Here is a 115,343-nt window from a genome sequence, read left to right on the forward strand (position 1 = left end):
GTGATTTTATGACCATTCCCTCGATTTTTTCTGACTTTGGCTTTAAAATCACCCGTTTCTCTACGACGTTGGAACCATGTATTGATGGTATTACGACTGATGTTGAAGAATTCACTGGCTTCACAGCGCTTCATTCCATTAAGTTCAATTGCCTCAATCACTTTTCGTCGCAGATCATAACTGTAAGACCTTGCCATTGGAATTGTCCAGACTAATCACTTCTCGATCTATCTTACCTTACGTCCTAACTAAGCTGGCGATTGCTATAAATTCCCCATATAACCTTAGCCTAGGTAACTATATATTTTTTGATGTTTAATTTAAAACTGACGCAGCGTAAATTAAAATCAAAACAATACATAATTATTTGAGATTACAAAAAGTAATTTGTGATACTTATTTTTTTAGTAAGTACCATTCCTGAAAATTTAATTAACAATTCCAAATTTTCATGTTGAGATTTTGGAACTTGATATTTGGAATTTAAGATTTGGAATTTGAGGTTTGGAATTTGAGGTTTAAGATTTGAGATTTAAGATTTGAGATTTCAGGTTCGGAATATGATATGTAGTAACTCAAGTCTTTTCAATCTCAATATCTTTTTTCTCATATTATATGGATTGTGAGATTTTATTAAAAATAATTAATCCAGTTTTAAGATTTTTGTTTGCTCGTGATATTTTACTTTTACTAAAAGAGAAGTAATAAAATAACACAAAAACAAATTCAACAAAAATTGTTAAAATTCACAGCCAAAAAATCTGTAAAATTTGTGTCTAACTTGTTCCTCTTCACTGCTAAAATCTCCCTACATGAAAACCATTCACACATCATCCAAAAATAATGTAAACAGTGAACAATTTGCTGAAAAATACTTGAGATGAAAAATAAAGTCTCAGCAATTAATATTGAATTATCAAGTGCAGAAAATTAAGTAGTGAGTGCACAGTTAACTGTTAACTATTAACTGTTATAAGTCTGTAACAAAAGACCACTAATGACTAATTTATTATGGCTGCAAGGTGGAGCCTGTTCAGGTAACACCATGTCATTTCTCAACGCAGAAGAACCTACGGTTTGCGATCTGGTAACTGATTTCGGCATTAATGTATTGTGGCACCCTTCTTTAGGTACTGAGTTGGGTGACAATGTACAAAGATTGTTGTGGGATTGCATTTCTGGTAGAGTTTCTCTTGATGTTTTAGTATTTGAAGGTTCGGTTGTTAACGCCCCAAATGGAACCGGTGAATGGAACCGTTTTGCAAACCGTCCAATGAAAAGTTGGTTAGCGGATTTAGCTCAAGTAGCTAACTACGTTGTAGCGGTGGGAGACTGTGCAACTTGGGGTGGAATTCCGGCAATGGAACCTAACCCTAGCGAATCTCAAGGATTACAGTTTCTCAAACGCGAACAGGGTGGTTTGTTGGGGGAAGAATTTCGCAGCAAGTCAGGAGTACCGGTAATTAATATCCCTGGTTGTCCCGCTCACCCCGATTGGATTACGCAGATATTGGTTGCGATCGCCACAGGTAGAATTGGCGATATTACTTTTGACGAGCTAAATCGTCCTCAAACCTTTTTCAAAAGTTTTACCCAAACAGGTTGTACTCGCAACATTCACTTTGCTTATAAAGCATCTGCGGCTGAATTTGGTCAGCGTAAAGGATGCTTATTTTACGACTTGGGTTGTCGCGGACCCATGACCCATTCTTCTTGTAACCGGATTTTGTGGAATCGCGTTTCTTCCAAAACTCGGGTTGGAATGCCCTGTTTGGGTTGTACGGAACCCGAATTTCCATTTTATGACCTCAAGCCAGGAACAGTGTTTAAAACCCAAACTGTTATGGGTGTTCCTAAGGAATCACCTCCTGGGGTCAATAAAATCGACTATGTATTGCTCAGCATCGTGTCAAAAGATGTCGCGCCAGGTTGGGCTGAAGAAGACTTTTTTACTGTTTAGGGGATTGGGGATAGGCAATTAGCGATTAGGAGTAAACAGTCCCCAATTGCAAGTCCCCAGTCGCCATATGCCGCAAGGCGGCATGCAGTGCTATCCCCAGTCGCCAGAGGCTTTGCCGACGCCGCAGGCGGCACACAGTGCTATCCCCAATCGCCAAAAGGAGAGGAGAATGGAAATTCAAACTTTAGATATTTCGCCCCTCGGGAGAGTTGAGGGCGATTTAGATGTCAGAGTAGAAGTTGAAGATGGTCATGTAGTAAATGCTTGGACTCATGCGGAACTATTTCGCGGATTTGAAGTTATTTTACGTGGGAAAGACCCACAGGCAGGCTTAATTGTTACTCCTAGAATATGCGGCATATGTGGAGCTTCCCATCTTACCAGTGCCTCTTGGGCATTGGATGTTGCTTGGCAAACAGAAGTTCCACGTAACGCTATTTTAGCCAGGAATCTCGGTCAAATAGTTGAAACTCTACAAAGTATACCGCGTTATTTTTATGGCATTTTTGCTACCGACTTAACTAACAAAAAGTATCAAAATAGTATTTTCTATACAGAAGCCTGCGAAAGATTTGCTGCTTTTAGTGGTACCTCTTACGAAAAAGGTATTACTATTTCTGCCAAACCGGTAGAAATTTATGCCCTTTTTGGCGGACAATGGCCCCACTCTAGTTATATGGTGCCAGGGGGTGTAATGTGTGCCCCTACTTTAACCGATGTTACCCGTGCCCTATCAATTCTAGAATATTTCCGTACTAGCTGGTTAGAGCCTGTATGGTTGGGATGTTCTTTAGAACGTTATGAAGAAATCCAAACTTATGAGGATTTTATGGTATGGTTGGATGAAAATCTCAGCCATCGTAATTCTGATTTAGGTTTCTATTGGCGGATGGGCTTAGATATAGGTTTAGATAGATATGGTGCCGGTGTAGGTAAGTATATTACCTGGGGATATCTACCCCACGAGGCAAAGTATCAGAATCCCAGTATTGAGGGACGTAATGCTGCCATGATCATGAAAAGTGGAGTTTATGAAGCTTCTAGTGACACCCATGTACCGATGCACCATTCTTTTGCTCGGGAAAATACAGTTCACTCTTGGTATTCTGAAGGAGAAGCTGACATTTATCCTCTTGATCGCAAAACTAAACCAATCCAAAACAACGCCAAAGATTTTAATGGTAAATATTCTTGGTCAACGGCAGTCAAACATCAAGACTATGGTCGCTTAGAAGCCGGTCCTTTAGCTCGTCAATTGGTTGCTGGTGGTAAACATGGCGAGTCTTGGCAGCATTATGATGGGTTTATTCTTGATACCTTTAAGCATATGGGTGGTGCTAGCGTTCACTTACGTCAGTTAGCAAGAGCTCACGAACTCGTGAAGTTATATCGTCAAGCCGAACGCTGTTTGCAGGAATTTCGTCTTAACGATCCCTGGTATATTAAACCTCAAGAAAAGGATGGACGGGGTTGGGGTGCAACAGAAGCTGCACGAGGTTCTTTGTGTCATTGGGTCGATATTGAAGATGGTAAAATCAAGAACTATCAGATTGTCGCTCCAAGCACTTGGAATAGTGGACCTCGCGATGCAGAAGGAGTACGTGGTCCAGTCGAACAAGCGTTAATTGGAACGCCAATTGAAGACCTCACCGATCCTGTGGAGGTAGGTCATGTAGCTAGGTCTTTTGACTCTTGTTTAGTTTGTACAGTTCATGCTCATGACGCTAAAACTGGTGAAGAGTTAGCGCGTTTCCGTACTGCGTAACAGTTTGATTCCAGCTTGCAAGTGAGTTCAATGGAAAATAAGTTCTCCTTGCAGCTGACTTCTAACTTCTAACTTCTAACTCCTGACTCCTGACTCCTGACTCCTGACTCCTGACTCCTGACTCCTGACTCCTAAATTCCTACTTCAAAAACTACACTATAAGCCTGTGTCTGAATTAGCATTACACCGATATCTCTCCATTCTTCCAGAGACAGCACTCCAAGAATTTACTCAATGGTGTGTTTTAGAACAAGCAAAAGAAGCCGGATATGAGTTTACTCCCAATGAGAGTAAATTGGAAAATCTTTCTCCTGAAGAATATATCCACCAACTTATAGACCAATTTTTAAAGGTGAAAAATAACCCGATCAGAGATGGATTAGCTGCAGTATCTGCAGGAAAACTCGTCGATCAACATGGTTTATCAGGAACTGCAGTGATGGTTGATTTCATTTCACTATATGTTAAGTACTTGTTCCCATCAGAAGGTAATGATGCTCAACAAGCCGATGAATTAATCGAGCAAGCTTCACAACAACAATTTGAAAAACTAACTCAAATCGCTAAAGAACATAATGTTGAGTTGAAAGCTTAAGCAAGATTGATTTCTCAATTGATAGTTGTAACGTTCTTTCAAATAAAATAATGCGTTACAGCTTTATTAATTTATTTTCTTAAGCTGCACCTATTTTCTTAAGCTACACCCATTTTGAAAACCTGAGTTTTTATCTGAAGGTACATTACGCTGAATGTGCTCAAGGTTTAGATTCATCATTCAACCAATAAATGCTCAGACAATAAATATATTTTTGTGCAGACCTATCAGAATAATTTCAAAGCTATGCCCATAATCCAAACAGAAATATTTCCCGTTAAGATAACTGTTAATATCAGAAAGAATATTTACTCAGGAGAAGTTTATTTTGACGATAATGTCAATATAGTTTTCCATCATCATGTAACAGAAGATGAAGATTACTACATAAAAACTTCTCTTTGTGAACTTACAAAAAAATACCAAGGCAAGGGGAAGTATTTTTTACTTGTAGATCTGAGAAATGCTCCTAAAGTCGGTGTGATGATTACACCATTGGACAAGTTAGACGAGATTTACACTTTTACCAAGCATCAAGAAACTGATAAATTTTTAGCAAGCATTAGCTAGAACAGGGTTTAGAAATCCTATCTGTAAATCTTAAGAGTAGGGCGATAAAATTCAAAGTCTATCTATTTACTTGTAAGCCATATAGAAAATAGACAATATAGAATAATCGTCATCAAAAGATGTTTCACATCCTATAGGTAGCCTCTGCATATATTTAGCTAGCAATTTTATCAATTTCCCTACTCAGTATAATTTAAATGTCATCACTTCAATATATTTCTGATTCCTCAGATATCAAGTGAGGTATATTACAAACCAGAACAAAAGTAACTAAAATTACAAAAAAAATAAATATAAAAATTTTATATACTGGCACTGAAGTAACTTATACTACTCCGAAGTTTGTACTTAGGTCTCAAAAGGTAAGAAAAAATGTATATATTTGCAAGTTGTCAAATACTAATAATTTAAGTATATATGAGCAATCAACATCCCTCATAAATTATTAAATTGATCGAATTGCCGTACTTCAGAAATAAATATATGTTTCTGATTTAACTTTAGTCACAATTTTGACCTTCAGTTACAATTCAGTGAATTTTAAGAATGTTCTTAGACTCATATGTTATTTTCCGAATAAATAGTATTTGAAGTTGTAGGTGATACACAGCACCGAAAGAACTAAACGTTGGAGCTTAAGACATATGCAAAGAAGAAAACTGCTAAGAGATTTGTCAATCGGAGCTGTTGGAGTGACAGCAATTTCCCTTGGTTGGAACTTTCGTGATTTAGTAGTAGCTTCAAAACAAAAAGAGAAGCCCCACTGGGGTTATATCGGTGAAGAAGGACCTGAAAATTGGGGTAAATTATCACCAGAATTTTCTTCCTGTAATTTAGGTACAGCCCAATCACCAATTAATATCAATTCACCTATTGAGGCTAATCTCGACCAGTTAGAAATTGATTATCAAAGCTCTCCATTACGGATTATTAATAACGGTCACACAATCCAAGTTAATTATCAGTCAGAAAGCATACTGAAGTTAGATGGAGAAACTTATAAGCTCGTACAATTTCACTTTCATCACCCCAGCGAGCATAAAGTTAACAGTCAAAATTTTCCAATGGAACTACATCTAGTTCACCAAAATGAAAAAGGGTCTCTAGCTGTATTAGGTATATTTCTCAAACAGGGTAAAGCAAATAAAGCTTTAGAATCTATTTGGGAGGTTTTACCGGAGAAACAAGGAAAAGAACAAATAATTCCTAATGTAGAAATTAACGCTTCTGAATTGCTACCAACGGATAAAGAATTCTATCGATATTATGGCTCTTTGACCACACCACCTTGTTCGGAAAAGGTTAATTGGATTGTTTACAAAAAACCAATTGAGGTATCGGTCGCACAAGTACAAAAATTTTCTAAATTATTTCCACTTAATGCAAGACCAGTTCAAAATTTAAACCGCAGGTTTTTATTGGGTTCAAATTAAAAGCGGTGTATTGTAGGGTATCAAATATCTAGCAGCTAGATGTTTGGTCGAATGCACCGATCCACGATACCTATTCCCACAAATAAAACAATCTACAAAATCTCAAATACGGACTAGAAACAGCTTGTTAGTCAATATTTCTTTCCCTACTGAGAAAAAATTACATGCATAGGGATAACTATTTTTCTACTAATACTCTCTTGCTTAGCAGTTTCCGGTCCTTCAATTATTCACCCAGTAGAGAGTTTTCCAGTAGAAAGTTTTGAGTTTATTTTCTTATCTATTTATCAACTATTCACTTGTCAAAATCCTCATGATGAGATAGGTCTTTCTATAAAAATTCAGTTCCTTGTCCGAGCTTAGAATTAAAGCTTAATCTACCACCATGGTTTTCTTCAACAATTTGGCGCGCGATCGCCAGACCTAGTCCTGTACCTTTATCTGCACTTTTAGTTGTAAAAAGATTATTAAAAAAAGTGGCGTTGGTGAGTGCGTAATGCTTTTCATATAACTATCTACGAAAAATCAATGTTTCAATAATTCGATTCCTTGATTAGCATTCTCTATTCAGCAACGCCGAAATGTGGATTAAATAAAGTACAAAAGTAGGGTGCTGTTAGCATAGCGTAATGCACCATTCTAAATTTCAGAATTACAGGTTATTAAATTCTTATTCCTAAAGACGTAAGTCTGAGTAAATATTAGACAACAAAGAAGTCTCGGAAAATATTGACATTGGTTGAATCTTCAATAACACCAATTAAGTCATCTTGGAAGTAAATCAAAGTATCAGATTCAGAACTACCACTTAAATTATCAAAACCAAGAGAGTATTGTTCGGAATTTCCACCGACTTCGATGAAATCGCGTTTGTAATCCCAATCTTGGATAGTTGCGTAACTTTCACCCTGGTAATAAGCTCCAGAAGAATTACCCAGAACAAAGGTGTCAAATCCATTTCCACCAACTAGAGTGTCATATTCTGTCCCACCTGTAGAATAGCCATCAAGGCGATCGTCTCCTCGACCCCCATGAAGAAGATCGTCTCCTTTACCGCCCTTGAGGATATCATCTCCTTTACCACCTTTCAGGGTGTCGTTCCCTTTACCACCTTTGAGAATATCGTCTCCTTGATTCCCGTAAAGACTATCATCCCCCTGGTTACCGTAAAGAATATCATCATCTTTACCACCTTTGAGAATATCGTTTCCTTTACCGCCTTTGAGAGTGTCATCTCCGGCATTTCCATTAAGACTGTCTTCACCTGCATAACCATGAATAAGGTCATCACCTCTCAAACCAGAAATAGTGTCGTTACCTAAACCACCATTGAGAACATCATCATTAGATGTACCTTTATTAACGAGAGAAAAAACATTGTCCTGAATGATAGTTGTATCGGTATTTCGCTTAATGATATCCGATAGACGAGTATTTTCTATGATTGCAGCTTCTTCTGGCGTAAAGACATTTTCATAGTAGAAGCGATCGCCATCTCGTAAGACTTGAAATTGGTAAGTTAGAACAGCATATACGCTTTCACCAACACTAGCATCAGGAAGTAAATCTTCAGCTAACATACCGACAAAAAAGTCGATGTTATCTACACTACCATATAATTCTTGTAAAGTATTTTGTTTCTCTTGGTCTGAGGTAATCTCTGCAAAACTAGTCACGCGAGATAAACCAAAGGCTTCTCTAACTGTGTTGTAATCAGCTAAGCCATTGAGTCGTCCGCGTTGAATATTGATTGCGGCTAAATCCCTCGCGCTGACAGCACCTCTTGGACCCATACCAAACAATAAGTTACGCACATCGTCAATGATTTCATTGTCTACCTGTTGGCTTTGGGAAGAAGAAATACCTCTAAGAATAGGGTCTATACCAGCCTCTTGAAGAACTCCAGAACCTGGAAAGAAGACTTCACTTAAAGTGACGTTTCCTTCCGGAATAACCTCACCTTCAGTATCTAAGCGGACAATATTTGAACTAAGTTGAGTATGACCTAAACGAAATGCTGCAGTACTGAATGTGCGAGTAATACCAGGGTTGACCTCAGAATTATAGCCTGTGTATTCAGGTAAAGCATTGTCACCCAATAATGCTGGAATATACTCATTAAAAGTAATTGATTGCATTTGGGCGATGTTAATTTGACGAGCACGTTGAAATAGTTGCTCGTCAGTCCATTCTGGATGTATTTCCTTAAGTTCTGTTGCAATACGGTTATGTTCTCTTACAAAGAGGGTGTGAACCGATGATAGTACAGCATTTTCATTCCCTCGGACATCTCCTGCAACAAATAAATCTGTAGGATCCTGACGGGTGGGATTATCATTTTCTACACCACCCTCATTCACAGGTAAATTAAAGGGTAGTAAATCACCTTCACTGGTCTTGAGTTGACCTCCCTCAAAAGAACGCAAAAAATCATTACGCTCTTCATCAGATCCATATACATTTGAGCCATCTATCCAAGCAGTAATAACGTTGGGTAATTGTTTTGGATTATTGACATCAGTTCCGGTATCTTCGATGACTTGGGAATCATTAAGGTCAATAACTACATTACCGGTATTTTGTGGGTCTAAGAAAGGATCCCCCGCAGGTACGGGAATCGAAACAGGTTTATTTCCATCTTCAGGGGTCAGGCTAAGATCATGGTCGAGAAACTGTCCCCAAGCCCAGATAAAGTTAGTAAGTCCTCTAGGATCGAAAATATCTTCATTTTGCTGAGAAATAGCGTTACTAATTTCCCGTGGGTTCGGACGATCTTGTCCTGTAGGGGTAGAGAAACCGTCACCATAATTAAGCGGTGCAATATTTACCAGAGCACTATCAGTCGCTCCATATTCAGGTTTATCCAGGTTGTTTCCAGTTCCATCCAAAGATTGAACTTCGAAATCACTATCTAAAAAGGGGTTATTGAAAAAGATTTGATTTTGCATTGGGTTAAATCTTTAAAATTATTGAAAATGAATGAAAATGACAATTAGTCTTAAAAGCAAACTTTAATAACTTATACAAGCTCTCCAATAAGTTAATAGAGGTTTGGGAGAAGCAAAAATCACAAGAAGTAATAAATGTTACCGCACCTATAAGTAGTTGGTTGCGTTACGCTACAAACCTTTATCTCTTAATTCAAGCTGTATGAGTACTATTTCAGAAAATTTAAGTAATTGATTTAATGCTTTTAAGTAAACTTATGTTTTAAAAAGTTTTTTCAACAATCGCTATTAGGTTTAGAGAAAAGATGGATATTTACTCAATGTCAATTAAACGATAGCTGAGAATATCGCTTGGAGGTAAAAAATCTTTTTTTGAAGCAAAAGACTTAATAATAAATTAAATATTCAAGTTTTTGAACTGAATAGAGACTTACAGAGCGATCGCAGATTCAAACTGTAAAACTATATTTACCACCATAAAAATGGTAGTAGTATTGGAGCAATAATTTTCAAGTAATTTTTTACTCTCTCAAGCTATTGGGAATACAAAAGGAAGTTGACATTTCTTCCTTATCGCATGCTGGAAAAAAGATCGTGAAGATTTCATAAGCTTTAAACGGGATTAGAAAACATCTCTGTAGCTTTGATATTGAATATCAGATAATTTTTCAAAAAACTGGCTGACATTTCAAGAAACTAAGCGATAAATTAATATTGAGTGTAATTTTTTAGTTATTCTTACCCTTGTAACTAATAAATATATTACACCTAGATAAAATAGTTTCAATACATTGTTTCTAATCTTTGTATATTCTTCAAGATTTGAGCTTATTTAAATTAACTGAATACAAATACTATAAAAATAATAGAAAATTTATCTTGGTTGCAAAATTCTTTCCAAAATAAAACTTAAACAAAATCATAGGGCAATGTTCGTAAATGTAGCCTTTTTCCTGGTTAAGTCATCTACTAAAGGGATAATCTAACTGAGAATAAGAATAGTGAGTTCCTGTGATGATATCAATCTGGTTAATTAGACATGGAGAGTCTGAAGCTAACGCTGGTTTACCAACTTCTGATGTTACTTTAATCAACCTGACACAGAAAGGACAACAACAAGCTAATAAAGCTGCTTCAGCGTTTACCCAAGCACCTTCTTTGATTGTCACTTCGCCTTATATCCGTACCAAGCAAACAGCACAACCTACTGTTGAGCGCTTTACTTCTACTCCTCAGACAGAATGGTTAGTACATGAATTTACCTACCTTAGCCTTGACCGACGTCATAACACAGCAGCAAAAGAAAGACTTCCAATGTCGAAAGCTTACTGGGAAAGGTGCGATCCAAACTATGTTGATGGTGTAGGCGCAGAGTCATTCGCAGATATGATACAGCGAGTACAAGATTTTCGGCAAAAAATATATCGATTGGAGGAAGAGTTTACTGCAGTTTTTACATACGAAATATTTATCAGAGCATTTTTGTGGTTAATGCTTAGCAATACTGTAGAAATTAACTCTCAAGCAATGGAAGAATTTCAGGCTTTTATCAAGTCCTTAAAAATTCCCAACTGTGGAATTGTCAAGTTAGAATGTCGTAATTCAGATATATGGTTGAATGGTGTATCTACATCACATCTGTCATAGATATATCTTTAAAGATATCCCTTGAAAATTAACTGTGTATTCTCAAAAATTTTTGGTAAACCATTAGCATATTATTAGAAATAATACGTCGTATCTACATAATATTTAATATGCTTTTTCTAATATTGTTTTGATTTTAGATATTGATACTATATTTGCTGCAACATTAGCATCATATGTGGACTGTCTAAAAAACCATTTTTTGTATAAAACTTTTTAAGTTCTCCATCCTTCATTGTCAAAAGATAAATTAAGTTGATGTCCATAGTTGATAAGGTCTCAACTAAATGACGAAGTAGTTTTTTTCCAATACCTTGGCGTTGTCGATCGCTGCGGACGCATATTTCTCTTAAAAAGAAACGTCTGTAATTGCAAGACTGTTCGGAGTAACCAGCGATAAATCCAAGGAGTTCTTGACCTGCTTGCAGCATTTTACTGTCTACTTGCAGAAGTTTTTTGCGATCGCAGAATACGAATCCTACAAATCCAGGTGTATGAAATATTTCCCATAGAAGTGTTCTTGCACTATCAAAACTCCAAGACTCGTTCCACGGTTCTTTATTGAAAACTTGTACTAATAGATTGGCACAAGCATCAAGATGTTCGCTAGTAAGGGTTAAAATTTCTTCTGACACAAATGATTTTTCAATTACCAATTACCAATTACCAATTACCCATCACCTACCGACTTATTCTTATCCTTGTTTTTATTTTCCAAATATTGCTCTATATCAGCAACAGCATCTTCCCAACTTGCTAAGTCAATACCGGAGGAGTTATCAGTTACTTTGCTGTTATTTGTAGTGTCGCTAATTGAATGAGTATTCTCTTCTTCTGTATTCTCATCTTCGTGCAGAATATTTTGTAACTGCTCTAAAGATTCTTCAAATTCTTGAGCAGCTGTGCGACGCTGCTTTTGCTGATTTTCCTCCATAGCCTTTGATTTTCCTCTATAATTTCTTAATTATTAGGACTAAATTTTAATTATTAAGACTAAAACTTAATAGATTATGGCATATGTCATAGATCTAGAGTTTCTTTTATTCGAAGATTTTTCCTAACTCACAAATCAAAAGCCTTGATCGCAAAATCAGCGAGGGTAACGGTAAAACTTTTCTGTTGTTCGCTAGCAACAAAATTTGTAATCACTTCACAAGCGACTGCGACAGTCAAAATAACTAAGTTTCGGGCTAAGGGATAGTCGCAGACGTCATCGTTAGCAGGTGTCGGTACGCGATAGATTTGATTCCAGATGATTTCTGCATAGTCGCTTGCTAAACCTACATGAAGACAAGGTATATGAGTAGCACAGTAATCTGTAACTATTTGACGAGCAATACTATTATCGAAGCAATCAACGACAAGAGCACTTCCATTTAATAATTGTTTTACATTGCTTGGAGTCAGTTCTTGGGAACGTCCATCTACTGCGATACCCAAAGCCCGATATAAGCTATTAGTAAGAATTTTGGCTTTATATGCTCCCACATCAGAACGATAGTAGGGTTGGGTTGAAAGATTGCGCTCTTCAATTCTGTCTTTATCAATTACCCGCAATTTACTAAACCCGGAACGAGCAAGATTTTCGGTCAGATTTGCACCCAAAGCTCCCGCACCACAGATAGCGATCGGAAAATCTCTTAACTTTGCCATTAGTGCAGGAGTACGATGTAGTTGTTCATGGAAAAATGCGTCAGTCATGGGGATTGGGGATGGGTGAAAGTGTGGGAAGTGTAGGAAGTGTGGGAAGTGTGGAAAGTTGGGGATTTGGTAAAAATAGAATAGATTAAAAACTATTTTAGTTGACAATTTTACTTTCCCCAGTGGGATACTAGTTTGTCATCGAAAATTTAAATTGTTTAGTTAGAATATATTCTCTAGGACTTGTCTCAAAGCACTAGTGTAACTTGATTTACCTCACTTTACCTTTGCAAGGTTCTCCCAAATATTTTTACCGGTCAATATGTAATTCCTAAACTCTGTAGGGGTGAAATTACTACCGCATCCCCACCAATACAGCATTGAAATCAATACCTATAATCGTTTACATTTATTAACAATAATCTTGTGGGGATTTAAGAAATATTGGTTTTAAGAATAGTAGATCTAAGAGTATCAGGTTCAAGAATTTTGGCTTTAAGAATAAATTTATGTAAAGGTAGGAATGTCGGTTATGCAAGTACGATGGAAAAAACTATTTCTTAAAACCTCTGTATGGTTAACTGCAGAAATAATCTTGACTGTAGTTGGTTTAGATAATTTAGCGGATTATAGTGAATTTGTTTTACAGAATCAAAACATAACACAAGTTACCGAAGCTTTTTCTAATCTAATTACTCTGATTTCATGATTTTTATGAATTTAGACTATTTAATTTAAATTACTATTTCAATTTGGTTATTTAAATTCTAAAATATTAGTCTTATGGTTTTATTTTTGTAAGTATAACTGTTTTATATTTAATTGCGATCGCTTCATCCCTCTTCAAAATATTCAAAAAATATGGAACAATTAGAGTCTACATTACTAAGACCTGCAAGAACTTAAAATTCCATATAATCTATTCATCTTAAGTTACTTCACCAACAGCTATTTGCCAAACTACCCTAAATGACTGGAAGGAATCCTGAGATATTCTTTCTTCTACTAAAGCATTGACGGAACGTTTGAATATAGCTTCCAAGTCTTGGCGAATATTTTTGCTTTCTAACTTAAGTAATTCAGATGGTTCTAAATTTTTGAGTTGCTGTTTAGCTTTTCCTTTGACTCGATCCAAAATATTGTTTAAACTCTTTTCCATCTGATTTTGTGTCTGAGATATATACGGTATTTTTATGTTCAAAGTTTTGCTGATTCCTAAAGACTGTTCCCAAATAAGAATTAAAGATAGCAACTGATTTCTCAAACGCTTGTTATGCTCTTTTTCCATATTTTTTTTGGCTTTTTGCACAATAGCGTTAAATATTTCTTCTGACTCAGGAATTTGTTCGATGACACCGACAGTTATTTGCAGAGTTTTTCTAAAAGATTTTAAAGATTCACGAGAAATTTTTCCTTTATTGCGAGCATTCTGAGCTTTTTGAGTACACAGTAGTATTTTTGCAGTTTTATTAATGATATTAAAACGTAGTTCCTCCATCGCATCGATTTGGTTTGATTTATAAGCTGCGAGCAAAGAAGTTGCTGCTTTTATGGACTCTTCTGCATCCATCAAGGCAGTTACTTCTAAAATATAATCATCAGCTTTATTTTTCTTCACTGCATTTTCTCGGAATAAAAGTACTAACCAAGAAACAAATGGGAATGCAATTGCAACGAGAACTTCCATGATTCCCGAATAACGCTCAAACCATGTAGGATCTTCCTTTTGATAGTAAGCTTTTGCTCCGGGATGAATTGGTCTTCCAGTTCCACCTGCTCCACTAAGATTATCGGGTCTACGAATGAAGGCTGCAGCTGGTACTTGATTTTCTTTATATTCGCATGTGGGATTTTGATTCTCTTCAAAAATATTATTATCTTTGCACCCATATACTAATTCTTGACGATGCTCGTAGAGAATTTTAGTAATTTTACGAATTACCTCTTTATCAACACTTTCATGTGCTAAAAATAATCTATTAACAGATATAGTAGGTAAGTCTCGATCAGGAATTGGTGGGTTACCTTGATAAGCTCCTTTAGGAATAATAGCCTCATCTAAATCTGGATGTTCTATTTTCATCGCCTTAGCTTGTTCGATGGGTATTAATTTTGCATTGCAGTGTTTATTTTTAAAAATTTCGTTGCGAATAGAATAATTACCTGCACGACGAACATGAAATACCACATCTGCTTGACCGGCACAAAATGCTTTGTCTGGGTTACTACTTTCTACAGAATAAAATTTATATTTGTTTGTTGAATATTTGAAGTCGTGTTCAATGTAATATTTGGTTAATTTTCTGTTGAGTAAACCATAGTGTTCCATTAAAAAATCAAAAGATTGTATTTGACCTCCACCTGAAGGTGGTAAGACAACTCGCTTTCCTTTTAAATCCAGAATACTGACAATTCCAGAATCTTTTTTAACGATTAATTGATACACATCTGGGAATAGTAAAGATACAAGTTGCGCTTCTGATGGTGCAGGTATATCAGCCTGAGCCATAGCTAACTGTACTCGTCCTTTCTTTAGTAATTCTAGGTTCTCCTGAGTGCCATCAGTGCGTTTAAGAACACTAAGTTCAATATTACTATTAGAGTTATTGACTACCTGTTCTAATTTTTTGGCAAATATAAAACTATCTCCGTTGGGTTTTCCTGCTGCAATTACCAGGTACTGTTTTTGATTGCGAAATAAACTGATAAAGGAACAAATAAGTAATCCCAGAACAAATAAAATAATGAGTCGAGATTTATACTTTATCATTGTCATAAAATGGTAAATCTAACACTACTGGCAGAATTAATTTCTTAGCTTTTACCTTTTAGATGAAATAGTTTGTTAGCTCTTTATTCTGGTTGCTACACTTGAGGTTTGCAGGATTCCATATTATTTTCGCTTCAAAGGAAAAATTAATCACAATTTAAACTAACCTTAATTTTTAGTTTATGAGATTCTGACTAATGAAATTATTAGTTATGAAATTATCTAAGCTGGGGGATTTACTTTAGAAAAGTGTCAATCTAATTGAGAAATTTATATTAGATCGGCTTCTCATTCACATGAGACATAATTCCCTTTCAGTATAAATAGTAACTGTATAGCTTAATTTATTTAATCCTAAGACTATAAGATACCGTAGTGAATTAGACGAATCAGATTACAGTTTTACGTATTGCTATGCAGTAGTTACTTATGGATATGGAAACACTAGTGAAGTTAAAATTTGGCGATGGTGACTTTTTACGAGGTTTCAGTCAAGAAGTAAACACCATCACGATCGCCGCAAATCCTGAAGATAAATCGACAGAGATTGAAATTCAACTTCCTAGCGCCCCAGAAATTCCAGTTTTATATCAAAAATGGCTTGATAAATATACTCTGCTGACTAATCCTTCAAGAATTGGTTTTAAACGCAAACAAGTTACTAATTTTTCTTGGTCTGAGTGTTATCAGGAATGCGAACAATTTGCTGAATATTTACGCGCACAATTAAATCATTGGCTTGTTGGGATTAAACCAAAATTAGCAGGAGTTGTTCAATTAAGTTCCAATTATGACATCATATTTATTATTGATGCTCAAGATATAAAATGCCAATCAACTAAGAATATTTTGCACAGATTACCATGGCGAGAATGGGATTATTTTTCTGGTAATTACTGTTTAGAAACTGCATTAACTTTTAACCAATTTCAATCACAAGTTAATTTAATTAAAGAAAATAATATATTTAGAAGAGTTAAAGTTACTAGTATTTTTGGTGACAATCAAAATATAGATATCGAAACAGACCGAGAATTAAAGGAAATCAAAACCTTTCCAGGACATTCTCAAGGAGTTTCTAGTGTTAGTTTCTCTCCAGATGCTAAAACGATTGCTTCTGCTTCATTTGATGGGGATATTAAACTCTGGGACATAAACACTGGTCGAGAAATTACAACCCTTAAAGGTCATTCCCAAGGAGTTAGCAGTGTCAACTTTTCCCCCGACGGTAAGACCATTGCTTCTGCATCAGGTGACGGTACAGTAATTTTGTGGAACTTTGATTTAGAAAGTTTGCTAGATGAAGGCTGCAATTTAATACGCGATTATCTGCAAAATCACCCCGACGTCAGCGAAGATGATAGACGCTTGTGTGATGGTATTGCTACCAATAAAAATAATTAGGGCTTGCTGAATAAATAGAAAAAAGTGGATGTTCAATACATTCTGGTAATGTAGTATTATCAAGCGGACAGTCCTCCATAATAATATTCTAGCTATTATAAACTTCTATTTTTTTAATAAAGCCTACAAAATTAATCAGTCTTTTAGATATTAAAGATTATTTCGCCAGCAGTATCAAAATCTGAAAAGAGTTAATTTTAACCTTAGTAGATTTTTGCAATACTTGAGATTATGAAGCTTTATTACATACCTACAACAAGAGCAGTTCGTCCTCGATGGCTCCTGGAAGAAATTGATATTTCCTACGATTTGGTTAATGTCACAATGGAAATGTCTCGCTCAAATGAATATGCCAACCTTAATCCTCATGGTAAAGTTCCAGTATTGGTTGACGAAAATGTAACTATTTTTGAATCGGCAGCAATTTGTGCTTATCTTGCTGATAAATATTTGGAGCGAGGCTTTGCACCAAAACTAGAATCATCTGCACGGGCATATTATTATCAATGGATGTTTTATGCTTCTCTAACTTTGGAAGCCCCAGTAGAGCAATATATGTTTCATGTGTTACCAGATTTACCAGAAAAGTTATTGCCTAAACAAGCACAAGCAAAAGTTACGCCGGAGGAAGCTACACAATGGTTCGCGAAGGTGTGTGGACCCCTAAATGAACTCCTCAAAGATAATAATTATTTAGTAGAAAACAGCTTTACTGCTGCAGATGTAGTGACAGGTGGTGTCTTATTATGGGCATTAAAACTGGGAATGCTCCAACAGGATAGCCCTGTTAAAACTTATCTTGCTAGGCTAATGGAACGCCCTGCCTTTCAAAAGGCTGATGAAGATACGTATGCCAAGATAGATTAGGGACAAAGTAAGAGAACTCTAAAAGAAGAAGCGAATGCAACGAAATTGCTACCAATAAAACAGTTAACAGTTAGCATTTCACTTGAGCCCGTAAGGGTTTGACATTAGCTGTTAACTGTTAACTTTGAACTGTAGCCCGTAAGGGCGTGGCGTTAGCCATAAACTGTTAGCGAAGCGTGCGCGTTCCTAGCGTAAGCGTACCGTAGGTATTGCGCATTAACTGACTAACAAACCATTTCTCTTGTAGCCTCAGCATCAATAGGTTTAGTCAGATAAATCCGTAATAAATGACCGACAGTCGAAGCTATTAACGGTACTTTCTGGAATAACTTAACAATTTTGGGTCTGTTACTGTTGTTAATCTCAGTCAATTTCACATTGTTCTCAGAACACTTTTCTAAGCGACGGAAAAAGTCTGGATGCTTAGTATTTAAAATGACAGGAAATGCTCTTGCCGCAGTTTCATTGGTCTTTTCTATCACATCAATATTGTACTGTCGAGCATCCAAACCAACGGAATCATAAAATGTTGAACGCTCTAATACCGTCAGGGTGTGAGTAGCAAATACAGAAAGTAAAAAGAAACGTACCCATAACCGAGCTTTCCAATTATCGTAAAGTTTCCCTTGGGATCTCACCAATACCTTAAAGAAATCTCCATGGCGATTTTCGTCCTGACACCAACTCTCGAAGTAGCGAAATAGCGGATAAAATTGATTCTCTGGATGTGACTCCAAATGACGGAACATAATTATGTAACGCCAATAACCTATTTTTTCTGATAAATAGACTGTATAAATCACCCATTCTGGAGGAAAGAAAGTGTAAGTACGATTTTTAGTTAAATAACCTAAATCTAAAGACAAGTTAAAGTCTGACATTGCTTTATTCAAAAAGCCTGCATGACGAGCTTCATCCCTCGATAGGTATCCAAAACCTTCCGCAAGTAGGGGGTTTTTATTTTTGAGTCGTCGCGACAACTCTTTAAACAACAGAAATCCCGAAAATTCAGAAGTACAGGAACGTTCTAGAAACTCAATAAAAGCAAGACGTTTTTCTCCATCAATGCTGTCCCAGCACTTTTCGAACTCTTCACTACGCACAAAGTGATGGCGATTGTAATCTGATTTTAACTCCTCGATTACTGCTTTTAACTCAGACTCATGCCCAGAGAAATCCATCTGCGCGATCGCCTCAAAGTCAGTAGTGTAAAATCGGGGCGTTAGTAATGTCTCCTTTACCGGCGCTTTAACTCCCGGTTTGAGCATCTCCGGTTCTAGGGTTTGAAGCGATTTAACCATGAGAATTCTGCCATTTAATGCTTACAAGGCTATATAAACACGATTTATTCAGTAAATCTATAATTGGTTAACTTATCTGAAGGATTCTTCAAAAAAATTGTTGATAGGTGGATGATTTTGAGGATATTTACTTAGGAGTTGGGGATTGGGGTGAGCCCGCGCCTAACGGCGTTAGCATAGCGTGGCGTTAGCCATATGGGGATTGGCGTTAGCGTTAGTAACGCACCATTCCAAATTTCAGAATTACAGGTTATTAAATTCTCATTCCTTACCCATAAAAACACCATTTATTTTAGAACTTCATATTTAGAACTTCATATATAGTTATCTACTAACTAAACCTTATTTTTGATATGAGCATCCGCAACTTAAGAAAGAAAAAATTTTGTTTCCGTTACCCAATCCCCAGTCGCTAGTCGCCAATCCCCAATAAACACTTGTTAAGAAAAGTCAATGCTTGTGTAGTGATACGAAGAATAGTGATTAAATAGTTTTAAGTAAGAGTCTATAAGACTAAATTTTATCTTCATGGAAATAGTCTTTGCTCTGAACCGGGCGATTTTGGTCAAAGAAAGCCAAAAATAATAAATCGAAGGGGAATCCATGTTTCGGAAATAAATTCAACAAACTGTAAATCCAGTTATTAAACTGGTGAAGTTTCCGATTCATTCTGCGCAAATCCAACAAACAACAGGATTTGAATATAAGGGAATTGATAATGAGTAATGGTCTAGCGATCGAGCTTCGTAAGAGAACGCAGAAAGCTCATACAGCTGCGGAAAACGTAGGATTTATGAAATGCTTTGTCAACGGAGTTGTAGATCGTGACTGTTTTGCAAAGTTTTTAGGTAATTTATATTTTGTTTATGGCGAACTAGAAGCGGCTGTTCAAACACATCAAAATCATCCAATTGTTAGTAAAATTTATTTTCCCGAACTGAATCGTAAGGCTAATTTAGAAAAAGATTTAGAGTTTTACTACGGTAAAAATTGGCGACAAAAAATTACTCCATCTCCAACTACCAAAAGTTACGTGAATCATATTCGTAAACTTTCTGCTTCATCGCCAGAATTATTAATTGGTCATACATATACCCGTTACATGGGTGATCTTTCTGGGGGTCAGATGTTGCAAAAAGTTGCTCAATCCACCCTCAAACTAGAGGGATATCAGGGTACATCTTTTTATCATTTTGAACAAATTCCCGACAAAAAAGCATTTAAAAATAAATATAGGGAGGCGTTAGATGCTTTACCTATTGACGATATCACTAGAGACAAAATAGTTACAGAAGCAAACTATGCTTTCTCACTCAATATGCAAATCATTCAAGAGTTAGAAGCAATTTTGATCCATGCGATAGGGGAAATTACATTTAAGAAACTCACAAGTCATCACAGTTCTGGTAGTACGGAAATCGGTTAAAAAAGTCAGGAGTAATAAGTAACAAGTAATGAGTAACAAGTAATGAGTAATAAGTAATGAGTAATAAGTAATGAGTGAGGAGTAGGAAATAAGAAGTAAGAATTGAGAAGGATTTACCAATTACCAATTACATAATCCCCAATCCCCATATGGCTAACGCCACGCTATGCTAACGCCGTTAGGCGCGGGCTTCACCCCAATCCCCAGTCCCTAATCCCTAATCCCCAATCCCTAATCCCTAATCGCCAACCCCCCAATGCTCGATATCATCAAAAAGTACGATACTCCAACACCAAGATATACTAGTTACCCACCAGCGACGGAATTAACTGAGAAGTTTACCTTCAAAGATTTTCAAGCACGTATTACAGCTTCTAATCTGCGACGGTCACCACTTGCTTTATATTTTCATATCCCCTTTTGCCAAAATCCTTGTTATTACTGCGGTTGTAATACGATATTTTCTCAAAATAAAAATATTGCTCAACTTTATCTGGAGTATTTGGTCAAAGAGATTGAGAATACAGCTAAGCTAATCGATCCACAACGGGAAGTTGTTCAAGTTCACTGGGGTGGAGGTACTCCCAATTATTTGAGTTTGTCACAGGTAGAATTCTTATGGAAAAAAATTACCCAAAATTTTACTGTTAATTCTAATGCAGAAATATCTATAGAAATTAATCCCTGTGAGGTTGATAAAGAATATATTTTCTTCCTCCGGGACTTGGGGTTTAACCGCATTAGTTTTGGGATTCAAGATTTTAACCCTCAGGTACAAAGTGCTGTTAATCGCATTCAACCTGAAAAAAAACTATTCGATGTGATGGATTGGATTAAGGTTGCTGGGTTTAAAAGCGCAAATGTCGATCTAATTTATGGTTTACCCTATCAAAACCTCGATAGGTTCCGCAAAACAATAAAAAAGACTATCCAGTTAGACCCTGATCGAATTGCTGTTTTTAATTTTGCTTACGTTCCTTGGATCAAACCGTTACAGAAAAAAATTCCTGTAGAAGCTTTACCCCACCCTCAGGAAAAGTTAGATATTTTCCAAATGACTATTGAGGAACTTACAAATAATGATTATGTCTTTATTGGGATGGATCATTTTGCGAAACCTCACGATGAACTGGCGATCGCTCAACGGAACCTCCAACTCAAACGTACATTTCAGGGTTATACGACCCATCCAGAAACTGAACTCTTTGGTTTTGGAGCTACATCAGTAAGTTTGTTAGAAGACAGTTACGCTCAAAACTATAAAAAATTAAAGGATTATTATCAAGCTATTAAAGATGGAATTTTACCGGTGTACAGGGGGTTTCAATTAAACCGGGATGACATCATCAGACGAGAAGTGATCGTCAATATTATGTCCAACTTTCAACTTTGCAAACAAGATATCGAAGAGAAATATCACACCAATTTCGATGATTACTTTTTTCGAGAACTCCAAGCTCTAAAAAATTTGGAAGCTGATGGGTTGGTACATCTATCATCAACACACATCGAGGTTACGGAAGTTGGTAGATTACTAGTGAGAAATATTGCCGTCATATTCGATACTTACATTACTCAAAAAGAACAAAAATTCTCTCGAGCAATTTGAGAAACACAGATACGAACAGCGCTACGCGCGAGTCATTAGCGGCTAGCGTAGGTCATGACGCTGTAAACACGCTCAGTGTCTGTGCTTATACCCCCCGCCTTGCTAACACTTTGTGTTTACCCGCATCCTAGCGGATGTTAGCGTTGCTAGCGTAGCGTACCGGATCCGTAGGTAGCGCAGCTATAGTATTGCGTGACAGTCATACAGCTTTGCTGTCTATAAAGCGTCACACTGCGTTAATGCGTTTCCGTAGGACATATATACTCAAAAAAATAAATAACTTGATAACAAACTATGTCAACACAGTTCTAATAAAACCCAGTCGTAATGACTGGGTTTTTAGTTATGAGTTATTTTGTTATGTCTTTACTGAGCGGTAGCATTCAGTGTGATTCAGTGAAAAAGTATAGTTTACTTAATGAACAATGAAGTTAAAGGTGTTAAAAATTAATTTCTAATTATTTATTACCAACCATTTGTCGGTAAATAAATTACATCAATGTGTGGAGAAGCAAATTAAACATCAATCAAAAAACTAGCTATAAAGTCAACAGATTAATTAAAAAAATTGAAACATTGATGCTAATTTAAAAATTGATTTTTACGGATTTTCTAACTGTTTTGTTTTTTCATTGATACCAAGTGTGATTAGAATTTCTTCCAATCCGATTCTGAGGAGAATAATATAGGACGAGAATACTAGGGGAGCTACAACTAAACTTCCAATTCCCAATGTTAAACCGTTATTAAAACCTTCCGTAATTATTACTACAGCCATTAAAGCAGCAAAAACCATACCGATTACGTAAAAAATTCCAACAATTTCTACTGCTTCGACAGCCATAAACTTAGAAAACGAAAAATCAAATAACCGAAGAAAAAAGTTTTTACTTAGGGACATAAAATTTTAATTTTCCTTTAATACCCTGACAATTCAGTCAAATTTATTCACTTTCATTCAAAAGTACCAAGAATCAATAAATTTTGCACTGACATGCAGTAATAACTATCTTTATTGTATTCTGTTTTGGAATATCGTACATGATGTTACCACTATGCAGTTATAAATCAGAGACTTTATCTGTAAATTATTTGTTTCTTTAATCCTACTTAACAGATCTAACAATTGTTAATTTTGTCATAAGCATAACCACTCAAAATGACTTGTGATATGGGTATATCATACAATATGAGCTTTGTCCATTTACTTCGAGGAATATTTAGCTGAAAACTTATTGACAGTTGTCAGTTATCAATTACCAATTACCGATTACCGATTACCGATTACCGATTACCGATTACCAATTACCAATTACCAATTACCAATTATTTCAAAATAATTATTCCGGATCGCAGCGAATTTCTACCATGAAACCATCAGGGTCGTAGAAGTACACACCGCGCCCTGTGGGACGACTTACGGGTCCGTGAGCAATGGTAATCTGATTTTGTTTTAGCACTTCAACTGCACCATCAAATAATTCTGGAGCAATATCGAAAGCTAGGTGATAAGCTCTAGTAAAGTTTTTTTCTGGATCTGGATCGGGAGGATTTAAGTCTGGAGCGCCAAATAGATCCAAAATGGTACCGTCAGGGGTAATAAAATTAGCAACTTTTCCTTCTGCAACTAATTTGACTAAGGTTTCAGGAACCTCTTCACCTGTAAGCTCATGTAACCCTAGGATGGTACCGTAAAAATACCGGGAAGCTTGCATATCTTTTACGTTGAGAGCAATATGATGCACTCTACGTAAATCACCTGCATTCAATACGCTTTGTTTACTTTGGTTTTTTAGATTTTGGGGAGTAGATACCATGGAAGAAAACACTGTTTAGCTACAACAACAATAGAATGGCAAAATATTTTGCCTTCTACTATTAGTCTAAATGGGGTGTGCGATAAGCCATAGGCATGCGCAAAGCGAACGCTTGTATCAAATTCGGGTTAACGCTTACACTTATTTATATATCTAAAATCTATGTCTGAAATTTACATTCCTTCTGGTTCTAGCTTTGATTTGAAGCGAGCTAAAGAATTAGCGATGTTAGTTGAGGAATCTTATCATTTTTATGAGCTAGACCAAAAAAAAGAAACTTTGGAACCTGAAAAAACGGGTTTTCTGGATGTTGATTTGCATACAGGTAATGTTTCCGAACGCTTAAATTATTCCATTCTTTCTACTTTTCGATTTACTGGTTTTTGGTTAACACGTCCTGAAACTGTAACTTTTGGGTTTATCGCTAAGCGGATTTTGGAAGATGGAAATGTAGGTATTTTTATTGTGTTTCGGGGAACGCGAGAAAATCAGGAATGGTATCAGAATCTTAATTCCAATCAGGAAGATTTTCTCGGTGTCCCTGAATTAGGTTTGGTCAATGTGGGAACCCATAAAATATATACCCGTGCAGTAAAGAATCGGAATTTGCATTACGCTCGTCTTACTGCTGACGGTAATCTTTCTTATATAAAAAATAAAAGTCGTTATCCAGATTTGATTTCTCGGAATGGTCACTCGGAAGCGATAACAGAAACCGTACACAAAACATTAACTGATTCTACCCAATGTCCAGCAAATTCCCAAGTGTTTATCACCGGTCATAGTTTAGGTGCAGGTTTAGCTACTTTTGCTGCACTTCATGTTGCAACTCAAACAAAATTTCAACCTATCCTTTATACTTTTGCTAGCCCTAGGGTCGCAGCTCCAAATTTTAAGGAGCAATTTACTAATCGAAACATAGAATATTATCGGATTGCTAACGCTGAAGATGTTGTACCGACATTACCTTTAGCTAATTTCAACTTCACTAAGGTTAATCCCATCCAAAATTTCTTTAGTCGACTGCTATTTCTCAATCAACTTACATTAATGGACATACGCTATCAGCATATGGGAGAACCAATTTATTTTAGTAAGCAATTGGGTTCTATTTTAGATAATCACGACATCATAACTTATCGGAAAGCGTTGTAAAAGAGGCACCGCAACATAATCGCAAAATCCCTCTCTTCCACCCAGCGACCTTATTCTGGTAAATCCTCTAAAACTTCCCGCGCTACCCCAGCCGCATATTCATCCTTATACTCAACAAATATCTCCAACGCTTGCTGCAAATAATTTCTAGCTTCTGAGTAATTCTCCTCTGTTTGTGCGAGCATTCCTAATGCTCCGTAAGTTCCAGCACACTCATAGCGATCGCCATATTCAATTTTAATTTCCAGAGCATTTTGATAATAATCTCGTGCTTGCTGGTATTCGCGCAATTCTTGGGCTACCCTTCCCAACTGGTGGTAAGTGTTAGCAGAGCCATAGCGATCGCTATATTCGATTTTAATTTCCAGAGCATTTTGATAATAATCTCGTGCTTGCTGGTATTCGCGCAATTCTTGTGCTACGATTCCCAACTCGTGGTAAGTTGTCGCTATCCAGAGTTGCTTATCCCTTTCTTCTACTTCTCTGAGTTTTTCATATGCTTCTAAAGCTTGTTTAAAGTTTTTTTCTGCTAATTCATACTGTTTAATATCCAAATAACTACTACCATTTCTGTGGAGTGCAAATCCAATTTGATAGCCAATCTTACTTTCTAAGAACTCAGGGGGGAAATTAGATATTTTTTGACATAGTTGTGCTGTAAATTTAGCTCTGTTATTCGGATCGTTAATTAGTATAAAATAATCATCTAGACAGAAAGAAATATTAAAATCTTCCTGCTTCTCTAGACAAATCTGCAAGGCATTGTATAAGTTTTCATATTCTAATCGACAGAAGTTAATACCTAACTGTCTTTCTTGCGCATTCTTAGAATTCATCAATAGTTGGTAATCACTAGCTAAAACTCGATAGTGATTTTTAAACCCTTCCTGTAATGCTTCGTGGGTTGCTCCATCGATTTGTGCTAATTTTGCTTTTAAAAAGAAGGGGAAAACAGGTTGAATTTGTAATAATTTTTCTTCTCCTGTAAAGGGAGTAGAAGGGATATCGGAAAGCAAACCCCAATTAATTGCTTCTTGAATCGCCTCATCAAACTTATCAAAATTATAATTCTCAAACGGCTCTAACTTCTGCAACTCCTTAGCATAATCAGGAATACTAAGCCGCAAAATAAACCCACTAAAGGGAGCCAAACACAACAATAACTTCTGAGCATCCGGCGATAAATTACTATGGGAATATTCCACACATTTAAGAATGCTCTGGGTCTTATCTTCACTACCGGTATCTAGGTTAATATCTGCTGCTTGCAATTTCGCTAGAATCTCCTGGGGTGAGAGATTTTTCAAGTTCGCTAAAACCACTTCCATTGCGAGGGGATACCCGGCTAAAAGTTCCATTAATTTCTGAAAATCCCCATCTTCGCGAATCTTAGCTATCTTGCGCTCATTACCTACATTCCGCTCTAAGATTTTATTTGATAATTCTGTTCTTGCTTGCGGATCTAAACCTTGCAATTTGTAGATATTTTGTTTAAAAGCACCTTTTAACCAACTTTCATCACTGCGGGAACCCAAAATCACCCGCGTTTTTCCATCAACTAACTGGGTTAAAAAATCTTGCAGTTGCTTTTGCTCGTCTGACGGTAAAGTATTTTGAATTGCTAAAGCTTGTCCCGTCACCGACTCCAAGTTATCCAAAATCAAAACGTAGGGTTGGGATTTCAGTTTTTTGAGTAATTTCTGTACCTGTGCGGTTAGGTTCACGGCTTGAAAATTAGCAAGTTCAAATCTTCCATATAACCGCTTACTAATCTCAAACACTATTTGTGTCAGCGTCCAAGCTTTTTTGTCGTAACCAAAATAAAATATATCCGGGGAGAAATTAGTTGTTTCCCACCAACTGCACAGATAATTTAATAGGGTGGTTTTCCCCGTTCCTCCCATTCCTTGTAACAGTAAAATATTATGACGGAACAAAGCCTTTTCAATTTTCAAAATTTCTAAATCCCGTCCAATAAAGCCATATTCGGGGGGTGTATATTGACTTTGATATGAACTTGCTAATTTTTCAAAATACTTTTCTTCTTCCTCGGGTGTAAACTTCCCCAAATTCAAATTCACCTGTTGGTTACTGTAAACCACAGGTAAAAGCCAATCTTCTAAATCGATATCTGTATTAAAATAAGCTTTGCGCGTCTTACTATTAAATAACTCCCTTCTCCCCAAACGTATCGCTTCCGTTATCTTCTTCCCCTCAAATAATTCTTTATAAACCTGTTTCATCATCAACTTAGCAGCGGAAACAGTTACCGAATACCCCATTGCTACCACCATTTCCATTCCCGCAGTCATTAACCGACTACCCAAACTAGTTTCACGGGAATTTTCTTCTGTTTCTCCATCACTTTTTACCTGCTTCCCCGACTGACAAGCGTTGAGGATACATACAGGAATCCTTTTCCCGGTAAGTAAACTTGCTAATTCCCCTGCTTCCACCGGATCGGCTTTTCCCTTACTTTCCCCGTCCAAAAATAAAAATGCTTTTACCCCGTCATATTCTTGAATATCTTCCCGTCCCCACCTTGTGTTGTAGGTATAGCGGTTTCGTCTCATCCCTTCTTGAATATCTTGATATCTCATCAATGCACCATGACAATCAAAATGTATGAAATGATAATATCCCGCACCTTTTTCTTCCAAATGTCGTTCTAAACTTTCATAGGTACCTGGACGCAATAAATCCACATTGACAGGTAATTCACTATTTTGAATCACCTCAATTAAAGGACGGGAAATAGTACGATAACCCACATCATTTTCTTCGTTCGGTCGGGAAGTTACCACCAACAAGTTAATAACAGGTGATTTATCTATATTTGCAGGTACTGATGCTGCTTTCGTAACTCGCTTGCGTACCATCACGCAATCCACAGCCAAAGGTCGTGGTAAATCCTTGTCCCGCATAGCTTCCCAGTGTAAAGCGTGAAACTCGGGACTATCGCCAACTATCTCAATTTTTACCTCTTTGAGATTATTCCGCAGTTGACGATAATAACTATAAGCATCAAAATCGGTCTTAAAAACCTGTTCAAATAAACTTTCCCCATAACCAGCAACACTGTTTTTAGCAGCTTCAGCCTTCCTCCCATTTAACATAGGGTAAGTCAGCCATTCTTCAAAATACCATTCCAGTCGCTGTTCTTCCTCGGCTGTGAAAGGATCGGTAATATTAATAGAGTATTCACCACCATCACCACGATCGAAAATTAAACGTGCTGTAAAACCCGTCTCTGTTTTTTCCGTTTCCCGAATCGTGATGATTGACATACACTAAACCTGTAGGTGCTAATAATATGATGACAACAATTAAAGTGTCGAATAAGTTGGTGGACAAAAATATTTACCGTCATTGCGAACAACGTGTTCGCGGAGCGCGTCCTCAGCAATCCCAAGCTCCTGTGATTGCGTCATTTCGCTTTGCTCCATATGCGCTTTGCGCACGCTATGCTAACGCAATGACATTGTGTAATTAATTCAGTCCAACGACTTATCAAGCTTCTACTACACAGTCAATGATTGTGAATTCGGATAAATTAAAAAAGATAAATTCAAAAGGATAAATTTAAAGAAATAAATAAAAAAATTCAACTCCAGTAATTCAGGAGTTGGGCAAAATTAATGAAACATTTTGCGCGATCGGGTACGGAAAATTATTTATGTATTCAATATCGATTTATATTACCTTTTCTTAGAATAGCGCTAAGTCTTTAGGCTAGGACATTTATGAGCCCTAAAACCTATGATTAAGATACTTTTGGTCCCCGCACACGGGTCTGTTTTGTTAGCATTTTAACGGAGCAAGCTGTTAGCGTTAGCGTGACTTTAATCATACGCGTAGCGCCTTCTCAGCGTGTCCATAGGACGGACATATTTTGACTTTTGCTCGCCTTTGGCGCGGTCTGTTTTGACTTTTAACTTGCCCATAGCGCCATATTTTACCTTCTTTTTTTCCTCTTCTTCTTGTTTTTTCTCTCATTCTCTTTTTGGATGCTCTGGAGGTGAAACTTATAATCACCTTTTTGAATACCTTTACCAGTAATTACAAGTGCAGGGATCAAAAATAACAAGAGTGCTTCCCAAGGAGCCAATGAAACACTAACAGCAAAACAAATACCGGCTATCGAACCAGACAAATAGCGTAATTCATCCCTGAATTTCGTAAAGAAATACAGGGCTACCAAGGTCATTACAAGTGGAATCAGAAAAACAAACGCCATGTTAGCTTCACTCTGAACTCACAACAAAATTCTCATGCTAAAAAACCCGTTCTTGAAGAACAAGTTAAATTTTTATTAAGCAATCGTAAGACATTCTACATCTTCAAAGTTGTATTTACAAGTAAAGTTGTAAACCATACAACTAAATGACCAAAAACAACTTTAAGCTTTGTTATATTAACCTATTATTTCCTTTTTAAACTCTCTAAATTCATAAGACTTACTGCATGATAGTAGTGGATTTTTTAATCTGTAGATTCAATCATGCTGAACATACCGCAACTCCTAGCTAGCGAACTAGAACTTCAACTAAGACAGGTGCAAAACGCCTTAGAACTTTTTGCTGAGGGTGCAACAGTTCCTTTTGTTGCTCGTTACCGCAAAGAGCAAACTGGTGAAATGAATGAAGTACAATTACGTTCGCTTTTAGAAAGGTATACTTATTTGACCGAACTTGAGGAACGCAAAGCTGTAATTCTCAATGCGATCGCTTCCCAAGGAAAGTTGAATGATGAACTCAAAGCGAAAATTGAATCTTGTTTGCAAAAAACTGAACTTGAAGATTTATACTTACCCTACCGACCAAAGCGACGTACCCGCGCAACCATTGCGAAGGAAAAGGGTTTAGAACCTTTAACAGAATTTATCAAGTCATTGAACATAAAAAATGCAGCTTCTGTTTCCCTTGATGAAGAAGCTGCTAAATATATATCTGAAGATAAGGGAGTGAAAAGCGCTGAAGAAGCACTTAAGGGAGCTGGAGATATTCTAGCGGAAGAAATCGCCGAAAAAGCAGAATTAAGAACATATTTGCGAGAATATCTCCTAGAAGAGGGGATTTTTGTCTCTCGCATCAAGGACGAACATCCCGAAGGGACGACAAAATATGAGATGTACCGCGAATATCAAATGAGGGTTGAGAATATTGCTTCCCATAATATGTTGGCGTTATGTCGGGGTGAAGCGGAAAAAATCTTGAGTTTTGAAATTTCCTTCGATGAAGATCGAGTTTTAGCTTATTTGGAATCACGAGAAATTCGTTCTTCCCTGCGTCAAATTCGTAATTTTTATCAGATGACTATCAAAGATGCATTTAATCGTTTGATGAAAAATTCTTTGATTGGTGAGGTGGTAGCAGAGAAGAAAAAAGAAGCTGATATTGAATCCATCAAAACCTTTGAAGCAAATTTGCGAGAATTATTACTTTCTGCACCAGCAGGGATGAAACCGACTTTGGGAATAGATCCGGGTTTTCGCACTGGTTGCAAAGTTGCAGTATTAGATCGAACCGGTCAATTTTTGGAATATGAACCAATATTTCCCCACAGCGGAACCCAAAAACGTCAATCTGCTGCTGCTTTTGTTGACAAAATTATTAAAAAGTATCAGATCGAATTGATTGCTATTGGTAATGGTACAGCTTCACGGGAAACCGATGAGTTTGTTGGGGAAGTTTTGCAGAATATCGATAATAAACCCATCAAAGTGATGGTTAATGAGTCCGGTGCATCTATTTATTCTGCCAGTAAAGTCGCGATCGCAGAATTTCCCGAGCTTGATATTACGGTGCGCGGTGCAATTAGTATTGGTCGTCGCTTACAAGATCCCCTCGCAGAATTAGTAAAAATTGAACCCAAGTCCATTGGGGTGGGACAATATCAACACGACGTCGATCAAAAGATGTTGAAGAAAAAGTTAGCCGAAACTGTAGAAAGTTGTGTGAACTATGTTGGTGTCGATCTAAATACTGCTTCTAAGGAACTCCTGACTTTTGTTTCGGGAATTACAGCTACGGTTGCGAATAACATTGTGACTTACCGCAACCAAAATGGTGCTTTCAAAAATCGGCGAGAATTACTCAAAGTACCAAAACTAGGACCGAAAGCATTCGAGCAAGCTGCAGGTTTTTTACGAATTCGCGATAGTGATAACCCATTGGATAACACAGCAGTACATCCAGAAAGTTATTCTGTAGTTAAAGCGATCGCCTCAGATTTAAATATTAACCTCAAGCAAGTTACCGAAATTTCAAGCAAACTGAAAAAAACAGACTTGAAAAAATATGTCACCGACAAAATTGGGGAACCAACACTAAGGGATATTATTAACGAATTAGAAAAACCCGGAAGAGACCCCCGAGCCGAATTTAAGTATGCAACCTTCAAAGAAGGAATCAAAGAAATTTCCGATCTAAAAGAAGGAATGATACTTGAAGGTATTGTCACCAACGTTGCTAATTTTGGTGCATTTGTTGATATTGGCGTTCACCAAGATGGTTTAGTGCATATATCCCAACTTGCAAACAGATTTATTAAAGATCCCAAAACAGTAGTTAAAGTAGGTCAAGTAGTTAAAGTTAAAGTACTAGAAGTTAACGAAAAACTCCGACGCATTGGTTTATCGATGAAAGCGGTTGATTGATTTGGTAATGGGTAATGGGTAATGGGTAATGGGTAATTGGTAATTGGTAATTGGTAATTGGTCACTCATTACTTATTACTCATTACTTATTACTTATTACTTATTACTGTGCGCTTACGCACCCCGCTGCGCTAACATTAATTAATCACTTTGTCCCAAACAAACTTGCTCATAACGACGAGCAGCACTTTCCCAAGTAAAGTCTTTTTCGATTAATTTTCTAGCATTATGTGATAATTCAGCCCGCAATTGCGAATCATTAAAAATACGACTAATTGCACTGACATACTCACTGGGTTGATTTGCTCTTAATGCTCGTATCGGTACATTAACCCCATCTATTTCTAAACCTTCTAAACCGCGATCGCTAGCAACTACAGGTACACCAGCAGCCATAGCTTCCAAAGTTTTGTTTTTAATTCCAAACCCAGTCCGCATCGGGATTACGCACACTGCAGACTGGTGTAGATAATCTACCATTGAGGGTACGCGTCCAGTGACATTAACCCCTGGTCTTTCTTGGAGAGCAAGAACCTCGGATGTGGGACGGGAACCAACGATATCAAACATTGCATCTGGATAAGTCTTTTGAATTTCTGGAAAAACTTGATTTGCAAAGAAATTAACAGCATCAATATTTGCCAAAATATCCATTGCTCCAGTAAATATTATCCGGTGTCCTTGAGGATCTTGGAGACGAAATGGAAAAGCAACTAAATCTACACCATTAGGTATAACTGCAATATCTGCGTTGGGATTAAGCTCTTGCAATTGATTTTTATCCTCTTGCGTAGTTGCAACAATCGCCGCAAACTTTGAACTGTAACGTTTTTCGTAACGATGTAAAAGTGGCAAATTAATTCGATCTCGCAGCTTATTTTCACAGACGTCCTGTTTTAACTGATTCAGACAAGTACCATATACAGAACTATGAACATTTACCAAAGTTCGGACTTTTTTCTGAAAATCTGGACGCACATATATCTCATTTACGCTGTGTTCGCAGGTAATTACGTCACACTTAAGCGAACTAACGAAATTATCTATCCAGTCTTGCATTTGTGGAGAATAACGGTTTAATACACTTGGTGGAGTTCCATTTTGGACAAATTTTGCAAATCTTTGAGCTTTTTTCAGTATTCCTCCGGTAGTCCCACTATCTGCTGGACGGTTAAAAAGAACTAAATTATCGACGAAATCCCGCAATCCAGCAATATCTGATTCTGGAATTCCAGGTTGTTTTTGTGTAACTAAAGTAACGTTATGCCTTTTACTCAAATATTTGAGCAAATAAAATGTTCTTACCTGAGTTCCCCCTAAGGTTGGTGGATATGGGAATGTGGAAGATAACATCAAAATATTCATGATTTTAATATTTAAATTACTAATAAGTATTTGAATAAATTAGGAATAAAATAAAAAAATTGAATTCAATATTTGTTGAATAAATATAAAACCAAAAGCTATCAAACTAATTATCAGCCACTCATCATATCCAATATTTTTTTGTAAGTCAATTTTTAAATATGAAGCCTGAAAATCACGGAGATGAAATCATTTAAAACAGATTAATTATTGTATAGGTAGCAAGGATAAATCACTTTATCGTAGTAATTTTATGATAAATATTTTTATGATGTGATCAATAATAAATAATGAAAATTATTGATTTTTACTTGAGCAAATAAATAATAAAGTAATTAAATGAAACTATTTCTATTTTTACTTGAAATAGGCTTTGCTCCTCATTCCAATAACATCTGAAGATTCTGATTGCGATCTTTACTCTTTTAATTCTTAAACTCTGTTGGCTATAGGCTCGTAGCAGCTATTTATCTTAGTTAACTATCAAAATATGATTAAGCCTAAAACAACGCTTAATTTTATACTTTCTAAGTACTACTGATTGGTTTGCTTTTAGTACATATGAACTTGTAGAAGTCGGGGTATATAATGTAGGATAAATCACTTCATCCAAATAATAATCGTTGTATTATTTCGAGACAAGTTTAATCTGTTAAGAACATGTTTAATAAACTTCATCTAGCTTGACGTAGTAATTAGCACTAATCTCGCTACTATAGAAAAGGTGCGTAAATTCATTACTAGGACTTACGCAAGATGAGAATGCAGATTTGCTTTCCATATCCTTTGCATAAAGGAGGTTTTGTGTAAGTCCTAATTCCTTTGAATTATAAATATCTTGACTTAGATACAAAAAGATTAACAGTATGGAAACAAACGACCATTTAAAATTTATACTTAAGTTATTGGGATGCAAAAATTATCGCTCGAGGTTGAGTGCTAGCGCATTCAACAGTTTTAAGAATAAGAATAAAATATGTCAAGATTTGGGCGATCGCGAATTGATAGACTATACTCGCGAGATTGGCTCAGCTAAAATTCTACCTGCTGGTCAAGCTTTGTTAAAACTAGATCTTGCGGAATTACCGATCAAAGACAAGGAACTTAAAGTACTTAAAAGGATTGATCAAGCTTCAGGTGCAATTACTCCCGGTCAAATCAAAATATCATCCCTCAGAACCCATCGGAGAGATGCAATATTGAAGTCTCTGAGTGAAAAAGGATTGATTGAAGTTGAAACTAAGGTCAAGAGACAAAGAGCAGAAGTTTGGTTAACTGAAAGAGGAGTTGAATATTTACGGGATGATTACAACCCACACAAAGGTAATAATCCTGTCATTAGCTTAGATTTATTAAATAATTATCTACGATTTTTACGGAAAACTTTATCTGTTAAGCCTGTACCAGAAGATACTTCAGAAAGTTTAAATTCAGAAAGTTTAAATTCAGCAAGTTTAACTTCAACAACTTTAAATTCACAAAGTTTAGTCCCAGATTCTGCAGCGAAAAAAGTTACAGATATCAGTGACGAGGAAATTTTACAAACTATCCAAAACTTAGATCGGGAAATAGGTACAGAGAATTACTTACCAATCTTCCATCTGCGAGAAAAGTTACAACCCCCTTTGTCAAGGGAACAATTAGATAAAGCACTTTATCGCTTGCAAGGAAATGACCAAATAGATTTTAGTACCTTGCAGGAAGCTAATGCATACACTCCGGAACAAATTAATACTGGAATACCTCAAAATGTTGGTGGTCCGTTGTTCTTTATTAGTCTTAACTAGGACGATACTTTCCCTTAGTATTCACACTCTTTTCATATTTACATTATTTTCAGACTCACAGTTAAGTTCGTGACTCTCATTTATTTGCAGCATGGTATTTATCAACGACATAATTAAACGTGAGGTTAATCCTTTTGACCTAATAAATTTGAAACCTGGTGATTTCTGGGAGGAACAACAGGACTCAACACAGATGGTTGAGTCAATTCATCAAAAAGTAATAACAGAAATTGAAGAATATCTTGACTTAGTAGCTAAAGATAATCGCAGTCGCAGTCTATTACTTTTAGGTGATTCTGGTTCCGGTAAAAGTTATTTATTAGGTCGGGTAAAACGCACTCTCAACCCCAAAGCTTTTTTTGCTTACATTGGACCTTGGGCTGATAGTGATTATATTTGGCGTCATATTTTACGCTCCACTGTTGATAGCTTATTACGAATTCCCGAAGGTCAACAAGAGTCTCAGCTAATGTTATGGCTGAAAAATTTATCTGCATTTACTAGAGGTAAGTCAAAGGATAAAATTTGGCAATTATTACGCAGCGATCGCCGAAAATTTATCAAACACCTCAAAGAAACCTACAAACGAGCTGCTCTTTATAACTCAGAGATTTTTTTTGGTGTACTGCACGATCTTACTAATCCAGAACTATACGATTTAGCTTGTGAATGGTTACGAGGAGATGATTTAAGCGAAGAGTCAATGCAAGCTTTAAAGGTAAAAAATTGTATTGATTCAGAAGATGCAGCAAAAAATATTTTAGCTAACTTTGGTAGAATTTCAGCCCAAACTCAACCCATAGTTTTATGTTTTGACAATTTGGATAATATTCCTCGTATCGCAGATGGTTCTGGGGATTTCCAAGCTTTGTTTAATGTTAATACAACAATTCATAATAGATATCTAAAAAACTTTCTGGTTATTATCAGTGTTATTACTAATACTTGGAGACGTATTTGGTACCGGATTGAGCAAGCTGATAAAGCTCGGGTTGATAAAGCCATTCAGTTAAAACCTATTACACTAAAACAAGCAGAGGGGCTTTGGTCTTATCGACTAAAACCTTTACATCAAGCAGCTAACGATGGAAATTATTCTGAAATTTTTCCATTAAACCGAAAATTATTAGAAGAAAATTATCCTGGTGGTAAAACTCGACCGAGAAATTGTCTCATTCTTGGAAGACAGGAATATCAAAAATATAAACTCTCATTGTTAGAGGATAAAGTAGATAATAAAATACGTGAGCCTGAGGGAAAGCGTTCAAAATCACCAACAAATAACGAACAACAAATTTCCCGCGAAGAGGTTAATAAAGAAAAAACTCATCAAGAAGAAACTAATAAACAACAAACTAATAAAGAAAAAACTCAAAGTGATTCCAAAAATACTTCTCAAACTTCTACAACTCCAAAACCACCAATAGATGATGATGAAACCCAAGGTACAGACAGAATTCAGGCAGAATTTAAATTAATTTGGCAAGAAGAACTGAAAAAAACTCAGGGTAAAATTAGTAAAATAAGTTTTTTGGCTGCACCTGACCTAATCAGAATGTTGCAACAAGCTTTAGAAGCATTGCAAATGAAATCTGTAAAACCAAAACTTATAAGTGGTAAGTATGCTAGTTACTCTTTGAGTTATCAACACCCTAAAAAAGGTGAAAAAATAGGAATAGTTTGGACAGAAGATGCTAATATGGTAAGCTTCTATAATATTATGAATGCTTCACAAAAAGTCATTCAAAAACAAGCTTGTCAAAAACTATATCTAATTAGAATTAGCGGTGTAGGAAATTCAAGGCTGAAAGGGAATCAAATCTATCAGCAAATTTTCAAAGGTAATCAAAAACAGAATATTCATCTTAAACCACATCTATCTTCAGTTCATCAATTAGCCACATACTATAGCTTAGTAAATTCTGCTCATGCTCAGGAATTAGTTGTTGGAGGTAAAACGATTCATCCAAAAGAATTACAATCTTTGATTCGTGAATCTACAATTTTAGAAAAATGCACTTTACTCCAAGATTTAAAGATTGTCTCTGCTCAAACAGAACCTGAAGAAAAGGGAAAAGTGAGACGAGATTTACGACCAGTGAAGGATTATTTGTTAAATTTAGTTATTACCCAAAGTCTTATGGGTGTAACAACTTTAGTAGAACAATCTATCAATCGGTTTTCTGATGTGAGTGAAAATGATACTTTACTCTTAATTGAGCTATTACGTAAGGAAGGTAAAGTCAAAATTCTTAATCACAAAGCAAAGTTACAAGATCAGTTAATTTGCTTGGTGACTTAGAAAGTTTAATATCCAATCAAGAGAATCAAAAAACAAATAAATATAATAAGTAAATGCAATATCTAATTCAAGCCAATGAAATAAAAGCGCAAATTGCTAAATTTAGTTTGGCAAAAGTGTTGTGGCTAGATACAGAAATTGCTGATTATTGGACTGCATACCCACGTTTATCTCTTATTCAAGTTTCATCCGACTATACAGATAATATAGGCGAATCTACTTGTATTTTGGATGTACTAGATAAACCCGAGTTAGCAGAGGAATTTATTAAGCAAATAATGCTTAATCCTCAAATAGTAAAAGTATTTCATAATGCCAGCTTCGATTTAAAATATTTAGGTGGAAAATCTGCAAAAAATGTTATCTGCACTCTCAAAATAGCGAGAAAAATTACCAAACAAGTTTTACAAACATCTAATTTAAAACTTAAAACTTTAGCTGTAGAACTATGTCACTTTTCCAATGTAGATACAGAAGAAGGACGAAGCAATTGGGGAAAACGTCCTCTTTCTCAGAAACAGTTGCAGTATGCGGCTATGGATACAGTTTATCTCGCTGCTGTACATCTTCGCTTACTAGAAGTTTCTAAACCCGATGCTGTAAGGGAAATTTTTGATATGGTCAGCGAGTCCAATAATCCCATAAGCAACTCAAAAACCAACTCGGGAAACCTATCTTTGAGTCCTACTAAGGTTAGAGTTGCTTTTGAGTGTCCCCGTCTTTTTTATTTAAGTCAATATTTTGGTGGTAGAACCTTATTTTCTCCACCAGATAAAATCGCAGGTATTGGTAGTATTTTCCATCAATTGGCTGATAAGTTCGTAAATTTAGCTGTTTGTGAACCCCGATTCCAAGAAATTTTTCACCTTGGAGGGTCGCAATTACAGATTGAAAAAGTTGCTCTCGATATGCAACAGCTTTTTTATCAGTTAAAATTTTCTTCCTACCTAGATCGAGTCATTGCAAAAGATCCGAGTAAAGCTCCAGCACTACTACGACTTTGGGAGGGAATTCAAGGATTAATTAAACGTTTTGCAGCGTTATTAGTCACCAACCGTAATTACTGTAGTGCAGAAACTGTAATTCGCAACACTTTTATTACAGAAAAACGTCAGCTTGAGCATTACTTTAGCTTACCTGATGGTAGCGAGCAAAGGGTAGTAGGAGCATATGATTGTTTAGTTTTCAATTTTGAACGCAAGCGTCTCGGGGTATTAGAATTTAAAACCTATCAACCTGTAGATCCGTCTGCACAGTTAGCCCAGGTTGCACTTTATAGTTACATGTTATGGCACAAGAAAAAGGTTGCTGTTGATGCAGCAGTTTATTGTGTTTTACCAGAATTTAAAGAATATCAATATACCTGGGAACAACTGGAAAATACCGTACATCAACTAATTCCCTATAAGTTACAGCAGATGGGACAGTGGTTAAACTGGGAAGCTCCTCACCCCAATCCACCACCTGAAACAACTCAACTCCATCTGTGTGATATTTGTCCTCAACAACAAAAGTGTCAAAGTTATTTTTCAGCAGAATCTTTAGATCGAACTCAAACTACTGATGTGGAAGACCCACATGTTTTCTCTTCCCAGAAGCAAGATTTTCTAACACAAAGGGAGTTTACAGAAAATTACACCACAGGAAATAAATTTACAGAGAATAAATCTACAGAAAACAACTCTGCAGAAAATAATTCCACAAAATATGAATCAATATCTTGGGATGTTGATGCTACAGGAGAAGAATTGGTCAACACATTAGAATCCTTCGGTATTGGTGTTGATTATCAAGGTGTGGCGATCGCTCCTGCTTTCATTCGTGTGAAGTTAAAACCCCATCTGGGTGTAAAGGTTATTTCAATTCTGAGATTATCTGCTGACTTACAGGTACATTTGGGTTTAGAAAATCCACCTTTGATTACTCCCCAAGCTGGATATGTAAGTGTTGATTTACCTCGTCCGGATAGACAAATAGCCGAATTTACAAATTACGTTCAAAACCAATCTTTATCACCGACAGTATCTGTAAAAATAGCAATTGGAGTGAATTTAAACGGGAAATTAATAGAAGCAAATTTATCTGACCCCAATACCTGTCATTTTTTGGTTGGGGGTACAACTGGAAGTGGTAAAAGTGAATTTTTGCGATCGCTTCTCCTAAGTTTACTTGTTCGTCATTCTCCAAAAAATCTGCAAATAGCTTTAGTCGATCCGAAAAGAGTCACATTTCCAGAGTTTGAGGGTATTGAGTGGTTACATTCACCAATTGTCAAAGATAGCGATCGCGCAATCGAATTAATGGAAGAGTTGGTAGAAGAAATGGAATTACGTTACCAAAAATTCGAAACTGCAAGATGTGCAGACATCAGCGCTTATAACCAAAAAAACTCTCAACCATTATCTCGCATCGTTTGTATTTTTGATGAATATGCCGATTTTATGGCAGAAAAAGAGATTCGTAAGACATTAGAATTGAATATTAAAAGATTGGGTGCAATGGCTAGAGCAGCTGGAATTCATTTAATTATTGCTACTCAACGTCCCGAAGCCAAAGTTGTCACCCCAATTATCCGTTCCAATTTACCGGGAAGAGTCGCTCTACGTACAGCAAGTGAAGCAGATTCCTGTATAGTCCTAGGAAGTAAAGAAACAGCAGCAGCTTATTTATTGGGAAAAGGTGATTTACTGTATCAAAGTGGTAGCCAACTACAACGCTTACAGAGTTTACTTGCAACTAATATCCACTTTACTTAAAGTTTATGACCAAAATCCTTTTGTTCTGCAAGCAGAATAAAAAGATAGTGAGTGGTAAGTAAAGTTATAACTTTGAATAAATATAGCAATCCTAAATCATTTGTGAAAAATAATTATGTATAAAAATTTAGTGGGAATACCTCACTAACTACTCGCTACCGAGCAAGATAATCATATTATTTATTACTAACATTTTCATCACTCATTTAGAATTGCTGTATTCTTCAGATTTTTTCAACAAAGATAACTATGAATCTTAAAGGAAAGAAGATTAAAATTAAATGTTAAATTTTCCAATTGTAATTGGTATTATTTATTATTCATCACTGAAATAAAAGTCAAGGAATCATGATTTAAGATTAAAAGCATAAAATAATACATCAATCAAGTAAATCAAAACAATTAAGTAGAGTAAAGAGGTTATTTATACTAAGTCAATATCAGAAAAAATTACAAACAATAAGTAATAAAATTGACATCTATTTGTTAAATAAAAATTTTGTTACCCTATCCCTATTATCGAGAAAACTCTCAAATTTCTTCATAATTGTTGGATTTGGAGGCTATGCTCTCACTATCAAATTTAAAAATTTATCTCGACATACGGCTAAAAGGACACTACGAATAACAGTAACCTCATAAAAATAATAAGATTCCATCCTCATCAATAGTAAAATTATCAAAAATAAAAATGCTGTAAAATTTACGTCGTTTCAACTAAATATATCGTCATTACAGCATCAAATGCATAAGTTAAAATTCATAACACTTATATATAAATGTACAGCAGTTAAACAATTATTGATTTATTGATTCGTAATCATAGAAATTTTATTAGAAAGTATTCCAATTTCTTAGTAGAAAAATAAATTATGGGGAGTGAATTTACTACCTGTAGTACGGTAAAAATCTCAACAAAATTATTGAGTGAAATCAAAAGGTAAGATAATTCAAAATTATAAATAACACAACTTCATATATTCATAAGCTCTATAAATTTTACAAGTAATCTTTTACATTTATGATTAATCCTGAAAATCTTCTCGAATTAGCAGAAACTGTGATTTACAGTAAAACAAATATCTATTGTAGCGATCTACAAAGGGGTATATTAGTCACGACTTTAAGAGGAGAGCGCAAAACCTACGAGCAACTAGCAGATGAATACGGTTATTCTGCCAAATACCTCAAACAAGATGTTGCTCCTAAATTGTGGCATTTACTTTCGGAAGCTCTGGGAAAAAAAGTGACTAAGTCAAATGCTAGAGCAATCCTGGAACAAGAAATGCGTCGCAATCAAAATTCTTCATCGTTAGAAATCAAGCAGTCAGCTTTCAATGCAATTAACCCTTTAGCAGTTAATGAAGCAACTACCTCCTCATTAAGAGCAGCATCTACCTCTGAGGCAAAATTGCAAATACTAACTCATGCCAGCATTCTACTGGTTGATGATAAGCCAGAAAATTTAAACTTATTATCCAACATACTCGAAGAGCAAGGCTATGAAGTTCGACAAGTGAATAATGGAAATTTGGCGTTACAAACAGCTTCTTTAGCAACTCCAGATTTGATCCTATTGGATATTCGCGTACCAGAATTAGATGCTTATAGTATTTGCCAAAAATTTAAGAGTGATCCAAAAACTCAAGATATCCCAGTTATTTTTGTTACTGCTTTAGATGAATCCTGGGATAAAGTTAAAGCTTTTTCTATTGGTGGTATTGACTGTATCACCAAACCATTTCGAGTCGCTGAGGTCTTAGCAAGGGTCGAAAATCAACTTAGAATTCAAAAGTTTCAAAAGGGGTTAAAAGCCGAAAATACGCAGCTTCAAGAAGCTAACCAGGAATTACAACGACTGGTAACTTCCGAGAGCCTAACTCAGATAGGGAATCCTTATAAATTTGATGAGTCTTTACTTATAAATTTAGAATATCCCGATAATACTGTTTCTTTGGATTCTCCCTTTTATATAACCCGTACTCCTAGCGAACAACTCAGCTGCGAACAAATTCTGAAACCAGGAAGTTTAACCCGTATTCAAGCACCTCGGAAAATGGGAAAAAGTTCTCTGTTGCTCAGAATTATGAAATTTGCTCAACAACAGAACTACAAGACAGTAAAAATAGACTTTCAGGAAGCAGATCGAGCAGCTTATACGAGCTTAAATAAATTTTTACGCTGGTTTTGTGCCAATATAGGTCGTCAGTTACAATTACCACCTCTCCTTGATCAGTATTGGGATGAGGAAATGGGTAGTAAAGTAAGTTGCGGAATCTATTTTGAAGGATATCTATTAAAGCAAATAGAGACTCCTATAGTCTTAGTTTTAAACGAAGTAAATTTAGTTTTTGAATATCTCAATATTGCGGAAGAATTCTTATCTCTTTTATGCTTTTGGCACGAAAAATCAAGGCAAAGTATCGAATTTCAAAAACTACGTTTAGTTGTAGCCCACTCTACAGAAATTAATCTATCCCTAGATATTAATAAATCTCCATTTAATCTAGGGTTACCAATAAAACTGTCAGAATTTAATTTAAAGCAAGTTCAAGATTTAATTAAGAGACACGGACTAAATTTGATAAGTGAAGATAAAGTTAAACAGTTAATAGACATGGTCGGGGGACATCCTTATTTAGTACGTATTGCTCTCTACCATTTGGCTCGAAAAGAAATAACATTGGAAGAATTCTTAAAACAAGCTCCAACTCAGGGAGGAATCTATGGAAGGATTTTACGTCATCACTGGGAAATAATACAAAAAAAACCGGCACTGTCAACAGCATTAAAACAGATATTAATGACGAACGAAAGTATAAGTTTAGAACCAATTCTTAGTCATCAACTAGAAAGTATGGGACTTATTAAATTAGATGGCGATCGCGCTTATATTTCCTGTCAAATGTATCGTCTTTATTTTAATAATCAATATCAACAAAAGGAAAATACACTTTAAATAAATTTAAATAGGATAAATAACTATTAATTAATTAAATTAATATATAAAATTTATATATTGTAGCCCTAATTATTCTTAGTAATTTTGTAGGTTACGAATTAGCCTATCAAGCACAAAAACTTTATTTTCGTTATTACTCCAAGGCTACAAGGACTATTTAGCTAAAAAGGCTAATGTAAAATATTATTTTCTAAGGAGTTTGGGTTATATAGCAGTTTCCATTTGAATCAAATACATTTTATATTCCCATTCTGTAGAGACGTTGCATGCAACGTCTCTACAAGGTGTCATGCACTCAACCGAAAATCGCTATATAGTGGTGGTAAGTAATAATAGTAATCACAGTGGTAGTGAATTTTTATATCACTAATCGTTACCACTACTAATTACTCACAAAAACTTCCACCATTTTCCATACTTAGTTTTGACTTTTAAATCCCATTTTTTCTCTTATTTCATCATATTTGGCACGTACTGCCCGAATATCCTGCCACATTAACCACTTAGGACTACCTTTCTCCCTGGATGGATTACGTAACAAGTAAGAGGGGTGAAAAATTGGCATACATAATCTGCCTTCCCATTCCATCCAGGTTCCGCGTATTTTGGTAATTCCACGTTTCTCAGCTGTTAAACCTTTAACAGCAGTAGCACCAGTAAGCAGAATGATTTTGGGATCTACCAAACGGATTTGTTCTAAGATATAGGGCTTGCATGCAGCAATTTCTTCAGTGGTTGGAGTGCGATTATTGGGAGGACGACATTTGGCAATATTGCAAATATAAACATCTTTTTCCGAGTCCAAGCGTACTGCAGCCAAAATTTTATCAAGTAGCTGTCCGGCTCTACCAACAAATGGTAAACCTGTTTCATCTTCATTTTGACCTGGGGCTTCTCCCACAACTGCAATTAATGCTTTTTGATTTCCACGCCCAATTACTGCGTGTTTACGGGTACTCCCTAAACTACAACGGTGACAACTATTGCAATGTTCAGTGATTTCTGTCATATTTGCATAGGTGCCACTGGGGATAGGAATCTTAGCACTAGTGGGTATGAGTTCTTTATCTTGTGGATTGGAATATTGAAAGAGAGTTAATTGATTATCGCTGCTCATGAATCTTTATAGATTTATTTAATAACTTTGTGGGGATGCAAAATTTATGATTTACGCCTTATGTGAATTGGAAGCTGAAATAACGTAAATTCGTGAAAATAATCACAAACGTGATTTAAGCCAATTCTTGAAATCCTTGATATTACAAGGCTGAATTTAACTCACATTAGCCATTATTTCGAAATCGAAATATTTATGGCTTCAAACTATTCATGAATTAATTTATACGCTAGTAATACTGGAATTTTTACCATCACAGCTAAAAATATCTAAAATACAAATATCTAGAAACTTAAAATTATCATACTTTCAGCTTTTAATTCTATTTTGAAAATATTAAACTTAAAAATATTAAACTTAAAAATATTAAGCTTCAAAAATATTAAAATTAAAAAGCATCAAATCGCAAACAAAATACCTATATATAGGAATCCGATTTTATTTATGAAATACTTTTCGAAGTAGAGAACAGGTAATGGGGAACAAGGAACAGAAATTGTACTTTTAGCGGTTAGCGTTAGAAGCATCTACGATGTTAGCGACAGCGTGACTTATCCCGCGTTCTAAGCGTAACGGTTTGGACGCATCTAACGACGAATGCACGCGGCTTGACCGTTAGCGTAGCAATGCCGCTGTAAGGCTTAACCGTAGGTAGCGCAGCTATGATTATTGCATACTGTATTAGGTATGATTTTTAAGCGCGAAGTACAGGCTGCGTCAACAAAAATCAAATATGAACCCCATAGAATGTTACCTATGTAAATAGCCCATACTTTTTTCATACTTCTATAGATTTGTAAATTAATTGCTTCAGGTAAAAATCAATCATCATAAAATCAATATTAAAGTCGATAATACTAACACCCTTTGTGCTGGGGGAAAGATGTCTGATGCCCCACTTTTTGCTACTCGTGCCGATGCCGGTAAAAAATTGGCATCGGTGGTTGATGACCTTTTAACCCAGCAAATTAATACTTTCGGAGAAACCCCTAGACCAATTGTCTACGCTTTACCACGGGGAGGAGTTCCAGTTGCTGTAGAGATTTCACAATATATAGGCTGTCCTTTAACTATTATCGTATCCAAAAAGATTGGTCATCCAGAGAATCAGGAACTGGCTATTGGTGCTGTGACTGCAGCAGGAAGTATTTTGTGGGCTCCCTCTTACAGATGTGAATTTAATTATCCCCAATGGCAAAAAGAGGCGCTAGATGTAGCTTTAAAACAAGCTAAATTTTTAGAGGCACAACTAATTTCTGTTTGCCCAAAGGTTAAACCCAAGAATTCGACACTTATTTTAGTAGACGATGGTATTGCTACGGGAATGACCATAGCTGTGGCAATTAAAGCTCTGCGAAGACTCTGTCCACGAGAAATTTGGGTTTGTGCTCCTGTTGCACCGATGCGATTATTACCTTACTTACGTGAATGGTGCGATCGCTCAATTGTTTTGGCTGCGCCACAATCATTTTTTAGTGTCAGTAATTTTTATGTGCATTTTCCTCAAGTGGAAACTGATGTAGTTCGAAGATATCTACAGCAACAAGATTAGTTTTAAGAAGTAATAAGTAATAAGTAATAAGTAATAAGTAATAAGTAATAAGTGATGTAACTGTTAACTGGTAACTGTTAGCGCCTAGCGGTTAGCGGCTCACTTAAGCGCGCCCTGCGTGACGTTAGTCAGAGGCTTTGCCGACGCCGCAGGCTCCAGCGTACCTTAGGTATTGCGTGCGCGGTCTAGCGTAAGCGTACTGTAAGTATTGCGCATTAACTGTAGCCCGTAAGGGCGTGCCGTTAGCCATAAACTGATAACTGAATTTTCTTTACTTTTACTTTCTAAGTGTAAATAACTGTAAATGTAACGATAATATTTACGTAAATATTCTACAGTCAAAAATGTTTCTAAAAAAGGTGATTATCTCGATATTTTTCTTTTAAAGAACGGATATTAGGGATGTTGCCCCTACTCTCATTTCAGTAAAATGTGAATATAATCTCACTAAAAATATTTATTCGTAACTAACTATATGTTTCCTAACGAACAAAAAACTCAATCGAACCCTTTGAGCCCGAAGTTTGAAGGCTTTTTTCTCGAAATGGTTATGCCCCGATTAGAGGGTAGATGTAGCGAACTGGTAAAAAATATACTTGGTGATGATTGGAATGTTAAACCAATTGGCGACAATCTGACTGAATTTGAAATTACCCTTAATGATGATGCTTTATCAGTAAAAGAAGCTTGGGATAAAACTTATGAATTGCGATCGCAACCTGGTGTCATTGATGTAGAACCATTGTTTGCTGTTCCACTTCCCGAACTTACTAGCTGGGATGTATCAATACCTGACTTGGGAGATTTTTTCGATAATCAAATTGAACGAGAAAGTGAAGATGTAAATTGGTGTCTTAAGCAACTTCGAGTATTTGAAGTCTGGAAGAAGTATTTCCCCGATCCCAATAAACTACCCGGACATGGAATAGTTGTAGCTCATCCCGATACAGGTTACACCAATCATCCAGAAATTATTGATAATTTACTTCTGGAAAAAAGTTACGATTTTATTGAGAAGGATAACAACGCCACAGATGAACTGGAAAGACCATTCGGTCAGCTAATCAATAATCCCGGTCACGGTACATCGACTGCAAGTGTGATCGTTAGCAATCAAGGTAAAGAAGCTAATTATTCCAATCAAAAATATGTTACTGGTGTCGCGCCTGGTGCAAAGGTACTTCCCTTAAGAGTTTCCTATTCTGTGGTACTTTTGAGTGTCCGCAATCTGGCACAGTCAATTGAATATGCGGCAGATAATGGCGCTCACGTAGTTACAATTAGCATGGGAACTGCTTTTCATAATCAACGTTTGCGAAGTGCGATTATTTATGCTCAAAAACGGGGTATGATTATTGTTGCCGCATCTGGTACGTTAATTCCCTACGTGGTATTTCCCGCCGCATATGATGAAGTAATTGCTGTTACTGGTAGCGATATTCGGCGTGAAGTTTGGTGGGGTGCATCGCGAGGAAAGCAGGTTGACGTTACTGCTCCGGGTCATTTAGTTTGGTACGCAAAAAGTGATAGAAAAGATAAGGGGGTCGAACACAGGATAGAGCAAGGTTCGGGTACTTCATTTTCTGCGCCGTTTGTTGCAGGTGTAGCAGCGTTATGGCTTTCCTATCATGGACGAGACAAATTAGTTGAACGCTATGGTGCGGAAAAAATTCCTTTTATTTTCAACGAACTTTTACGGGATACCTGTGACAAATTCCCCACTTGGAAGCCCAATCGATTTGGATCGGGTATTGTGAATGCAGAAAAGCTACTCGCTGCACCTTTACCAGATAATGTTAATGGATCGGTTGTTTCTCCTGCTTTAGCGTTACAGCAGCACAGTTCCTTGGACAGTGGTAGGTTAGATGCTTTCATGCACCTATTTGAGTCCCAACTATCAGATACTCAACCTGGAGAATTTGCATCCCCTGATGCATTTTTAAATAGTAATCTGGCAGAATTACTACAAACGTTCTCATCAGAATTACCGAATAAATTAAAAGAAGTAGGACAAGAATTAGCTTTTGATTTTGCAGTTAATCCAGATTTGTACAAACAATTTACTGAATTATTACATAGCAATAAGCCATCACCAACTGGTCAATCAGAAGGTAGGAAAAAAGGGGAACCCGACAACAAAAAACCTATACGTGAAACCTTGAAGAAGAAAGGAATTTCCGATATTTTGTTTAATAAACTTTTTAATTGGGGCTAGATTGGCGGTTTTGAGAAATATAGGAATTTAGGATTGGGAAGCGTCTCTGAAAAAGTTAACTTTGTGAGACGCATCTCTAATTAAATCGGACATTATGTATTCTTTAAGTTACAAATCTGTTATTGTTCTTTAATCACTCTGGTGAAGTAAAAATATCAGACAATTTTTTGACTAAATATGGAGATAAGCTTAAGCACCTGTACCAACAGCAAATAAATCCGACTCTTCAGAATTAGATTCAGCAAGCTTGACGGATGCTTCAGTTAATGAAATATTCCCAGTTACATCACTAAGAAACTTGTTGTTTATCAAATCAGAGAAAGTGCTAATATCAGTAAAACAATTCTCAACAACTTGGTTCGCACAACTAAGCTTTTCCTCAGTGCTATTCCCAGTAATTTGATAGCTGAAACTACCACTAAAAATCACAATAGGAATACTTTTATTCTTCTGATTTAAAGCCGCTTCAGTAATATTCAAAGCCAAAGGAGCCCGTTGCAATTTGTACATCAAATTCAAAGAAGCTCGCATTGCTACTTCCCCTTCATCTTGCCAATCGCCAGGAGATAGAAGCTTGTCAGTAATAAATCTGCGTCCAGCATCTTCTTGTGCAAAAGCCACAAAACCCCTAGGATTGATTCCAATTCCCTGAAAATCTAAGCCAGGCAATACTTGGGTATATTTACGTGTAATTTCGGGTATTATAACCATGTCATCTGTTTTTTTGGTGATACCCTCTGCAAAAATTACCCGATGAGGTTCAGCGATGATATTCACACCATTTTTAAAGCTAAATCTTGCCTCGTTATTATTTACAACAGGTTTCTTTGCAAACTCCCATTCCCCCGGAATAATTCCACTGTATTTAAGAAAATCTGGACTTAAGATAGAAGGTTTAAGATTTTTAGCAGCAACTACAATAACCAACTCTTGAACGGTTAATGGTTGATTCATCGGCTTTCCTTGTAAAGTCATGTAACAGTTTCTCTTTAGTCTTCCTACTGAAAGTGATTTAATATACCAGAAATTCCTTGTTTAGTATGGCAACTAAAGATGAAAATGCCAAGTATGTTAAATGATGCTGATGATATGGATTGTAGGTAATACCAATTTTCTGGTTCTACGCAAAAATACATCACTACAAAAGTTGATAATTTTTCTGAGACGAGATTTTTGCAGCAGATTTAGGGCATACTACTTTGAGTTGCTTGAATAAGAAATAGATAGTTTGATAAATTTCTTATTGAAGCTGTGCAGAATTTGTAATTATAACAATACTCTCATTCAGAATAAAAATAAAGTAAAGACGTACCACCAATTTATAACATTAATTGCCAAAGGTACGCCTTTTAAACTATTTATTTTTTACAATAATTCTCAAATTGACTAGCTAATTGTATTGTCTTACTTTTTCATAATCACCAATTGCATAGCAAGCGACTTTTAAACTTGCAAGAGCTTGTTCTTCAGTGCGGGAATCTTTAATATTTCGAGCTAAGTTTAAACGTTGTTCGTAGTAATCAATTGCTTTTTGATAATCACCTAAAGCTTCATGAGCTACACCCAATTTGCCCAAAGATTCTTCTTGTGCTCTTTTATCATCAATTTCTCGAGCAATTTCTAAACTTTGTTTGTAATAAGTAACAGCTGTTATATTTTCTCCTAAAGCATAATAAGCGTTACCAAGATTTTTTAAAACTTGCTCTTCACCCCATTTATCTTTGAGTTGACGTGCAAACTCTAAACTTTGTTCTTGACATTCAATTGCTTGTGGTAAATTATTTAATGCTTTATATACTAATCCTAAATTATTAAATGCAGCAACTATAGAGCGACAATCTTTTAATTCCCGACATATGTGCAAACATTGCTGCAAATTATCAACAGCTTCCTCATATCTACCTAAGTGGCGCTGGGCGTTACCTAAGTAAGAAAATGCTTGTATTTTCATCTGCAGATTCTTAGAATCTTTGATCACCGACAAACATTCTTGGGAATAGACGACTGCACTTTTATAATCTTGTAAATTGTAAGCCGCAAGCGCTAAACAAGAGAGTGCTTGTCCCTGTTGTTGTAATTTCCCAAATGCTTGAAATAATGCTAGTGCTTGCTGCAGAGACTCAATCGCTCTGACAAACTCACCAACTTGTTGATGTTGAATACCATGCTGTAAGAACCTAGTTGCTCGTGATGAATAATCCTCAGCTTCTTTTTTGCTTATGGGCTTTTCTATATAAAAATCTTCATATGATTTTTCATCGGAATTTTCATAAAAATTGTGGGTTATTGTGTCATGTTTCCCGAGTACGAAGTCGTTTTCTGATATTTGTACGGAAACAGTATTTTTACAGGTAGAATCACATCCGCCTTCGCTCATGAAGCAATACCTATTTTATGTGGCTTTGAGTCCAGTGTTCCCAATGTTACTTTTCTATTTCCACCTTAAAGATATACTTTATAACAACTTCATAAGAAATATATTTCTATTTACCTTATATATTCCCATGCATTTGATTGGTTTTTCTTTAATAAGCGATATTTACAAGAAATTAACACTAGATAAGATATAAAATATCAAGAATATTATTTCAATAACTTTTAATAGCATAAGCCATGATTCCAGTTAAATCAGAATCATTAACTTCTATGGAAATTAGAAATACTTCAGTACAGAGAAATCTTCAAATTTATCAGTCAGTTCGAAGATTGGGCTGGCTAGTAGGGGGAATTATTTTGAATCATTTTACATTACTTGGTTTAGTTGTCCTAGGACAAGAAAGTACTGATTTACTTATTAATCAGCAAAAAGAAGCATGTAATACATTCAAGACAGAGAAATCAAAAGATAAACATTTAGATATTGCTTCTACTGGTCTAATACCTGGTACGCAGACCATATCAAATGAATTACAAAAAGTGCAAGTTCAACTAGTAACTGCAAGAAATCGCTTTAAAGAGAAGCATCCAGTTATAGTCAATTTAAAAAGGAGAGAAACAGCACTTGAGAAATTATTATTGGAGCGTGTAAAAAATACCTGCCAAACTTTAAAGTAAATATACAAATTTTATCTGATCTTATTTGTACTTTTTACTTTTGTAGCACTACCTAATAAGGTTAGGACATCGCTAAATCCGGCAAAGCTATGATGTGTAAACTTTTTATCGTCGGACCCCTTAAGTAATGTTAGTCATAAGCACGGTCTTTTCTTACTTCGTATTTGCGCGCAGCGCTACATCATTACACTACATCATTCCAATAGCCAACCAAATAATTCCCCAAGAGTTAATTGAAAAGTTTTAGCAAAATCAGGTACGGGTAAAATATCTGTTGCGAGTTCAAAAAATGCAGGTTGCTGTTTAGGAAAATAAACCAATACAGACTGTTCGCTGGGATCTATGAGCCATCCCAATTGGGTACCATTATCTAAAAAACAATAAAGAATATTTTTGGTGACTTTAGTTTGACTTTGCTCTGGAGATAAAATTTCAATTGTCCAGTCCGGTGCAATCTTAAAAGAATCAGCTACTTCACTATTGCTATCACGGGGTATTCTCTCCCATGTAAATACACTTATATCAGGTACGGTGGAACGTTCGCCAAAGGTACATCTGAGTTCAGAGAACGCACGAGCAGTTTTTTGAGGTTTGAGTGCAAAATTAATGGTAGTGGATAGTTCAGTCTGAATCGTACTATGTTTTCCTTTCGGCATTGGTTTCTGAATAATTTTTCCGCCTATGTATTCACTGGAGGGCTTAGTTTCTGGTAATGTTAAAAACTCTTCTAGAGTGATGGATTTAGATGAAGTTGTAACCATAATGTGGTTTTCCGTTCAATCCTATGGTTGTCTTGATTGCATTTTACCTTGATCGCCCCAAGGGACAAATTTAATGTTATGACCCGTTATGGGTACTTAGCATATTTGATACTACTACTATCAGGATGCCGATGGATTTAAGCGATGAATTTAACTTCGGCTTGTCACAATATCGTTCGCCGCAGCCCATTGTCCGATGTCTTGTTTTTGAATTGCAGCAGCCATTAAATCCGGGAATTTATCGGGACTACAAGCAAAAGCCGGAATATTCATTTGGGAAAATTCTGATGTAACTCTGCGATCGTACATAGGTGCACCTTCATCGTTTAACGCAAGTAGAGTAATTACTTGCACTCCAGAATTCACCAATGCAGCAACCCGTTTTAGCATTTCTTGACGATTACCACCTTCATATAGATCGCTAATCAGCACCAAAATTGTATCTTGGGGTTTTTGTACAAATCCTTGACAATAAGCCAAAGCACGGTTTATGTCTGTACCTCCTCCCAACTGAGTGCCGAATAGTAAATCTACAGGATCTTGAGCCTCATCTGTTAAATCTACAACAGCCGTATCAAACACAACGATCCGCGTTTGAATTGCAGGTAGTGAAGCCAAAACCGCTCCAAAAATACCCGCATAAACTACAGAAGTTGCCATCGAACCACTTTGATCGACACATAAAATAATATTGCGTAAGGAACTACGTTTGCGTCCATAACCAATGCGAATTTCTGGAATAATTGTTCGATATTCCGACTGATAATGTTTGAGATTGGCGCGGATAGTGCGGTTCCAGTCAATTTCGTTATGACGAGGTCGACGGTTACGGATAGCGCGATTAAGACTTCCCATGACAGCTTGATGGGTTGGGTGTGTTAATTTACGTTGCAGTTCTTCCACAACCCCACGAACCACCTGACGGGCGGTATCCTTAGTTTTGCTTGGCATTACGCCGCTTAAAGACAGCAAATTTGCAACCAAATGTACATTCGGTTCCACAGCTTCAAGCATTTCTGGCTGTAGTAACATTTGTCGCAAGTTAAGGCGTTCAAGTGCGTCTTTTTGCATCACCTTAACAACTGATGAAGGAAAATATGTACGGATATCACCCAACCAACGAGCTACTTTAGGTGAAGAACTCCCCAACCCGGCAGAGCGTTCTGAGTCATATAATGCATTTAGGGAGTTATCGATGGTAACATCAGCACCACTCAATTTACAGGCAGTACCGTCTTGTGCGCTGCCGAGAATGAGTCTCCAGCGTCGTAGACGTTCATCTTGGGGGTTTTGGGACATATTGTTTAAGTTTAAGTTCAATTCAAATTTAAGTTCAATTCAAATTTAAGCTCAATCCAAATTTAAGCTCAATCCAAAGTAAGTTCAATCCAATAAGTTAAAAATCAATTCAAAACAAATATTAATTATTCAAAATTATTTTTTGCAAAAATTTTCTCTCGACTTTCGTGAGACCAGGCTATAAAAACAAAACTGAACTAAAAATAACTAAAAATTTACAGTATCAAAGTATTACCATGTCTATTTAGATACTGACCATATGTCTTAAAATCAGTATTCTTGTAAAAGTTATCAGTTAACAGTTAACAGTTACTAGTTAATAGCTAACACTGCGCCTTCACAGGCTACAATTACCAATTACTAATTACAAGTTACCATTTACCATTTACAAATTATTGCAATGAGAACCAAGCAACCGATTAAGATGAAAGTCATATGCATTCCCCATAGCTGTTCATTCTGATCTAATGCCTGTATCGCGCCTAGTTACGCTGATTATCGGTCTGATTGTTATTTTGGCACTCAGCCTGTGGCTGATTGATTCTTTGTCGCGACTGTATTGGCAGTTGTCATATTCTTCTCCTTTTTTGGGCAATCTGTTGTTATTATTGCTGATTGTTTTACTTGGAGTGATTATTGCAGCTTTTGTTTACTATATTTGGATAATTAAAGTAGGAGAACAGCGCACTCGAGGACGTTCCGGGAGGAAAACCCCCCAGTTAAAAATACCAGAAGCCAGAACAGAAGTTGCTTCTTCAACCCTCAAAGCTGTGAAACAGCAAGTCGAACAAATTCAAGATGAAGTGACCCGCCAAGCTTTACTCACTAAATCTCGAGAAATTGAAGTTAGCTTAACCCGTGGTGAGATTCAGGTAGTTGTATTTGGTACGGGGAGTGCAGGTAAAACCTCCTTAGTTAATGCCATCATTGGGCGTATGGTTGGGAAAGTCGATTCACCAATGGGAACAACCCAAGTAGGAGAAACCTACTGTTTGCGCCTCAAAGGTTTAGAACGGAAAATATTAATTACCGATACACCTGGAATTTTAGAAGCAGGAGTTGCAGGAACTGAAAGAGAAGAATTAGCCCGTTCTTTGGCAACTGAAGCAGATTTACTATTGTTTGTGGTAGATAACGATTTGCGACTTTCTGAGTATGAACCATTACAAGCATTAGCGGAAATTGGTAAGCGTTCGATCGTTGTACTTAATAAAATAGATTTATATACAGAAGAAGATAAAGAAAGAATTTTAGCAAGATTGCGACAACGGGTAGGAGGATTTATTGCAGCTAATGATGTTGTCGCTATAACTGCAAATCCCCAAGCTGTAGAGTTGGAAAGTGGGGATATATTCCAACCTGACTTCGACATTTTGCCGTTAATGCGCAGAATGGCAGCTATTTTACGTTCCGAAGGTGAAGACTTAGTTGCAGATAATATTTTGCTGCAATCTATGCGCTTGGGAGAAGAAGCACGCAAACTAATTGATGCCCAGCGTCGCCGTCAAGCTGATAAAATTGTAGAGCGTTTTCAGTGGATCAGCGCTGGTGTAGTTTCAGTAACACCTTTACCTGTTGTTGATTTACTTGCAACTGCTGCAGTTAATGCACAAATGGTAGTAGAAATTGGCAGAATCTATGGTTGCGAATTAAATATGGAGCGCGGACGGGAGTTGGCGCTTTCTTTGGCAAAAACTCTTACAAGTTTGGGGATTGTTAAAGGTGCCGTACAATTAGTTTCTACGGCGTTACAGCTAAATATTGGTACCTTAATTATCGGTAAAGCAATCCAAGGCGTAACCGCGGCTTACCTCACACGGATTGCTGGAAAAAGTTTTGTGGAATATTTCCGTCACGATCAAGATTGGGGTGATGGAGGAATGACAGAAGTGGTACAAAAACAATTTCAACTCAACCGCCGAGATGAGTTTGTTAAGGCTTTTATCCAAGAAGCGATCGCGCGGGTTGTAAAACCCCTAACTAATAAATCGGAACCGATAGAAGAAGAGTTAGAGCAAGGTGATACTAAATCCGGGTGAATTACCCTTTTTTGAAATGAGATGGGGAGTGTGGGAAGAATGGGAAGTGTGGGAAGAGTGGGGAATGTGGGTAGGTATATTTTTAGTTGCAATCTTAGTTAAATTATCTTTATCTCTACTTGAATACTATTTTTTATCAATGATTTTATCGTAGCTAAAATTACAAAATTTGAGATTTATGTTTGCCACTTGCATTATTATGCATACCTAAAAATAAATGCTTGGCATCATGACTTTTGTAACATAATAAACAATTTTGTCTGAATATATTTATCTGTAATATTGACAGATAAAATTTCTACCTAAATTTATTTCTTAGTACACCAACTAATACTTAGAGTTTTCCTTACTCTGTATCTAAAATTTGTATTTATACTACATGCTCATATCCTCACACCTTTTTTTACAAAAACTAAATTCATAGATTTCACAGGTCAACTATCATGCTGTGTGAAACTTTTAATTCAGCCTTAAATCATCATAATGTTAGTATTTTTAATTACAAAATGATGACTTTAAGAAATACTATTAAAGCTATTTGCTTGATAAAAAGCGTGTATTTTTTATTATTAAATGGACTTTATAATTTGTAAGCATGAAATATTAACTTTAAGATAGTTGACTATGCTCTCTTGGTGATAATATTTTCATTGTTGATATTTTTTAGAATTAAAATACTTAAAACTTGCATGTGAATCAATAAAAACAATCGAGTTTAAAGCAACACAAAAATAAAATTACATAAACCCAATTAATTTGTATTCTCGAATACTATTTATTGGGAATCCAAATTCCTTAAATATAAACCAATTGATCAATAAACCGCAGTAGCTATTCAAATATAGCGAGCCAGTACAAAACATATGTGTATCATTTTCTACTTCATTTCCGGAAAGTCTTAAAAATTACAGAACTAATAGATTAGGAGTGAATAAACAGCCAACTCATGACTCTCCCCACGATCGGTAAAGTATTAAAAGCGCGTTATCAAATTGTCCAAAGCTTAGGTGCGGGGGTTTTTGGTCAAACATACATAGCTGTAGATGTAGACCACCCCAGAAACCCTAAATGCGTAGTTAAACAATTAAAAGTCAGTAGTTCTCTACCTAGTTATATAGAAACATTGAGGTTACGCTTTCTTACCGAAACCGAAACTTTAATTCAACTGGGACATCACAGCCAAATACCAGAACTTATAGCCTGTTTTGAGGAAGATGAGCGATTTTATCTAGTACAAGAATTTATTGAAGGACACTCACTAAGTGCAGAATTACCAGTTCAAAGAGATTTAAACTATCTTTGGAGCGAAGGTGAGGTAATTTCTTTTTTAGAAGATGTTTTAAATATTCTAGAATTTATTCATGCCAGAGGTGTAATTCATTGCGATCTCAAACCAGAAAATTTAATCAGGCGCATTTCTGATAATAAGTTAGTCCTGATTGATTTTGGTTCTATACAACCAATTGATTTTGGTATTGATGCAGAACTTCCGATTTACAGAATTCCCGTAACTTCTTTAGGATATATTCCACCCGAGCAGTTTATTGGTCAAACAAAACCCAATAGTGATATTTATGCTTTGGGTATGATTGCAATTCAAGCTTTGACTGGTTTGACTCCATTGCAATTAAAAATAGATCCCGAATCCAACGAAATTATCTGGCGTTCTAAAGAGACTGTAGTTAGCGATTATCTTGCTGCAATTATCAGTCAAATGATATGTTACGACCACAATCAACGCTTTCAGTCAGCCCCGGAAGTTTTACAAGTACTCCAACAAATTCCAGCAGAAGCTAGAAAACCAACAGTTATTCAACCCAACTATAGTGCGTTCTATGAAGATCTGATAGAAAACGAGCGAGAGTCTTCATCTTCAAAGCCTTCCATTCTTACAGGAATTAAATTTGGCTTAGCGGCTAATTCTCTGGTTATGGGTTTGGGGGTATATTCCCTGGTACAAAACTCTCCAGGATATGTAGGGAAAGAGGCTGTATACAAAGCAACAGAAGAATTTCAATCAGGCGATCTAGACCGAGCGGTCGCCTTGATGAGGTCGATCCCCAATAGTAGTAAAGTCTATTCTGAAGCTCAAAATACTATTGATGAATGGGAAAATGAATGGAAAATAGCAGCAAAGCAATATCAAGCAGCCGAAACGGCTTTGAATCAGAAGAAATGGTCGGAAGCGATCCAAGCTGCAAATTTAATTCCTGATATTCTATATTGGCAATCTAAATCAGATAAGTTAGTTGAACAAGCTAAAGCCAAGATAGAAACTCAAACTCAGAATTTATTAAATAAAGCTTACAAACAAGCTGAGTCAAAAAATTTTGGTACTGCTTTAGAATACTTGAGTCAAATTCCAGCTGAAAACTCTACTGGAAGTCTGGTACAACAAAAACTAGCAGAATATAAACAAAAGCGAGATATTCGTTCTGTTCACCTATTGCAACAAGCTTATAACCAAGCAGAGAAAAAGAGATTTGATATTGCTTTAAAATTCCTCCGTCAGGTTCCGAAAAATTCTTCAGCATATCCTACTGCTCAAGTAAAACTTATGGAATATGAGGAAAAACAAGGTTCGCAAACAACAAAAGATAATTCAGTTTCGAGCAAAGTTTCGAGCAAATTTTCTAGTAAAATCGAATCTTTACAACCTGAAGAATCTGTACCACAAAAATCAACCACACAGTTTAATCATTTTCAACCAGGTGATTTTTTGCAAGAAATCAATATTTAAGGAGGGATCCCAGTTTTACAAAATTGGGATGCTTACTTTCTATGAACGGTAATAGCTAACTTGTAATTTATAATTGGTAACTGTAATTTGTAATTGGTCGCTAGTCGTTGGTCGTTCGTTACAAGAACTTCGGTTGAAGCCGATAATTTTTGCAGATGTAAAACAAATGGCAGATGACAAATGACCAACACATAGTGACAAATTACCAATGACCTATCAATCTAAATCAGAATTTTCTAAACCCGAAATTTCACAAAATCGCAAACGCTTACCTAATCAGCGCTGGTACATATACCCGCAGAATTTAGAATTAGCAAACAAGCTGGCTGAATCCACGAATTTATCGCCCATCATTAATCAACTACTAATTAATCGTGGAATTGAAACAGTAGAACATGCACAGGTCTTTTTAAGTCCAGAATCATTAAAATTACCTTCCCCGTTGGAAGAATTTCCCGATCTTGCTATTAGTCTGGAGTTATTACAACACAGTATTGCTACAAAAGAAAAAATTGCTATTTGCGGTGACTATGACGCCGATGGAATGACATCTACTGCTTTGTTATTAAGAAGTTTGCGTTGGTTGGGTGCTCAAGTAGATTATGCGATCCCCAGTCGCATGCATGAAGGTTATGGGATTAACAAACGTATCATTGAAGATTTCCATAATGAAGGTGTTGGGCTGGTTCTAACGGTAGATAACGGTATATCTGCATTTGAACCGATCGCCAGAGCGAGAGAACTGGGTTTAAAAGTAATTGTCACCGACCACCATGATATTCCCCAAGAGTTACCCCCAGCTAATGCTATTCTCAATCCCAAATTAATTTCACCGGCTTCTCCTTACTATGGAGTTGCTGGGGTAGGTGTAGCATATATTTTGGCGGTGTGTCTGGCTCAACAAATGGGGTCGGTGCAAGATATAAACAAGCCGATGCTGGAATTATTTACTTTGGGAACCATTGCAGATTTGGCTCCTTTGATTGGGGTGAATCGTCGCTGGCTTAAACGTGGTTTACAATTATTACCCAAATCAAGTTTACCTGGCGTCCAAGCTCTAATTCAAATGTCTGGGGTGCAAGCAAGGGGTATGGAATCACAAAATAATTCTCCATCGCTAACTCCAAATGCAAATATAAATTCAGATTCACGATCGCACATAAATTCAAACTCAAATATAAATTCAAGCTCAAATATAAATTCAAATACGACTAATAATTTAAATCGAAATCCTAATAATAAATCTTTAAAAACTTTAAAACCAGAAGATATTGGTTTTCGCTTGGGACCGCGAATTAATGCGATCGGTCGAATTGGTGACCCCCAAATAATTATTGAATTACTCACCACTGATGATATGGGAATAGCCCTCGAACGTGCAATGCAATGTGAGGGTATTAACCGTCAACGTCAGGAAATGTGTGAGGAAATTGAGCATGCTGCGATCGCAGTTGTAGAAACAGAATATCTTTTATCTCTCAAAGATGACCGGGTACTGGTAATCGTACAACCAAATTGGCATCATGGTGTGATTGGTATTGTTGCTTCTCGGTTATTAGAACGTTATGGCGTTCCGGTGTTTATCGGTACCTACGAAGATAATGAAACTATTCGCGGTTCTGCGCGGGGAATTCCCGAATTCCATGTATTTGAAGCCTTAGAATTTTGCGACGACCTGTTAGGTAAATATGGTGGACATAAAGCTGCGGGGGGATTTTCCTTACCTGCAAAAAACTTAGATGCTTTCCGTCAACGCTTGAGTGAATTTGCTAATCAGTGTTTAGAAGTTCACCATCTTAAATCTCTTCTCAAAATTGATGCTCAAATAAACTTCGATCGAATCAATCATGAGCTTTATGAGGAATTAAATACTTTAGAACCCTGTGGGATAGAAAATCCCGATCCGATATTTTGGACCCCTGACGTCCAGGTTATGGACCAAAAAACAGTTGGTAAAGGTCATATTAAATTAACATTGTGCCAAACTATTGGCGATCGAAATCATAAAATTAAGGCGATCGCATGGCGCTGGCGCGATTATTTCCCTTTACCCAAACGAGTAGATATCGCTTATAAACTTCGAGAAAATCATTTTAATGGTAATACCACTATCGAATTGGAAATATTAGGAGTTAGACTTCCAGACCGTTCTAATTTATTTCCCAAAGTAATAAAAAAACCAATTAAAAGTTCTTTTGAGTACAATCAGCGTCACTACATCTGTGCGATTTATCCCAATCAGTTTTCAGGCGAATTAAGAATTAAAAATCCAGAAGGTATTGTTTTAGCTGTCGAGTTGGGAAAAAATACCGGTTTACTAGGAGCAAATCGCCAAGAAGCACAAACTGTTGATATATCCGAACAACGCTATCAAGTAATTATTCAAGTCGCTTGGAATGCTTTATCGAGACTTTTAGAGGATATTTAAAAATTCATACTATATAGCAATCTTAAGGAATGTAGATTTAAGGAATATGGATTAAATAAAGTACAAAAGTAGGGTGCTGTTAGCATTGCGTAACGCACCATTCCAAATTTCAGAATCATATCATGTCCGCTTAATTACTTATGAAAAAATATGCTTGTAGTAGCGCTTTAGCCCCATAGTAAAGATATTGGCGTATTAGCGCTCAAGCGCTACTACGAACCTTATCGCAAGTGTTTTACCGGACATGATATTACAAGTTATTAAATTCTCATTTCTAAATCATTCGTGAAAATAAATTTCGTGAAAATAAATATTGTTTCAGCAACGCCAATTTTTAAACTATTCAGCAAGCCCCAATTAGTTTTTTATTTGACAATTAAATGTTTTATACGATACCAATGTTTTCTACCTTTGTGACAAATAATTGTTACAAATATGTCCCAATAATGCAATTGGTTTATGGTGCAAATTCAGTTATTTGGCAGAAAATTTCTATGGACAAATGACATCTTATTTCCGGGTGCAATATGGCTGAGTAGTCGATTACTAGTTTGGATAATAATGCTGTACGTGGCTCCCAACTTACCCGCACCTCCCGGAGGTGTATCTCCTCAATTTGGTTGGGAAGTCTTTAATTTTTGGGACAGCGGACATTATTACAATATCGCTACAAATGGCTACGAATTTGCTAACGACGGTGGAGAACATAATGTCGCTTTCTTTCCCCTATTTCCCTTGGTGCTAAGGGGATTGATGATTTTGGGTTTGCGGTTTGAAATTGCTGGAATGTTAGTGAATAACTTGTCATTTTGTTTGGCATGTTATTGTTTGTACTTCTGGATTAAACACCATAATGGCACTAAAGCAGCAATCTGGACTATTGCAGTTCTAGCTTGGGTTCCAGCTTCCATGTTTGCAGGTGTCATTTATACTGAAGGGCTCTATTTATTTCTTAGCATTGCAGCATTACAAGCTTTTGATCGCAAGCAATATATCTGGACTGCTTTGTGGGGTGCAATGGCTACAGCAACTCGTCCCACGGGAATCGCTCTTGTTCCAACTTTTATAATTACTGCTTGGAAGCAGCGTAAACCAATAGGTGCATATTTTGCTGGATTCGCTACTGCGATTGGTTTGCTTCTATATAGTCTTTATTGTGCCATTCAATTTGGCGAACCCCTTGCTTTTATCATTGCTCAGAAAGGATGGCGCGATTCTTTAGGATTTGAATGGCAAAGTTGGTTGAAAATGTTAGTGCAAATAGTTGCAGGTACGAGCAATTGGAAACATGGGTCAATTCAAGATCCTTGGCATCCAATTTTATTTACACTGATTATTACTCTGGGTTATTTATTATGGCGTTCCCGATCCAAAGTGGGTACAGAAAAAGTTGGTAGTGGAATTATTGTTTTAACTTTCTTACTTTGGTTATTAGCTGGAGATCCCTTAGTAAATACTATGGCGACCATTGGTAGTAGTTATTTATTGTGGCACCTGCGCCAGGAGCTTAGTACGATCACGGTTATATATGGGTGGTGTGGCTTGGGATTACTTTTTGCTTCTGGAAGCACTATGTCACTAAGTCGCTTGAGTTACGGTATTGTCTCTACTAGTCTTGTATTGGGGATACTTTTATCTCGTTATTCCCGTTGGGGGTATTTAAGCTTAAGTTTTTTTGCAATTATCCTAGCTAGTCTATCTGTAAGATTTACTCAACAACTTTGGGTGGGCTGAGAAAACTGTCATCCGAATAAATAATTGGTATTACTATTGGATGAATATTTCACTTTTTATCCGCGACAATTTCCCACTAACAGATTAAACTTGATCTGGCTCCCCCGTATTCCGTTCCCCTCTGCAATATGCAGGGGGGTTAATATTTTATATATTTCGTGCTTTTGCTTCGCCATACTTACGGTTGGAGAGAGTTATAACCTAGAAGCTGGAGTTCAAATTAAAGTTATTCCTTAATAACCTTTTCTTAACCCAAGCCATATTTCTTGTATACTGGTTTTGTAGCGTAAGAATTTAATCTATAAAAATCTAAAGATGTGAAGTCGATTGGGCGATCGCTTATTCTAAAAGCACGGTACTGCAGATGAAAACCTCTCGACAAGGAAAATCTAACGCCTCAGGTAAGAAGAAGCATCAACTACGAAATAGAACCATAAATCCTTGGAGACGGGAACTAAACGATATAGTTCGAGGAATATGTGGAGGTTTTTTATTTGGAATTCCCTTGCTTTACACAATGGAAGTATGGTGGATCGGCTCGTCTGCAACACCAGCAATGATGTTATTGGCACTGACATTAACTTTTATTGTAGTGTTCTTACTTAATCGTTCTGAAGGTTTTCGCCACCGCACAAACGCTTTTCGACACTACGAAGCAATAACAGAAACCATAGAAGCGATGGCTATAGGTTTATTTTGTTCTGCTTTCATATTGTTGATACTCCAAGAATTATCTTCCGTAATTGCTCTTAAAGAAGCTTTAGGTAAAATTATTTTTGAGAGCGTACCGTTTAGTTTGGGAGTTGCATTAGCAAATCAACTTTTGAGTTCTGAGGGGAAAAATTCCCCAGGGAGCAGAATTAAACAAAAAAAAATTAAAGTGAATGCAACATTATCAGATTTAAGTGGAACTTTGATTGGCGCTACAGTTATCGGTTTTAATATTGCTCCCACTGATGAAATTCTCTTTCTTGCTGCTGCGACCTCAGAACCATGGCTATTATCTATTGTTGCCACTTCCTTATTAATCTCTTACGGAATAGTGTTTCAAGCTGGTTTTACTGCTGAAGAACAGCGCAAACAGCATCGTGGGATTTTCCAAACACCATTTAGCGAAACCATTATTTGTTATCTGGTATCTTTAATTGCAGCTGCAGCAATGTTGTGGTTCTTTCAAAAACTAACTTGGAATGACCCTTGGACTGTTTGGTTAGAATATACCTTATTGCTGGGATTGCCTACAACTATTGGTGGTGCTGCAGGGAGGTTAGCAATATGATTGATACGGAGAAAGGGCGAGATACAAGGGAACTCCAGAAACGTTCTTTTGCTGAGTGGCTTACTTTTAGCGTTGCTTCCTCACTCCTGATAGTAGTTATTTCCCTGGTTGGTTTCACTTGGTTTCAAGACTCACAACAAGAACCCCCAATCCTGATTGTTACTCGGGAAAAAGCTATGCGGAAAGAAAACGGACATTTTTATGTACCCTTTAAGATACTGAATAAAGGTGGAAAAACTGCCGCTTCAGTTCAAATAATTGCTGAATTAAGCTTCAACGGTGAAGTCGAACAAACTGGACAGCAAGAAATTGATTTTTTATCGAGAAAAGAGAAAAAGGAAGGTGCATTCATTTTTACTAAAAATCCTCAAGAAGGAGAGTTAATGATTCGGGTTGCAAGCTACAAATTACCGTAGTGTTTCGTTAAGTTTTATTTGAATAATTTCGTCATCTAATTAGAAACTAGCAACTGGGAACTAAGGGTTTTCTAGCATCATAGGGTTAATGTAAATCTTATGTAAAGAAAAAGTTAAATATAGATAAAAAAATCAAGAAGTATTATGTAACCGAACCAGCATATAAATACGTTCAAAACACTTTTAAAAAATAAGTATTGGAGGACTATATGGTTACAACAACCAGGCCAGAAAAACGGGTGAAAATCGGTCCAACCAAACTACTAATAAATAACGAATGGGTAGAAAGTGTTAGTGGTAAAAGATTTGAAACGATTAACCCTGCGACAGGTGAAGTAATCTGCAATGTAGCTGAAGCAGATGCAGCAGATGTGGATAAGGCTGTAGAAGCCGCTAAAAATGCTTTTCACGGTAAAGAATGGCGTCAGATGTCCGCAACCCGTCGCGGCGAATTACTTTACAAGTTGGCAGACTTAATTGAGCAAAATATCGATGAGTTAGCGCAACTGGAAACTTTAGATAATGGTAAGCCCCTACAACTTTCCTACGGCGACTTGGGCTTAGTTATCCGTTGTTATCGTTATTATGCCGGCTGGGCAGACAAGGTACAAGGTAAGACCATTCCTATTAATGGGCCATATTTCTGCTACACTCGTCACGAACCAGTGGGTGTGGTGGGTCAAATCATCCCTTGGAATTTTCCATTACTAATGCAAGCATGGAAATTGGGACCTGCTTTATGTACTGGTAACACAGTGGTGATGAAAACTGCGGAACAGACCCCTCTTTCAGCATTGCGGGTCGGGGAATTAATAATTGAAGCTGGTTTTCCCCCAGGAGTAGTTAATATTTTATCGGGATATGGACCCACCGCTGGAGCTGCGATCGCTCGCCACATGGATGTGGATAAATTGGCTTTCACCGGTTCTACTGAGGTCGGACACTTAGTGATGGAAGCTGCAGCTAAAAGTAATCTGAAGCGAGTAACTTTAGAACTTGGTGGTAAAAGCCCAAATATCGTCTTTGCAGATGCAGATATGAATGCAGCAATTGAAGGCGCTCATCACAGCTTATTCTTCAACCAAGGACAGTGCTGTAATGCAGGTTCGCGTCTGTTCGTAGAAGAAAAATGTTATGACGAGTTTGTTGCACTTAGTGTAGAGAAAGCTAAAAAGCGTGTTGTCGGCGATCCATTTGACTCTAATACCCAGCAAGGTCCGCAAGTGGACAAAGACCAATTCGATAAAGTGATGAGCTACATTGAATCTGGTATGCGCGAAGGTGCAAAAATGTTATGTGGCGGTCATCAAGTTGGCGATCGTGGTTTCTTTATTCAACCTACAGTATTCTCAGATGTCAAAAATGAGATGAAAATTGCTCAAGAGGAAATTTTTGGTCCGGTAATGAGCATTATCAAATTCAAAGACATCGATGAGGTCATTGAGCTAGCAAATACCACCATGTACGGTCTTGCTGCTGGTGTCTGGACCCAAGATATTACCAAAGCCCATGCGATCGCCAATAACGTTCGTGCTGGTACGGTCTGGGTCAATTGCTATCATATTTTTGATGCTGCTGCACCTTTCGGTGGATTCAAACAATCAGGTATGGGACGTGAACTAGGCGAATATTGTTTAGAGCATTACACAGAAGTAAAAACTGTCACTGTCAAATTATGAGCGTCCCAGGGGAGAGAAATCAAAAGTAGTTATGACAAGTAATTTAGTTGTCGTTGGTTATTAGGATTTATTTGCACGGAGCTAATTTAACTTTTGGGATTTTTTGGGATTATCTAATTCCCTGTCTCCCAAAAGATTTTGAGACGTAGTACTACTACGTCTCTATCTGCTTTTAACTAAAAAATTTTTTTACAGCAAACCCTAATTACATTATCTTTCCCTACGATCTATGCTTTTGGTTAGCGGTGAAAATTGCAGATAGCGACGCCACATTTGTCTTCCCAAAAATATTAAACTAATAATCTGCTGGAATTGTTGGATCCGTAGTTGTAATAATTGGTGCTCGTAACGCAGATTACTAACACGATCTTTACCCAAATAAATAGTACGTGGTGTTTTACTTAATAATTTACCTGTACTAATCTCAATTGCAACAAAACAATCAGCAACTATTGTCAGTTTTTTTTTCATTAGCCAGATTTTATTCGCTGCGCTAAATAATATCAGTGAAATAATTGTATTGATGATGACAACAAAAGTTACCATTACTTAATGCGCTAGAATTTCCGGAAATAATTACTCAATAATTCTAAGCTTTTTATTCATAAATTTTCGATCTATCTTATTTATTTATGCACTTTCTGTTACCTGTTCCCTATTCCCTGTTCCCTGTTCCCTACCTTTAAGAATAATTCCAATAATCAAACCGGAATCTTATACTTATAGTATATATCAATACATAAAACCAATAATAAGATGAGAAATAATAATCTTCACCTTTTTAATAATTAATCATTTATTTTCAAGATAAAATAAAGCATTTTTACTCATTTATATTATTTTTTTTAAGAAGTGTTTTCTTTCATACAAAATATCAATACTTATAAATCTTAGTTGTTTTAATATAAATAATAGCAGGTAAATATTTGAATATAAAACTATGGAGCCAATTCTAGAGAGGGAGGTATTAAATACTAATACTTCAGCCATTCGTCTTAAAGAGTTATCCAAAAGTTTAGATCGAGAAGTTCGCCAAGTGATCGCCAAAAACCCGAATACACCACCAGATATATTAGTGAGACTATTTGATAAATTTCCACTTCAAGTTTTACATAATCCTGGATTAAGTTTAATTTTACTGGAAAGACCTGATTTCTTTACAGAAATTTATGAGTCTAATAAGTTGGTTTTTCATAAACATAAATTACCTGATTTCTTTTATAAATGGGCAATATTTCATGTAAATGAAACCATTCGTAGTGCAGTTGCATCTAGTCCGAAAACACCTGAATTTTATTTGGAGCAACTATCTGAAGATAAAAATTCATTTGTTCGTCTCCAAGTAGCGGCTAATTATAATTCTTCTACTTGTGTTTTAAAAAAACTTGCTTCAGACCGGGATAATTCCGTGAGAAAATCCGTTGCTCGTAATCCTAATGTTCCAATAGATATTTTGGAATATTTAGCAAGTGATGAAACAGCGGAGGTTCGTCGAGAAGTTGCAGCTAATCATAATACACCCTTTAATATACTGGCAAAATTAGCTCGAGATCCAAGTCTTATAGTGAGAGCTAGTTGTTACGAAGAATAATTTTTTTGAAACTAGGAAATAGATAAAAAGTCTATAGCAGTAAAGATGTCCGGGGAATTGTATATTATACGAAAGTAAATGAGAAAACAATATTTTAATTCAATATAAATATTAACTAGTCTATTAATCAAAGTAATGTGTAACGTTTTTACTAGAAAACTACATAGCTACCTAAGTACAATAATATATTGTTAAACAAAACTTAATTAGTGATTTTAATGATTGATGAGCGGCTTAAGTATTAATAATGACCGATACTACAAAATATAAAAACCCTCCGCATATTTTTGTTAGTATAACCTGCCCTTAGATTAAAAAATAACGATTACAGCATGCTTTGCTAACAACACACTTTTTGTTGCCTGTTCCCTCTCTTTATAACAATAATTTTAACAATCAAACTTGATTCTGATACTAGCCAATGAAAATAAATACAAACAATTGAATAGATATTAAAAAATAAATAAAATCATATATTAAGACATATCTAAAAATAGATTACCAAATACTCTTATTGCTTGCCCAGTTTGTCAATTTTTGTTGTCAGGGATTTATCTCAACAGTAATTAAATCGGCATTATAAGGGCTACCACAATGCACTTAACTCCGGAACAACAAGCGGCTGATGAAAATACTAAACCTGAAACGCTAAGGATTCTTGCCAAACAAAATATTGAATTAGCACGATTAGTTGCAGGGAATTCTAATGCTGACCCCGAATTATTAAAAGACTTAGCAGCTAGGGAAGATGACTTAATTCTTGCAGGAGTTACCAACAACCCTAATACACCAAAAGATATTTTACTGAAATTAGCATCTAAGTTTCCTCAAGAATTTTTAGCAAATCCAGTCATTAATTTACTGTTAATCGAAAAACCCAATTTTTATATCGAAATACCTTTTTGGACATTAATAAATTTGCTAAAACAAGATAATCTTCCACAATGGCTATTGCTTGGTGCTGCAAACCTTGATAATTCAGCAGTTTTAATTGCTGTAGCAAAACATCCCCAAACTTCACAAAATGTTCTTGAGCAATTAGCAATTAAAAGTAAACATGATAATGCTTTGGGTTTATGTATTGTTAAACGCAAAGATCTAAGTGAAAGGGTATTAGAAAAATTAGTGAAATACGGTACCACTTCTGTACGTCGGTATTTGGCTAGTCAAATCAAAACTCCCCCCAACATTTTGGGAAAAATTGCAGAACATTCAGAATTGAATTGGAATGATGATATTGAAATTCAGACAAGAATAGCTAAACATCCCCATACACCCACACATGTTTTAGAAAAACTGATTGGGAAAGGACATAGCAAAGCAAAAAAAGCCATAGCTTTACGCTCCAATTTATCAAAGAAATTGATAGTTCGATTAGCAATGGATTATCGAGTCCATGAAATGAGATTTCTGGCTTACAACCGTTATCTATCTGGCGACCTACTTACAGAATTAATCCAACATCCCGAGCTAAGGGTACGTCAAATGGTCGTTAGACATCCCAACGTACCTAAAAATGTCTTAGTACAAGCTGTGGAAGTACATCAACTACGTTTATTTGTAGCGGAAAACCCCCATACTCCCGCCGAAATTCTTTTTCAACTTACTAAAGAGAGTCGGGGTGACGTACTCAAAGCTGTAGCGGAAAATCCCAATAGTCCAGCATTTGTACTTGAAAAACTATCAAAAAATCCTTTATATGATTTGTTGCTAGTCCAACATCCCAGTACTTCCCCTGAAGTGATGGAGAAAGTTTTATGGCGTTTAGCAATGAATGAACGTTTATCAGTTCGTAAGTATGTTGCTCAACATCCCCAGACTCCTCTGAGAATATTAATCCAATGGGTCAAAACATCACCAGAAGTTCGTCGTGAAATCGCAAAAAATGTCAGTACACCGCAACACATTTTGGAAAAACTTGCGCTGAGTTCGTGGAAAAAAATACGTCGTAATGTCGCCCAAAATCCCAACACACCACCATTTGTCCTGGAAAAACTTGCTAGCGATCGCCATTTAGAAGTACGTCAAGCTGTTGCAAGAAATCCTAATACGCCAGAACATGTGCTTACAGAACTAGTTCGATATTCGGATTTAAGATTATGCATTGTCAAAAATCCCAACACACCCCCGTTAGTATTGGAAAAATTATCAGAATTTCATAGATATTGCACTTTGGTGTTAGAACATCCGAATACAACAAAAAATATCCGTTTAAAAATCTTGAAAATTTTGGCTGAAAGTTTTATCAGAAAAGAAAGATTAAGAGCTGCTCAACATCCAGAAACACCGATTGATAGTTTAGAAAAATTAGTTGCAGATGAAGAGATAGAAGTTCGTAAATTTGCTCAGCGATCGCTAAAAGTATTGTATTCATCAAAGAAAAACCATCCCGATCGCTCTTAACTCCCCCTGTAAATTAAACTATCTAGTTGAAAGGGAATGGGGAACAGAGAACAGGAAATTTTAACTGTTACAGGAGGGAACAGGGTATGGGGAACAGAAAGTGGTAACTGATAACTGTAGCCCGTAAGGGCGTGGCGTTAGCCATAAACTGTTAACTGTTAGCGTAGCGTGCGCGGTAGCGCATTAACTGATAAAACTTCTTGCAGCTGTAGCGAATCACTCTAGCACTCTTCAAAAATTTTTGGAACAATTAGCAAGTAAAAAAAATAGGGTGTGTAATCTCAAATCTACATGAAGTTACGCAAAATGTAGTTTCAAAATCTAATTGATTTAGATTTAAAACCTGATTAATTCAGCAAGCCCTAATTAATCAATCTATTTGTCTGACCTATCCGCAGGACATAATCTAAAATTCTATGACTCCCAGCGAACTAAAAATTTATTTAGAACACCTTATTCGTAAAAACCTTAAAATCAGCACAATGATTTGGGGCGCTCCCGGGATTGGTAAATCTAGTATTGTTGGGCAGCTTGCAAAGGAAAATAATTTAGAATTTGTCGATGTTAGATTGTCTCAACTAGCACCAACCGATTTACGTGGTTTACCTGTAGCAGTAGATAATACTTCCAAGTGGTATCCACCGGAGTTTTTACCCCGTAATGGTGCTGGGATTTTCTTTTTAGATGAATTAAATATGGCTCCACCGGCTATGCAAGGAGTCGCACAGCAATTGATTTTAGATCGAAAAGTTGGTTCCTATTCCGTACCCGAAGGTTGGTATGTGTGGGCTGCTGGAAACCGTAAAGAAGACCGCGCTGCTGTCTTTGATATGCCATCTCCCCTCGCCAATAGATTTTTACATTTGGAAGTGGAGCCAGATTTTCAAAGTTTTAAAACCTACGCTTTAACAAATGGAGTCCACGAACAAATTATTGCTTTTCTCTCTTTTCGCTCCACATTGTTACACAAACTTGACTCTCAACAGGCGGCTTGGCCATCTCCACGGTCTTGGGCAATGGCATCTAAGTTACATGAATTCGGACTAAGTATTGCCCCGGCTGTAGGTGAAGCTACTGCAGGAGAATTTGTAGCATTTATCAGTCTTTATCAAACCCTACCTAGTCTTGCTCCAATCCTAGAAGGTGAAGCTGAAAATATTCTCTTTCCTGAAGAACCAAGCGCCAGATATGCAACAGCAATTGGTTTAACTATGCGAGCCAAAAATGCAGATGAGGCTTACAATGCCTTTACTTGGTTAAGTCAAGTTGCAACAGCAGAGTGGGTACAATTATTTGTTGCAGACTTGTGCCGCATGATGCGAAATAAAGGACAAATGGGACACCTCGCACAACTAGTCCAGAAAGACCCCAAGCTTCAGCAATTTATTCAAGATTTTCAAGAATTAATTTGATTTTAAGGAAACAGGGAAGCGGAAGTTAAAAGTAATGAGTAATGTTAGCGCAGCGGGGCGCGTAAGCGCACAGTAATGAGTAACGGCTAATGTGAATTAAATTCAGCCTTGTAATATCAAGGGTTTTAAGGACCGGCTTAAATCACGTTTGTGATTATTCCTAGGAATTTAGGTTATTTCAGCTTCTAATTCACATAAGGCGTGAGTAATGAGTAAGAATGAATAATTTGCTCTTCCCCATCCTCCCACACTTCCCACATTTTCCCCCAGTCGCCAACCCCCAATCCCCACCCCATGGAAATCCAAAAAGCAATCAGCGCTTCTTTACTACGTTTGCGGATGAAGTCTCCTTTCTTTGCCACTTTGGCGATGTTTGCTCAGTTTGTTCCTTCTCAAGAGATTGATTCTGCAGCAACTGATGGTAAAGATATATACTTTAATCCTGATTTCTTGCTGTCCCTGAGCCCAAATCAGCAGGATGCAATTTTATTACATGAGGTTTTGCATGCAGCATTACTCCATGTAACTCGCCGGGGGGTGCGCGATCGCGAGCTATGGAATGTTGCTGCTGATATTGTCATCAATGGCATAATTGCCCAACAGGGAATATTTGAATTACCTGCTGAAACTTTACGCGACCCCGATCTAGAAAATCTCAGTGTTGAAGAAATTTACGAAATTTTGGCGAAAGACCGGGGAAGTTCTCCAGATTTAAGTAAACCTGATTTATTAGACAGACCGCCACAGGATAGTTCGGGTAAAAGAGACAACGAAGGCGAACAAAGCAACAATGATAGTATGTCTCAAGCCAGAAAAGCTGCGATCGAGGCTAACTGGCAAAATGCTTTACAACAAGCAGCAACGGTTATTCGAGCCACAGAAAAAGGAGATGTTCCCGCAGGAGTCAAGCGAGAATTAGGTAGTTTGAGCACCGCCCAAATTGATTGGCGTACTTATCTTTGGCGCTATATGGTACAAACACCTACTGATTTTTCTGGGTTCGACCGTCGCTTTATTGGACGGGGTTTATATTTAGAAAGTTTGCAAGGTGAATCAGTTAATGTTTATGTATGCATAGATACTAGTGGTTCCGTTGATAGCGATATATTACAGGTATTTTTAGCTGAATTAAAAGGAATTCTTAATTCATATCCCCATCTCAAGTGCGAGCTTTACTACGCTGATGTTGATGTTTATGGACCCTATCAATTGCAAGCACATGCAGCTATACCCAAACCTGAAGGGGGTGGTGGAACGTCGTTTATCCCATTTTTTGAAAAAGTAGCAGTTAGTTGGGATGGTCAGAATCAAGCGGTTTGTGTTTACTTAACTGATGGTTATGGAACTTTTCCAGAGTGGAAACCAGAATTACCTGTGTTGTGGGTGGTAACTCCAGGAGGGGCTGAAACAGAAGATTTTCCCTTTGGGGAAGCAGTTCGACTAGGGATTAGAGTTAGTGTCTAACATTTAGCATCATGTTCAATTAATTTTACAAAATGTTAAATTAATTTTGTCCGGGTATTTAAACAAGAAAGAATTTTCTGCTGGAAGAATGAAGGTATTGCTAATTCACGGTCTTAGTCGAACACCCTTATCACTGCTTGGTCTTGAATGGTACTTACAACAAACTGGATGTACGACCGAACAGTTTGCTTACATCGCCTTTGCAGAAACATTTGAGTCTATCGTTGAGCGTCTTCGAATCCGTATTCAAAAAATAGCTAGTAAAGAGTCTTATGGGATTGTTGCCCATTCCCTCGGGGGATTATTAATAAGAGCGGCTCTGGGTATAGGTTCCATTGAATTACCTAAACATATTGTCATGTTAGGTACGCCAAACCAACTACCACGCCTCGCGCCCCATGCTTGGCGACTACCACCTTTTAGATGGTGGACAGGTCAGTGCGGATTAAACTTAACTAACCAGGCTTTCTTTACATCACTTCCAGGAATTGAATCTCCTTACACAATTTTAGCTGGTACGGCAGGACCAAGAGGATCCTGGAGCCCGTTTGGAAATGAACTCAATGACGGTATTGTTGCTCTCAGTGAAACTCGACTATCCGACCAAGACCAAATAGTTCAGTTACCTGTCATGCATACCTTTATGATGAATAATTCTGTGGTCCAAAAGACAGTGGGACGCATTTTATCTGCACATTATTAAAGTCAATAAGATTGCTTGATTCTAGGAGGAAAATTCTTTGAACAGTATTGCCCGCGCAGTCCCCATCTATATATTAATTAGTTAAAATGTATTTAGTCAAGGTCGGGACTAATTCATGATGAGTAAAAAAATAACTAATACGCAATCTGTAGTAAGGACTGATGTCTGGAATTTAGTGGCGACATCAATTCAAAAACAGCAAATGATTGCAACTATAGAGGAATATCGCAGGTTTTTAAAACCTTTAGTTCTAATTGTTAATGCTCAATGGATTAGTCTTGATAGTTTGACTTCCAAAGAACGGATTAATGCAGTGGAGAGGATGATTCACAGGACTGTTAAAAATCCTCATCCTAAGCATTTATATTTCCAAAAAATCATTGATAAATACCCGTCTTTTAGGAAGTTTCCAAGTTACCTAAGACGTGCTGCTATTTCTGATGCTATCGGTATAGTATCTAGCTTTCATACTAGGTACAAAGAATGGCAATCAGGCATTAGAAAAAAACGCCAATCCTCACCACCAAAATTGACAGCAATGTGTAATTCTTACCCAGCATTGTATAAAGGTCAGCAGGTAAGGTATGGATTAAATTATAAAACTGTTGATATTAAAGTTTGGAATGGATTTGATTGGATATGGTTGACTAAAATTCCGATCATAAAACATGGTTTAAATCGCCATTTAGTTGAGGGGAACAAGATACAATCACCTGCATTGGTGGTAAATAAAAATAAATGCCAACTTTCTATGCCTGTTCAGATAAAGAAAGTTGTTTTCGAAGAATCCGACTTTGTTTGCAGTGTTGATATGGGTATAAACAATGCTGCAACAGCATCTATAGTGGGTAGAGACGGTACTGTAAAAGCTAGGAATTTTGTTAATCCTGCTAGAGACATAGACCGACGAAATCAACGACGGATGATGATTGCAAAAAAATCTAAGCAGACTAGAGATATTACAAAGTCAGACTTCATCAAAGGTTTTTGTAGAGGACTTTATCGTAAATCAGCTAACATCAACCTGGAGATTTCTCGCAAAGTGGTGCGAGGTATTGTTAGTTTTGCCAAGTCTCATAATATCAAATTAATTGTATTTGAGAATTTAGCAGGCTGGAAAGCTAAAGCTGGAAGGAAAAAGTCTTTACAAAAACAAAAATTCCATCTTTGGTGTCATAGAAAAATTGTGGAGTTGACACAAGATAGATGGATGGAATTGGGTGGTAAAGTTGTTTTTGTTAACCCGAAATATACCAGCGCCTATGCCTTTGATGGTAGTGGTAAAGTTAAGAGGAGCAAGATTAATTATTCCCTTTGTCGCTTCAGTAATGGGAAGAATTACAATGCAGATCTAAATGCCAGTTACAACATAGGTGCTAGGTATTGGTACAGCTATATTTTGGGTGATAAAAACTTTTCTAGAGTGTTCGTAGGCAAAAGTTCCAACGACACACTGAGAACGCCAGTAACTCTGGAAACGTTGCGTAGTCTAAAAGCTGCATAGCGGATGAATCCTCAACTATAACGTTAGTTTAGTTGGGGTGCGTTCAAGCCAGACCTTCTTCTTCTTGAACTAATCGATCTAGTTGCTGTTGCATTAGATTATAAACCTTCCTATAACACTGGTAGACATATTCTCGATCGCGAGCTGCTTTCTTACCATATCTATCGAATACAATAGCCGGACATACCCGAGTGTGCAATTTAATTGGTAAAGGAATATTAGGCAACGGACCAACAGCAATCCCCCAAGGTAAACCCAGGTAAATTGGAAATACACCAGGATCTATTCCCCATAACCATGGCATACCCAACTGATGTAGTTGCTTCAATTGAGGGTACAGATTTGCAATCACAAATAAGGTGGAATGAGCCCCATGAGAAATAAGTGGGATAATTGGAACTTCTTCCATTAAGGCTAGTTTGATAAATCCTTTATTGCCACAGAAATATATCTTGTTTCGCATAGAGTAGGGGCGAAATACATCTTGAGCCCCTCCTGGATAGATTAAAACAGTAGCACCCCGACGCAGTGCCGCTTTAGCCATTTTAGGATGTGCTTGAATGGTGCCTATTTGAGTTGCTAAACGACCGAAACACGGTAGGAATTGCCATATTTTTGGTTCCATTAAGGCATAGGCTATGCGGTCTGTGCCAAATTTTCTAAACCAATCATAGGTCATCATCATGGTGTCAGGAATTGCTAATCCACCATTATGAGAACCAATCAATAGTACTTTTCCTGTTTTTGGGATATGTTCCCACCCATCGGTTTGCACCCGGAAATAATATTTGTATAGCCAGCTAAAAAAAGGCATTAGCTTTTCAATTATCTGGGGGTCTCGATCATCCAATGACCATCCTGTGAGGGTATTGGCTCCAGCTAAAGATGCTTTTAAGTATAAATTTGTCAAAGTTCCCAAGGATTGAATTACAGAACTCAGATTTGGGTCTTTAGATATTTCATTCATCTCTTTTCATCGGTGAGATGTCGATAAATATATATAAAGCTTCGCTAGACTTACAGAGGATCTCACCACCACTTAACTCTGTAAGTATTTTGATATTGTGATACTCAGTTCGGTTGACTAGTAATTAATCTAACCTTAAAGTATTAAATACTACTAATACTACATACTTTTATTTTAGTTTATTTTAAACTCAATAAAACGAAACGATGATATTTTTTTACAAGAAGTTGACAGAAGCTATATTAGAGCTCTCCGGAAATTGAATATGCATAACCCAAAATCTTTGTAGAGCGATTGAGGAGGGGTTAGGTTTTCCCCTCCACAAAACATAAAAGAAACTTACGCTGACAAAATCAAAAAGTACAATTTTATAAGCTTTCGAGCACAAGTTTCTTAGGAGACGTACCATAGTACGTCTCTACATTCTTTTCCGGAGATGTCTATTTTAAAACCCACGATCGGTATTAATAATAAGCCTGTGATATAAACCGATAAAGTTGGATGCCCAAAAAAGCTTTTTCTGCTAATAAAAATACTTCTGGAATTGATAGCGATCGAGTTGATTAATTATTTGTAGCAGTTATCAGCTTGATGAAATGCCTTTACTTCTCACCCTGATTTTACCTGTCTTATTACTCTATATTTTTTTGGTAAGGATAAGGATTGAGGTGAGATTTGTAATTTCCTAATTCTATCAATTTCCCCTTATTCCCTAATCATGTCTGTCTTCACCCGCATTAAACGAAAAATTTCCCTTTTTCTAGTTTTCACTTTTACTATTTGCCTTATTCTTCTACCCAACCTAACCCGGGTAAATGCTCAAAAAGTATCTCAGCCTAAGCCACAAGACTGGCATATTAACGGCATTATGGCTGCTCTTGACGATAGCGATCCTAAAGTTCAGGGATTTGCTTTGAGGAAATTAGGTGAATATGATACGAAGGACTTAAAAGCAATACTTAAGCAACCCAAGGATATTGCTCAAATAGCTATCAAACTTCTCACAGATAAAAATGTTGAATTAGAGGTTCGTCGCGATGCAGTAGGAGCTTTGAAAAATTTGGGGGATGCTGCTAAACCCTACCTCAAAGACATGCTTGAATTAGTCAAAGATACAAGTCTTGATCCTGGACTTCGTTACAGTACAGTTGAAGTGTTCGGTAGTTTGGGAAGTGCAGCTAAACCTTATGTTGAAGAAATTGCTGATATCCTCACAAATAAAAACCTTGACTTTGGAGTTCGTGCTGGTGCAGTAAGAGCTTTGGGGAATTTGGGAGAGCTTACCCAACCTTATGTTGAGGATATCGCCGACATCCTTAAAGATAAAACTGCTGATGACTTGGTTCGTGCTGGTGCAGTAAGAGCTTTGGGGAATTTGGGGGATGCTGCTAAACCCTACGTCAAAGATATCCTGAAGTTCCTCAAAGATGAAACCGTTGGCTCTCAAGTCCGTGGTAATGCGACAGAAGCCTTGGTAAATTTAGGGGATATTGCTAAACCCTATATCGGAGATATTTTTGAGTTACTCAAAGATCAAAAAATCGATTTCATAGTTCGTGGCGCTGCAGCATCTGCTTTTGGGAAAATGGGGGATGCTACTATACCCTACGTCCAAGAAATTCTTGAACTCCTTAAAGATAAAACTGTTGATCAAATTACTCGTTTTATTATGGGTTCAGCATTGACGAATTTAGGGGATCTTGCTAAACCCTATGTCCAAGACATCGTTGATATTCTCCAAGATAAAACCGTTGACTTTCAAATCCGTGACATTGCAATACAAGCATTAGGAAATTTGGGGGATGCAACTAAACCCTACATCAAAAACATTGTTGATATCCTTAAAGATAAAAGTCTTGAATTATACCTTCGTGGTAGTGCAGCAAGAGCTTTAGGTAATTTAGGGGAGGTCGCTAAAGACTACATCGAAGACATCGGCAATATCCTTAAATATAAAGCCAAAACTCTTAATGAATCAAACCTCCGTGGTACTGCATTAGAAGCTTTGGGAAATTTAGGGGAGGCTGCTAAACTCTATGTCAAAGATATCCTTTACATTCTCAAAGATAAAACCATCAATTATTCGGATCGTAAAATTGCAGCAGAAGCTTTAAGGAACATAAAACAAAAGCCGCTGGAGCTAAAAGAATTTCTAATTGTACTTAATAATGCTTATTACGACAGTCTATCAACTATCCCACAATGGCGTTTTTTAGGTTATTTTGTGAGTGGTGGTAGTGATGAAGCAAAAACCTTAATCAAATGGCTTGCTTATCCTCAAACAACTCCAGAAAAACTCACCCATTCAGAAGCTGTGAAAACACTGAAATTATTTCTCAAAGTCTGGGAAGTAATTACCAGTGAAGACTTAACAGAATTACGAAATGATTTAGCAGAAAAAATAGCAGTAGTTGCAGCTAACAAAAACGTTGTTTGGGAAACTCAAGATATTACCTTACTTGGACAGCACTACAAGAACCTCAAACAAATCAACTCTACGAACGCTGAAACAATACAGTCAGTAATAATTAACCTGGAAGGTTGGCGATGGTTTTTCAACTTTAGAAACATCATCTTAACTCACGCAGCTTTTTGGCTTGCTCTAATCTTTGCTTATCCCAAATCTCCCCAAATTCAAGCCATCTTCTTCTGGAATCCTTGGGTCAGAAGGATTGCTGGTATGGGTTACGTTGGTTTTCTCCTTACCTGGGTTCCTTTTCTGCGTCGCAAATTATTAGAACCTTTTCAACGTTCATTATTAGCAGATGCACGGTTAGATAATTTTACTGAAGCAACTTACTTTCCTGAATCTTGCGTCAAACCTCCTGCTTCTGACAAAATCGTTCCTATTACCAAAGCCTTACCCACCGTCAAAGGACAAATTGTTTTAGAAGGTGATTCTGGTTTAGGTAAGTCGATGTTTTTGTGTCATTTACTCAAAAATACATCCAATATTGCCGTTTATTTACCTGCATACAAGTGCGAAAAAGGTGTAATTGAAGCCATTCAAGAAAAACTTCGCGGACAAGCACAGGATATCAACTTCTTAAAAAGCCTTATTTATAGCGGTGCAATTGATATTTATATTGATGGACTGAATGAAGTCACCGCCGATACGCGATCGCAAATTAAACAATTTGTGGAAAGCTATTTTCACTGTAATGTCATTATGACCACCCAACCACTGCAGTGGGAACCACCTTCCACCGCCAAGATATTTATCTTAAAACCTTTAACAAAACAACAAATTAGTCAGTTTTTGATTTCTCGTTCTTTGCGTCTTCCTGCAGATGCAAAAATTACAGACGATTCGTACAAACAAGCTTGTAAAAATTATCTGGGAAAAATTCTTGACCCACAACAACCAGCAACAGAATTAGAAGCAAACTATCGGGTACTTTCTAACCCAATGGATCTAACCTTGATATCTCAAATGTTATCCCAAGGCGAACATCCGGATTTGTTTCGTTTGCAAGAACAACAATATAACTTAATGGCGTGGGAATACAAACGGGAATGGAAACATAATTTTCCCCTGAAGAAATTTTCCCAAAGAGTATACCAACAGCGAATCAATGACGAAAGTGCAATTCTAGCTGATGAATTTGACCAAGAAGTTTTAAGTATGGAAGACCAAAAATATAAAATGGTCGTCAGTCGTCAGTGGAAAAACAAAGATGGCGAAACCAAAAAAGAGTGGTATTTCCGTCATGATAAAATCATGGAATTCTTTATCGTGCAGAACTTCTTAGGTGATTCAACCGAAGCCAAAGAACGTCAAAGCAAACACATGGATGACCCAAGATTTCGCGGTGTTTACTTCCTACTAGCTAAATTACTTCCTTTAGAGCAAGCCCAGGAATTACGCGAAAACTTAATTCAATACGCCGTTGACACCAAGGACCATACCGTTATGGATACTTACGTGCAATTGTTGCGATTGAGGTAGGTGGACAAAAATATTTATATTATGGCGCTAAGTAGTGCTATACCTATTTTTTCAATATTCAAACTGGATTCCTATATAAATACAAATTAACCTTCAAATAACTGCTTCAAATCTTCTAAATCGGTAATTGAATCAAACTCCTCATCACTACGAAGAAGCTTGGGAAATTTATCAGGATCTAATTCTTTTGCTTTATTTAAAAATTCTAAAGCCTTATCATTATCTTGTTTAAAGAAATGACACCTACCCAGACGAAACCAAGCCCAGAAAAAATCGGGTTTCATTTCAATGGATTTACTATAAGCTGCGATCGCATCATCATACTGCTTTAATTCTCTCAGAGCATTTCCGCGACCATACCACCCAATATGATGAGTAGGATTAATTTCGATCGCTTTATCATAAGCTTTCAAAGCTTCTTTAAATTTATTTATTCTTCTCAAAGCCCAACCGCGACTCACCCAAGCAGGATATGAATCGGGCTGTCTTTGAATCACTTCATCGTAGGACTTAATTGCATCTTTGTAGCTACCCTCAAAAAATAAAGCATCACCGTGTTTTAAATAATCGTCTGTAGTAAAAAATATTTGAGGGTTCCCCAATTTCAATTCTTCAAGTTCTGCTGTTAGTTCCTGTATTTGCTTTTGAATATCTGGTTGATGGGTATCTGGAAGAGATGAAAGGGGAGGTGCTAATTTGGATAATTTCTGGACAATTATATCTTTTTCCCGTTGAGCATCTGTAAATAAAATATTCAGTTCGTTCATAAAAGTATTGACAAATTCTTTTTGTCTTTCCAAACTTTCTGTTAAGTCATATTTAAGCTGATTAATTTTATTTTGAATATCTGACATCATTTCTTCTGCCTCTGATATTTTACTAGTATTTTCTCTAATTAATTTATCTATTTCTACCTGATTAGTATCTATTCTTTCTTGTAAGGATTTAATGACTTTTTCCTGAGTAGCTTCTATTTGTTTTTCTAATTTGTTTTTTATATCCGATTCTAATTTCCTGATTATAATTATTCGAAAGAACCAAAAAGCAAGTGCACCTCCTATAGGAATTATTATGAATAAAAGATTGATAATTCCTATGTTCCAATTGATTAAGTTTATGGTAGTTTCAAATACTGTGTTTACCGTACGGTCAACTTCTTCTTCTACCTGTTCTTCTATCTCCTGCGAACGCTGAAGCCTTTCTAATTCTTGAATTTGCTGTTCTTCAGGTGTAGTTAACGACTTCGGGCTTGATTCAGGTGTTAAAGATGACTTCGGTGTAGGTTGTGCGGTTGCATAGTTGTTTGATAAGTTAATGATTACCAAAATAATTAAAACTAAATGTTTAAATAAATGTTTAATTACCATATTTATTACGTAATCATAAGCATCTGTTAGACTTAAAAATCTAATTAAATGATAAAGCTTATTAGATATGCTAAATTTGTTGTTCCAAAAATTTTGCCAACTCAGTTACTAACTACATTAAAAGTGAACAAGCGTACCGTTTTTAAAATACTCAAATTTATCTTAATTGTCCTGCTAGTAGTTTTAGGTATATGGCTCTTAAATACCTATGGAATGGAACAAGTACAAGCTAAAGTTAAGCTACTGGGAGTTTGGGCTCCTCTGGGAATTTTTGCACTGCGCTTCGTTAGTGTAGTAATTCCGGCGCTTCCAAGTTCGGCTTATTCTCTACTTGCGGGAAGTTTATTTGGCTTCACTACAGGGGTTGCGGTAGTTTCTTTCGCAGATATAATCTCTTGTTCTATAAGCTTCTATTTGTCCAGACGTTACGGTCGGGATGTGGTCGCAAAATTAGTTGGCGATCGCTTCATGACTCGCGTTGATGAACTCAGTCAACGTCACTTGGAGCGTAACTTTTTCCTCATGACTGCTTTTTTGATGACGGGTTTATTCGATTTTGTCTGTTACGCTGTTGGACTGACCAAAGCTTCTCCTAAGTTGTTCATACCAGCTCTTGTAATAGGTGTTTCCATTTCCAACGCCACTATTGTAGCTGTCGGTGCTGGTGTTTCTGGGGGAAGTACATGGCTCTTGATTCTTGCGATGATTGGAGCATTTGTTTTAGCGATCGTCACCGGAATTGTTCAGCGCAAACAACAGGAAAAATCTCTAAAGGTAAGCGACAAGGAATAAGAGCTTTAACCTGAATGCTCAAAAGAAAATATCAAAGCAATGGACCCTAAACATTGTAATTGTTCTACAATTCATTTTCTGCACTTAGTTTTTTACGAACAATGAAAAATATATAACACCCACTGTGGAACATAACATGTTATCTTATTGATAATAATTCTAGATAAATCATAGGGTAATTGCCCGCTCTCCATTAACCATTCAATCAGATGCAAGAATATCCAAACTTTTTGGCGGCTATTGAGGGTGTTTGTAAAAAATGGTGTCAGCAAAATGGTTATACAGAACCGTTTTGTCGCAATGGGGAGTACTGGGCTTTTCCTCCTAAAGGGGCGATTCCGGTAAAGATACGAGATATTATTCAAGCAGATAAACAACAAGCTCAACTGGTTTGTATTGGTCGTGTTTCTTTCTGGTTATTACCAGATGGCTCTTTGCAGAAAAGTAAAGAGTAGATCTCTAATAATACCAATTTGGAAAAATAATGAGACAGATAGATTTCTGTAGAGACGTTGCAATGATTTATCAAATTGGTATAAGAGTTTTTATTATCAATTTTTTCTTCGTTGATAGCAATAAGCACAAGCTGTGCACATGCGGTAGAGGCTAAAGCACAGCTGCGAAGCAAGGGCTACAATTGATTATATTTTTTATCTATCTTGAGATAATATTTTTACATAGATATATACATAATAAGGACATATATGCTTACGTTATTACAGATATATTATTAACTCGATTTTAATTCTTGCTGATATTGTGAAATGCCAAAGCTTGGTAAATAACTATCTTCCAAAACTCTTAGTAAGGAAACTTCATTTAAAGAAAAACCTACCAATTCTAAACCACTAAAACGTTTTGGGGCTCCTTGTAAATACCGTGGTAGATTCAGTTCTAAAAAATCGATTGGTGGAATATCAGAAATGAATTCTGTATAAATGATGCGACCATCATCTAAATTAAAGATTCCTTTAGCACGAATAACTTTTCCATAAATATGTTCGGTTATTTGATTCCACAGCTTATTAAAACTATTAGTATAAATTACTTTTCCAGTATTTACTAAGCGAAGGGTTTCTAATTGATGAAAATTTTCTCTAATTGCAGCACCAGTTAGTATCTCTTTTCCCCAAGAATGCCATCTGCATTTTTTGCATAGAGGAGGTAATATAGCAACTGGATAATAAGGTAAATCCTTTAAAAGCTCTTCAATATAGCCAAGTCCTAAATTACTTTCCAGTTCTATATAAGCCATATCTGCCGATTCTAGCTCATCCAGGAATTTTTCTTCTTGACCATCTCCAAATACTTTTACTTTAGGAAAATCTATACTAATTCTCTTTTGGTCTATCTGGAATTTCCCCGTACCAGGCTTGAAATATAGTATTTTTTTATAATATTTTGGAAAACCTTTTTCCTTTAAAGCTATTTGTTGATGTATCCAAGTAGTTTTACCACAACCGACATAACCACCAACTACTACTATTTTTTCTTCGTCCATTCTTTGTATCGCTATATTGCGTAATTTTTTATTTAAATTTGTTCGAGATAAATACCCATCAGTAATTTTTATCTGCTAGAAGTTTTTTATACAGTTTCAAGTTTAGAGGCTTACTTGAATCGTTATTTTGTCAGGATTGTTCGTTGAAAATAATTTGTTGAAAATTACTACTGAGTGTATTTATTTTTTGTTGTGCTTCAGATTGCAAGATTTATCTTAAATGCTTGTCCTCCTTGTAAATACAACTACCAGTAAACTAATGAAATCATTATACGCAATTAATAATTTATGTCAATAAAACTGTTGTTTTTGTGCCGCAAGTTACATATTTGTATAACTTAATTCATGCTGATCAAATAATTCTTTTAATCCAATCATTGAGTACTGTGGATGTAAATTAGAATTTGATTTAAAAACTAGACGGTGTCTTTTTTTGGCCAAATTCCACTCTCATAATCTATGTGGTACCTTTTGCTATGTTCTGCATTAATTGTTACTTTTTATTAATTTATCTTTCAAGACAGAGTGTTACTCAGACGTCATAATTTAATAATTAAGAAATATTATTAATTATTTGACAAATAACTTGAATCAAAAAAGCCATAATATAACAAGCTTTATCTATAAAAATTCTCGAGAGCTGAAAGATTGTTCCTAAAAATACACATATATTTATCTGGATTAAATTGCTACAAGTATCCTCAATCTATACGTTTCAAAGGCAGAAAACAGAAGAATTATTGCTATCATCACCACGGACGAACTCGTGGAAGAAGATGAATGGATAAATTATTCAAACGTAAAGTACTGAAGTACATAGCACCGAATCTTAAGTTCAAAAGACAAATAACCATATTGGTATGCATAACTGTATTGCTATTTGGAACCTTTGGATGCGATCAGGTTTTTGGTCCACCAGAATATTCAGTTCGACGAGTCAGTGATGGTGATACCCTAGCGTTAACCGATCCCAATGGAGAAAAAATTAGCGTGCGTTTTGCTTGTGTGGATGCACCGGAGATACCCCATACAAACAAAGAAAAGAAAAGTCGGCGTTTAGCCGATCGCAGTCAATTTAAATGGGGTAAAAAAGCACAGGAGCGTTTACAAGAGTTAGTAAGTGGTGCAGGAAATCGCGTGAGGTTAGACGTAACTGATAAAGACCGATATGGACGCAGCGTTGCAGAAGTAAGGCTACCTGATGGTACTTTTGTCCAAGAAGTGTTGGTCAGTGAAGGATTAGCTGTTGTTTATCCTCCCTACTTAAAAAATTGTCCTAGCAAAATCTTTGTTCAACAAGCCCAAGGAGGAGCAAAAGCCAATCAAAAGGGTGTTTGGAGCGATAAAAGGTTTATTGACCCTTGGGAATATCGCAAACAAAAAAAGAAATAATTATATAGCGGATTGCAACTAAGTGAAGTACAGTTCAAAAACTGAAAGTCAGTTATAAAGCCGATTCTACTTCTGTCTCCTGACTCCTGTCTCCTGTCTCCTGTCTCCTGTCTCCTGTCTCCTGTCTCCTGTCTCCTGTCTCCTGACTCCTGTCTCCTGTCTCCTGTCTCCTGACTCCTGTCTCCTGACTCCTGACTCCTGTCTCCTGTCTCCTGACTCCTGTCTCCTGACTCCTGTCTCCTGTCTCCTGATTCCTGACTTCTGCTATAAGTTATATTTTGACCTTTGTTAGCACAACTATTTTGGCTTGTGCGTAGCGCTACATGTGCCTTATCAATAAAAATGAGGTTGATAATATTTTAAAAAATATCAACCCCACAGATTTAAGTGCCTTGTTTTGCGCTATTACCAATCAACTCAAGTGCAAGATATTTGACTTAGCTGAATAATTTTAATTTAGAGAACAATCGGGAAGAACTAGGGAAAAAATAAATATTTTGACTTTGATTTGTATCTGTAATTTTGTTATCCAGGAGAATTTAATCAATTTTCCTGATTTACAAAAAATAAATATCAAGTTTTTAGCCTGCTAATAGTTGATTTTTTCAAGCTAGAATATTATTTCGTATTAGCAATTAAATTGAAAAGACTAAATACTGAATATTAAAGATTAATAATTACACAAGCTTAATTATAATTAAACAAAAAATATTCACTTATTAGCTTGGATTTAAAAGATAAAGTCAGATATGAAGAGTTTTACTTGTATTAGCTGATATAATTTGCCTCATAAGACTAAAGCAATATTTGCTACACCCAAGCTAGCCGAGTTTGATGTTCTATTCTCAAATAAAAATTCGCTATAATCAGCTAAATCATCAATTCCAATTAAATTTAGTAGAAGTTCAGTAATCAACCAGACAAAGGTTTTGAGGAATAATTTTCGCCACAGCACTTTTTTCATTGTTCTTCTCCCACAAGTAATTTCCCTTCAAGTCATACTCCATGCTCGATCTAGCAACTAAATGGTGACTTCAAGAGATAATCTGTAAGAAAAATTACTATTACGTATTAATATTTGAATATCCCTTGTTGACCGATCCTAAATTAAAAGGTAATCGGGAATAAATAGAGAAGGGATAACAATGAATAACAAATAAAATTTTTAGTATTAGTCAATTACTAAATCGAAAATAATTGTAAATATATGTAATTTTTATTTGAAAATTGCGTAAAGTTTTTATACCCCTGAGAAGACATCTGTACGTCGAAGTTCAATTTAATCGACTTACAACGCTCAATCTTACTAATAAGTACAATCTAATAACTTTATTGGCTGCCTTAAATAGATGAATATGCGCAGAATACGCAATGCACAAATAAATCGAGTCGCTCGAGTTTTAATCCCTAAAGTTTTAATTCCTAAGGTTTTAATTTCTAGAGATTCAGTTCTTAGAGTTTCAGTGTTGTCGATTTTTCAGTTTAAACCAAAATTAAATTTATCTAGAAGTGATCGCCAAAAAATATTTAAATTTATTTGTTTGTTTTTAGTATTTGCTATGACTGCTACAGCTTGTAGCAGAGACGAACAATTAAAAAATTCCTCACCGTCTTCTGAAAATTCAGTCAATCAAAAAGTACTAAAAGTCTGGTGGGACAAAGGTTTCAACCCAGAAGAAGATGAAGCCCTCCGCACACTGGTGAGTAACTGGGAAAAAGAAACCGGAAATCAAATTCAGCTACTTTTATATACGACTGATTCTCTGGCTAAAAAAATTCGCAGATCCTTGCAAGCAGGCGATCCCCCTGATGTGGTTATGAGTTTTAAAGCTGAGAGGTCGCCAAATTCACGTCTTGCTTGGGAAAATAAATTAGTAGATGTTTCTGATATTATTGAACCGCTGAAAAATCTCTATCCCAAACCAGTTTTAGAAACAGTCAATTTTTATAACAACGTTGAGAAAAAGCGGAGTTATTATGGGGTTCCAATTCACCAAGCGACAATGCAAATCTATTACTGGCGAGATTTGTTAAAGCAAGTTGGTCGTAGCGAAAAAGATATTCCCCAGGAATGGAATGCTTTTTGGGAATTTTGGAAGAAAGCTCAAGACGATTTGCGGGCTCAAAAATCTAGTGAAACATCCAATATTTATAGTTTGGGGTTTACTCTTTCACCGGAAGCTGGCGATACTTACTACTTATTCGAACAAATTTTGGAAGCTTACGATGTAAAAATTGTTAGTCCCAAAGGGGAACTTCTGACTGATAAACCCGAAACACGTCAAGGTATTATCAAAGTGTTGGAGTGGTACAAAAACTTTTACCAAGAGGGCTATATTCCACCGACGGCTTTAAAGTGGTTGAACCCAGGTAATAATCGCAGTTTGCTAAATCGGGAGATATTAATGACTCCTAACTCCAGTCTGTCAATTCCTGTCGCTGTGCGTCAAGATCCGGATATTTACCAAAATAAGCTGGGTATTTTGGAGTTTCCCAACAAACCAAATGGTAAGCCAGTGGAACATTTAACTATGGCTGAGCAAGCAACGATCTTAGCCGATTCCAAAAATCAGAAATTAGCTAAGGAATTCTTACGTTATGTTGTAAAGACAGAAGTATTGAAAACTTACCTCAGAACTGCAGGAGGTCGCAATTCACCAGTTTTGAACCCTGTATGGGAAGATACTTTTTGGACAAATCCCAAAGATCCCCACATTTCTACCGCAACTAAAACTTTTACTGAAGGTAGAGTTCGCTATTTTCAGATTTCTCAAAATCCTGCTTATAGTAAAGTCCTTGATGAAAATATTTGGGGAAAAGCTCTGAATAAAGTTATTGTTGATAAAATTTCTCCAGAAGAAGCAGCAGATGAATCCATCAAAAAAATCAAGGAAATTTTTGATGATTGGGAAAAAAGTTAGTCTACTTAAAAAGTTGCTTTTTTAAAAAGCTAGTTGATCTAAAAGTTAGTTGATTTAAAAGTTGGTTTTTTACAAGCTAATTGATTTTAACTACTTATTTGACTTTTTTCCTGAAAAGAGTAAAAAATCACGAATCAAGGGTGAAGGGTTAAGCAATTTGAGACTAAACTCTGCACTTTTGATTTTGGGTACCCGGTAATCAGCCTTGAAGAGAAGGACAAATGAAATTTTGGAAGCAACAACTGACTACTAAAATTGCAAGTTCCTTCTTGCTACTATCTCTTCTAACTGTTGGTGTCGTTGGAGGAGTTGCATTTTTCAGTGCGAGGGAAGCTCTCGAAGAAGCAGCTTTTAATAAGCTTAAAGTTGCAGCTGCACTTAAAGAAGAAGAAATTACCCGTTGGTTTGAATACCAGCAACGGGATTTTTTGCTAGTAACTGAATTTCCAGACGTCAAAGCTAAGATTAATAAAATTCTCGAACGGAATATATCTGAATCAGAATATAAAGCGACCTATGAAATTATTTACCAGTATTTGACACAAGTTAATAAGGTTAAACCAAATCTACAAGAAATATCGATTCTTGACCGTACGAATAAAATAATTATTTCTACGAACAAAAAGCGTCAAGGTAAGTATGAACCTTCAGCAAATATAACTGATGTTGAGAAAGTTAAGCGGGGAGATAAATTTACACCAATTTTTTATAGAGCCCACGATACTGGGAAACTTACCGTAACTTTATCAAAGACTTGGAGAAACAGTTCGGGAGTCCGTCAAGGTGCGATTTTAGCAAATCTTAACCTGGAGCGAATTGATGAAATTGTTCGTGAAAAAACAGGTTTAGGAAAAAGCGGTGAAACCTACTTAGTTGGTTCTGTAGGTAATGACAATATATTTATTTCTAAAGAACATCGGGAAAAACCTCTTAGAACTGTTAATAGTTATGGTATTGATCGGGCGATGTTCGGGCTTAGTGGTGAGGAACTTTACAGCAACTATGACCAAATACCAGTATTGGGAGTATATCGTTGGTTGAACGAGCAGGAGTTTGCTTTACTGGTAGAAATGGGACAGCGTGAAGCATTTGCTCCAGCCCGTAGACTGGCGAATATCATTGTAATTTTGGGCTTAACAGCGGCGGGGATATTATTAATTGGTGTGTATTGGTTATCGCGACAACTAGAAATTTCCCGTAAGCAGTTAGAAGATTATAGTCATCAATTAGAATTAAAAGCCCAAGAAGCGGAAACAGCTAACCGAGCAAAAAGTGAATTTCTCGCTAATATGAGTCATGAATTGCGCACTCCTTTAAATGCAATTTTAGGATTTGCTCAATTGATGGAGCGGGATCAAATGCTCAACTCTCAACAGCATAATTCTCTTGCGACCATTAACCGTAGTGGGGAACACTTACTTGCTTTGATTAATGATGTTTTGGAAATGTCAAAAATTGAAGCCGGTCGTACCGTTTTAAATCCAGAATCCTTTAATTTGCATCGTCTTTTGCAAGTCATCAAAGATATGTTTCAACTCCGAGCGACTGCAAAAGGATTGGTACTGGAATTTGAGACAGATCCAAATTTACCCCATTTTGTCATTGGCGATCGGGGAAAGCTCCGTCAAGTGTCGATAAATCTATTGGGTAACGCTATCAAGTTTACTCAAAAGGGTGGAGTTATATTTAGAGTAAAGGTTAAATCATGGCACAAACAATACCCAGGTGAAAAACTCTGTACCCTTTACTTTGAAGTGGAAGATACGGGGAAAGGTATCCATCCAGACGAAGTAGATAAGATTTTTGACCCCTTTGTACAAACTGCAAGTGGCGCTCAAACTAGAGGTGGAACTGGTTTAGGGCTTGCTATCAGTCGTCAATTCATTCGAATGATGGGAGGTGATATATTTATTAATAGCGTTCTAGACAAAGGTTCTACTTTCTACTTTGAAATTAAACTTGCTTTAGCGAAAAGATCGAAAACAGATAAACCTGTAAAACGCCAGGTTATTGCATTAGCTCCATCCCAAGAAAATTATCGGATTCTTGTGGTCGATGACCGTCAAGAAAATCGAGACTTATTAGCTGAATTGCTGAGCAAAGTTGCTTTTGATGTACGTACGGCCAATAATGGAGTTGAGGCTATCGAAGAATGGGAAGAATGGAAGCCTCATTTTATCTGGATGGATATGCGTATGCCTTTGATGGATGGTTATGAAGCAACTAGGAAAATCAAGGCGCGATCTCAAGAACACGCTACAGCCATTGTCGCTTTGACAGCAAGTGCTTTTGAAGAACAGCGAGCTGCTATTTTAGCTGCAGGTTGTGATGATTTAGTTCACAAACCTTTTCAACAAGAAGTTATTTTTGAAACCATTGGTAAGTACTTAGAAGTTGAATATATTTACAAAGGCGAAACCGAAGATCGAGACTCAGAGGAAGATTCTGATTCCAGTCAAGAAATAAGACTTACTTCAAAAGATTTAAGCGTGATGTCCGAAGAATGGGTTGCAAGTTTAAATCAAGCAGCAATTGAAGTGGATGCAGATTCAGTCTTGCAATTAATAGAGCAGATTCCAAGTAGCGACCGAACTTTAGCCGAACAACTCAGAATACTTACCTCACGCTATGATTTTGATACAATAATTGAGCTAAGCAAGACTTAATTAACTAAAAATAAAACAGTGTTTTCGCAGACATTTAGTATTCTTTAGTACTATATAGTAATTGAATTGTCCGTTTTGTAATTTTTTTTAATGTATCAGGTTCATTGCTTGGTTTAAAAGCTGAAAGCCTTGTGAAATATAGGTCACATAAAATTAAAAGTATTGACAAATATGTAATATTGAAAGATTTTAATAACTTTTCCAAAAAATTACAACGCTCTAGTTCTTATAATTTGCTACGATGATAAATAACCAAGATTTAGAAATTCTCATGTTATAAAGTATGCCTTGAGAAACTTGTGTTAGGCTCTAAAATCTAATAATCGCAAATAAAGTTTAGCACTCTAAAGTATAGGCTATGAGCTATGTGCTCCTGTAGCTAGTACTTTCTAATTCTTTGAGAATTATTGATAAGCTAGTAGATCGGTAAATATCGCTGGTATCTTTACTATAGATTATTCCGAACTATAGATTATAACCAATAGTCAGGATAATAAAAACCAATCAATCTAGTTATCTCTCATAATGTATCTCTTAGTAAAATGCGCTGTTACTAACTTAATAGAGATTCTCTAAAGCTTTGGGGCTACTTGATAGAGCACAAAATTTGAGTAAGTTGGTATGAAGGGGATTTGAGGTATCTATCCTTACTTTCTTCCTATGTCATGGTGCAAATTTAAATATTTATTTGCCTACTGTGGGACTAATTTAAAAGTGGAAGTTTATGTAACTTTTCATTAACATGGTTGTCCATTAGCAAAATCTTTATCAAGGAAATTTTCTTTGTTTCAGGAAAGCTGCAGGATAGCCAATTAACATAACTTCTTCTTAGAATTGGTGTCAAGATAAAGAAGATACCCCTGAAGACCGACACATGTGGGATCTGGGAGGATTAATAATTATAGCAAGATGAGAATCGAACTAGGATAAGCCTTTGAAAGGCAACACCTTAAAAAGATAAGATAAAAAAAACTGATATTTTTACAAAATAACCTCCGAACTTTATCCACTTCTTAGTAACCCTTGTCTCCCTCCAACGGTCTTATTCATCATTAGAGAACTAACAGGTTTGTTCTCTAGACTTAACCTACAGTCTATTTCCACTCTTCAGATGTGAAGCATTTTTTGTCAAGCTTTGCATAAATTTAGAGTCAAGGAAAAGAATAGTTTTCATACTTACGGAACTTACGCAAATTTAACGGGTAGGATTAAAATCTAGAGATTAGATTGTTACTCCTCCCAAAGCAATATTATTTATTAGCTAAATCGTGTAAGTCTGATTCCTTACTATGAACTTACTGAGTACTTATAGGCTAGTTTTTTCGTAAATGATTGACAACCCGAACAACCAGGTAAACTGGCGTTGCTGTTAGTGCTTTCTGCCCTTAAACAGCATCATGAACGTAAGCGGACGGTCAGCCTTATAGGGCGTTATTTATAAGACTCCACTCCTAGTTTTGAATTTTTCGATACTTGGTGTCAAATATCTTTTGTAGTTAAAATCCAAGATTTATTGAATAGAAATTAAGTAGTTTAGCGCGAATAAAGTTGGACTTTGACTTATCGTTTGTTGGGAACGATAAAAAAGAGTATTGCAATATCAGAGAATATTGTTTGCTTTGTTACCAATTTTCTACTTATTTGACTCGTTTTTTGATTAATGTCGTCTAACTGATTTAGAAAAATGACATTCCCGGAAGTACGTAATTTTGTTGAATACCCAGAAGCAGAAAGCTACTCTATCATAAGGAAATCTACTGATTTAATCGAGTCTAAACCAGTATTATCTAAGAATATTACTGAATCTGAAGAAAATCGAGCTTTTAACCTCGCAGAGTCTGCACTTGTATCTATACAAGGAAAATCCTTAAATAACTTACAGAGAGCTATTTTTAAGGGAGCTTGGCAAGGTCAAACTTATGAGGAAATTGCATCCGAAATCAACTGTTCGGAAGGTCATATTAAAGATGTCGCAGCTGATTTATGGAAACAAGTATCCGAAAAATTGGGGCAAAAAGTTTACAAGAAGAATTTTAAGGCGATTTTAGAGCAGCGATTATCTACTGGAGAATTAGCATTGTGTAAATCTAATCAAATACCATGTCATTATTTGAACAATAGGAAAAAGTATTGGGGTGAAATTCCTGATATTTCTGGTTTCTATGGACGAGATGAGGAACTATCTACCCTCACAGGATGGATTAATAAAGACCAATGTAGACTGTTGACAGTATTAGGTATAGGAGGTGTTGGTAAAACTACTTTGATTGCTAAATTAGCAAAACAGGTTCAAAATCAATTTGAGTTTATCATTTGGCGTAGTCTGCATAAAGCTCCAGCTTTTGAAGATACTGTAACAATATTACTCAACTTTTTCACTTATCCTAAAGTCGCAGACTCACCCACAAGTGTGGAAGAGAAAATATTACTCTTGCTTGAATTCTTTCGCTCTCACCGTTGTTTAGTAATTTTTGATAATCTAGAGTCAGTTTTAGAACCTGGAGAACAAGTAGGTTGTTATCAGGAAGAATATTCAGGATATGGTGAACTAATTCGATATATCGGTATGATTCAGCATCAGAGCTGTTTAGTACTAACCTCGCGAGAAAAACCCAGAGACTTAGAACTTCAAGAAGGGGAAAACTTACCTGTTCGTTCGTTTTACCTTAAAGGTTTACCGCTAAAAGAAATTCAAAAAATTTTACTGGCGATTTCACCATTCTCAGCGACAGAAAGTGATTGGAATTTTTTGGTGAAGTATTATGCTGGAAATCCTTTGATGCTGAAAATTTTAGCGACTCAAACCAAAGAATTATTTGAGTGTAACATCTCAAAGTTTTTACAAATAGGAGAGTACAAGATTTCAGAAATAAGGGACTTACGGAATCTGCTTACTCGACAGTTTGAGCGTTTATCAAGTTTAGAAAAGCAAATAATGTATCAAATTGCTTTAGGTGAAGCTCCTATTGACATTAAAAGCTTGCAGGAAAAAACTTGTTTATCTAGTTCTGGAAGTAAATTCATGGAAGCATTGAGAAGTTTACTTCAGCGTTCTCTGATTGAGAAAACCCCTGCTGGACTTAAACAAGAACCAGTTATTATGGATTATGTAAACATGAAACAAGTTTGATTGATAATTAGAATGATAGTGCAAGGACTAATAATATATTCATTTAGCATCGTTGACATTCAATTCTCAATAGACATTTCCCAATCCTAAACTCTAAAATATTCATGTAAATAAATTCTCTATAAACTAAATAACGTTACATTTCTACATATTTTTCTCCCTAAAAATAAAATTTTATTTACATAAGCATTTGCTCCGACTTATTCCTACCTATTTACAGACTATATTGCCGAATTTTTCCGACTGACAAGTCTAGCTTTTTTTGCAAATATAAATATAGAAAAGTTCAAAAGCTATTCATAAGGGAGTCTTAACATCTCTTGTAGGGGAGTAACAAGGGAGCTTTAGTTTTGACTTGCTTCTACTTTTAGTTCGCTAGCTACTAAAAAATTCTTTAAGGAATGTAGCGTTGAGTTTAGGTTTGGATAAGGTTTAGATGCTATTTGAGTAAGTGAATTATCGGTTTTTATTTTATCTGTTAGTACATATCTTTTGGTAGACAAAATAAATGTCAGTTTTGATTAATTTTGTTGTCGTCCTTAAGTATATTTGGACTAACTTTTCTTTGCTAACTGAACTATATTATTGGTTGAATAGGAGACAAAATATGTCTTTTATAAAGAGTAAGATAAACAAGTTGTTCGTACAATTATCTGAGGAACAAGAAGAGATTGTATCTGGAGGTTCTTCATTTCCTAAAAAATTTGAAGGTGATTTTGGGATTAGTAAAACTGACTTTCTAGAAAAGGCTTCGGTTCTGCATACATTTTCAGCATCTGGTCCTGAAGGTAGCATTGCTGGTGGTTCCTATATTAAAGAATTGATCGAGACGAGTGGTATTAATGCTATTGCTGTTGGCTAGAAAATAATCAATTTCACAAGCAAGTATGGGAATCTATTGAAGTTATGGGAATATACTGCAATACTGATCAGCTTTGAAGGAAAAGCTACAGTCTAAAAATTCTTACATAAATTAAAGCAGATTCCTATATTTGATTAATTTAATGTTACTTACGATATGGATAGTTCAAAAAAATTGGCATAAAGATTGGCATTTTCAAGCAATATAGACATTAGTTTTATAAGTGCACATAAATAGTGCCTCTTTTTTTTGAATATTTTGTAGGAGGTTTATATTATGTTGTTCAGAATTCAAGAAAGTAAATGGCTTGCAGATTTATCTGACGAGCAACAAGAAATAATTGCAGGTGGTGAATCTAATTCAGCAGTCAATGTTAATGACTTTAAGAGTCTTACGACTCCCGAATCTGCTAAGATTTTAGGTAAAGATATTGGACTAACTACTGCTGAATTCCTGGAAGAAGATTCAGAACGAAAGTTAATCTCTAATTCTCAGCCAATGGGTAGTCTTTCGGTTTTTTTGGAAGATTAGATTTAGTGTGTAAAAGTAAATATTTAGCAAGTATGAATTTTTCTATAACAGAAAATCACATAAATCTGTAGGAAAAATTCTAGGATAATAGCACGCTCGTTACACAATAGAAATTTTGTGTAGCGAGCGTGTTAATTAGTTATATCAACTCGCTTAATTACAATATATGTATATAATATGCTAAATATTTATAGAATATTTGATAGTAGAAAAATATAGTTTTTATTAAAGTATTAATTAACAAAATCATCCTACCTAATCCGACTAATATTCAGACGAAATTACCGATTTTTTCCGACTGACAAATAGAAGATAAATTGCAAAAATACAAATATAGAAAAGGTCAAGAGCTAAGAAAAAAATTATAAATCTTAAGTTCACCTTTCTGAAGTATCCTAAGTTAATGTGAGGCAGAAAAATGTCTTTTGCAAATAATGAAGAAACCAAATTGTTCGTACAATTATCTGAAGACCAAGAAGAAATTGTTGCTGGTGGAAATGGTGACGATCTAGGGTTAGGCCATCATATCGGTAATATTGGTATAAGCAAGACTGATTTCTTATACAAGTCTGTTGATTTAGCAACAGTATCTGCATCTGGTAAGGATGGTAGTATTGCAAGTGGTGCATTAAGCAAGAAAGTGCTTGATACCAGTGGACTTAATGTTATTGTATTCAAACACTAGAAGCGATAAGAGTCATTTTACTAACTGGATGTGTAACTAATTCTATCAGGCTACAATACCAAAAGCTCAAAAGGTGGGTAACTTCAAGCAAGATAAAAATTACTTTTTAGATGCACATGATTTTGCCCAACCTTAAAAAAAATGTAAATTAATTTGATAAAATCAACATAGTAATTCACATATGATACGGTATGAATTACTAGATTATTTACAAAATTTCAGTGTTATTTTCTTCTGGGCTATTCCAGAGCTTTTGACTACATAATTCAAATATATTGTTAGCTAAAAGCTCTGGAATTTTCATACACTTCTTCGTAGTTATGAAAATGTATTAGTAAATGTCACTGAAGTTTAGGTTTTGGTATTAATTGGTCGCTCTAATAGATTTCCGATCATATTGTGAGGTAAATTTGATGTCTCATTCTTTAAATAAATTGGAATCATTAAGCGAATTATCTAGTCTTCAAGAAGAAGCTATTAGTGGTGGTAAATCCTCGTTGTATAAAATACCAAGATTTTCATATGTAGAATTTCCTTTCGGAAAATTATTTGGTTTAGAAATTAACCAAACTAGTTTTTACCAAAGAGAGGAGAGTTCTGATAGATTTTCTAAATCTGATGAAAATGGTAATTTATCTGCAAATGATTCTAAAGTTGAAGAGACAGATATAAATCGTTTAACTATTGGTTAAATAGTTGTATCTATAGTACCTTTGAAAGATTCTTGAGAAAGATGATTTAACTAATATTATCTTTCTCCTTGTCCTTTTTGTGTTAGATTCATCCTTGATTTAGCTATTTATTTTATAGCATTAAAACCATTTATTATATTTTAAATATTTTGAGATTAACCAAAAATTATATATTTTAAAGTTGCGTGATTAATTCAAACTTTTGGAGAATTCCAATTTTTGGAGAATTCAAATTTTTGAAAAATTTTAAGCTTACAACATAAGTATTATCAAACAATTTTTATAAATCTTGACTAAATTATTAACCTGAGGTGTCAAGATGTCCAGAAGAAATGTTCCGCTATCAAGCTTATTTGTAGAACTGTCTGAACAGGAACAGTCAGTAATCTCTGGTGGTTTTACAACCGGAAATAAAAAATCATATTTATCTAATAATGAAGATAATATTATAGATAACTCTAATATCGTTAGCGCATATAACTCCACTCAGATATCTGTAGTTGAAAATTTTAATATCGAGAACTCTTTAAATAATTTATTGGGTTCATCTACATTTTCTCTAAGTGCAGAAAGTATTGGTTCGAGTAGTATTTTGATTTCAGGTGACTCTTCATCCACAGAAGCACTGCTTCATTCTGAAATATTTGCTACGCTTCCAACAAAGTATAAAGATGAAGTAAGTAAAGTATTAGATAATAACAAGATAAACAATTTTGCTTTAAGCATCACCCATTATTCTGCAAATATTCAAGGAACGGAGACCTTTAATATTTATGGGTCTGCGGGTAGTATCGCAAGGTCATCAAGTTGGTCTTTGGACGTAGATACTGTTGCGGTTAGTGGTATATTCTTCCCTCAAACATCATCAAAATTAGATTTATCACATTTAATCCCAGGGAATAATCAATTTGGAACTCAGTTAACGAACAAACAAACAAATATTAGTAATTTTGGTTTAAGTTTCACTTATTATTCTGCTGATTTTCAGCAAACGGACGTATCTAGGATTTCTGGATTCCTTGGTAGTGCGTTTACATCATCTGCACTTTCTATGAATATAGATACTGAAGCTTTAAGTGGTATTTTTCTCTCAAAGCAAGTATCGTCACCTTTGATTCTATCCGGAAAAGAAAATCAAGGTATTACAAGTTTCAGTGCTCAGAATATTAGTAATAGCTTTTTCGTTAATGAGTCTTTAGGTTCTTCCGATAATTTATGGTTGTCCCTCAACACGGTTTCAGGAATCGCAGGTAGTCAAGCAGGTTTATCTGCATCTTGGGAGAGAATTAGTGATATTTCTACAAATCTAAAGCAGTCAGATCTCAAAGGTTTATTAGAAAATAATTTTGGTGCTAGTTTTGGTTTTAGTACTAGTGCTTATCATAGGGAAATATATAATACAAAATTCAATTTTCTTTCTGGTAACGTTGGTAGCACTGAAGAATTGATTGGTTCAATTTTGGGTATTACTCCAACTGATACTGAAAATGTACCGGATTTTGCGTTTTCAAATTTATCTTCAGGTTCCTCTACAGGTTCAGTTTTTGCAAGCTCATCGATAGATGTATCCCCCAGTTTGGGATTAAATTCAAGGTTAACTGAATTTACCAATCTCTATGCTTTCAATTACTTAAATTCTGGGGGATTACCATTAGATAATCCTTCTGGAATTCAGTTAACTGATGATAGTAATAATTGGTTCACTAATCTTAGTGCTAGAAATAAAAATCTCAATAATTTATATATCAATAGTTTTTTAAATGGAGGTAATTTAAATTCCCAGTTGGGAGCGATAGACTTAGATTCCCTCGCATTGACCTCTATAAGTACGTTAGGAAATAAATTTAAAAATTTAGAAGGTTTTACATCTGATTCTTCCATCAATACTTTGACAGAAAAAGATAATTTACTTGAAATTGGAAATTCAGGAATTGGTGATTATGCTTTCTTAAATAGTGATGTGTTTAGCTTTAATTCCGCTGATTATAGTAATTCTGATTTGTATAGTAGTGGTCGAAATTTAATAGGTAGTTCTCCTAACTCCTTTAAATCTGGAACAATTACTACAAATATTTCTAAAAATCTTCCAAGTTTAAGTAGTAATTTAATGCCTTCGATGTTTTTACTATTTACAGCTAATAGCTTTGACAATAGTATATTAGCTTTTGATAAAAATAGTCTGACAAACATGGCTAATTTATCTCACAAGTATAGTCTTGGTTCGAAAAAGAAAATATCTCTCTAACGTTAAAACAATGGTTTCTAAATTGGCAAATGATTTTGATTAAATACTTTAACTATAAATTTCATGGACTCTTACACACCAACATCAAATCAAATCCCGCAGCTTCAGGAAAATGAATTTCTTCCTCGAATTAGTTCTTGGTTAACCATCGGAGGAGGATTTTTAGTTATTTTATTTGTTTGTGGTGTAACAGCTTCTTCGGTACTAGAATATAGAGTTGCAGTCAAAACCTTAGCTACAATTCGTCCCGCAGGAGAATTACGCTTAGTACAAACTGCAATTGATGGAAAAGTTCAAGAAATTAAAGTTAGTAAAAATCAAGTAGTCAAATTAGGACAAACAATTGCTAGTATTGATGATTTTCGTCTGCGAATCCGCAAAGAACAACTAAAAGATTCCATCGAAGAATCTCGTTTACAAATAGGACAGATGAATGCTCAGATCCGAGAATTAAGAGTGCAGATGCACGCCCAAAAAAGCTTAATGGAGCACAATATTTCAGTAGCTCATGCGGATCTGCAAAAAAATGAACGATCCTATCAAGACCGGAAAAATATTACAAATGCTGACTTAGAACAAGCGAAAATTAGTGAGAAATTTGCCCAGTCGAAATTAATAAGACTCCAAAAAGAAAAAGCTTTACAAGCAACTATCGAAGAAGCCAAAGCTTCTTTTAGATTAGCTAAAGCCCAAAGAGATAGGATGTTACCAATATTAAAAGAAGGAGCTATTTCACGTAATTATTTTGAAGAAAAAGAACAAACTGTTAAAGCAGCCCAAGCAAAATTAGAACAAGCAAAATCGTCAGCCAAAACCTTATTGGCTGAAACAGAAGAAGCTTTAAATATTGCTCAAGCCAATGTTATTAGAGCCAAAACTGCTGTCGATCCAAGTAATGCAAATATCTTAATTTCCCAACAAGGAATCCAACAAGCTAAAGCTAAAGGTGAAGCAACTATAGCCGCTTTAAACAAAGAACTACAAACTTTATTTATATCCCGTCTGGAATTAGAAAAAAAATTACAGCGCGATATGAGGGAACTCAAACAAGTAGAGAAAGACCTAGCATTAACTATCATTCGCGCTCCCGTCGCTGGTACTGTACTGGAGTTAAATCTGCGTAACCCACAGCAAGTGTTGCGTTCCGGAGAAGTAATTGCAAATATAGCTCCTAGCGATGCTCCATTAAGAATCAAGGCTAAAGTTGCAGCTCAAGATATTGATAAAGTAAGACCGCAACAAAAAGTACAAATGCAGGTTTCTGCTTGTCCTTATCCTGACTTTGGCACTCTTAAAGGTAAGGTTGCAAGTATTGCACCGGATGCTTTACCTAATAACACTAATGACGACGGAAACTCATCCATTGGGGCAGCCTATGAAGTTACTATCATACCTGAAACTTTGCATGTGGGAGAAGGTGTTAATCAGTGTACTTTACTTCCGGGGATGGAAGGTAAAGCTAGCATCATTTCTCGTGAGGAAACAATACTCAAGTTTATTCTCAGGAAAGCACGACTGATATCAAGTTTTTAGTTAATTGGTAATTGGTAATGGGTAATGGGTAATTTATTAATCACGTAAATTGCTATTTACAAATCTGTTGAATTTGGATCCCCCTAACCCCCTTAAGAAGGAACATAAGATCGAAGCTCCCCAATTACTAAGGGGACAGGGTATTTAAGAGGATATAAGAGAATCTAAAAGTTTTGCTCATAATCAGCAATTTGATTTAGTAATTTAGACTAAGTGACTGTAAAAATTAGAATCTAATTCTATAATTCTATCCTTTGGGATTAGCTTGATAACCAGAAGAATTTAAACACATTAAAGATTAAAGACTATGTTGTCTCTATTTAAAAAACGTACTAACTACGAATGCATTCGTCAAAACAGTGAAGAAGACTGTGGAGCTGCTTGTTTAGCTTCGATATGCAAATATTACGGATATATTTTAAGTATTAACCGTAGCCGAGAAGCTGTAGGTACGGGACAGTACGGTACAACTCTTTTGGGTTTAAAACGCGGTGCGGAATCCCTTGGTTTCAACGCTCGTTCGGTAAAAGCTTCCCCTGCAATTTTAGATAAATTACAAGAACTGATTCTACCTACAATTATTCATTGGCAGGGACGTCATTGGGTAGTTTTATATGGTAAATCCGGGAAAAACTATGTAATTGCAGATCCAGCATTTGGTTTGCGCTATCTCAGCAGACAGGAACTGAAAGAAGCTTGGGATGGAATAGCTCTATTACTGGAACCAGGTAATGATTTTTCCAAATCATCTCTAACTTCAGATACTTCTCAAGATGGATTCGGACGCTTTTTTAAGCGAGTTTGGCGTTACAGAAACCTCCTAATCCAGGTTTTGATAGTTAACCTGGTTCTAGGTTTACTTTCCCTCGCTAGTCCAGTTTTAATCCAGATTTTGACTGATGATGTTTTAGTACGACAAGACACTGACCTATTAACAGTAGTTGCGATCGCTGTTATAGGTATGACTCTATTTAGTGGGTGTTTGCAATTCTTACAGTCAATAATGATTGCTCACTTCAGTCAAAGAATACAGTTAGGACTAGTATTAGAATTTGGACGCAAATTACTACACTTACCCTTAAGTTACTATGAAGCTCGTCGTAGTGGGGAAATTGTCAGTCGACTCAGAGATATTAACGAAATTAATCAGCTAGTATCCCAAGTTGTTGCTAGCTTACCCAGTCAATTTTTTATCACCGTGATTTCTCTGGGTTTCATGCTTTTCTACAGTTGGAAATTGACCTTGGTTGCAGTATTAATTTCCATCATCATGGCGCTTTCAGCCTTACCCATGCTCCCCGCTTTACGGCAAAAAACTCGCAGTCTTTTAGTCCTTTCAGCAGAAAACCAAGGTATTTTAGTAGAGACATTCAAAGGTGCATTAGTTCTCAAAGTAACAAATGCTGTACCTCAATTCTGGGAAGAATTTCAGAGTCGTTTTGGTCGTCTAGCTAATTTAACTTTTGGTACAATTCACATCAGTATTATCAACAGTACTATCACTAGGGTTGTTGCAAAACTTGGTGGGATTACCTTACTGGTAATGGGTAGCGTTTTGGTAATTAATCGGGAACTAAGCATTGGACAATTACTGGCTTTTAATGTCATGCAAGCCAACGTCTTAGCCTTTATTAGTTTAATAATGAACCTTGCAGACGAATATTTTCGTTCTAAAACCGCCGTCACTCGCCTATTAGAGGTAATAGATGCGACTCCAGAAGCTGTGGAAGATACTAAGAAACCCTTTGTCGAAATTCCCGACGACAAAGATATATACTTCAACAGCATTTGTTTTCACCATATAGGAAGAGCAACCTTACTCGACGACTTTACAATTAAACTTCCCGGGGGTAAGGCGATCGCATTTATTGGTAAATCTGGTTGTGGTAAAAGCACTTTAGCTAAATTGATTACGGGTTTATATCAACCCCAATCAGGTAACATCCGCATTGGTTTGTATAACCTGCAAGATATTTCTTTGGAATGCTTGCGACAAAAAATAGTTTTAGTTCCTCAAGAACCCCATTTTTGGAGTCGTTCAATTCTAGAAAACTTCCGTTTGGGTAATCCTCAAGTTTCCTTGGAGCAAATTGTGATTGCTTGTCAGGTTGCAGAAGCTGATGAATTTATCAGCCAACTTCCAAATAAATATCAAACAACCTTAGGAGAATTTGGAGCTAATTTATCTGGAGGACAAAGACAAAGACTGGCGATCGCTAGAGCAATAGTTAATAATCCTCCCATCCTGATTTTAGATGAAGCAACTTCGGGATTAGACCCAATTAGCGAATCGAGGGTACTAAAACAACTTCTTTATCACCGCCAGGGTAAAACTACAATTATTATTACCCATCGACCGAGCGCAATTAATCGTGCTGATTGGGTAGTTCTTTTAGAGAAAGGAAAAGTAGAACAACATGGTTCCCTTGAATATTTGCATTCAATTCCTGGGAAACATCAAGAGTTTTTGGGTTTATTGAGCCACTCCCCGCGATCATAGGATCGCGATACTTCAGACGTTAATGTATTTATCGCCACTTTCGCCAAATCCGAACAACCGCACAAAGTTACATAAAATATTTATTTCGGACGCTGCGACAACCAGAAGATGTATCTGGAATCGTAGCGTTTCTTTCTCTCGATGAAACGAAATATATCACAGGTTCGACTTTCTATATTGACGGTGGTTTATTGCGGAATTATAAGGAACAGTAATATTCTACCTTTTAAAGAGCTGATTTATTAACCCCACCGAATTTGATTATTCCTCCATCGGAGTGAAATCCAGGAATTTGTCACCCGAAGAAATAGCTAACACCGCTCGAGGAGATTTATCGGGATTTGAAGCCACCCAACACCTGATTACCGACCATCAAGTCAAAGTTGAAGGTGAATCTGCAACTTGTCAAGCTCACGTAAGAGCAATACATTTTCTACCCAACGAGGATGGTGATTCTATATTTGAAATGGGAGGATATTATACGGTTCATCTAATTCGCGATCAATGCGATTGGAAAATTCAGCGTTGGAAATTTCGGATTTTATGGTCCAGCGGAAATCAAGATTTATTTAAACTTGCTCGAGCGACGCTGTAATTTCAATTAAGAATAGGAATGCGATTATCGTCCACTTTCATCAACCAAGATTTACTCAATAATTCCGAGCGGCTGAAAAAAGTTACCCGAAATATCATCTCGGACGTATAAAAGCAATTAAAGGAGACAATATGCATGACAGGACAATTAATCGATAGAAAAGATAATCCACAAGCTTTCCCTAAACTGAGCGAAGATAAAATCTCAGAATTAGCAAAGTTTGCTGAATGTCAAAGCTTCAATGATGGAGAAACTTTGGTTAAAGCAGGGGAAAAAGAATTCGATTTTTATATTATAAAATCGGGAGAAGTCGAAGTTATCGACCGCTCCAGTGGAGAAGAAAAAACTATAGTAACTTTAGGTGCTAGGGAATTTGTTGGCGATTTAGCTAACATTAAAGGTAGTCCCGCTAGCGGTAATGTTGTTGTTAAAAATGCTTGCGAAGTTTATGCAATTTCACCGGATAAATTAAGAAGGATTTTAAACGAAAAATCCTGTCTGAGCGATTTAATTTTACAAACTTTTATTGCTCGCGCCCAAGCCCTTAGAGACTCGGACTATATAGGGTTACGCGTTGTCGGACCTACTAGCTGTAGCGAAACTTTCCGCATTCGAGATTTCCTAAGCAAAAACCACGTTGAATTTAGCTGGATTGATTTAGAAAAAGAACAAGAAGTTTCCGAAATACTTAACCATTTTGATGTCGGACGTGAAGAAACCCCCGTGGTAGTATACGGCGGTGAATGGATAATCAAAAATCCTTCCAATCGGAAAATGGCTGAATATCTCGGCATGAAAAAACCGATTGAGAATAAAGTATACGATTTAGCTGTAATTGGCGCGGGACCCGCAGGTTTAGCAGCAGCAGTTTACGGCTCTTCAGAAGGACTCGACACAATAATTTTAGAAAAAGAAGCTTTGGGAGGACAAGCCGGTTGTAGTTCTAAAATTGAGAATTATACCGGGTTTCCTATGGGTTTATCGGGAAATGAACTGGCTTGTCGAGCCCAAATTCAAGCGCAGAAATTTGGCTCTCAATTTTCAGTTCCTTCTGAGGTGGTAAGTTTTGAAAAAAAAGACGAGTATTACACGCTTGAACTCGATAATGGAGAGCAAGTAAATACCCAATCGGTATTAATAGCAACCGGAGTTTCTTATCGCAGGCTTCCCGTTGATGGAATCGAAAGTTATGAAGGTACTGGAATTTATTACAGCGCGACAAAGGTAGAAGCTCAACTTTGTCAAGACTCTACAGTTATTATTGTAGGTGGTGGTAATTCTGCGGGACAAGCGGCGGTATTTTTATCTGGATTCGCGAAGAAAGTCTTGATATTAATTCGCGGTGATAATTTAGCGAAAAAAATGTCTCAATATTTGTTGCAAAGGGTAGAACAAATAAAAAATATAGAAATTTTAACTAATACTGAAGTGACGGGGGTAAAAGGCGATGAAATGTTAAACAAGGTCGAAATCACTAACAATCAAACACAAGATAAACAGGAAATCGGTGCTTGTTCTATGTTCATTTTCATCGGTTCAAAACCCCATACAAATTGGCTGCCAAAGGAAATAGAAACTGATGAGAAAGGATTTATTAAAACTGGCTTAGAGGTCAGAGATTCTCCCCATTGGACGGGAGAACGTCAGCCGTTTTTTCTCGAAACTAGTTGTGAGGGAATATTTGCAGCAGGGGATGTTCGTAGTGAGTCAATAAAACGGGTTGCTTCTGCTGTCGGTGAAGGTTCGATGGCGGTTAAATTTGTTCATAAAGTACTCAAGGAGTAAATTTATCACAAGAAAAACTAATTGAGGTTTGGTGAAGGTTTAAAGCCTCTCATATCCGTTAGAATGCGTTCAAACGCTTTCCCCTTAATGCTTATACGCAATCACTATTTCTTGTTTGCTGTTCCCTTCACATTAAAAAATTTTTAATTGATTTTAAGGAGCAAGAATCATGACCGCAGAAGCCCAAAGGCTAGAAGAAAACCGAGAACGTAAAGCTTATTGGACCCGTTGGGGTCCTTACGTCAGCGAAAGACAGTGGGGAACGGTTAGAGAAGATTACAGTGAGGATGGCTCAGCTTGGGATTATTTTCCCCACAGTCAATCCTTATCTCGTGCTTACCGTTGGGGAGAAGATGGTATTGCAGGTATCTGCGATAATCATCAGCATCTTTGCTTTGCTCTAGCTTTTTGGAACGAGCGAGACCCTATCATTAAAGAAAAAATGTTCGGTTTAACTGGTTCTCAGGGCAATCATGGGGAAGATGTTAAAGAGTATTACTTTTATCTCGATAATACTCCAACTCATTCTTACATGAAATATTTATATAAATATCCTCAAGGAGAATACCCTTATGCAGATTTAGTTGAAGAGAACCAACGCAGGGGCTTTAACGATCCAGAATACGAACTACTGGATACGGGAATTTTCGAGCGCGATCGCTATTTTGATATTTTTATTGAATATGCTAAAAATACTGACGAAGATATTTTAATTAAAGTTACAGCACATAATCGCGGCGATGAAGAGAAACCACTGCATATATTGCCGACTCTATGGTTTCGCAATACTTGGTCTTGGTATAAAGATGCAGAAAAACCTAAATTAAAAGTTAGTTCTCAGAAGGATAACTACAGCATTATTGAAGCATCGCACCATACCTTGGGAGAAAGATGGCTGTATTGCAATAGTCACGATGGATTGTTATTTACTGAAAATGAAAGCAACACTGAATTACTATTCGGACAAAAAAACGTCTCACCCTATGTAAAAGACGGAATTAACAATTATGTCGTTAAGGGCGACAAAAATGCAGTCAACCCCGACAACATCGGTACTAAATTTACCGCACATTATCAATTATCTATTCCCCCAGGAGAAAGCCGCAGTATTGAATTAAGGCTATGTAATTTTGATTCTTTGCAAAATCCTTTTGCTGAGTTTGAGGACATCTTTGAGCAAAGAAAACAAGAAGCCAATGAATTCTACCATTGGATTAATCCCCACGAAATATCAGAAGACCGGCGCAGAGTACAGCGACAGGCTTTTGCAGGGATGTTATGGACCAAACAGTTTTATTATTATGTAATCGAAGATTGGTTACAGGGCGACCCCAGTACTGTTCCTCCACCAGAATCCCGTAAAAATGGCAGAAATTCAGAATGGAAGCATTTATTTAATGATGATATTATTTCCATGCCGGATAAATGGGAATATCCTTGGTATGCTGCTTGGGATTTAGCCTTTCATCTGATTCCTTTAGCTATAGTAGACCCCGACTACGCCAAACTACAATTATCTCGCCTAACTCGCGAATGGTACATGCATCCCAACGGACAAATACCTGCCTACGAATGGGCGTTTAGCGATGTAAATCCTCCCGTAGAGGCTTGGGCTGCATGGCAGATATATACTTTAGAGCAAAAGTTTTGGGGACGCAAAGATACAGAATTTTTAGAACGTATCTTCCAGAAGTTACTGCTAAACTTTACCTGGTGGGTTAACCGCGAAGATGCAGAAGGGAATAACGTTTTTGAAGGTGGTTTTCTGGGTTTAGATAACATTGGGGTGTTTGATCGCAGTTCGGAATTACCTACAGGGGGACATCTAGAACAGGCAGATGCTACAAGCTGGATGGGAATGTACTGTTTGGGAATGCTACATATTGCCCTAGAACTAGCACAGGAACGTCCCCCTTATGAAGATGTTGCAAGTAAATTCTTCGAACATTTTCTGTATATCGCTGATGCGATGAATCATATTGGCGATGGTTTTGCTCTTTGGGATGAAGAAGATGGTTTTTATTACGATGCAATTAACTTCCCCGACGGCGAGCGACATTTATTAAAAGTGCGATCGCTAGTTGGTTTAATTCCTCTGTTGGGAGTTAACGTTATCAAACCAGAAACCATTAAAAACTTACCAGGATTTAAAAAACGCTTGGAATGGTTTATTGATAATCGTCCCGATCTTAAAAAGAATGTCGCCTGTATGGTTACAGAGGGAATGGGTGCAAAAAGATTATTAGCTTTATGTTATGCCACACCCAGAAATGACGGCAAACCTAATAAATTACAACGTCTTCTTTCCTATATGTTTGATGAAGCCGAGTTTTTGAGTCCCTATGGTATCCGTTCGGTTTCTAAATATCACGAGCATAATCCTTTTGTTATGCACGTCAACGGTAATGAGTATCGAGTAGAATATCAACCAGCCGAATCCACTTCAGGAATGTTTGGTGGTAACTCAAACTGGCGCGGTCCGGTTTGGTTTCCCATTAATTATCTGTTATTGGAAGCTTTGCAAAACTTCCACGAATATCTAGGAGATGATTTTAAAGTTGAATTTCCTACAGGTTCGGGTAATTACGAAAATCTCGACAAAATCATTGTCGAACTTTCTGGGCGGATGACCAATATCTTTTTAAGAGATGATGCGGGTAAGCGTCCCGTATTTGGTGGTACAGAGAAATTTCAAAACGATCCGCACTGGCGCGACTATATTTACTTCCACGAATATTTTCACGGCGATAACGGTGCGGGTTTGGGTGCATCCCATCAAACAGGTTGGACGGGGGTTGTGGCTTACTTGATTCAGTTATGTGCGGAGAGTAAGCTGTAAAATAAGTCACACTGTATCCGCTTAATTACTCTTCATTAAATGTGCAGGGGGGAAGGGAGTAGCAGTGTGACCCAGCGATGACGCAAGTCGCCATTCGCCTGCGGTGCAGCCACCCCGCAAGATGGGAATGCGCACTGGTACCAAATCCGATTTTTAAAACCCCTTTATATTCTTTGGGATTTCCCCCCACACTTCCCACACCTCCCATACTTCCCTCTCTCATTCTCAAAAGGGGTAATTAACCCGGACGTAGTATGAGAGAGGGTGCAGGGGGAGAAAGAGTTTTCGGTTTTTCCACTCATTGATACTTCAGTTTGGTTATTAGCATTAAGATAACAGCATCCTAGGCTCCACTTCCAATACTCTATTCCTTGATGGAGACAAAGAGATTATTCCAAAACTATTACCTTTGTTATTCCAAAACTAATACCTTTGTTAGAGTTAGCAAATCCTAAGTAATTGATAAAAACCAATATAGAGACAACCCTCTGGGTAACCTCCACAAAGCTAGCCTCAAGTAGCAAGTACTGAGCAGCAAACATCCAGTAATAAAATAAACTCTACCTTTTTGCTAATTAGGCAAAGAAAATAATGAGCGATACTAAAGAAGAATCTAACCCGCCAAAGTTTATTTATTGGCACGTTTGGACAGATGATGATGGTGTCAGTCACCAAACTCGGTGCGAATTAACTAATTTTGAAAAAGAAAGCATGGGAGGGGATGCTGCACCCCAGTGGAATAACCGTTTACTTACTTCTGAATCTAAAATTGTTTTTGCCGAATTGCCGGTAGGATGGGTGGGAGAATGGCATGAAAATCCTCAACCCCAATGGATTATACCCCTATCAGGTAAATGGTTTGTAGAAACAATGGATGGTATACGGGTAGAGATGGGTGCGGGTGAGATTTCTTTTGGTGGAGATCAAAATACTCAACCCAACGCCGAAGGAAATCAAGGACATCTTTCTGGTACCGTGGGAGATGAGCCGGCAAAACTGATGATTATCCAGTTAGAGGGCGGTCGCTACGTGGAATTGCGACCAGGAGATTTTTCCTAGCTTGAACTATATGACCCCTCATGAAAAATAATCGTACGTGTTTACTATGGCACAGGTAATTGCAGTCTATGACCAACGCATGCATTCTTTAATCTCGGTTGACGCGAAACTAGAGAAAATTGCTGACGGTGCAAAACATAGCGAAGGACCCGTTTATTTTCCTGAAGATGATAGCGTTATTTGGAGCGATGTTACTGGTAATCGCTTGTTTCACTGGAGTGCCGAAGATGGAGTTAGTATAATTCGCGAGCCATCTCACTATCAAAATGGTAATTATCGCGACTTAGAAGGACGTTTGGTTGCATGTTCCCACGGTCAAAGAGCAATTATCAGAAGAGAAAAAAATGGTGAATGGGTTGTATTAGTAGACCGCTATCAAAATTATCGTTTAAATAGTCCTAACGATTTAGTTGTGAAAAGCGACGGTACAATCTGGTTTACCGACCCACCTTTTGGACTTACTCAACCTGGCGAAGGATATGGTGGACAACAGGAACAAGCGGGTAGTTTTATCTATCGTTTTAACCCCAAAACGAGAGAGATAGACGCAGTTATCAAAGAAATGGAACGACCTAACGGACTTGCTTTTAGTCCAGATGAAAGTATTTTATATGTTTCGGATACTTCTGAAGTTAATTATCCCCAAGGTCATCATTACATTCGTGCTTACGACTTAGTAAATGAAAAGCAGGTAAAAAATAGTCGGGTATTTGCTGTTATCAAACCCGGACAACCCGATGGATTGAAGGTGGATAATTTTGGTAATATTTTTACCAGTTCTGCCGATAGTATACAAGTATATGCTCCTGATCGTACTTGTTTAGGTAAGATTTTTGTACCAGAAGTTTGTGCTAATCTTACCTTCGGTGGTAGGGATGGTAAAAGGCTTTTTATTACTGCAGGAAGTTCTCTGTATGCGATCAATTTAAAAAAGAATAAGTAATAGTGACTGCATACGAGTTTAACTTTCCCGCAAGTCTTTGTTTTTATCGATCTACTTATATATCAATAGAAATCATATTTGATTTGTGAGCAGATAAATCCTGTAAAGACCTTACAGAGCTTGTGACATCAGCGTTAGCATCTGCAAAGTTTTTACAATATTGCTCATCATAAATAATTTGGGATTACTAAATCTATTTAATTTATTAACATCACAACGAAATAAGTGACTGAAATCCTCTGATAATTGCGATCTAAATCACAGTTGAATTCACAAAAATAATATTTATATCAACATTATTTAAATATTACATTAGCGATAAATTACTAACAGTAAAAAAAATAGTTTTTATCCGAAATAGGGAAAGAACAACCTGTAGATAAATTTGTTGTAAAAGAATAATGCAAACTTAGAAAAAAAAAGCAAATTCAGAAAAATAATTACCTCTACCTTTTGGTCTATATTTCTAGATAAACGCAATTTTGCATTACCTATCACTTTTCAACTGGTTGGAAATCAATTTTAATATTCAGTTATACAAGCTAATTGGTATTGCCTAATCAAAATTTATGACCTCTGAAACTTTAATACTTAATGATTAACTGCGAACTAAACGACCTTAAAATACAACTTAATCAGAGGATTTCAGAGGATTAAACGTAATATTTTTTGGACTATTACTCTTCATTGAAATAAGTAATATTTTCATGAAAGTGCATATCAGTTACCAGGTATCTATTAATGGCATTAGTGTGTATCTCTTTGATTTTTTCGCTGCCCACACAGTATTAATTTTATGGTGAATGATATGATTAATGTCTCAAAGATATCAAAAGACATAACAAAAGAAAATTATTCTTCAGTCAAAATTGACAGTGTGAATTATCTAGAGACAGATTTTTTACAAAAGATAATTGAAAATTTGGCAGATGGGATATTAATTTTGAGCAAAACTGGTAGTATACTTTATGCCAACAAAGATGCAGATCATATTTGCTATCAGTTAAATCAATTTTTAAACAGCAAAAACTTAATTCCACCCAATATCTGGTATCTTTGCGAATCTTTAATTGAAAGTCACAGTTTGTTTCCCGATAAAAATCTTATTCTCTCAGATGAGATCAACATTGATAAATCAACAATATTACGCATCAGAGTCAGATGGCTCAATTTAGATAAATTTAATAATTCATGCTTATTAGTTACAATTGAAAATAGATATGAATCCTTAAAAAATGCAGCCCTTGCAGAAGTAAAACAATATGATTTAACTCAACGAGAAGGGGAAATTTGGTTATTACATCGAGCTAATTACACTTATAAGGAAATTGCCGAGCAACTTTACATAACTATAAACACTGTTAAAAAACATATGAAAAATATTCATGCTAAACGACAACATTTGTTCAATAGCATCCACGAACGGCATTTTTTCTAAAAGGTTATATTTTTTTGGGATTTTGTAAAACTGTATTTACTCCTTTCAGAAGTTCTATATCAGAAACACGTGTAACTATGCACCATCTCAAGGATAGAAATTGTGAAGATTAACTTGTGAATGAGTTTATAATTTCTACCTTGAGATAGTGTCAGATTCGCAAATAATCTTAAGTAAGGATAGCGCTAGTCATAAACTAATAAAAAACCTCATTTTCAATTCCACGCCACCATTCACCTAAATTCATTAAATCTTGGTAAATTTCTTCAAGTTGCTGTAAATATTCATCCTCAGAAAGTGTAGCTCGACGTTCCTGTAATTTTTTAAGTCTGAGTTGTACTAACAGCCAAGGTTTAGATATACCATTAGTTTCTTCTATGAATTGGGCTAGTTCTTTGCTATCCATCTTTTTTATTTAACAAAGTATTAACATCTAGACTGTTCTCATATCACTATTAAATAGAAATACGATTAACAATAAAAGAGGGCTAACCGATCGCTAATTAAATTTAGTTATTAACATCGAACTTTTTGTCGATCGCTGGTACTATCTATCCTTAGTCTCTGGAATTTATTTAGCCTTAGGCTGGGTTGCTAGGCAACCCGAATCACACTAAGCTATATGGGGTGAGGGGGGATACTGAGTTACGGTAAGCCCAAAGCTCCATCAACCCTGCACCAACCGTTCTATGCATCTTCAAAGATAAACAAATCCGTAAATACCATGTTCAAGAAAATTGCTACCAGATTAAAAGATTGGTTCCCCGCACAAGAAGTACACGCTCACTGTGATGGTCCCTGCGGTGTTTACGATCCTGCTTCTGCAAGAATTACAGCTGAAGCAGTCCTCTCAATGACTAAAAAAATTTTAGCTCTGGAAGTTCCTGCAAGCGGCGATACCGCAGCAATGGTTGCTTACAACAATACTTTGTCTCGCTACATTGCAATTAAGGAAGAACAAGCTCAAAAAACCAAAGATGATTTACTAATTTTGTGGACTGATTATTTCAAACCAGTACATTTAGAAAAATACCCCGACCTACACGATACTTTCTGGAAAGCTGCAAAACTTTGCTCTGCTTGTAAAGTAGAAGTAAGTCAACAACATGCAGAAGAACTCATGGCTGCTGTTGAAAAAATCCACAATATGTTCTGGGCTACCAAAGACCGTAACGTTGCTTGGTACAAAGCTAGCTAGAGCACAGTTAAGAAAATCTAGTAGTTTGAGGCTAATATAGTAAATTATTGTTTCGATTAAGCTATTTTATTGGTGTAAATAGGGGATGAAAGAGGAATTAGCAGTTGCAAACAAATTATTACTGCTAATACTGGGAAAGCGAAAGCGACTACGAGTAACTGGTCCCTCCATGATTCCTCTACTCCAACCCGGAGAAGAAATTTTATTCGATCCCAAAGCTTATCGACATTCATTTCCTCTTATTGGTGATGTTGTTGTTGCACAACATCCGTACCAAGGAAAGCAAATAGTGAAGCGAGTGGCTTTGGTACTTGAAGATGGTTCTTGCTTTCTCGAAGGCGACAACCCCAATGCAAGTACCGATAGCCGCTCTTATGGTTTTATACCCTTAAGCAAAATTATCGGTCGCGTAACCTGTAAGTTTCCTTAGCAGGGGATTTGTGATAGCACTGCGTCCCCAATCGCCAATCCCCAGTCGCCAGTCCCTAGTCGCCAATCCCCAATCCCCTCCCACTCAAAAGCGTCTTTGATATTCCACGAAAACCCGCGTATCATCAAATAAATTGGTAGACCCACGCAAACGAACTCGATCGTTGACTCGATAGTTAACTCCCCATTGGAACGGGTCATCATCGGTTAAGATTTTGATTCCGGAAACGGAGATTTTTTTAGTTATATCAATTCCAGCTTCCGCAGCAATTTCTAAACTAGAGTAGTTTCTTCCTGCTTCGCGGTCTTCAGAAATAATAGTGGGAAATACCCGAAATTCACTCAAACCAAAAGCGGTACCAATTTCATTGAATGTTGATTGCAGATTATTGAATACTGCTGAACCGGCGATATTAATTAAACCCAAGGTACTTTCACCCCGTCCCTGAGTATTGACAAACCCGCCACCAAGCAAAGATACTATCTCTGTTTTGCTACGAGCAGGACTGCTGGTTAATTCTAAATTTTCTTTGAGTTTACTTGCTGGTCCTTCAATATTCGCTTCTACACGCACGCTTTCCAACGCTGACAAACCTGTAATATTTTCCCTGCTCAATTTAGTAGTTTGAATTGTATCCAAAACCTTCGCAAACAAATGAATATCTAAATCGGGGTCGTTTGGTCGGTTTTTTCTGAAAGTTGCTGTATTCTTTTCACCGCGAGCCAATTTAAATTGGGTGGTAAACAGATTAACGTTACCTTTCTTTAAACTAATTTTTCCTTCAGGTATGGGTTTTTCTAAGGAACCAGTAAGGTTTAATTCCCCAGTGGCTTTAAAGTTTAAAATTGGCGGACGAGCGATTTCAAGGTTTTTACCCAAAGTTAGTTGCAAATTGTTAAACCTGGTGACTGATTCTCCGTTTACTATTTCATCTGGTTTATTTGATTTTAAAGTTGAAAAAACAAAACTATCGTTAACAGAGTTAACCGCTTCGCTAGATTCAGCAAGTAATACTTTTCCATTACTTAGTTCTACTTTTCCTCCCACCTTCGGGTCAAAGATTGAACCTGTTATTTCTAAACCGCCACTCACACCTCCTTCGTAAAGACCTTTCATATTTAAAGTTAATTTTTCTAGGTCAATTTTGAGAGGGTTTTCTATTTGAGTTTGCAAATCATTAAATATGGGAATTACTCCTACCGCAGCAATTTTTCCTTTACTAAATTGACCCTGGAGATTATTGACAATAACGCGGTCAAAATCAAAATCAATATTTCCCGTTACTCCCGTAATTTTTTCTGGTAAAGCTTGAGCAGAAAAAGTTGCATTTTCAATTTTTGCTAAACCAATTGCTTCTGGCTTTTCTAAAGTTCCACGTACAGAAACATCAATTTTTCCTTTACCTTCCTCAAAAGTTAATCGGTCGGTAAATAAATTTAATAAAGCTAATCCCCGGTCTTTTACCTGCAAATCCAGTTGGATGTTTTTGTTCTCGGAAGCAAAGGTACTCTCGTGTAGTTGATAAGGGACGCTACCTTTAATCCGCACCGGTTCTTCACTGGTAATTGCAACGTCGCTACCAAAATTCAAACGTCCGTTAGAATAACTAAAACTAGCACTAGCTGAATGTAATCCTTGCTGATTGAGATAACCATCGGTAATTTCCAATTCTCCACGGGCTTGGGGATTTTCTACGCTACCACTTAATGCTGCTGTGGCGTTGATATTACCATTTAAACTAATTGGTAATTCCACAAAGTTATTCAGCATCTGCAAGGGGAAATTATTTACCTTCAATTGACCAAACTGTTCGGTACCGCCAATGTTACCGGTAAAAGCTACTAATTGGTTTTTCGATTCAACCCGTAATGGTCGTAGTTGTAAAATTCCCCGGTCAAGTTTACCTTGAGCAATAATCTGTTCAAAATTGTAAAAGCGACCTGGTTGGTTTTTCTTACCCCAAGCAAAATCCTGACCTTGAAAATTGAATTCAACTTTTGGCTCTTTAGTTGTAAGAGTATCAATTTTTATCTTCGTATCAAAAGTTCCCTTTAAATCTGCAATTTTTGGTAAGGGAGAAGCATCCCGTTCCTGTTGTTTCTGTCGGTTTAAGCGTTCTTTAACTTCGGAAAATCGTTGTAGTTGCGTGTATAAGGATTGATTTGCTAAACCTACAACTTGAGTTTCACCAAGCTCAGCAGCTTTACCGTAAGTAGGTCGATTAAAACCACGTTGAAAATCTTCTAGCTCAAATAACTGAAAAGCTGCTAAAACATCTTGAGCTTTTCCTTGATTGACATTAATCTCACCTTGTAGCCGTGGTCCTTGGTTTCCTTGAATGATGGTACCGACAGCTTCATATTTACTCTTATTTTTTATAAAACTGCTGTTTTTTAAGGTTATTTTATTTCGATCTAAGTTAAACTTTGCTAAAAGGCGATCGCCCTCAATTCTACCAATTTGTGGCCGGTCGATTGTCAAATCACCTGTGGTTGCAAAAGTTTTTTTGTTAACCTGAAAATTTCCACTTAAGGAACCAGCAACACTTCCAGGTCCAACCATACTGGTCGGTGGTAAATTTAAATTAAAAAGTTTTAAAGGGATTTTTTCTGTCTTGATTGCTAAATTGTTTCCACGTAATTTTCCAGATGCAAAGGCTTGGTTGTGACGCATTGAAAAGGAGCGCGGTTGCTGATTTCGATCCAAATCAAAGGCAATACGGTCATTTTGACCCGCTACATTTAAATTTAAGCCACCCCCAGATGCGGCTTGAATACTTCCATGTAATAAAGGTTCAAAATCTAATTGGTTTACTCGTAAATCTTTAACGCTTACTTGACCTCGAACATTGGGGACAGGTAACTTTCCTGTTACTTTACCCTGGAAATCAGCTTTACCTGCAACTCGAACTACTTTGGGCAGATTTAAAGGCAAGGAATTTAAATCATAATCTTTTGCAGTAATATCAAGATTTAAATTCGTAATTTCTGGCATTCCGCCTGTCTCTGCATTCGCCGATATATATCCCTTAGCACTAAAACCGGGAGCCTCGGCTTGTTTGATATTTAACTTTTGACCGTCCCAAGCAAATGTTGTCTGCAGAGGTCGCTCGATACCTGGAATTCCTTGGGATAATTCTACTTTACCTGCTGCTTGTGCTCCTGCCAAATTTAGCTGAGACAACTTACCAGTTAG

At 36.4% G+C, this 115,343-nt stretch carries 84 protein-coding genes and 1 pseudogene (1 of these 85 running past the window's edge); 58 read left to right on the plus strand and 27 right to left on the minus strand.

Annotated features, from left to right (window positions below; translation table 11 throughout):
- Positions 1–197, minus strand: a 197-nt coding sequence (locus BC008_RS01070) for an IS630 transposase-related protein (protein ID WP_201026062.1), incomplete at its 3' end; no start/stop codon positions are given.
- 800 nt (positions 198–997) lie between these two features.
- Between BC008_RS01070 and BC008_RS01075 the strand changes: the two genes are divergently transcribed.
- The 5 genes from BC008_RS01075 to BC008_RS01095 all read left to right on the plus strand — a co-directional run bounded on the left by BC008_RS01075 (position 998) and on the right by BC008_RS01095 (position 6,323).
- Complete coding sequence (locus BC008_RS01075; RefSeq protein WP_027846704.1) at positions 998–1,960, plus strand: hydrogenase small subunit; 963 nt, start codon at positions 998–1,000, stop codon at positions 1,958–1,960.
- Positions 1,961–2,129: 169 nt separating this feature from the next.
- The gene (locus tag BC008_RS01080) at positions 2,130–3,725 is read left to right on the plus strand and encodes a nickel-dependent hydrogenase large subunit (protein WP_027846705.1); all 1,596 of its coding nucleotides are present in this window, start codon (positions 2,130–2,132) and stop codon (positions 3,723–3,725) included.
- Positions 3,726–3,891: 166 nt separating this feature from the next.
- On the plus strand, positions 3,892–4,320 hold the full coding sequence (locus BC008_RS01085; protein WP_027846811.1) for a hypothetical protein: 429 nt from the start codon (positions 3,892–3,894) through the stop codon (positions 4,318–4,320).
- A 246-nt stretch (positions 4,321–4,566) separates the two neighbouring features.
- A complete protein-coding gene (locus BC008_RS01090; protein WP_036268939.1) occupies positions 4,567–4,890 on the plus strand; it encodes a hypothetical protein in 324 nt (107 codons plus the stop codon).
- Positions 4,891–5,534: 644 nt separating this feature from the next.
- The gene (locus tag BC008_RS01095) at positions 5,535–6,323 is read left to right on the plus strand and encodes a carbonic anhydrase (protein ID WP_027846809.1); all 789 of its coding nucleotides are present in this window, start codon (positions 5,535–5,537) and stop codon (positions 6,321–6,323) included.
- Positions 6,324–6,654: 331 nt separating this feature from the next.
- Here the strand turns inward: BC008_RS01095 and BC008_RS46020 are convergent.
- Positions 6,655–6,795 (minus strand): annotated as a pseudogene (locus BC008_RS46020) (ATP-binding protein); the annotation flags it as partial.
- Between the two features lie 229 nt (positions 6,796–7,024).
- A complete protein-coding gene (locus BC008_RS01100) occupies positions 7,025–9,271 on the minus strand; it encodes a peroxidase family protein (RefSeq protein ID WP_058182971.1) in 2,247 nt (748 codons plus the stop codon).
- A gap of 1,014 nt (positions 9,272–10,285) precedes the next feature.
- On the opposite strand from BC008_RS01100, the gene BC008_RS01105 reads away from it, so the two are divergent.
- Complete coding sequence (locus BC008_RS01105) at positions 10,286–10,918, plus strand: histidine phosphatase family protein (RefSeq protein ID WP_027845615.1); 633 nt, start codon at positions 10,286–10,288, stop codon at positions 10,916–10,918.
- Positions 10,919–11,067: 149 nt separating this feature from the next.
- On the opposite strand, the gene BC008_RS01110 is transcribed toward BC008_RS01105, so the two are convergent.
- The 3 genes from BC008_RS01110 to BC008_RS01120 all read right to left on the minus strand — a co-directional run bounded on the left by BC008_RS01110 (position 11,068) and on the right by BC008_RS01120 (position 12,619).
- Positions 11,068–11,553, minus strand: a complete 486-nt coding sequence (locus tag BC008_RS01110; protein ID WP_027845614.1) for a GNAT family N-acetyltransferase — start codon at positions 11,551–11,553, stop codon at positions 11,068–11,070.
- A 35-nt stretch (positions 11,554–11,588) separates the two neighbouring features.
- On the minus strand, positions 11,589–11,852 hold the full coding sequence (locus tag BC008_RS01115; RefSeq protein WP_027845613.1) for a hypothetical protein: 264 nt from the start codon (positions 11,850–11,852) through the stop codon (positions 11,589–11,591).
- A 128-nt stretch (positions 11,853–11,980) separates the two neighbouring features.
- A complete protein-coding gene (locus BC008_RS01120; RefSeq protein WP_027845612.1) occupies positions 11,981–12,619 on the minus strand; it encodes a ThiF family adenylyltransferase in 639 nt (212 codons plus the stop codon).
- A gap of 472 nt (positions 12,620–13,091) precedes the next feature.
- Between BC008_RS01120 and BC008_RS50235 the strand changes: the two genes are divergently transcribed.
- Entirely contained in the window at positions 13,092–13,268 is a 177-nt protein-coding gene (locus tag BC008_RS50235; RefSeq protein WP_201026063.1) for a hypothetical protein, read from the plus strand.
- A gap of 219 nt (positions 13,269–13,487) precedes the next feature.
- On the opposite strand, the gene BC008_RS01125 is transcribed toward BC008_RS50235, so the two are convergent.
- Positions 13,488–15,335, minus strand: coding sequence for a TAXI family TRAP transporter solute-binding subunit (locus BC008_RS01125; protein WP_027845611.1), 1,848 nt, complete (start codon positions 15,333–15,335; stop codon positions 13,488–13,490).
- Positions 15,336–15,758: 423 nt separating this feature from the next.
- On the opposite strand from BC008_RS01125, the gene BC008_RS45660 reads away from it, so the two are divergent.
- Both BC008_RS45660 and BC008_RS01135 read left to right on the plus strand, forming a co-directional pair.
- A complete protein-coding gene (locus BC008_RS45660) occupies positions 15,759–16,733 on the plus strand; it encodes a WD40 repeat domain-containing protein (RefSeq protein WP_063800728.1) in 975 nt (324 codons plus the stop codon).
- 231 nt (positions 16,734–16,964) lie between these two features.
- Complete coding sequence (locus BC008_RS01135) at positions 16,965–17,600, plus strand: glutathione S-transferase family protein (protein ID WP_027847055.1); 636 nt, start codon at positions 16,965–16,967, stop codon at positions 17,598–17,600.
- Positions 17,601–17,824: 224 nt separating this feature from the next.
- Here BC008_RS01135 and acsF read toward each other — a convergent pair whose 3' ends face one another.
- Positions 17,825–18,901, minus strand: coding sequence for a magnesium-protoporphyrin IX monomethyl ester (oxidative) cyclase (gene acsF / locus BC008_RS01140; RefSeq protein WP_027847063.1), 1,077 nt, complete (start codon positions 18,899–18,901; stop codon positions 17,825–17,827).
- Between the two features lie 718 nt (positions 18,902–19,619).
- Between acsF and BC008_RS01145 the strand changes: the two genes are divergently transcribed.
- Positions 19,620–20,327: a biliverdin-producing heme oxygenase gene (locus BC008_RS01145; protein WP_027847086.1), complete on the plus strand. Its 708-nt coding sequence runs from the start codon at positions 19,620–19,622 to the stop codon at positions 20,325–20,327.
- 256 nt (positions 20,328–20,583) lie between these two features.
- Entirely contained in the window at positions 20,584–21,936 is a 1,353-nt protein-coding gene (gene hemN, locus BC008_RS01150) for an oxygen-independent coproporphyrinogen III oxidase (RefSeq protein ID WP_036268622.1), read from the plus strand.
- A gap of 601 nt (positions 21,937–22,537) precedes the next feature.
- On the opposite strand, the gene BC008_RS01155 is transcribed toward hemN, so the two are convergent.
- Complete coding sequence (locus BC008_RS01155; RefSeq protein WP_027846575.1) at positions 22,538–22,837, minus strand: DUF4282 domain-containing protein; 300 nt, start codon at positions 22,835–22,837, stop codon at positions 22,538–22,540.
- Between the two features lie 295 nt (positions 22,838–23,132).
- Here BC008_RS01155 and BC008_RS50240 point away from each other — a divergent pair, with 295 nt between their 5' ends.
- Positions 23,133–23,276 (plus strand): hypothetical protein, encoded by a 144-nt coding sequence (locus BC008_RS50240; RefSeq protein ID WP_201026064.1) that lies wholly within the window; start codon positions 23,133–23,135, stop codon positions 23,274–23,276.
- On the opposite strand, the gene BC008_RS01160 is transcribed toward BC008_RS50240, so the two are convergent.
- Positions 23,277–23,753: a VOC family protein gene (locus BC008_RS01160; protein WP_027846574.1), complete on the minus strand. Its 477-nt coding sequence runs from the start codon at positions 23,751–23,753 to the stop codon at positions 23,277–23,279.
- A gap of 162 nt (positions 23,754–23,915) precedes the next feature.
- Here BC008_RS01160 and BC008_RS01165 point away from each other — a divergent pair, with 162 nt between their 5' ends.
- The gene (locus tag BC008_RS01165; protein WP_058182972.1) at positions 23,916–24,908 is read left to right on the plus strand and encodes a lipase family protein; all 993 of its coding nucleotides are present in this window, start codon (positions 23,916–23,918) and stop codon (positions 24,906–24,908) included.
- A gap of 50 nt (positions 24,909–24,958) precedes the next feature.
- Here BC008_RS01165 and BC008_RS01170 read toward each other — a convergent pair whose 3' ends face one another.
- On the minus strand, positions 24,959–28,195 hold the full coding sequence (locus BC008_RS01170) for a tetratricopeptide repeat protein (RefSeq protein WP_058182973.1): 3,237 nt from the start codon (positions 28,193–28,195) through the stop codon (positions 24,959–24,961).
- A gap of 668 nt (positions 28,196–28,863) precedes the next feature.
- Positions 28,864–29,145: a hypothetical protein gene (locus tag BC008_RS01180; protein ID WP_063800729.1), complete on the minus strand. Its 282-nt coding sequence runs from the start codon at positions 29,143–29,145 to the stop codon at positions 28,864–28,866.
- A 264-nt stretch (positions 29,146–29,409) separates the two neighbouring features.
- On the opposite strand from BC008_RS01180, the gene BC008_RS01185 reads away from it, so the two are divergent.
- On the plus strand, positions 29,410–31,566 hold the full coding sequence (locus BC008_RS01185; protein ID WP_027846237.1) for a Tex family protein: 2,157 nt from the start codon (positions 29,410–29,412) through the stop codon (positions 31,564–31,566).
- Between the two features lie 141 nt (positions 31,567–31,707).
- Here the strand turns inward: BC008_RS01185 and BC008_RS01190 are convergent, their stop codons facing one another.
- Complete coding sequence (locus BC008_RS01190; protein WP_027845300.1) at positions 31,708–32,931, minus strand: glycosyltransferase; 1,224 nt, start codon at positions 32,929–32,931, stop codon at positions 31,708–31,710.
- Positions 32,932–33,797: 866 nt separating this feature from the next.
- On the opposite strand from BC008_RS01190, the gene BC008_RS01195 reads away from it, so the two are divergent.
- The 4 genes from BC008_RS01195 to BC008_RS49225 all read left to right on the plus strand — a co-directional run bounded on the left by BC008_RS01195 (position 33,798) and on the right by BC008_RS49225 (position 42,735).
- The gene (locus BC008_RS01195; RefSeq protein ID WP_027845299.1) at positions 33,798–34,718 is read left to right on the plus strand and encodes a hypothetical protein; all 921 of its coding nucleotides are present in this window, start codon (positions 33,798–33,800) and stop codon (positions 34,716–34,718) included.
- A gap of 91 nt (positions 34,719–34,809) precedes the next feature.
- Entirely contained in the window at positions 34,810–37,020 is a 2,211-nt protein-coding gene (locus BC008_RS01200) for a P-loop NTPase family protein (RefSeq protein WP_027845298.1), read from the plus strand.
- A gap of 53 nt (positions 37,021–37,073) precedes the next feature.
- Positions 37,074–39,776, plus strand: coding sequence for a DNA translocase FtsK (locus BC008_RS01205; protein ID WP_027845297.1), 2,703 nt, complete (start codon positions 37,074–37,076; stop codon positions 39,774–39,776).
- Between the two features lie 1,021 nt (positions 39,777–40,797).
- On the plus strand, positions 40,798–42,735 hold the full coding sequence (locus tag BC008_RS49225; protein ID WP_058182975.1) for an AAA-like domain-containing protein: 1,938 nt from the start codon (positions 40,798–40,800) through the stop codon (positions 42,733–42,735).
- A 421-nt stretch (positions 42,736–43,156) separates the two neighbouring features.
- Here the strand turns inward: BC008_RS49225 and BC008_RS01215 are convergent, their stop codons facing one another.
- Positions 43,157–43,855: a uracil-DNA glycosylase gene (locus tag BC008_RS01215; RefSeq protein WP_027846911.1), complete on the minus strand. Its 699-nt coding sequence runs from the start codon at positions 43,853–43,855 to the stop codon at positions 43,157–43,159.
- An 883-nt stretch (positions 43,856–44,738) separates the two neighbouring features.
- Here BC008_RS01215 and BC008_RS01220 point away from each other — a divergent pair.
- On the plus strand, positions 44,739–45,407 hold the full coding sequence (locus BC008_RS01220) for a phosphoribosyltransferase (protein ID WP_027846912.1): 669 nt from the start codon (positions 44,739–44,741) through the stop codon (positions 45,405–45,407).
- 475 nt (positions 45,408–45,882) lie between these two features.
- Entirely contained in the window at positions 45,883–47,622 is a 1,740-nt protein-coding gene (locus BC008_RS01225; protein WP_027844646.1) for a S8 family peptidase, read from the plus strand.
- A gap of 189 nt (positions 47,623–47,811) precedes the next feature.
- Here BC008_RS01225 and BC008_RS01230 read toward each other — a convergent pair whose 3' ends face one another.
- Both BC008_RS01230 and BC008_RS01235 read right to left on the minus strand, forming a co-directional pair.
- Positions 47,812–48,597, minus strand: a complete 786-nt coding sequence (locus BC008_RS01230) for a hypothetical protein (protein WP_058182976.1) — start codon at positions 48,595–48,597, stop codon at positions 47,812–47,814.
- 415 nt (positions 48,598–49,012) lie between these two features.
- The gene (locus tag BC008_RS01235; protein WP_027844645.1) at positions 49,013–49,999 is read right to left on the minus strand and encodes a tetratricopeptide repeat protein; all 987 of its coding nucleotides are present in this window, start codon (positions 49,997–49,999) and stop codon (positions 49,013–49,015) included.
- Positions 50,000–50,235: 236 nt separating this feature from the next.
- On the opposite strand from BC008_RS01235, the gene BC008_RS01240 reads away from it, so the two are divergent.
- Positions 50,236–50,676, plus strand: a complete 441-nt coding sequence (locus BC008_RS01240; protein ID WP_058182977.1) for a hypothetical protein — start codon at positions 50,236–50,238, stop codon at positions 50,674–50,676.
- Between the two features lie 194 nt (positions 50,677–50,870).
- Here BC008_RS01240 and BC008_RS01245 read toward each other — a convergent pair whose 3' ends face one another.
- A complete protein-coding gene (locus BC008_RS01245) occupies positions 50,871–51,437 on the minus strand; it encodes a Uma2 family endonuclease (protein ID WP_027844642.1) in 567 nt (188 codons plus the stop codon).
- 150 nt (positions 51,438–51,587) lie between these two features.
- The gene (locus BC008_RS01250; protein ID WP_027844641.1) at positions 51,588–52,736 is read right to left on the minus strand and encodes a VWA domain-containing protein; all 1,149 of its coding nucleotides are present in this window, start codon (positions 52,734–52,736) and stop codon (positions 51,588–51,590) included.
- A gap of 467 nt (positions 52,737–53,203) precedes the next feature.
- Between BC008_RS01250 and BC008_RS01255 the strand changes: the two genes are divergently transcribed.
- The 8 genes from BC008_RS01255 (at position 53,204) to BC008_RS01285 (ending at position 65,051) form a co-directional block, all read left to right on the plus strand.
- Complete coding sequence (locus BC008_RS01255; protein WP_027844640.1) at positions 53,204–54,775, plus strand: YcjF family protein; 1,572 nt, start codon at positions 53,204–53,206, stop codon at positions 54,773–54,775.
- Positions 54,776–54,791: 16 nt separating this feature from the next.
- Complete coding sequence (locus BC008_RS50245; protein ID WP_201026065.1) at positions 54,792–54,929, plus strand: hypothetical protein; 138 nt, start codon at positions 54,792–54,794, stop codon at positions 54,927–54,929.
- A gap of 792 nt (positions 54,930–55,721) precedes the next feature.
- Positions 55,722–57,515: a serine/threonine-protein kinase gene (locus BC008_RS01260; RefSeq protein WP_027844639.1), complete on the plus strand. Its 1,794-nt coding sequence runs from the start codon at positions 55,722–55,724 to the stop codon at positions 57,513–57,515.
- Positions 57,516–57,723: 208 nt separating this feature from the next.
- Positions 57,724–59,943 carry a single-stranded-DNA-specific exonuclease RecJ gene (locus BC008_RS01265; protein WP_058182978.1) on the plus strand — a complete coding sequence of 740 codons (2,220 nt, stop codon included), beginning with the start codon at positions 57,724–57,726 and terminating at the stop codon, positions 59,941–59,943.
- A gap of 459 nt (positions 59,944–60,402) precedes the next feature.
- Complete coding sequence (locus BC008_RS01270; RefSeq protein WP_027845414.1) at positions 60,403–61,677, plus strand: mannosyltransferase family protein; 1,275 nt, start codon at positions 60,403–60,405, stop codon at positions 61,675–61,677.
- Positions 61,678–62,041: 364 nt separating this feature from the next.
- Positions 62,042–62,956 (plus strand): TIGR02587 family membrane protein, encoded by a 915-nt coding sequence (locus tag BC008_RS01275; protein WP_036267311.1) that lies wholly within the window; start codon positions 62,042–62,044, stop codon positions 62,954–62,956.
- Entirely contained in the window at positions 62,953–63,372 is a 420-nt protein-coding gene (locus BC008_RS01280; protein WP_027845416.1) for a TIGR02588 family protein, read from the plus strand. The genes BC008_RS01275 and BC008_RS01280 overlap by 4 nt, the downstream gene beginning before the upstream one ends.
- A 209-nt stretch (positions 63,373–63,581) precedes the next feature.
- Positions 63,582–65,051 carry an aldehyde dehydrogenase family protein gene (locus BC008_RS01285; protein ID WP_027845417.1) on the plus strand — a complete coding sequence of 490 codons (1,470 nt, stop codon included), beginning with the start codon at positions 63,582–63,584 and terminating at the stop codon, positions 65,049–65,051.
- A 210-nt stretch (positions 65,052–65,261) separates the two neighbouring features.
- Here BC008_RS01285 and BC008_RS01290 read toward each other — a convergent pair whose 3' ends face one another.
- Positions 65,262–65,522 carry a hypothetical protein gene (locus tag BC008_RS01290; protein WP_153009504.1) on the minus strand — a complete coding sequence of 87 codons (261 nt, stop codon included), beginning with the start codon at positions 65,520–65,522 and terminating at the stop codon, positions 65,262–65,264.
- Positions 65,523–65,991: 469 nt separating this feature from the next.
- Here BC008_RS01290 and BC008_RS01295 point away from each other — a divergent pair, with 469 nt between their 5' ends.
- The 3 genes from BC008_RS01295 to BC008_RS01305 all read left to right on the plus strand — a co-directional run bounded on the left by BC008_RS01295 (position 65,992) and on the right by BC008_RS01305 (position 70,457).
- The gene (locus tag BC008_RS01295) at positions 65,992–66,642 is read left to right on the plus strand and encodes a HEAT repeat domain-containing protein (RefSeq protein ID WP_027845418.1); all 651 of its coding nucleotides are present in this window, start codon (positions 65,992–65,994) and stop codon (positions 66,640–66,642) included.
- A gap of 594 nt (positions 66,643–67,236) precedes the next feature.
- The gene (locus BC008_RS01300) at positions 67,237–69,045 is read left to right on the plus strand and encodes a variant leucine-rich repeat-containing protein (protein ID WP_027845419.1); all 1,809 of its coding nucleotides are present in this window, start codon (positions 67,237–67,239) and stop codon (positions 69,043–69,045) included.
- Positions 69,046–69,461: 416 nt separating this feature from the next.
- Entirely contained in the window at positions 69,462–70,457 is a 996-nt protein-coding gene (locus tag BC008_RS01305; RefSeq protein ID WP_027845420.1) for an AAA family ATPase, read from the plus strand.
- Positions 70,458–70,625: 168 nt separating this feature from the next.
- Here the strand turns inward: BC008_RS01305 and BC008_RS51085 are convergent, their stop codons facing one another.
- Entirely contained in the window at positions 70,626–70,763 is a 138-nt protein-coding gene (locus tag BC008_RS51085; protein ID WP_235595769.1) for a hypothetical protein, read from the minus strand.
- Between BC008_RS51085 and BC008_RS01310 the strand changes: the two genes are divergently transcribed.
- The 3 genes from BC008_RS01310 (at position 70,752) to BC008_RS01320 (ending at position 74,128) form a co-directional block, all read left to right on the plus strand.
- Positions 70,752–71,921 (plus strand): vWA domain-containing protein, encoded by a 1,170-nt coding sequence (locus BC008_RS01310; RefSeq protein WP_027844804.1) that lies wholly within the window; start codon positions 70,752–70,754, stop codon positions 71,919–71,921. The two genes, BC008_RS51085 and BC008_RS01310, sit on opposite strands and share 12 nt — an antisense overlap.
- An 88-nt stretch (positions 71,922–72,009) precedes the next feature.
- Positions 72,010–72,624 carry an esterase/lipase family protein gene (locus tag BC008_RS01315; protein ID WP_027844805.1) on the plus strand — a complete coding sequence of 205 codons (615 nt, stop codon included), beginning with the start codon at positions 72,010–72,012 and terminating at the stop codon, positions 72,622–72,624.
- A gap of 115 nt (positions 72,625–72,739) precedes the next feature.
- On the plus strand, positions 72,740–74,128 hold the full coding sequence (locus tag BC008_RS01320) for an IS200/IS605 family accessory protein TnpB-related protein (protein WP_058182980.1): 1,389 nt from the start codon (positions 72,740–72,742) through the stop codon (positions 74,126–74,128).
- A 43-nt stretch (positions 74,129–74,171) separates the two neighbouring features.
- On the opposite strand, the gene BC008_RS01325 is transcribed toward BC008_RS01320, so the two are convergent.
- Positions 74,172–75,095: a lysophospholipid acyltransferase family protein gene (locus BC008_RS01325; protein ID WP_036266631.1), complete on the minus strand. Its 924-nt coding sequence runs from the start codon at positions 75,093–75,095 to the stop codon at positions 74,172–74,174.
- 718 nt (positions 75,096–75,813) lie between these two features.
- On the opposite strand from BC008_RS01325, the gene BC008_RS01330 reads away from it, so the two are divergent.
- Positions 75,814–79,044 (plus strand): HEAT repeat domain-containing protein, encoded by a 3,231-nt coding sequence (locus BC008_RS01330; protein WP_027844808.1) that lies wholly within the window; start codon positions 75,814–75,816, stop codon positions 79,042–79,044.
- Between the two features lie 86 nt (positions 79,045–79,130).
- On the opposite strand, the gene BC008_RS01335 is transcribed toward BC008_RS01330, so the two are convergent.
- Entirely contained in the window at positions 79,131–80,411 is a 1,281-nt protein-coding gene (locus tag BC008_RS01335) for a tetratricopeptide repeat protein (RefSeq protein WP_027844809.1), read from the minus strand.
- 123 nt (positions 80,412–80,534) lie between these two features.
- On the opposite strand from BC008_RS01335, the gene BC008_RS01340 reads away from it, so the two are divergent.
- Both BC008_RS01340 and BC008_RS01345 read left to right on the plus strand, forming a co-directional pair.
- A complete protein-coding gene (locus BC008_RS01340) occupies positions 80,535–81,203 on the plus strand; it encodes a TVP38/TMEM64 family protein (protein ID WP_027844810.1) in 669 nt (222 codons plus the stop codon).
- Between the two features lie 209 nt (positions 81,204–81,412).
- Positions 81,413–81,658 carry a hypothetical protein gene (locus BC008_RS01345; RefSeq protein ID WP_058182981.1) on the plus strand — a complete coding sequence of 82 codons (246 nt, stop codon included), beginning with the start codon at positions 81,413–81,415 and terminating at the stop codon, positions 81,656–81,658.
- A 275-nt stretch (positions 81,659–81,933) separates the two neighbouring features.
- Here the strand turns inward: BC008_RS01345 and BC008_RS01350 are convergent, their stop codons facing one another.
- Entirely contained in the window at positions 81,934–82,704 is a 771-nt protein-coding gene (locus BC008_RS01350) for a hypothetical protein (protein ID WP_027844811.1), read from the minus strand.
- 780 nt (positions 82,705–83,484) lie between these two features.
- Between BC008_RS01350 and BC008_RS01355 the strand changes: the two genes are divergently transcribed.
- Complete coding sequence (locus BC008_RS01355) at positions 83,485–84,096, plus strand: thermonuclease family protein (RefSeq protein WP_058182982.1); 612 nt, start codon at positions 83,485–83,487, stop codon at positions 84,094–84,096.
- A gap of 787 nt (positions 84,097–84,883) precedes the next feature.
- Here BC008_RS01355 and BC008_RS50250 read toward each other — a convergent pair.
- Positions 84,884–85,060 carry a hypothetical protein gene (locus BC008_RS50250; protein ID WP_201026066.1) on the minus strand — a complete coding sequence of 59 codons (177 nt, stop codon included), beginning with the start codon at positions 85,058–85,060 and terminating at the stop codon, positions 84,884–84,886.
- A 391-nt stretch (positions 85,061–85,451) separates the two neighbouring features.
- Here BC008_RS50250 and BC008_RS01360 point away from each other — a divergent pair, with 391 nt between their 5' ends.
- The 14 genes from BC008_RS01360 to BC008_RS01420 all read left to right on the plus strand — a co-directional run bounded on the left by BC008_RS01360 (position 85,452) and on the right by BC008_RS01420 (position 107,080).
- On the plus strand, positions 85,452–87,017 hold the full coding sequence (locus BC008_RS01360; protein WP_082650457.1) for an ABC transporter substrate-binding protein: 1,566 nt from the start codon (positions 85,452–85,454) through the stop codon (positions 87,015–87,017).
- Between the two features lie 221 nt (positions 87,018–87,238).
- Positions 87,239–89,683: a hybrid sensor histidine kinase/response regulator gene (locus tag BC008_RS01365; RefSeq protein ID WP_027843480.1), complete on the plus strand. Its 2,445-nt coding sequence runs from the start codon at positions 87,239–87,241 to the stop codon at positions 89,681–89,683.
- A 1,684-nt stretch (positions 89,684–91,367) separates the two neighbouring features.
- Complete coding sequence (locus BC008_RS01370; RefSeq protein ID WP_058182983.1) at positions 91,368–92,813, plus strand: NB-ARC domain-containing protein; 1,446 nt, start codon at positions 91,368–91,370, stop codon at positions 92,811–92,813.
- Between the two features lie 607 nt (positions 92,814–93,420).
- Complete coding sequence (locus BC008_RS01375; protein ID WP_027843479.1) at positions 93,421–93,675, plus strand: CTB family bacteriocin; 255 nt, start codon at positions 93,421–93,423, stop codon at positions 93,673–93,675.
- A gap of 276 nt (positions 93,676–93,951) precedes the next feature.
- Positions 93,952–94,206, plus strand: a complete 255-nt coding sequence (locus BC008_RS01380; protein ID WP_027843478.1) for a hypothetical protein — start codon at positions 93,952–93,954, stop codon at positions 94,204–94,206.
- 418 nt (positions 94,207–94,624) lie between these two features.
- Positions 94,625–94,891 (plus strand): CTB family bacteriocin, encoded by a 267-nt coding sequence (locus BC008_RS01385; protein ID WP_036265540.1) that lies wholly within the window; start codon positions 94,625–94,627, stop codon positions 94,889–94,891.
- A 413-nt stretch (positions 94,892–95,304) separates the two neighbouring features.
- Positions 95,305–95,583: a hypothetical protein gene (locus tag BC008_RS01390; protein ID WP_058182984.1), complete on the plus strand. Its 279-nt coding sequence runs from the start codon at positions 95,305–95,307 to the stop codon at positions 95,581–95,583.
- A 319-nt stretch (positions 95,584–95,902) separates the two neighbouring features.
- Positions 95,903–97,828 carry a hypothetical protein gene (locus tag BC008_RS01395; RefSeq protein ID WP_027843477.1) on the plus strand — a complete coding sequence of 642 codons (1,926 nt, stop codon included), beginning with the start codon at positions 95,903–95,905 and terminating at the stop codon, positions 97,826–97,828.
- 63 nt (positions 97,829–97,891) lie between these two features.
- Positions 97,892–99,361: an HlyD family secretion protein gene (locus BC008_RS01400; RefSeq protein ID WP_058182985.1), complete on the plus strand. Its 1,470-nt coding sequence runs from the start codon at positions 97,892–97,894 to the stop codon at positions 99,359–99,361.
- Between the two features lie 307 nt (positions 99,362–99,668).
- On the plus strand, positions 99,669–101,861 hold the full coding sequence (locus BC008_RS01405) for a peptidase domain-containing ABC transporter (protein ID WP_027843475.1): 2,193 nt from the start codon (positions 99,669–99,671) through the stop codon (positions 101,859–101,861).
- Between the two features lie 71 nt (positions 101,862–101,932).
- Positions 101,933–102,076: an SDR family oxidoreductase gene (locus BC008_RS51090; RefSeq protein WP_072207674.1), complete on the plus strand. Its 144-nt coding sequence runs from the start codon at positions 101,933–101,935 to the stop codon at positions 102,074–102,076.
- 26 nt (positions 102,077–102,102) lie between these two features.
- The gene (locus tag BC008_RS01410; RefSeq protein WP_082650458.1) at positions 102,103–102,456 is read left to right on the plus strand and encodes a nuclear transport factor 2 family protein; all 354 of its coding nucleotides are present in this window, start codon (positions 102,103–102,105) and stop codon (positions 102,454–102,456) included.
- A gap of 135 nt (positions 102,457–102,591) precedes the next feature.
- Entirely contained in the window at positions 102,592–104,241 is a 1,650-nt protein-coding gene (locus BC008_RS01415) for an FAD-dependent oxidoreductase (protein WP_036265538.1), read from the plus strand.
- Between the two features lie 169 nt (positions 104,242–104,410).
- Positions 104,411–107,080 (plus strand): MGH1-like glycoside hydrolase domain-containing protein, encoded by a 2,670-nt coding sequence (locus BC008_RS01420; RefSeq protein WP_027843473.1) that lies wholly within the window; start codon positions 104,411–104,413, stop codon positions 107,078–107,080.
- 25 nt (positions 107,081–107,105) lie between these two features.
- Here BC008_RS01420 and BC008_RS49230 read toward each other — a convergent pair whose 3' ends face one another.
- Positions 107,106–107,303, minus strand: coding sequence for a hypothetical protein (locus BC008_RS49230; protein WP_161938064.1), 198 nt, complete (start codon positions 107,301–107,303; stop codon positions 107,106–107,108).
- A gap of 368 nt (positions 107,304–107,671) precedes the next feature.
- On the opposite strand from BC008_RS49230, the gene BC008_RS01425 reads away from it, so the two are divergent.
- The 3 genes from BC008_RS01425 (at position 107,672) to BC008_RS01435 (ending at position 110,520) form a co-directional block, all read left to right on the plus strand.
- Positions 107,672–108,139 carry a cupin domain-containing protein gene (locus tag BC008_RS01425; protein ID WP_027842379.1) on the plus strand — a complete coding sequence of 156 codons (468 nt, stop codon included), beginning with the start codon at positions 107,672–107,674 and terminating at the stop codon, positions 108,137–108,139.
- A gap of 46 nt (positions 108,140–108,185) precedes the next feature.
- Entirely contained in the window at positions 108,186–109,082 is an 897-nt protein-coding gene (locus tag BC008_RS01430) for an SMP-30/gluconolactonase/LRE family protein (protein WP_027842380.1), read from the plus strand.
- A gap of 808 nt (positions 109,083–109,890) precedes the next feature.
- Entirely contained in the window at positions 109,891–110,520 is a 630-nt protein-coding gene (locus BC008_RS01435; RefSeq protein ID WP_072207675.1) for a helix-turn-helix transcriptional regulator, read from the plus strand.
- A gap of 196 nt (positions 110,521–110,716) precedes the next feature.
- Here BC008_RS01435 and BC008_RS01440 read toward each other — a convergent pair whose 3' ends face one another.
- Positions 110,717–110,926: a hypothetical protein gene (locus BC008_RS01440; protein ID WP_027842382.1), complete on the minus strand. Its 210-nt coding sequence runs from the start codon at positions 110,924–110,926 to the stop codon at positions 110,717–110,719.
- Between the two features lie 318 nt (positions 110,927–111,244).
- Here BC008_RS01440 and sodN point away from each other — a divergent pair, with 318 nt between their 5' ends.
- Positions 111,245–111,718 carry a superoxide dismutase, Ni gene (gene sodN, locus BC008_RS01445; RefSeq protein ID WP_027842383.1) on the plus strand — a complete coding sequence of 158 codons (474 nt, stop codon included), beginning with the start codon at positions 111,245–111,247 and terminating at the stop codon, positions 111,716–111,718.
- Between the two features lie 85 nt (positions 111,719–111,803).
- The gene (sodX, locus tag BC008_RS01450; protein WP_027842384.1) at positions 111,804–112,148 is read left to right on the plus strand and encodes a nickel-type superoxide dismutase maturation protease; all 345 of its coding nucleotides are present in this window, start codon (positions 111,804–111,806) and stop codon (positions 112,146–112,148) included.
- Between the two features lie 84 nt (positions 112,149–112,232).
- Here the strand turns inward: sodX and BC008_RS01455 are convergent, their stop codons facing one another.
- A protein-coding gene (locus BC008_RS01455) for a translocation/assembly module TamB domain-containing protein (RefSeq protein ID WP_027842385.1) crosses the window boundary here: on the minus strand, positions 112,233–115,343 show its 3' portion. The gene runs 2,808 nt beyond the window's last position; the window shows 3,111 of its 5,919 coding nt (coding positions 2,809–5,919); its start codon lies beyond the right edge, outside the window — the gene reads right to left on this strand; it ends in the stop codon at positions 112,233–112,235.

This window comes from Mastigocoleus testarum BC008 (genome assembly GCF_001456025.1).
Classification (GTDB): domain Bacteria; phylum Cyanobacteriota; class Cyanobacteriia; order Cyanobacteriales; family Nostocaceae; genus Mastigocoleus; species Mastigocoleus testarum.

Bases quoted from the DNA above. Each gene is read 5' to 3' on its own strand.
- BC008_RS01075 (WP_027846704.1), top strand. From the start codon at position 998: ATGACTAATTTATTATGGCTGCAAGGTGGAGCCTGTTCAGGTAACACC.
- BC008_RS01080 (WP_027846705.1), top strand. From the start codon at position 2,130: ATGGAAATTCAAACTTTAGATATTTCGCCCCTCGGGAGAGTTGAGGGC.
- BC008_RS01090 (WP_036268939.1), top strand. From the start codon at position 4,567: ATGCCCATAATCCAAACAGAAATATTTCCCGTTAAGATAACTGTTAAT.
- BC008_RS01095 (WP_027846809.1), top strand. From the start codon at position 5,535: ATGCAAAGAAGAAAACTGCTAAGAGATTTGTCAATCGGAGCTGTTGGA.
- BC008_RS01100 (WP_058182971.1), bottom strand. From the start codon at position 9,271: ATGCAAAATCAAATCTTTTTCAATAACCCCTTTTTAGATAGTGATTTC.
- BC008_RS01105 (WP_027845615.1), top strand. From the start codon at position 10,286: ATGATATCAATCTGGTTAATTAGACATGGAGAGTCTGAAGCTAACGCT.
- BC008_RS01115 (WP_027845613.1), bottom strand. From the start codon at position 11,852: ATGGAGGAAAATCAGCAAAAGCAGCGTCGCACAGCTGCTCAAGAATTT.
- BC008_RS01120 (WP_027845612.1), bottom strand. From the start codon at position 12,619: ATGACTGACGCATTTTTCCATGAACAACTACATCGTACTCCTGCACTA.
- BC008_RS50235 (WP_201026063.1), top strand. From the start codon at position 13,092: ATGCAAGTACGATGGAAAAAACTATTTCTTAAAACCTCTGTATGGTTA.
- BC008_RS01125 (WP_027845611.1), bottom strand. From the start codon at position 15,335: ATGACAATGATAAAGTATAAATCTCGACTCATTATTTTATTTGTTCTG.
- BC008_RS45660 (WP_063800728.1), top strand. From the start codon at position 15,759: ATGGATATGGAAACACTAGTGAAGTTAAAATTTGGCGATGGTGACTTT.
- BC008_RS01135 (WP_027847055.1), top strand. From the start codon at position 16,965: ATGAAGCTTTATTACATACCTACAACAAGAGCAGTTCGTCCTCGATGG.
- acsF (WP_027847063.1), bottom strand. From the start codon at position 18,901: ATGGTTAAATCGCTTCAAACCCTAGAACCGGAGATGCTCAAACCGGGA.
- BC008_RS01145 (WP_027847086.1), top strand. From the start codon at position 19,620: ATGAGTAATGGTCTAGCGATCGAGCTTCGTAAGAGAACGCAGAAAGCT.
- hemN (WP_036268622.1), top strand. From the start codon at position 20,584: ATGCTCGATATCATCAAAAAGTACGATACTCCAACACCAAGATATACT.
- BC008_RS01155 (WP_027846575.1), bottom strand. From the start codon at position 22,837: ATGTCCCTAAGTAAAAACTTTTTTCTTCGGTTATTTGATTTTTCGTTT.
- BC008_RS01160 (WP_027846574.1), bottom strand. From the start codon at position 23,753: ATGGTATCTACTCCCCAAAATCTAAAAAACCAAAGTAAACAAAGCGTA.
- BC008_RS01165 (WP_058182972.1), top strand. From the start codon at position 23,916: ATGTCTGAAATTTACATTCCTTCTGGTTCTAGCTTTGATTTGAAGCGA.
- BC008_RS01170 (WP_058182973.1), bottom strand. From the start codon at position 28,195: ATGTCAATCATCACGATTCGGGAAACGGAAAAAACAGAGACGGGTTTT.
- BC008_RS01180 (WP_063800729.1), bottom strand. From the start codon at position 29,145: ATGGCGTTTGTTTTTCTGATTCCACTTGTAATGACCTTGGTAGCCCTG.
- BC008_RS01185 (WP_027846237.1), top strand. From the start codon at position 29,410: ATGCTGAACATACCGCAACTCCTAGCTAGCGAACTAGAACTTCAACTA.
- BC008_RS01190 (WP_027845300.1), bottom strand. From the start codon at position 32,931: ATGAATATTTTGATGTTATCTTCCACATTCCCATATCCACCAACCTTA.
- BC008_RS01195 (WP_027845299.1), top strand. From the start codon at position 33,798: ATGGAAACAAACGACCATTTAAAATTTATACTTAAGTTATTGGGATGC.
- BC008_RS01200 (WP_027845298.1), top strand. From the start codon at position 34,810: ATGGTATTTATCAACGACATAATTAAACGTGAGGTTAATCCTTTTGAC.
- BC008_RS01205 (WP_027845297.1), top strand. From the start codon at position 37,074: ATGCAATATCTAATTCAAGCCAATGAAATAAAAGCGCAAATTGCTAAA.
- BC008_RS49225 (WP_058182975.1), top strand. From the start codon at position 40,798: ATGATTAATCCTGAAAATCTTCTCGAATTAGCAGAAACTGTGATTTAC.
- BC008_RS01215 (WP_027846911.1), bottom strand. From the start codon at position 43,855: ATGAGCAGCGATAATCAATTAACTCTCTTTCAATATTCCAATCCACAA.
- BC008_RS01220 (WP_027846912.1), top strand. From the start codon at position 44,739: ATGTCTGATGCCCCACTTTTTGCTACTCGTGCCGATGCCGGTAAAAAA.
- BC008_RS01225 (WP_027844646.1), top strand. From the start codon at position 45,883: ATGTTTCCTAACGAACAAAAAACTCAATCGAACCCTTTGAGCCCGAAG.
- BC008_RS01230 (WP_058182976.1), bottom strand. From the start codon at position 48,597: ATGACTTTACAAGGAAAGCCGATGAATCAACCATTAACCGTTCAAGAG.
- BC008_RS01235 (WP_027844645.1), bottom strand. From the start codon at position 49,999: ATGAGCGAAGGCGGATGTGATTCTACCTGTAAAAATACTGTTTCCGTA.
- BC008_RS01240 (WP_058182977.1), top strand. From the start codon at position 50,236: ATGATTCCAGTTAAATCAGAATCATTAACTTCTATGGAAATTAGAAAT.
- BC008_RS01245 (WP_027844642.1), bottom strand. From the start codon at position 51,437: ATGGTTACAACTTCATCTAAATCCATCACTCTAGAAGAGTTTTTAACA.
- BC008_RS01250 (WP_027844641.1), bottom strand. From the start codon at position 52,736: ATGTCCCAAAACCCCCAAGATGAACGTCTACGACGCTGGAGACTCATT.
- BC008_RS01255 (WP_027844640.1), top strand. From the start codon at position 53,204: ATGCCTGTATCGCGCCTAGTTACGCTGATTATCGGTCTGATTGTTATT.
- BC008_RS50245 (WP_201026065.1), top strand. From the start codon at position 54,792: ATGAGATGGGGAGTGTGGGAAGAATGGGAAGTGTGGGAAGAGTGGGGA.
- BC008_RS01260 (WP_027844639.1), top strand. From the start codon at position 55,722: ATGACTCTCCCCACGATCGGTAAAGTATTAAAAGCGCGTTATCAAATT.
- BC008_RS01265 (WP_058182978.1), top strand. From the start codon at position 57,724: ATGACCTATCAATCTAAATCAGAATTTTCTAAACCCGAAATTTCACAA.
- BC008_RS01270 (WP_027845414.1), top strand. From the start codon at position 60,403: ATGGTGCAAATTCAGTTATTTGGCAGAAAATTTCTATGGACAAATGAC.
- BC008_RS01275 (WP_036267311.1), top strand. From the start codon at position 62,042: ATGAAAACCTCTCGACAAGGAAAATCTAACGCCTCAGGTAAGAAGAAG.
- BC008_RS01280 (WP_027845416.1), top strand. From the start codon at position 62,953: ATGATTGATACGGAGAAAGGGCGAGATACAAGGGAACTCCAGAAACGT.
- BC008_RS01285 (WP_027845417.1), top strand. From the start codon at position 63,582: ATGGTTACAACAACCAGGCCAGAAAAACGGGTGAAAATCGGTCCAACC.
- BC008_RS01290 (WP_153009504.1), bottom strand. From the start codon at position 65,522: ATGAAAAAAAAACTGACAATAGTTGCTGATTGTTTTGTTGCAATTGAG.
- BC008_RS01295 (WP_027845418.1), top strand. From the start codon at position 65,992: ATGGAGCCAATTCTAGAGAGGGAGGTATTAAATACTAATACTTCAGCC.
- BC008_RS01300 (WP_027845419.1), top strand. From the start codon at position 67,237: ATGCACTTAACTCCGGAACAACAAGCGGCTGATGAAAATACTAAACCT.
- BC008_RS01305 (WP_027845420.1), top strand. From the start codon at position 69,462: ATGACTCCCAGCGAACTAAAAATTTATTTAGAACACCTTATTCGTAAA.
- BC008_RS01310 (WP_027844804.1), top strand. From the start codon at position 70,752: ATGGAAATCCAAAAAGCAATCAGCGCTTCTTTACTACGTTTGCGGATG.
- BC008_RS01315 (WP_027844805.1), top strand. From the start codon at position 72,010: ATGAAGGTATTGCTAATTCACGGTCTTAGTCGAACACCCTTATCACTG.
- BC008_RS01320 (WP_058182980.1), top strand. From the start codon at position 72,740: ATGATGAGTAAAAAAATAACTAATACGCAATCTGTAGTAAGGACTGAT.
- BC008_RS01325 (WP_036266631.1), bottom strand. From the start codon at position 75,095: ATGAATGAAATATCTAAAGACCCAAATCTGAGTTCTGTAATTCAATCC.
- BC008_RS01330 (WP_027844808.1), top strand. From the start codon at position 75,814: ATGTCTGTCTTCACCCGCATTAAACGAAAAATTTCCCTTTTTCTAGTT.
- BC008_RS01335 (WP_027844809.1), bottom strand. From the start codon at position 80,411: ATGGTAATTAAACATTTATTTAAACATTTAGTTTTAATTATTTTGGTA.
- BC008_RS01345 (WP_058182981.1), top strand. From the start codon at position 81,413: ATGCAAGAATATCCAAACTTTTTGGCGGCTATTGAGGGTGTTTGTAAA.
- BC008_RS01350 (WP_027844811.1), bottom strand. From the start codon at position 82,704: ATGGACGAAGAAAAAATAGTAGTAGTTGGTGGTTATGTCGGTTGTGGT.
- BC008_RS01355 (WP_058182982.1), top strand. From the start codon at position 83,485: ATGGATAAATTATTCAAACGTAAAGTACTGAAGTACATAGCACCGAAT.
- BC008_RS50250 (WP_201026066.1), bottom strand. From the start codon at position 85,060: ATGAAAAAAGTGCTGTGGCGAAAATTATTCCTCAAAACCTTTGTCTGG.
- BC008_RS01360 (WP_082650457.1), top strand. From the start codon at position 85,452: ATGCGCAGAATACGCAATGCACAAATAAATCGAGTCGCTCGAGTTTTA.
- BC008_RS01365 (WP_027843480.1), top strand. From the start codon at position 87,239: ATGAAATTTTGGAAGCAACAACTGACTACTAAAATTGCAAGTTCCTTC.
- BC008_RS01370 (WP_058182983.1), top strand. From the start codon at position 91,368: ATGACATTCCCGGAAGTACGTAATTTTGTTGAATACCCAGAAGCAGAA.
- BC008_RS01375 (WP_027843479.1), top strand. From the start codon at position 93,421: ATGTCTTTTATAAAGAGTAAGATAAACAAGTTGTTCGTACAATTATCT.
- BC008_RS01380 (WP_027843478.1), top strand. From the start codon at position 93,952: ATGTTGTTCAGAATTCAAGAAAGTAAATGGCTTGCAGATTTATCTGAC.
- BC008_RS01385 (WP_036265540.1), top strand. From the start codon at position 94,625: ATGTCTTTTGCAAATAATGAAGAAACCAAATTGTTCGTACAATTATCT.
- BC008_RS01390 (WP_058182984.1), top strand. From the start codon at position 95,305: ATGTCTCATTCTTTAAATAAATTGGAATCATTAAGCGAATTATCTAGT.
- BC008_RS01395 (WP_027843477.1), top strand. From the start codon at position 95,903: ATGTCCAGAAGAAATGTTCCGCTATCAAGCTTATTTGTAGAACTGTCT.
- BC008_RS01400 (WP_058182985.1), top strand. From the start codon at position 97,892: ATGGACTCTTACACACCAACATCAAATCAAATCCCGCAGCTTCAGGAA.
- BC008_RS01405 (WP_027843475.1), top strand. From the start codon at position 99,669: ATGTTGTCTCTATTTAAAAAACGTACTAACTACGAATGCATTCGTCAA.
- BC008_RS01415 (WP_036265538.1), top strand. From the start codon at position 102,592: ATGACAGGACAATTAATCGATAGAAAAGATAATCCACAAGCTTTCCCT.
- BC008_RS01420 (WP_027843473.1), top strand. From the start codon at position 104,411: ATGACCGCAGAAGCCCAAAGGCTAGAAGAAAACCGAGAACGTAAAGCT.
- BC008_RS49230 (WP_161938064.1), bottom strand. From the start codon at position 107,303: ATGAGAGAGGGAAGTATGGGAGGTGTGGGAAGTGTGGGGGGAAATCCC.
- BC008_RS01425 (WP_027842379.1), top strand. From the start codon at position 107,672: ATGAGCGATACTAAAGAAGAATCTAACCCGCCAAAGTTTATTTATTGG.
- BC008_RS01430 (WP_027842380.1), top strand. From the start codon at position 108,186: ATGGCACAGGTAATTGCAGTCTATGACCAACGCATGCATTCTTTAATC.
- BC008_RS01435 (WP_072207675.1), top strand. From the start codon at position 109,891: ATGATTAATGTCTCAAAGATATCAAAAGACATAACAAAAGAAAATTAT.
- BC008_RS01440 (WP_027842382.1), bottom strand. From the start codon at position 110,926: ATGGATAGCAAAGAACTAGCCCAATTCATAGAAGAAACTAATGGTATA.
- sodN (WP_027842383.1), top strand. From the start codon at position 111,245: ATGTTCAAGAAAATTGCTACCAGATTAAAAGATTGGTTCCCCGCACAA.
- sodX (WP_027842384.1), top strand. From the start codon at position 111,804: ATGAAAGAGGAATTAGCAGTTGCAAACAAATTATTACTGCTAATACTG.